The following is a 111,779-nucleotide window of genomic DNA, read 5'->3' as shown; positions in this document are numbered from 1 at the left end:
ATCGAAACTGACGGCGTAATGCGTGGGCATGCCGGGTTTCCAGTTGAAGGACTTGAAGTAGTTCGCCACCGAACCGATGGCATCGGCCACGCTGCCGCTCAGGTCCACCGTGCCGTCGCCGTCGAAATCCACGCCGTAACGCGCCCAGTTGGAGGGCATGAACTGGGGGATACCGAGGGCGCCCGCGAAACTGCCGCGCGGCTGAAACGGGTCTAGCTTCGCGGCATGGCATTTCTTCAGGAAGGCGGCGAGTTCTTCGCGGAAAAAAGCCGTGCGGGCGGCAGCGCGGGGGTGCGCGGTGGGAAAGTCCAGCGACAGGGTCGTCAAGGCTTCGATCACGCGGAAGTTGCCGGTATTGCGCCCGTAATAGGTTTCCACGCCGAGGATGCCGACGATGATTTCCTCCGGCACGCCGTACTCCGCCGAAGCACGCGCCAGCAGCGCTTCATGCTGGCGCCAAAACGCCACGCCCGCGCCGATGCGCTGGGTCTGCAGGTAGTTGCCGCGGTACTGCTGCCAATCCCGCGCGCGGCTGCCTGGCGTGGGCGGCAGCACACGCTCCATGGCCTGCGGTACCTGGCGCACCCGCGCGATCTGGCGACGCACCCAGGCCCGGTCCAACCCTTGTTCGGCGGCGATCTGGTCGGCCAGTTTCATGGCATCCGCGCGCTTCGCGTAGCTCGGGCCTGTGCCATCCACCCAGGAGGGCAGGCGGCGCAGCGGCACAGTGGGCGCGATGCGGGGCGTGGTCGGGGCTTGGGCCGACGCAGACTGGGAGGCAGCGCTTGCGGAAAGCTTTGCCTTTGCAGCGGTGTGTGCACCACCCTGCGCTTGCGCCCCCCCGGCGCTCCAGCACATCACCACGCCCAGCAGCCAGCCCAGCGGCATGAAGGGCCGAGGCGACAAGATCGAGCGAGGCGACAACGAGAACAGCGGCACGGGAAACAAGGACAAGAAAGACGGCGGGCGGACGGCATCCATTGTCAACGGGAATGCGCCGCGCCGCCAGTCTTGCGGGCCAGATTTACACGCCGGCCAGGGGCGATGTGCGCATCTTGCACAATCCAGCCTCACTTCCCTGTCATTTTCCTTTTCGATGGACCTGTCCCCATGAGCATCCATACCAAACTCCAGCAACTTGGCATCACCCTGCCCCCAGTCGCCGTTCCCGCCGCCGCCTACCTGCCCTATGTGCAAACCGGCAAGTTGGTCTTCCTCAGCGGACACATCGCCAAGAAGGAGGGCAAGCCCTGGGTCGGGCAACTGGGCAAGACCATGGGCACCGAGGAAGGCAAGGCTGCCGCGCGCGCCATCGCCATCGACCTGCTGGGCACGCTGCAGGCGGCCTGCCAGGCCAACGGCGGTGATCTGAACCGCGTCGCGCGCATCGTCAAGGTCATGTCCCTGGTCAACTCCACGCCGGATTTCACCGAGCAGCACCTGGTAACCAACGGCGCGAGCGAACTGTTCGCGGAAATCTTCGGCGACAAAGGCGCGCATGCGCGCAGCGCCTTCGGCGTGGCACAGATCCCCTTGGGTGCCTGTGTGGAAATCGAGCTGATCGCCGAACTGGCCTGAGAGCGGCTCGGTCGCTGGTCTGCGCGAGACGGATCAGTTCGGGCCAGTCTTACGCCTGGATTCAGCCCGAGTTGCTGCCGGCGCTGCCTGGCATGCGCGTGTTCAACCCGCCCCGCTGCCAAGGCAAGCACGCGATTCCAGCACCGCAAAGCTCAGTCGGCGCGCGCCTGCAGCACCGGCAACGGGGTTGCGGGAGGCAGGGCCTGTGCGCGGCCGACGGAAAGGTCGGTGGCCTGGAGCGCCGCCTGGACGTGGTGCATCCCAGCCAGCTTGAACACCGCCACGGCACGGGCCAGTTGGCCCGACTGCTCGTGCATGCTTTGCGCGGCGGCGGCGCTTTCCTCGACCAGGGCTGCGTTCTGCTGGGTCATCTGATCCAGGTTGGTGATGGCCGCATTGACCTGGGCGATGCCCGCGCTCTGGTCGCTGGCCGCCGCGGTGATTTCACCGATCACATCGGTCACGCTGCGCACCGAGCGCACGATCTCGTCCATGGTGTCACCGGCTTGGCCCACCAGGCGCGCGCCGGCATCCACCCGCTCCACGGACGCGCCGATCAACGCCTTGATTTCCTTGGCGGCTTCGGCGCTGCGACCGGCCAGGCTGCGCACCTCGCCCGCCACCACCGCGAAACCCCGTCCCTGCTCACCGGCGCGCGCGGCTTCCACCGCCGCGTTCAGGGCCAGGATATTGGTCTGGAAGGCGATGCCATCGATCACGCCGATGATGTCGTTGATGCGCCGGCTGCTGGCATTGATCTCGTCCATGGTGCTGACCACTTCATGCACCACCGCCCCGCCCTTCTCCGCCACGCTGGAGGCCTGCGCGGCCAGGGTGGAGGCCTGGCGCGCGTTGTCGGCGCTGTGCTGCACATTGGCGGTGAGCTGCGCGATCGCCGAGGCCGTGGACTGCAGGTCGGTCGAGGTCCGCTCGGTCCGCATGGACAGGTCGTTGTTGCCGTTGGCGATCTCGGCACTGGCGCTGCTGATGCTCTCGCTGCTCTGGCGCACCTGCCGCACCATTTCGGCCAATGACTCGTTCATGCGCGCAAGCGACTTCATCAGGGCGCCGAATTCATCGCCGCGCGTCACGTTGATGTGCGTGCTCAGGTCGCCCTCGGCGATGCGGGCCGCCAGCGCGTTGGCTTCCTCCAACGGCTGGCGTATGGAGCGGATCAGCACCGCGGCACCAATCAACACGAACAGGAAGAACAGCGCGATGAATCCACCGGCGATCTTGAGCGTGAGGGCACGCGCCGCGCTCACCTCCTCGGCGTAGGCGAGTTCCGCGCGCTGCGCGACATCCACCATCTCCCGCAGGGCGGCCACATAGTTCTGCACGGCCGGCATGTACTGCTGGTCCATCAAGGTCTGCGCCCCATAGCTGTCACCGCCGCTCTTGGCGGCAAAGGTGGCCTCGCGCACCTTGAGCATGGCGGCCCGCAGGCGGGTGATCTTTTCGGCCTGCGCCTTCTCCTCCGCGCTGAGCACCGCGCCCTCGATGACTTTCTCGATCTCGGAAATGCGCGCCGAGGTTTCCTTGATTTCCTTGGCCAGGCGTTCTTCCACGCTGGGATCAAAGGTCTGGATCATGGCCACCGTGCGCACGGCATTGGCTTCGGTCAGACCGGCCCAACCGCTGGCGGCACGTCCACGTTCGTTCAAGGCCTTCTGCATCGCATCGCTCTCCGCCTGCAAGCGCGCCGAACGCACGGCGGCGAAAGACAGGAGGGCCAGCAGCGTCACGATCATCACCGCCACGCTCAGCCAAAGCTTGGTTGATACTTGCATGTTTCTGAAATTCATCCCACAGCTCCTGAGAAACGCCCGGCCGCCTGATATGGCGACATGGACACGAGCGACCCGAAACGGCTCTTTCTGCAACCAGTCCAGGGAGGATTTTGCACCGCACCTGTATCGCGGTCGTTACACACTCGAGCGATCAAAGCCCAGCGGCGTGCAAAAGTTCAGACTTGGCGCCTTCAATCCAGGCGCCGGATGCGCTGCTGCGCCACCCGCGCGAGGTCGCTGGCGTCGACCAGCCCGGGCGCAATTTCGGCGAGCGGCAGCAATACGAAAGCTCGATCACGCATGCGCGGATGGGGCAGGGTCAGCACGGAGTCGTCCTGCCGCAGCGTGCCGTACAGCAGCAAGTCCAGATCCAGGGTGCGCGGGGCGTTGCGGTACGGACGCTCGCGGCCAGCCGCCTGTTCCAGTTGCTGCAGCGCCCCCAGTAGCTCAAAAGGCGCGAGACGGGTGTCGAGCTGGGCCACCGCGTTCCAGAAGTCTGGTCCCTGGGCGTCCACCGGCGCGCTGCGGTACAGGGAAGACGCGCGCACCAGTCGGGTCTGGGGCAGGCGGTCCAACTCGGCCAGGGCCGCTCGCACCGTCTCCCGTGCTTCGCCCAGATTGGCCCCGAGGCCGACGTAGGCGGTCTGCGTCGGCCTGAGGTTCACGCCGCGTCGTCCGGAGCGGGGCCGGAGCCGCCCTCCTCGCGCCGACCGGCCGGACGCCGACGACGGCGGCGGCGTTTTTTCGCGGGGGCGGTGGCGTCGGCAGCATCACCGAGGCCCGTGGACGGGCCATCGGCTTCGTCATCCGCGCCGTCGTCGTCCTCATCCCCGTCGGTGCGCCGCGCCGGGCTCGCCGCCTGATCCGGCGGCGGTGCGCGACGCATGCCGCCGCGTTTGTCACCGGGCTTGGCGCTGGCACGCGTGGCACTGGTCTTTTGCTGCTCGGCCTTGGCCAGCGCGATCAGGTCCTCGCGCGCGTCGTCGCTGCCGGTGCTGAAGTCTTCCCACCAGTCGGCCAGGGCGGTGGGCACCTCGCCCACCTCGGCGCGCAGGCGCATGAAATCGAAACCGGCGCGAAAACGCGGCTGCTCAACCAAGCCATAGGGACTACCGCCCACGCGCTTGTCGAAACGCGGCTGCATCAGCCAAATCTCGCGCATGTCGGCGCCCAGCTTGCCGCGGCCCGACACGTCACCGATGCGCGCGTCGAAGACCTCGTCGATGGCGTCCTGCAAGGCCGCTTGCGGCGTTTGCCGTTTCAGGCGCGCGGACCAGCCTTCGCGCACGTCGGCCCAGAGCACGCAGGCCAGCAGGAAGCTGGGCGCCACGGGCTTGTCCTCGCCAACCCGGCGATCAGTGTCCTCCAGCGCGGCGCGCACGAAAGGCTGCTGCGCGCGCTCGACCACGAGGTCCAGCAAGGGGTAGATGCCGCGCGCCAGGCCCAGCTTTTCCAGTTGCGCCACCGTGGCCAGGGCGTGGCCGGTCTGCAGCAGCTTGAGCATTTCGTCGAAGAGACGGCTTTGCGGCACGTCGGCCAGCAGGGCGCGCATTTCCTTGAGCGGCCGGCCCGTGCCCGCCTCCAGCTTGAAGCCAAGCGCGGACAGTTTGGCGGCGAAACGCACGGCGCGGATGATGCGCACCGGGTCCTCGCGGTAACGCGTGGCCGGGTCGCCGATCATGCGCAGCACGCGCTTCTTGGCGTCCTTGAAACCACCGTGGTAGTCGACCACGATTTCGGTCGCGGGATCGTAGTACATGGCGTTGACGGTGAAGTCACGGCGCGTGGCGTCCTCGTCCTGCGGGCCCCAGACGTTGTCACGCAGCACACGGCCAGAGGAATCCACCGCGTGCTTCATGCCCGCGAGTTCGCTCTTGCTGGTGCGTTCGTTGCCCTTGACCTGCTCGGCGGCGGCGTTGTCCATGTAGGCGCGGAAGGTCGAAACCTCGATCACCTCGTGCTCACGCCCGCGACCGTAGACCACGTGCACGATGCGGAAGCGCCGCCCGATGATGAAGGCGCGTCGGAACAGGCTCTTCACCTGCTCGGGCGTGGCGTCGGTGGCCACGTCGAAATCCTTGGGACGCAGGCCCAGCAGAAGATCGCGCACCGCGCCACCCACGATGTAGGCCTCGTGCCCCGCGTCCTGCAGGGTGCGTACCACGTCAACCGCACGCTTGTCCACGAGTTCGGGGTCGATGCCGTGTTTGGAATAGGGAATCTCCTGGCGCTGGCCAAAGTCCGGTCTGGGGCTGCTGGCGACAGCGCGCCCCTTGCCTGCGGCTTTTCTGGGGGCCGTGGCAGCCTGAGCCTTGGCGCCACCACGGCCCAGGAGCTTGTCGATGAGTTTTTTAATCATGCGGTCAGAACAATTCGAGGATGGGCCAACCCCGCGTCTGCGCCACCCTGCGCAGGCGTTCATCGGGATTGGTCGCCACCGGATGGTCGGCATTGTCCATCAGCGGCAAGTCGTTGATTGAATCGGAGTAGAAGGTCACTTCCACCCGGTCGCGTGCCAGGCCGCGCGCGCCCAGCCAGTCGTTGAAGCGGGTCACCTTGCCTTCGCGGAAGGACGGCACACCCTGGATTTCCCCGGTGATCCAAGCGTCGGGACCGTCTGCGTCGCGTGCCAGGCCCACCGCGATCAAGTGTTGCACACCCAGGCGCTCGGCGATGGGCGCAGTGACGAACTCATTGGTCGCGGTGATGATGAGCAATTCCTCGCCCGCTTCGCGATGGCGCTGCAACAGATCGAGCGCCTGCGGCAGGATGGCCGGGGCGATGACTTCTTCCATGTACTGCTCGCGCGCAGCCAGCGCACGCGCGCGCCCCTGCCGGCGCGCGGCCTCGGTAGCGAAGCGGATGTACTCGTGGATGTCCAGCGTGCCGGCCTTGTACTGTTCGTAAAAGGCGTCATTGCGCCGGGTGAACTCGTGCGGATCGGTCCAACCCAGTCGGGTGGTGAACTGGCCCCAGGAAAAATCGGAGTCCAGCGGTAGCAGCGTGTGGTCGAGGTCGAACACCGCCAATCGTTTCTTTTCTGTCATGACCATGGTTCTCAGGAAAGGCGCGCGGGGAAAGGCGCGCGGGCCTCATACTTCTTCCAGCATCGCCTTCAGCAAGGGAATGGTGATGGCGCGCTGGGTGCGCAGCGCGTAAGCATCGAGCTGACGGAGCAGTTCCATCAGGCTGCCCAGATCACGGGAAAAACGCGTCAGCATGAAGTCCGTGACGTCCTCGCCCAAGGACAAGCCGCGCGACTGCGCCGCGCGATGCAACACCGCGCGCAACTCTCCTTCCTCAAGCAACTGCAGTCCGTGCACATGGCCCCAGCCCAGACGAGTGCGCAGGTCCTCGCGCAGATTCAGTCCGGCCGGCGGGAGGTTTCCCGCGGCCATCACGGGCATGCGCGCCGCTTGCGCGTGCACGAACCAGTTGAAGGCCGTGTGCTGGCGCGCCGGAGGATACAGGTGCACATCGTCCATCAGCACGGCGGACCAGGTTTCATCGAAAGGCAGCGGCTCCTCGGTGCCCGCGTCCAACCAGCCCACGCTCGCGCCACGGGCACACAGGGCCTCACGCGCGGCCAGGAGCAGGTGGGTCTTGCCACTGCCCCCCGTGCCCCAAAGGTAGACAGGCACCGGCGGCACAGTTTGCTGATCCGCCCCCCCTTGCTCGACCCATGAGCGCAGGTGATCTAGCGCTGCATGGTTCGGACCGGGCAAGAAGCTGGCGAAGGTCGGGCCGTCGGCCAGACCAATGTCGAGCGCGATCTGCTTCATGCCTCGCCCGTGCCCGATCCATCCCGGTACAGACTGCTTCCCTGGTAACTGCGCCGCAGACGACGCGCGGCCACCAGCAGGATGGCGCTCACCGGCAGTGCGAGAAGGATGCCCACGAAACCAAACAGCTGACCAAAGGCCAGCAGGGCGAAGATCACCGCCAACGGATGCAGACCAATGCGCTCACCCACCAGACGTGGCGTCAAGTAGAAACTCTCCACCGCCTGTCCCAGACCATAGACCACGGCCAGCATCAGGGTGACGCGGCCCATGCCACCGTCCATGCCGCCGAACTCCAGCAGGCCAGCCAGCAACGCCAGCAGCAGGCCCACACCGAAACCCACGTAGGGTATGCAGACGGCCAGACCGGTGAAGACGCCAATCGGCAGTGCCAGGTCCAGCCCGAACAGGGAAAGTCCGACGCTGTAGTACACGGCGAGCACGATCATGACCAACAACTGTCCACGCAAGTAGTGACCCAGCATGTCGTCTGCCTCGCGCAGGAAACTGTCGCAGGACGCACGCAAGCGTGGCGGCACCCAATCGCGCAAGCGCCGCAGCAAGCGCTTCCAATCCAGCAGCAAGTAGTACAGGGCCACCGGTATCAGCACCAAATGGCCTAGCAAGGTCAGCGCGACACTGCCCCCGATCTGCAGGGACTTCAGCAGCGACACCATGGAGTCCTCAAGATTGCCGTTCAGATGCTTCATCAAGGCGGCCTTCAGCCCCGCCAGATCCAGGGACACGGTCACCCCCAATTGCCCCAGCAGGGGCTGCACCGCGACGTTGAGGCGATCCAGGAGCGCGGGCAGCTGCGCACGCAGCAAGGGCCACTCGCGCACCAGCACGGGCACGAGCAGCAGCAGCAGGCCCAGCACCAGCAGCAAGGCCAGCAACTCGACCAGCAACACCAGCAGCCAGCGCGGGAACTCCAAGCCGGTGAACCGCCGGACCGCACGGTGCAGTCGCTCAACCACCGGTCCCAGCACATAGGCCAGCACCGCCGCCACCGCGAAGGGGGTGAGCACGGGCCCCAGCAGCCAGAGGGCCAGGACAAACACCAGCACGATGGCGCCCCAGATCAGGGTGTTCTTGGCGGGGGTGGAAAGCGGCATGAAGAAAACAGTCGTCGCGTGAACGCGCCTTTAGAATTGCGGCTGACCGGCTCTTGGCCGGAACAAAACGCGAATTTTATTCGCCTCACCCCCGCCTCCCGATTTCACCCTTCTTTTCCCTCATGAGCACCACCCCCCTTTCGTACAAAGACGCCGGCGTTGACATCGACGCAGGAGACGCGCTGGTCGAACGCATCAAACCGCTGGCCAAGCGCACGATGCGCGAGGGTGTGCTGGCCGGCATCGGCGGCTTTGGCGCGCTGTTCGAGGTCTCGAAGAAATACAAGGAACCGGTGCTGGTTTCCGGCACCGACGGCGTGGGCACCAAGCTCAAGCTGGCTTTTGAGTGGAACATGCACGACACCGTGGGCATCGACCTCGTGGCCATGAGCGTCAACGACGTGCTGGTGCAGGGCGCGGAACCCCTGTTCTTCCTCGACTACTTCGCTTGCGGCAGGCTGGACGTGGAAACCGCCGCCGCCGTGGTCGGAGGCATCGCCAAGGGCTGCGAGGAGTCCGGCTGCGCGCTGATCGGCGGTGAAACGGCCGAGATGCCCGGCATGTATGCCGACGGCGAATACGACCTGGCGGGTTTCTGCGTCGGCGCGGTCGAAAAATCCAAAATCCTGGCCGGCCAGCATGTCCAGGCCGGCGACGTGGTGCTGGGCCTGGCCTCCAGCGGCGTGCATTCCAACGGTTTTTCGCTGGTGCGCAAGTGCATCGACCGCGCAGGCTGGAACCTGCCCCTGACGCTGGACGGCAAGCTGTTCAAGCAGGCCCTGATGACACCGACCCGCCTGTACGTGAAGAACGTGCTGGCGGCGCTGGACAAGCACCCGGCGTCCGCCGGCGGCGGCATCAAGGCCCTGGCCCACATCACCGGCGGTGGCCTGCTGGAAAACATCCCCCGCGTGCTGCCCGAAGGTCTGGCTGCTCATCTGAAAAAGGGGAGCTGGCCGCAAACCGAGCTGTTCGCCTGGCTGCAAAGGACGGCCGGCATCGACGACCACGAGATGAACCGCACCTTCAACAACGGCATCGGCATGGTCGTGGTCGCGGCGGCGGCTGACGCGCATGCCGTGGCGGCCACCTTGCGCAGCCTGGGCGAGTCGGTGCACGAGATCGGGGTGATCGGAGCCCAGGGTGCGGGTGCGCCGGTTACCTTGGCCTGAGGAATACTCAGACCACCACCCTTAGGAAAACACTCGCATGAACACATGCCTACTCGTGATCGACGCCCAGGAATCCTTCCGGCATCGCCCCTACTACACCGCGAATGACACGCCGGCCTACCTGGCCGCGCAAAACGCGCTGATCGCCGAAGCCCAGGCCCGCAACATCCCCGTCGTGCGCGTTTTCCACGTCGATGGACCGAAGCAAAGCGCCAACCACTTCGCACTCGAGTCCGGCTGCGTACGTCCCATCGAAGGCCTGGCCGACTTCGAGGCTACAGCCACCTTCCACAAATCGCGCCACAGTGCGCTGGTCGGCACGGGGCTCGAAATCTGGTTGCATCAGAACGGTATCCAGCGCATTCTTATCAGCGGCATCCGCACCGAGCAATGCTGCGAGACCACGGCCCGCCATGCCAGCGACCTCGGCTTCCAGGTGCGTTACGTGCTGGACGCCACGCTGACCTGGGACATGTCCCAACCGGACGGCACGCCCTTGACGGCCGCGCAGATCAAGGCCCGCACCGCCACGGTGCTCAAGGACCGCTTCGCCGACATCTGTACGGTGGATCAGGCCTACGCCTGAGGGACATGGGCAGGAAGCGCGCCGCGTACACGCACCACCCTTCGACCTCAGAAACTTCCCCAGGAGCCCGCCATGCTGCAACTGCGCCCCAACTGCGAATGCTGTGACCGCGACCTGCCGCCCGAGTCGACCGAGGCGCGCATTTGCTCCTTCGAATGCACCTTCTGCGCCAGCTGCGCGCAAGACCGGCTGAGTGGGCTCTGCCCCAACTGCGGCGGCGAACTGGTGCAACGCCCACGCCGCCCCGCCGCCAAGCTGGCCAACAACCCGCCCTCCAGCACCCGCGTGTTCAAGCCGCAAGGCTGCGCGCAAACAACGGCCAGTTGATTGCGCCCACGCCGGTTGGGCCCGTGATGGACGGCTCAAGGACTCCAGGCGTCGACCGGGCGAACGCTGAAACAAACTGAAAAAAACTGAAACCGGGCCGACACCACCCGGTTGCGTGCCCCGGGCACCATGACATCCATGTTCAACCCCAACGACAAGGACCTGTCATGAAACCCTGGATCAAACGCTCCCTCACTGCTTTCGCCGGCATCGCCGTGATCATCGGCGGCCTCACGGCCTGCGGGCGCGGCCCCCACGAGCGCGGCCCCATGGACCCCGAGCGCATGGCTGAGATGCGCGCCAAGGGAGTCCAGCGCGTCACCCGCGAGCTGGACCTGACGGCGGAGCAGCAGCAAAAACTGAATGTGTTGGCCGACAAGATGCAGGCTCAGCATGCGGCTTTGATGGGTCAGACCACCAACCCGCGCGCGGAAATGCAAGCCTTGGTGGCCGGTGCGAAGTTCGACCGCGCCCGCGCCCAGACCCTGCTGGACGAGAAGACCCGCGCCGTGCAAGCCCAAGGCCCGCAGGTGATCACGGCCCTGGCGGACTTCTACGACAGCCTCGACGCCAAGCAGCAAGCCGAGGTGCGCGAGCACATGGGCGAGCGCAAGCGCTGGTTCTCGCGCGACTGATGGCAATGTGGCTGGCGTTTGGGTCTGGTCGCAAGCCGACCCACCATGTTTGAAGCCGCGCCGACGCGTCGCATTTCCGACCGTCGGCGCCCCGATGTGACAATGCCGCATGCACCGCGTACTGCTGCTAGACGACGACGAACAGCTGGGTCCACCCCTGGCGACCTATTTCCAGCGTTTCGAGCTGGCACTGGTCCAGGCGCTCAAACCGGACGACGGTTTGGCGCGCTTGCGCACCGAGCATTTCGATGCCGTGATCCTGGACGTGATGCTGCCTGGCATGGACGGTTTCGAGTTCTGCCGTACCCTGCGCAAGGAAAGCGACATCCCCGTCATCATGCTCACGGCGCGCGGCGACGTGATGGACCGCGTGGTGGGCCTGGAACTGGGCGCCGACGACTACCTGCCCAAACCGTTTGAACCCCGTGAACTTGTGGCGCGCGTGCAAACCATGCTGCGCCGGCGCCATGGACAGAACGGCCCCCCTGCCACAGGCAGTGAACCAGGCTTGTTGAGCTTCGAGGGCCTGACCCTGGACCCAGCCCGTCGCAGCGTGCTGCGCCAGGGCGAGGCGGTGGAGCTGACGGGCACCGAATTTGAGCTGCTGCACCTGCTGGCGCGCGAAAGCGGCCGGGTCTTCAGCCGCGACGACATCCTCAACCAGTTGCGCGGCCAGGACGCCGAGCTCTACACACGCGCCGTTGACATCGTGGTCAGCCGCCTGCGCAAGAAGCTCGAACCGCTGGACTGCATCAAGACGCTGCGCAATGCCGGTTACACGCTGGCGCTGCGCCGTCTATCGCCATGATTCCCACCCCCCTGAGTCCGCCTGTCACCGCGCCAGCACCACGCTGGTACTGCCGGCTGTGGCGTTTGCCGCGTAGCTCGCTCAAGCTGCGACTGGTGGTGTTGTTCCTGGTGCTGGCGCTGGCCGTGGTCTTGACCTTCATCCGTGGCGCGCAGGAGGCGTTCACGCTGGGCTGGCGCGACACGGCGCGGCCTCTGCTCACGGATTACATCGACCGCCTCGCGGCCGAGATCACCGTCGACGGCCATCCCGACCTGGATCGCGCTCGGGCCCTGGTACGGCAACTGCCCGTGACCGTGGACATCCTGGGTCCGGACCTGAACTGGCGTTCACATCCGGAACAGTCCACGGACGGGCTCCGGAGACGGCCCCGGCACGCGGATGAGGACGGTGATGAAGACCATGAAGAGGAGGACAGGCGTTGGCGCTCCCTGCTGGAGCGCCGCACGGCCGACGGTCATGTGATCCGCTTTGGGCTGAATGAAGCGGCCCTGGAGCGCCGTCCCCACATGCTCGGCTACACGTTGGTGATCCTGCTGACGCTGACCCTGCTGGCCTACCTCTACGTGCGCCGCCTGCTGCGGCCGCTGGACGACATTCGGCGCGGCGCGCAGCGTTTCGGCGCGGGCGAGTTCGGCACGCCGATTCCGGTGCGACACCCCGAGAAGCCGGATGAGCTCGGCCAGCTGGCTCAGACCATCAACACCATGGGGCAGGACATCGCACGCATGCTGGAAGCCCAACGTGCCCTGCTGCTGGCGATCAGCCACGAGTTGCGCAGCCCGCTGACACGGGCTCGCCTGCACACCGAACTGCTGCCGGACAACGACGAGGTCAGGCCGCAACGCGCCGCGCTGTTGCGCGACCTGGGTGAGATGGCGCGTCTCATCAGCGACCTGCTCGAAAGCGAACGGCTGGCCGGCAGGCACGCGACCCTGCACCTGGAAAACACCGACCTGGTGGCGCTGGCCCGCGAGGTGCTCGCCGATCTCGCGACCACGCAGCCGCTGGCGTTGAACATCAAGCTGCACGCGCAGGAGGCATTGGCGCCGCGCGCGGTGGACCGGGTGCGTCTGCGCCTGCTGCTGCGCAACCTGCTCGACAATGCCCTGCGCCATGGCGCCCAAGCCCCACAGCCGCCGGAACTGCGGATCGCGGAAGAAGGAAGCGATCTGCTGTTCGAAGTCCGCGACCACGGTCCGGGCGTGCCCGAGGACCATCTGGCTCAGCTGTCCCAGCCCTTCTTCCGCCCCGACGCCGCCCGCAGTCGTGGCACGGGCGGCGTCGGCCTGGGGCTTTACCTTTGCCGGCTGGTCGCACAGGCCCATGGCGGCAGCCTGACCGTGCGCAATGCACAACCCGGCCTGCGCGTCACCGCGCGTCTGCCAGGGCCTTGAGATCGGGCAGCGCCCGCGCCACGGCCTCCACCTCCGCGCGCAGCCAGCGATGGGCCGCGTCCTGCTGGTAACGCACGTGCCAGATGGCGTACATGGGCAAGCTGGGACAGGGCAGTGGCGGCTCGGAGCTGGCCAGACCCAAGAAACCCTGATGCGCCATCAGGGCCGGCGCGGTGGCCAGTAGGCGGGTGCCGCGCAGGAAGGCCGGCAAGGCGCTGAAGCTGGGCACCATCACCGTGAAACGACGCGACACGCCTTGTTCCGCCAGATGCTGGTCCAGGTCCAGGCCGCTGCGCGGCGCATAAACCACGGTGGCGTGCTCGGCGTCCAGATAGTCCGCAAGGTCGCTCGGAGCGGCACGCACCGCCGGGTCATGGAATACGCGGTAGGTGTCTTCGAACAAGCGCTTTTGCACGATGTCCGCGCCGTCGGGCGGGCGTGGACTGATGACGAGCTGGCAATCGTCATCGCGCAGCATGTCCAGGCGGGGCACCGTCGACGGAATGACGCGCAACACCACCCCAGGCGCCTGGTCGCGCAGCCGCGCGGCCAAGGCGGGCAGCAACAGATCACGCTGGAAGTCGTTGGCCGCCACGGTGACCGTGGCCTGCCAGCGCGCAGGGGCGAAGTCCCCGCCACGGGCGAGGCGCGCCAGCCCGCGCAACAGGTCCCGGGCCTCGGCGGTCAGAGCCTCGGCCCGTGCCGTGGGCGCGATGCCGCGCCCACTCTTGACGAACAGCGGGTCGCCGGTGATGGCCCGCAGCTTGTCCAGCTGATGGCTGACGGCAGACTGAGTCACGCCCAGGCGCAGGGCCGCGCCTGTTACCGAGCCACTGTCCAGCACGGCAAGCAGGACCTGGAGCAGGTGGCCATCCAGGTCCAAATGATCGAATTTACTCATGGGTTCCATGCTGAACGGCCGGTTTATCGCGGTCAATGCCTGCCGAATACTTGCAACCACCCCCTTTGATCTTGATCAAGCAGGAGACAGGCATGAACACCCACACCGCGACGGCCCAACCGTCCATCCCCGGCACTGTACTGTTCGATGGGGAGCAGGCCCGCAAAGGCTACGCCCTGAACAAGATGTGCTATTCCTTCAACGCGGCCGAGAACCGCCAAGCCTTCATGGCTGACGAAGAGGGCTACATGCAGCGCCATGGCCTGAACGCGCAGCAATCCCAGGCGATCCGCGAGCGCGACGTGCTGGGCCTGCTGGCAGCCGGCGGCAACATCTATTACCTGGCCAAGTTCGCCGGCATCCTCAAGCTCGACGTGCAGGACCTGGGCGCCCTGCAGACCGGCATGAGCAAGGAAGCCTTCAAGGCCAAGCTGCGCGACGCGGCCTTCCAGTAAACGAAACGACCCAGGAACATCCCCATGGCCCAGCTCATCGGCGGCGTCGCCACCTCCCACATCCCCTCCATCGGCAACGCGATTGCCAAGGGCTTGCAGCAAGACCCCTACTGGAAACCCTTTTTCGACGGCTTTCCGCCCATCCGGCAATGGCTGAATGAGGAGAAACCCGACGTGGCCGTGGTCTTCTACAACGACCGCGGCCTGAACTTCTTCCTCGACAAGATGCCCACCTTCGCCATCGGCGCGGCGCCCGAGTACCGCAATGCAGACGAAGGCTGGGGCATCCCGACGCTGCCGCCGCACCGGGGCGAGCCGGAACTGAGCTGGCACCTGATCAATCACCTGATCGACCAGGAGTTTGATCTGGTGACCTGCCAGGAGATGCTGGTGGACCACGCTTTCACGGTGCCGCTCAAACTGCTTTGGCCGCAGGAGCACTGCCCCGTGACCACGGTACCGATCTGCATCAACACCGTGCAGTTTCCCCTGCCCAGCGCCAGGCGCGTCTACGCCCTGGGCAAGGCAGTTGGGGAGGCTATCCGAAGCTGGGGCAGTGACCAGCGGGTCGTGGTGGTCGGCACCGGGGGACTGTCACACCAGCTCGACGGCGAACGCGCGGGTTTCATCAACAAAGCCTTCGACCTGCAGTTCATGGACAGCCTATTGGACGACCCCGAATGGGCCACGCAGTTCAGCATTCACGAACTCGTGGAGAAAACCGGAACCCAAGGCGTGGAGCTGCTGATGTGGCTGGCCATGCGCGGTGCGCTCAGCACGGGTAGTTCCAAGGGCAGCCGCGTGCGCAAGGTGCACGGCAACTACCACATCCCCATCTCCAACACCGCCACCGGCGTGCTGGCGCTGGCCACCCAAGCCTGAGCCGGGCCGCTTCGGCGGCACCCGCACCTGCGGTCACGGACAAGACAGGGGTAAGTGGGTGAATCCGGGCGAGACGCAGGCGCCCGTGGGGCACGCGGCAGGGGCTCGAACGAACGGTGCAGGCCCGGCTGGAGCGGGCCCACAGGAAATAGGGGAAGGCGAAACCGCGAAAAACGGCTCTAAACTCCTGTTTCTCCCCGCGCGAACGGCGCCATTCGCTACAAAATCCATAGCCAAGTCCATTGAAATGACTGGACTTCGCGCGTCTTTCGGGTCAAACTGCCACACGGACCGGTTCCGCGCTTACAGCTTACTGGAGCATTCATGCCTGTCATCGCCATCGTCAATCGCAAGGGAGGAAGCGGCAAAAGCACGCTCGCCACGCATTTGGCGGCTTGGTGCGCGCATCAAGGCCATGCCGTCATGCTGGGTGACGTCGATCGCCAGCAATCCTCCCGCAACTGGCTGCACAAGCGCAGCTCCTCGCTGCCTCCCATTGCCCCCTGGGCCATCAACCAGAACGTGCTGCGCGTCCCGGCCGGCATCACCCATGTCATCCTGGACACCCCGGGCGGCCTGCACGGTTTTGACCTGGCGCGCATGATCATGTTCGCGGACGCCGTCATCATGCCGGTCTGCAGCTCGGCCTTCGACCGTGAATCGGCCGCCACCTGCCACGCCGAACTGATGAGCCTGCCGCGCGTGATCTCCGGCCGCTGCAAAGTGGTCAGCATCGGCATGCGCGTGGACGAAAACACCGAATCCGGCGAAGTCTTGGCCCAGTGGGCCGCCAAGCTGAACCTGCCCTTCCTCGGCGTGCTGCGTGAGTCACCGGTCTACGTCGAAAGCACCGAGCGAGGCATGACCCTGTTCGACATGGCGCACAGCATGGCCAATGCGGCCGTGCAGGCTGGCCATTTCCAGGTGGCTGACGCGCACACCGATGACCTGCAGACCGACCTGCAGCAGTGGAAGCCCATACTTGAGTGGCTGCAACCCTACCTGGGCGCCGGCGCGGCAGCCACTGGCAAGGAAACAAGCGGGGGAGGCTCACCGAATATTGCGCCGCAGACTGCCCAGACAACGAGCACCCCGAGACAGAGCGAGGCGGCCACGATGAGTGAAGCGGCGGCGCCCCTTGCATCCCGTCTGCTGAATTCACGCCAGCCCGCGCCCGTGACGCGCATCGGCTCTCCGCGCGTGCTGGATCGTGTCGGCGGCGGCGGTGTGCTGCGCGGTGGCACAACCACCACCGCGCCCAATTTGATGCAGGCTCCTCCAGCGCAGGACGCAGCCCGTCCCCAGGATACGGACGACGACTTGGCCCACATTCCCGCCTTCCTCAAGCTCGTCAAGGCCTGACGAGCATTTGCAGGCCGGACAGCCGTCCCGCAGACGGGCTGCCCCAAGGTAAGTCCCCCGCCGCGCTTCAATCCATCGCACGCCGCAAGGCGGCCACGCGCTCGGTCAGCGCCTGCCGTTCCGCCAACGCGGCCGCGCTGGGTGGGTATTCCCTCGGCACACGTCCCCAGCCTTCCCCTGCGCCGTCTTCCACCCTTGCCAGATAGGTTTCCAGATCGGCTAACGCCGAAGGCACATGGCCCAGTTCGGCCCGCGCAAGACCACGATCGCGGTACTCCTCCCAGGCAGCGGGTAGCAGAACCAGCAGACGGTCCTCCACGGCAACCAAGCGCTGCCAGTCGCGCTGACCCCGGTGGATTTCCTTGAGGTTACGCAGCATGCGCGCCAGGATGTCACGCGCTGGCAGGGTACGCAGATGCCAGGCCAAGGAAAAATCCGCTGCCGCGTCCAACGGAATCTGCTCGTGCCGAGGCTCGCGCACCGTCGAGGCGGAACGCCAGGTATCGAGTCGCTCCAGCAACTCCTCGCGGCTCAAGGAGGCGCCACTGAAGGGGTCGATCACCACCTGCGCCCAGGGCTTGGCGCTCTGGCTGCCCTGCCCGGTGGGCGTGGGCACCTGCACCTTGACCAGGAAATGCCCCGGAAAACCCACGCCATGCGCGTCCAGGCCCAGGCCCTGGGCCAGTTCCAGCCAAAGCACGGCCAAGGACACCGGGATGCCCCGGCGCCGCTCCAGCACGCGGTGCAGGTAGCTGTTGTCCGGGTCGTGGTAGTGGTTGCGGTTGCCCGCGAAACCCAGCTCCTCGAAGAAGAAATGGTTGAGAAGCCGCAGCTTGTGCAGGGCCGGAGCGTCGGCCGGCAGCCGCTGGCGCAGACGCGCCTGCAGGGTGTCCACCTCGGCCAGCACCTGCTGCACGTCCAGGCGCGGGTATTCGTCCTGGCCCAGGCATACCGCTGCTTCCAGCAAGGGCAGCCGGTCGGGAGAACCCGCACCCTGTCCGTGCTCGCGCACCAGCACGGCAAAGTATTCGAGCGATGTGGGCGCTTGAAAAACGAACTTCATGAACTTCAGCCCTGGTGCAATCCTTTGCGCGATCGGCCGCAGTCCAGAGGCCGTGCACCGGTTTATAGCAGGCAACGCCGCCCCGTGGGGCTCAACGTCGCAGCAAAGCCCGCAGCCGCAGTCCCGCCATCCAGGCCACGCCCAGGTAGATCAGACCGGCGCCCGCCACGATGGCCGCCAGCAGACCCATGCGCAACCAGGGTTGGGCCTGCAGACCCGTCCAGTCCCAGGCCCCGGCCGCCCAATGCAGGTATGCGGCGAGCAGCGCGCAAGCCAGGAGCACCCGCGCCATGAAGGCACTCCAACCGGGCAAGGGCCGGTAGCTGCCACGCCCGCGCAGGCCCAGCAAGAGCCACAGCGCGTTCAGCAGCGCGCCGATGCCGATGGACAAGGACAGCGCCGCGTGCTGCAACACCGGCACCAGCACGAGGTTGAGCAATTGCGTCAACACCAGCACCACGATGGCGATGCGCACCGGTGTGCGCATGTCCTGGCTGGCGTAATAGGCGGGCGCCAGCACCTTGACCGCGACCACGCCCAGAAGGCCCGCGCCCCAGCCCATGAGGGCGGCCGCCGTCATTTGCACGTCGCGCGCGGTGAAGGCGCCATAGTGATAGAGCACCGCTGTCAAGGGTTGGGCGAACAGCGACAGGGCCAGGGCACAAGGCAGGGCCAGCAACACGACCAAGCGCAAGCCCCAATCCAGCAGTTCGGAATAACGCGCCGCGCCTTCGGCCGCGTCGCTCATGGATTTGGCGGCGGCCAGTTGCGGCATCAGCACCACGCCCAGGGCCACGCCCAGCAAGGCCACGGGAAACTCCATCAGACGATCGGCATAACTCAGCCAGCTGACGCTGCCCGGCGCGAGGTAGGAGGCGATCTGCGTGTTGATCAGCAGCGACAGCTGCGCCACGCCCACGCCCAGCAACGCAGGCGCCATCAGCGTGAGCACCCGGCGCGTGCCGGCGTCGGTCCAGGCCGCGCGCAAAGCCCTGGGGCTCAGGCCGATGCGCGGCAAGAGCTGCATGCGCTTCAAGGCCCAGGCCTGCGCACCCAGCTGCAGCACCCCCCCCACCAGCACACCCACCGCCAGGGTGTAGATCGGTTCGATGCCCTGCGCCTGCAGCCAGGGGGCGCCCCAATGCGCGGCAAACAGGGCCGCCAGGATCATCGCCACGTTGAGCAGCACCGGCGTGGCCGCGGGCACCGCGAAGCGCCGCCAGGTGTTGAGCACACCGGCGCCCAGAGCCACCAGCGACATGAAAGCGATGTAGGGGAACATCCAGCGTGTCATCAGCACCGCCGCCTCATAGGCGTTCGCCGCTGCGCCACCCGCTGCTGCATGGGCCGCCGATTCACGCAAACCCGAGGCCAGCAGCCAGACCAGGGCCGGCGCGGCCAGCACGCCCACGATGCTGACCAACAGCAGCACCCAGGCCAGCACTGTCGCAGCGCGGTCAATCAGCTGGCGCGCGGCCTGCTCCCCTTCCCGTTCCTTCACAGTCGCCAGCACGGGCACAAAAGCCTGGCTGAAGGCGCCCTCGGCGAACAGGCGTCGGAACAGATTGGGAATGCGAAACGCGACGTTGAAGGCGTCGGTCAGGGCACTGGCACCGAAGGCGGCGGCCATCAGCAACTCCCGCGCCAGCCCGGTGACGCGCGACACCAGGGTCAGCAGCGAGACCGTGGAAGCGGATTTGAACAAACTCATGACAACACAGACTCTTGAAGCTCCCAAGGGGGTCGCCAGTGTAGCCAGCTCCGGTCAGGCGCCCGAAGCAACACCTGGCACCGCCTTGCACGTCATGAATTCCGGCCCCGCCCATGAAGGCCAATGTCACAATAGCGCCATGGTGGACCGAGCCAGCCCCGACCTTTTCGACGACGACACCCTGCCCTCCACCACGCAGCAGGTGCTGCGTCTGGCCCTGCCGCCCAGCCTGGCGCACTTTGACGAGTTGCGTGGCCACACGCCCGCCACCCCGACGACACCTTCCCCTCCTGTCACGGCGACGGCCACCACCACGGCCCCTGGCCATGCGGTCAACCTGCTGGGCGGACCGCCCCCCCACGCCACCGCGACGGGAATCAAAGCCCCGCCGACCTCGCAGCACCTAGCACCCGGCCCGTCCAGCCTGTCAACGGCGCCGATCACGACGACTGCCACGGCCCGGACCCCAGCCGCGGCGCCCCCGGCTTCGGCCCCGCCCCGGCCGGCCCTTGCGCCCCACTGGACCGCCTTTTTCGAGCACCTGGGCGCGGAGGGTTTCGCGGACCTGAACCCGCGCGCGGCCAGCTTGGCAAGGCAGATCCGCGACAACGGCGTCAGCTACAACGTCTATGCCGACACCAGCGGGCCACAACGGCCCTGGTCGCTCGACCTCTTCCCCTTCATCGTCACGCCCGAGCAGTGGCAGCACATCGAAACCGGCGTGCTGCAACGCACGCGCCTGCTGGAGCAGGTGATGTCCGATGTCTACGGCCCGCAGCGACTGCTCAAGAACGGTCTGCTGCCGTCGGCCCTGGTGCAGGGCCACCCGGGTTACCTGCGCGCGATGCACGGCGTGGCCCCGGTGGGTGGAGTGCATCTGCACATTGCCGCCTTCGACCTCGCGCGCGGCCCCGACGGACACTGGTGGATCGTCTCGCAGCGCACGCAGGCGCCCTCGGGCCTGGGTTATTTGCTGGAGAACCGCCTCGCCATTTCACGCCAGTTCCCGCAGGCCTTCGAGGGCATGCGGGTGCAACACCTGGCGGCCACCTACCGTGCGCTGATCGAGGGCTTCAAGCGCATGAGCGCGGCTCACGTCAGCCCAGGGCAGGACGCCCACATCGCCCTGCTCACGCCCGGCCCCTACAACGAAACGTATTTCGAGCACGCCTACCTGGCGCGCTACCTGGGCCTGACCCTGGTGGAAGGCCATGACCTGACCGTGCGCGATCAGAAGCTCTACCTCAAGACCCTGCGCGGGCTGGAACCGGTCCATGTGCTGCTCAAGCGCCTGGACGACGAATTCCTCGACCCGCTGGAACTGCGGCCGGATTCGACCCTGGGCGTGCCCGGCCTGCTGCAGGCGATCCGCGCGGGCAATGTGATCGTGGCCAACGCACCCGGCTCGGCCTTCCTCGAATCCAGCGCCCTGCTGGGTTTCCTGCCCGCGCTGGCGCAGGAACTGCTGGGCGAAACCCTGTCCTTGCCCGCCCTGCCCACCTGGTGGTGCGGCGAAGAAGCCAGCGTGCGGGACGTGCAGCAGCGCCTGGCCGAGTGCGTCGTCAAGCCGACCTACCCCGCGCCCTCCGGTGCGTCCGAGACTGTGCTCTGCCGCCAGCTCAAGCGCGAGGAACTGGACCAGTGGATAGGTCGCCTGCTGCGCGAAGGCGAGCGGCATACGGTGCAGAGTTATTTGCCCTTGTCGCAAACGCCGACTTGGCACGTCAACCGCATCGCCCCGCGCCCGGCGCTGATGCGTGTCTTCGCCATGTGCGATGGTCTGGAAACGAGTGGCGCGCGCGCGGGGCAGCCGCGCTGGCGGGTGCTGCCCGGCGGCCTGACCCGGCTGGCCACGCGCCTGTCGGACGGCAGCGCGGGCATGGCCTCCATGCAGCGCGGCGGCAGCAGCGCCGACACCTGGGTGCTGACGGCAGGCGAGGTGGACCGCACCACCCTGATCGGCGCGCCGCCCGCCGCCATGCCAGCCTCACGGCATGAACCGCATGACAAACGCAAGCGCCTGGTCACCAGCCGGGCCGGTGAAAACCTCTACTGGCTGGGCCGCTACACCGAGCGCGCCGAAAACAGCCTGCGCCTGGCGCGCCTCGCGCTCGACAGCCTGAGCGCGGGCATGGGACTGCAAGCCGGTCTGGGCGAGCTGGACACCCGTTCCACCACCTTGCTGGACTGGCTCAGCGACCTGGCCGAGCGCAACAGCCTGGTGCCACCGGGAGCACCCTCGGCCACCCAGGCACGGCGCGTCTTCGCGCGCACCCTGATCGCCAACCTGGGCGGCACCCAGCATGCCGCCAGTGTGGGGCAAAGCCTGCGCGCGCTCAAGACCGCGGCATTCGGCGTGCGCGAGCGACTCTCTCAGGAACACTGGAAAGTCATCACGGAAGCCGAGGCGGAATTCACCCAGCGCAGCGCGCGCCTGGGCAGCCAGGGCGGTGGCTCGGGCGTGGCCGCGCACAACGACTATGCCGTGACCGAGGCCCTGCGGCTGCTGGACGCCACCAGCATCCACCTCGCGGCCATCACCGGCGGCCAGACCGACCGCATGACACGCGACGATGGCTGGCGGCTGCTCTCCATCGGCCGGCACATCGAGCGCCTGAGTTTCCTTGCGCCGGCCCTGGCCAGCAGTTTCGCCAGCGGCGCGGTGCAGGAAGAAGACGGCGGCTTCGAAAGCCTGCTCGCCCTCTTCGACAGCACCATCACCTTCCGCGCCCAGCACCAGCTCAGCCACGACACCACGGCCCTGCTCGACCTGCTGCTGCGCGACACCGAAAACCCGCGCTCGCTGCGCTGGGTGGTTCAGAACCTGCAAAAACACCTGGCCCGCCTGTCCGGCCTGCCCGTGGATCAGGACGCGCTGGCCGCCTTGCTGCCCACTGACCAAGCCTGGGCCCTGGGCCCGACGACACCTGCGGCGGACGCGCAAGAGGGCAGTGAGCCTCCCGAAAACGCCGCAGCCCTGCAAGCCTTGCTGGCCGATTGCGAACAGGCAGCCTGGCGCATCTCCGACGAAATCAGCCAGCGCTACTTCACCCATGCGGGGCAGGCCAGCCAGAGCCTGGAGCTCTGAGCCCTCGTCGCCTCGACGAGACTGAACGTCCCGAACGGCAAGCACGCCCCTCAGACCGAAAGCCGGCATGGACCTGCACATCACCCACGAAACCCGCTACGACTACGCCAGCACGGTCGAGCTGGCCCAGCACATGGCCTACCTGCGCCCGCCGGACACACCCTGGCAGACCGTGCGCGCGCACCAGTTGGAGATCGAAACCGGCATGGGCGAGGAAACCCCGCCCACCGCACCGGCCGGGCCAGACGCCTGTTCCCTGGACGTGTACGGCAACCACCGCGCCTACTTCGCCCTGGACCGGCCGCACACCCTGCTGCGCGTGACCGCGCGCAGTGCGTTGCAGACCCGCGCGCCGCGCGCCGCCGCGCGGACCACCAGTGAAATCACTTGGGAGGATCTGCGCGGGCAGTACCGCTACCAGGCCCAAGCCGCTTGGCACGCGGCCGCCGAGTTCAGTTTCGCCTCGCCGCGCGCGCCGCGCCACGACGCCTTCGCCGCCTACGCCAGACCCAGCTTCGCGCCGGGCCGGCCTGCCCTGCAGGCGGCGCGCGAGTTGATGGCGCGCATCCACGCGGACTTCCGCTACGAGACGCAGAGCACCGAGGTCCATACCCCCGCCCTGGAGGCCCTGGAATTGCGCAGCGGGGTCTGCCAGGACTTCGCCCACATCATGCTGGCTTGCCTGCGTAGCGTCGGCCTGGCGGCGCGCTACGTCAGTGGCTACCTGTTGACGACACCCCCCCCCGGCCAGCCCCGCCTGATCGGCAGCGATGCCTCGCATGCCTGGGTATCACTGTGGCTGCCGGACCTGCGTTTGAGCGACGAGGGCCCGGGCGCCAAGGCGAACCAGGAAACCGCCACCGACGGTTGGTACGACCTGGACCCCACCAATGCCCGCGACGGCTGGGGCACCCCCGGTGAGGACTACGTGACCCTGGCCACGGGTCGCGACTACGCCGACGTGCCGCCACTGCGCGGTGTCATCCATGGCGGCGGCGCGCATGGGCTACATGTGGCGGTGACGGTGGCGCCGGAGGGCGAGGCATTGCAACCGGGACGTTGAATCTGCCCTGCCTGTCATTTCCTGAGAGGCCTGCGCCGCCCATCCCTAAGCTCATCCCAAACCGCATCCCCGAAGCCGCGCAGCCGCGCAGCCACCATTCGAGCATGGCGGTTTCAACCACGGTAACGGTGATCCTGAAGCCACCGCCGGTGGTTTCGGCCTGCTGATGCTCGGCTAAGTGCCTTTCAGGGACATGCATCGATTTTGGGATGGGTTCTACTGAATCGAAATAAGTAGTAGCGGATGAGCTGGAGTAATTGATAAATGAACAAACCACTGTTTGACCGCTACATTGCCGTGGACTGGTCCGCCAACAACGGCCGGAAACAAGGCCAGGATTCCATCTGGATTGCTGATTCGAAGAGGGAAACCAGCAACCCACCAACTCGTCATCAGGCTATGGCTTGTTTGAATGAACGACTGCGTGACGCACTACAAAATGACGAGCGAGTGCTTGTTGGTCTAGATTTCGCATTTGGCTACCCAAGCGGTACGGCAACACTTCTTACCGGAAAGCCGAGCTGGGATGCACTTTGGAAACTGCTGCATGCAAAAGTTTGTGATGATGAAAACAATTGCAACAACCGGTTTGATGTCGCAAATGAGCTGAATAAGCAATTGGGGGAAAGCGGGCCTTTGTTTTGGGGGCGGCCAGACAACGAAAAAAACCTTCGCCTTCGATGTCTAAACGCCAAGAAAACTGGGATTCGGTTCGAGAAGGTAAGGGAAAAGAGAGCCGTAGAGTCCCTTGCCAAGGGTGCAAAGTCGGTCTGGCAACTGTTCTACAACGGCTCAGTCGGCAGCCAAGCCTTGCTCGGAATTGCATGGCTCGAAAAACTTCGTGCCAATCAAGACTTGCAAGGAATGATCAGCATCTGGCCTTTTGAAACGGACTTTGAACGCTCAATTGAATGCCCAGTTGTGCTGGCGGAAATTTATCCATCATTAGGACTTGTGTTGGATCCAACAGTTGCCCCCAAAGACAAAGCGCAAGTAGAAGCGCAAATCGGCCTATTCACTGCTTTGGACAAAAATGGGCTCCTGCGTGAGGCACTTAGCTTCCCGACTGGCGTCAATCAAAGCTGGCGTAAAGTAGCTATTGCCGAGGAAGGATGGATATTCGGAGTCGGCCATGAAAAACTGCAGGCTGCAAATCAAGATTGCAGACCAGCCCTGGAATCATGATTTAGCCACCCGTCACAGGCTTGCGCCCCCAAAGCTGCTTCAGCTGACTCACCACCAGATCCGCCGTCCATCGCCCCAAGACCATCGCGAGTTCCAGCAGCAGCAGCACGGTCAGCGCCACCACACCGCCGGCCATCAGCGCCTCTTGGGTCAGCGGCGCGGTGGGTGTGTACTGCAGCAAGGTCTGCTCGCGCAGATTCGGATCGGCGAACATGGCCAGGTGCCAAAGGCGCTCGTGCAGCGGCCCTTGCATGGCCTTGTGCTGGGCTTGCAGGCGCAGGCGGCGCTTGTTCAAGCGGTCGATGGCTTCGCCCTCGGCCTGAAAGGGCGCGATCGCGCTGTCGCGATGCAGCTTGATCAGCGCCTCGATGCTACCGCCTGTGTGCTGGTTGGCGATGCGCTGGAAGGGTTCGAAAGCGAGCGTGACCTCGCGCAGGCTGGCGTCGACACGCTTGGCGTACTGGTCGGCGAGATTGGGCAACTGCATGCCCACCAGCATGGCCACGCAGGCGACGACGATCAGGATGTAACGAACCAGGAAGGAAACCATAGAACCTCGTTATCGTCTTTTTGTGGATTGGTATTGGTCGGTTGGCTGGCTGGTGAAGGTGAAGCGGGTGTTCAGGTCGATGACGACTCGGCAGCCGTTTCGGCCGCGATGCGTTGCAGGGCCTCTTCGTACATCGCCGCCGGCTGCCCGCCGGAAATCAGGTAGCGGCGATTGACCACCACCGCGGGCACGGCGCTGATGCCGGCCTGCTGCCACTCGCGCTCACTCTCGCGCACGGCCAGGGCGTAGTCCTCGCTGTTCAGGATGGCACGCGCGCGCGTCGTTTCCAGACCGGCCGCTTGCGCGGCCTGGACCAGCACCTCGGGATCGGAGACGTTCTCGGCCCGGCCGTGATATGCCGCCAACAGCTCTTTCTTGAGCGCCCACTGCTTGTCCGGGCCGTTGCCCGCCTCTGCGTCCGCCGCCCAGGCCAGCAGGCGGTGCGCGTCAAACGTGTTCCAGATGCGCCCCCGGCCCTCAGGCTTAAAGGCAAAGCCCACCGCAGCGCCGCGTTCGCGGATGCGCTCACGGATCTCGGCCTGCTGTTCGGGGGTGGAGCCGTATTTCTGCGTCAGGTGCTCGGCCACGTCCTGGCCTTCGGGCCCCATCGACGGATTCAATTCAAAGGGCTGGAAGGTGACCTGCGCGTCCACTCGGCCCACGAGTTTGTCCAGCGCCTGCTCCAGCCCGCCCAGGCCGATGGCGCACCAGGGACAGGCCACGTCGGACACAAAATCGATCTGCAGGGTGCTGCTCATTACCTAACTCCAGCCGCTGGGCTTGATGGTGAACCCGGACGGCGGATGCCCCGGAACGGGATAATCATAGCCATGACGGCCCCCTCCCCCGGTCAAGCCGATGCACACATCGGTGACCAAGCGCAACAGACAGCCCCGGCTGGTCCCGCGACTGGCGACGGTCTTCCCGACGGTTTGCCCTTCAAGCAACGCCTGCAGGCCCTGGCCGTGATCGTACTGGGCCTGGTGGTCTCGGTGCTGGATGCGTCCGTGGTCAACCTGGCGCTGCCGCCCATCATGCGCGACCTGAACGCCAGCGCCGCCGGCTCCATCTGGATCCTCAACGCCTACCAGCTCGCCACCCTGGGCCTGCTGCTGCCCCTGGCCAATCTGGGAGACCGCCTGGGCCACCACCGCGTCTACTTGTTTGGCATGGCCATCTTCACCCTGGCCTCGCTGGCCTGCGGTCTCGCACAAACCCTGCCTCAGCTGGCGGCGGCGCGCGCGCTGCAGGGTGTGGGAGCGGCGGGCATCATGAGCGTCACCGCTGCGCTGATGCGCCTGATCTACCCGCGCCGCCTGCTGGGCCGGGGCCTGGCCATCAACTCCATGGTGGTCGCGGCCTCCACGGTGGCCGGGCCGACCGTCGCCGCGGCCATTCTCTCCTTTGCCACCTGGCACTGGCTCTTCCTGGTCAACATCCCGCTGGGCCTGCTCACGCTTTGGCTGGGGTGGCGTTCGCTACCGCACAGCCCACCGGCCACGCACCGCACGGAATGGACCTTGCTGGACGCGGCGCTGAACGTGCTGGTCTTTTCGCTGGTCTTCCTGGGCGCGGACGGGCTGGGCACACACCTGGACGCCGCGCCGGGCATGAGCCACAACAGTGGCGTGGGCTACAGCGCGCAAGGCCTGCTGCTGCCCGCGCTCCAACTGCTGGCTGGCTTGCTGCTGGGTGTCTGGTACGTGCAGCGGCAACGCCGCATGACCCGCCCGCTGCTACCGCTGGACCTGCTGCGCATGCCGGTGTTCGCCTTGTCCATGTGCGCTTCGGTCGGCGCCTTCTGCGCGCAGATGATCGCCTTCGCCGGCCTGCCCTTCCTGCTGCTGGAAGTGCAAGGCCGCACCCCACTGCAGGCCGGCGCCCTGCTCACCGCCTGGCCCCTGGCCATCGTGGTGGCCGCGCCCCTGGTGGGCCGCGTGATCGGCAAGGTGCCAGGCGCCTGGCTGGGTGCGGCCGGCATGAGCCTGCTGGCCACCGGCCTGACCCTGCTCGCCCTGCTGCCACCCCACGCCAGCGACACCATGGTGGTGGCCTGGCTACTGCTGTGCGGCGCGGGCTTCGGCATCTTTCAGTCACCCAACAACCACATCATCCTGACCACCGCGCCCGCACAGCGCGCCGGGGCGGCGGGTGGCATGCTGGGCACGGCGCGCCTGACCGGCCAGACCCTGGGCGCCGTGGTGCTGGCCACCGTGTTCAGCTTCTATCCACTGTCCACCCCAGGCGGCGGAGTGGCCTCCTCCGACACAGCCTTCGGCTTCACCCTGGCACTGGGCCTGGCCGCGGTGTTCGCGCTGGCCTCGGGCACGGCCAGCCTGCTGCGCCAGCCGCCGCGTGCCGCAACACCTTCATCACCCACGACAAATCCATGAAAGAAGCCAACCCCACCGCCGTGTTCGTCCGCCCGGTTGATTACCGCGACGCGCGCGATGCCGCCGCGCTGGTCACGCTGCTCGACATGTACGCAAGCGACCCCATGGGCGGCGGTGTCCCTTTGCCTGAGGACGTGAAACAACGCCTGCCCGGCGACCTGGCCGCGCAGCCGGGGGCAGTCAGCTTCATTGCCTGGACAGGGACCGGGCCCGATCAGGAGGGGGAAACCGCCGTGGGCTTGGCGAACTGCTTCCTGGGTTTCTCGACCTTCAAGTCACTCCCCCTGCTCAACATCCATGACATGGCCGTGCACCCGGCGCACCGAGGGCGTGGTGTCGGCCAGGCCCTGCTGGCCGCCGTTGAACAACACGCCCGGCAATTGGGCTGCTGCAAGCTCACGCTGGAAGTGCTCTCGGGCAATGCCACCGCGCAGGCCAGCTACCAGCGCTTCGGTTTCGCGCAGTACCAGTTGGACCCTGCGGCGGGACAGGCGCTGTTCATGCAGAAGTGGTTGAACCCTTGAGTTCAGTGTGATGGCGCATGGGATTAAGTGACCCGATCAGCGCCCAAGCACTCAAGATTCAACGTCGATCGCGTCGGCGATCCGCGCCAACGTCTCGAGTGCCGCCAAGGCAGCTGCCAAGTCCGACTCCTCGGCCTGCCGCAAACGCTGACTCCAATAAGCCTTGATGCGGCGGATGCCTTCAACCGCCAAGTCGGTCGGCACGACTTCGACGTTGCGTGCATTGCCCTCGGCCGCCTCGCGCTGGACCAGACCCCGCGCTTCCAAGGCACGCAAGGCCGTGCTGACGTTGCTGCGCTGCAGGCCCGTTGCGTCGGCAATCTGGCTAGGGGTGGCATGCGGGCGGGCATGCACATCTCGAATCACGGCGACCTCCGTGCCTGTCAAGGGAGGCAGGCCGTGCAATTCGGGATGACGGATGTCCAGCTTGCGCGCCAGCTCCAGCACGGCATCGGCCAGACTGGCCAGTTGTTCGTCACTGATTGCCTTCTTCTTGCTGGTCATGTCCTGTTGCCCCATTTGATTATGTTTTGATAATTATTTATATATAATATAAATCGCGCCCGTGACTTCATTTGCAGCTGCGGTGTGCGTGATCCAACTTTTGGAGAAACCGATGATCAAGAAGAAACGCATTCTGCTCACCCAAGTGCTGATGACCGGCATGATGGCCGCGGCGATGTCGGGCATCATGTCCCTGATCGCGCTTGGGCCAGGCGCGCTGTGGCTCAGCCTTTGGGCCCGGCAATTCGTCTGCGCCTGGCCGATCGCCTTTGTCATGACCACGCTGATCTGGCCCATCGCCAACCGACTGAGCGGCCTGCTACTGCGCGAAACCGCCGTGCACTGACCCCGCCTCCCCGCAGGAAGGCCTTGCGCGTCATCCAGGCGCGCGCGTCAGACGCCCAGATACGCCTTCCAGATTCCCCGGTCCGCGCGCAACGCGGCCGAGTCCCCCTGCCACACCACGCGCCCCCGCTCCAGCACCAGATGCCGGTCGGCCAGGTCGAGCAGGCGCTCGATGTACTTGTCCACGACCAGGATGGTCTGGCCCAGGTCCTTGAGCTGGCGCAGGCACTTCCAGATTTCCTCACGGATCACGGGGGCCAGGCCTTCGGTGGCTTCGTCGAGGATCAGCAAGCGTGGGTTGGTGGAGAGCGCGCGGGCGATGGCCAGCATCTGCTGCTCGCCGCCCGAGAGCTGGTTGCCCATGTGCTGCCTGCGTTCCCGCAGGCGCGGGAACAGGGCGTAGAGCTTGGCCAGGTCCCAGGCATCCCTCTGCTCATTGCGGTGGTCGGCGAAGGCGATCAGGTGTTCTTCCACGCTGAGGTTGGGGAAGCATTGCCGCCCTTCGGGCACGATGGCCACGCCCAGGCGTGCAATGGCGTCGGGCCGCAGGGCCTGGCGCGAGCCACCGTCCTGCGCGGCCGCGACGGTCGTCTCGCCGAAACGGATGCAGCCCCGGCGCAGCGGCAGCGCGCCGATCAGGGTCTTGATGGTCGTGCTCTTGCCCATGCCGTTGCGGCCCAGCAAGGTCACGACTTCACCAGCCTGGATGCTCAGATCAACGCCGAAGAGCACCTGGCTGGCGCCCTCGCCCGTGCCCCCCGCGGCACCGTAGCCCGCTTCGATCCCCTCGGCGTGCAGCAGCGCTTGCACCTGGCTCATGCCACGTCCTCCGTGCCCAGATAGACCGCCTGCACCTGCGGGTTGCCGCGGATGTCGTCCACGCTGCCCGAGGTCAGTACCTTGCCGTAGACCAGCACCGAGATGCGGTCGGCCAGCGCGAACACTGCCTTCATGTCGTGCTCGATCAGCAGGATGGCCATGTCCCGCTTGAGTGTCTGGATCAACACCGTCATGCGTTCGCTGTCTTCCGGCCCCATGCCGGCCATCGGTTCGTCGAGCAGCAGCAGCTTGGGCCGCGAGGCCAGAGCGAGCGCCACGTCGAGCTGGCGCTGCGCACCGTGCGGCAAGGCACCGGCCACGCGATCCAGCGCGGCGCCCAGGCCCACGCGCTCGGCCAGTTGCACGGCCTGTGCGCGCAGGGTGTCGTCCCTCGCACGGTCGCCCAGCAGATTACGCAGCACGCGCGACAGACCTCGCACCCGCCCGCCCGGATGCCGCCCGCCCGAGGACTGCACGGCCAGCAGCAGGTTGTCCAGCACCGTGATCTTAGAAAAGATGCTGGTGATCTGGAAACAGCGCGACAGCCCGGCGCGCACCCGCGCATGCATGGGCAGGGGCGTGAGGTCCACGCCGTCGAGCGTGATGCGGCCCACGTCCGGCGCATGCAGGCCAGAGATCAGGTTGACCAGGGTGGACTTGCCCGCGCCATTGGGGCCGATCAGGGCGTGGATCTCACCGGCGTTCACGGCCAGGGAGACATCGTCCGTGGCGCGCAGCGCGCCAAAGTTCTTGACCAGGCCCTGAACGTGGAACAGGGCGGTTGTGCCGGACGTCGTGCTCATGCCGCCCCCTCCCCGGCTCTCACGCCAGCCGCAGCGGGCATCTTGCGCGAACTGCCCTCCAGCAAGCCCGCGATGCCACGCGGCGCGAGAAAGACGATGGCGATGAGCAGCACGCCCAGGGGCAGATGCCAGTAGTCGGTATAGGCCTTGACGATCTCCTCGAGCCCGATCCAGACTGCCGCACCCACCGGGCCGCCCCAGCGCTGCCCGACGCCGCCGATGACCACCATCACCAACAGCGTGGCCGATTGGGTCCAGTGCATCATGGACGGGCTGGCAAAGTTGTTGTGTGAGACGAGCATGGCACCGGCCAGGCCCGCCACGCCGCCGGCGATGGCGAAGGCAGCCAACTGGATGCGTCCCACCGGAAAACCCAGCGCCCGCATGCGGGTCTCGTTGTCGCGCACGCCCATGAGCGCATGTCCGAAGCGCGAACGCGTGGTCCGGTTGAACAGCGCCATGGCACCCGCGAACAGGGCCAGCACCACCCAGTAGAAAACACCGTCATCCAGGGTGCTCAGACCCAGGCCCAAGGACGTTGGCCTCATGAGGTTGTAGCCATCGTCCCCGCCGTAAGGACGCAGCGACACCGCGATGTAGTAGAGCATCTGCGCGAAGGCCAGCGTGATCATGATGAAGTACACGCCGCGCGTGCGCAGGGCCACCAGACCGATCAGCGCCGCGACCAGCGCCGCCACGAGCAAGGCCGCGGGCCACAGCAGCCAGGCGCTGTGGACACCGGCATCCGCCAGCGCGACCAGCGTGTAGGCGCCCACGCCCAAAAAGCCGCAGTGGCCCAGCGCGGCCAGGCCGCCATAACCCAGGATGAAGTTCAGCCCCGCCGCGGCCAGCGCGAAGACCAGCACGCGCCGCACGAAACCCACGTAAAAATCCAGGCCCAGCGAGGGCGCGACCAGCGGAAACGCCGCCAGCAACAACAGCGCCACCCAGGGTAGCCAACGAGCCAGCTTCATTTCAACCTCGCGCGGGAAACAGACCTGCGGGCTTGAAGGCGAGCACGGTCGCCATCAAGGCATACATGGCCAGCCCCGCAATCAGCGGCGCGACGTCGGACACGGCCGCGGGCGGCAGCACGGCGCGCAGCGCCATGGGCACGAAGGCACGGCCGCAGGTGTCCACCAGGCCCACCAGCAGGGCCGCGATGAAGGCCCCGCGCACCGAGCCGATGCCGCCGATCACCAGCACCACCAGGGCGGGAATCAGGATCTCCTCACCCATGCCCACCTGCACCGCCGTGATCGGCCCCATCAACGCGCCAGCCAGCGCGGCCAGGGCCGCGCCCAGCAGGAACACGCCCGAGAACACGCGCCCCACGCGCACGCCCATGAACTCGGCCATGGCACGGTTGGAGGCGCCCGCGCGCACCAACATGCCCACGCGGGTGTGGTTGACCAGCAGGTACAGGCCCAGTGCCACCAGCAGGCCCACAACGAGGATGAGCAAACGGTAGGACGGGTACGGCAGACCGGGCAGGACTTCGATGGGCTCGGCCAAGGCCGCTGGCGCGGACGCCATCAAAGGCGCAGGCCCCCAGATCATCTTCACCACGTCGTCGGCCACCAGGATGATGCCGAAGGTGGCCAGCACCTGGGCCAGGTGGTCACGCCCGTAGAGGTGGCGCACCAGCAGCGCTTCCAGCACCAGGGCGACCAGCAGCACCACGGCCAGCGCCACCAGCAGGCCAGCCAGGAAGGAGCCGCTGCTGGTGTGCACCTGGGCCGCCACATAAGCCCCGCCCATGAAGAGCGAGCCGTGGGCCAGGTTCATCACGTCCATGATGCCGAAGACCAGCGTCAGGCCCGCCGCCAGCAGGAAGAGCATGAAACCGTAGCCCAGGCCGTTGAGGATCTGTTCGACAAAAAGTATGGGTGTCATTGTCAACAAGGTCTGCGCGCCACTCACCACAGCTCAGGGCACCCGCGGAACCGGCTTCGCCGTTCCGCCGGGTGCGCCCCCTTGAGGGGAAGGCGCCGAAGGCGCTTCGGGGGCGAGCCGTTCTTCACATCTTGCATCGCGTGTAATAGGCGTCGCGGTAAGCCTTCAGCGGCGTGGAGAGCGTCTTGTTGGTCAGCACACCGTCCTTGTTCTTCTCGATCACGCGCAGGTAGTAGTCCTGGATGGGGAACTGGTTGTTGCCGTATTTGAAGCTGCCCTTGATGGAAGCGAAATTCGCGGCCTTGAGCGCCTTGAGCACCGCGTCCTTGTCGCCGACCTTGCCCTTGACGTCCTTGACGGCCGCGTCGATGGCCATGATGGCTTCGTAGGCGTGCGCTGCGTAGAAGGTCGGGTAACGGCCGTAGGCCTTGCGGAACTCGCTCACGAACTTCTGGTTGGCCGCGTTGGGCAGGTCATGCGACCAGGGCGAGGTGGAGTACAGGCCCAGGATGGGTTCGCCCACGGCGGCAATGGTGTCTTCCTCCGCCGAGGCGGGGCCCGTGATCAGGCGCACGTCCTTGGACAGGCCGGCGGCGACGAACTGCTTGATGAAGTTGATGCCCATGGCGCCGGGCAGGAAAAAGAACACCGCGGCGGGCTTGGCGGCGCGGATCTGTGCCAGCTCAGCCGCGTAGTCCAGCTGGCCGACCTTGCCGTAGACCTCGGCGACGATCTCGCCCTTGTAGGTGCGCTTGAAGCCACCCAGGTGGTCACGGCCCGCCGGGTAGTTGGGCGCGATCAGGAAGGCGCTCTTGACCTTCTGGTCGCTGGCCCACTGGCCCGCGGCTTCGTCCCAGGTGTCGTTCTGGTAGCTCAGGCCGAAGAAATACGGATTGCACTGCTCGCCCGCGTACTGGCTGGGGCCGGGGTTGCTGCTGATGTAGGGCACCTGAGCACCGAACAGCACGGGGCCGACAGCCAGCGCGATGTTGGACGGCACGGGGCCGGTGAAGAAATCGATCTTGTCGCGCTGCACGAAGCGCTGCGCGATCTGCCGCGCCTGGTCGGGGCTGCCGGCCGTGTCGGCCTGGATGAATTCCGCCGGGTAACCGCCGAGCTTGTTGTCCAGCAGCTTGATGGCCAAATTGATCGCGTCGCGGGCCTCGGCGCCACCGACCGCGAAGGGACCGGACAGGTCCAGCGCCAGACCGACCTTGACCGGGTCAGCGGCCTGCGCGTTCAGGCCAAAGCTCAGGGCCAAGGCGGCCAGAGCGGTGGGGAAGAAAGAAGATTTCATGCGTGCTCCATGTAGGAAAAATCAAAGGAAACCCGACCCGAGACTGAAAAAGAATTGACAAAGCTCGGAGTTTTAACCGATTCCGACCTCCACCCGACCTGCCCCGTCCTTCATGACGACACGGATCGGGAAACTCCGCACGGCTTCTGTCACCGGACCGCCACAGGGCAGGCCCGTGGCGATGTCGAACAGGCCCTGGTGCAGCGGGCATTCGACGCAGCCGTTTTCGATGTAGCCGTCCGAGAGCTTGGCCGCGCCATGCGTGCACAGATCGTGCAGCGCATGCAGCGCGTCACCCTCCCGGAACACTGCAATCGGCATGCCAGCGGCCACCACGGGCCAGACCGCGCCGTCGGGAAAGTCCTCGGGCTCGCCGACGTCATGCCACTGAAGTTGCTCGATGATGTCGCTCATGGTCAAGGCCTCGGCGTCAGATGGGAGTGGCCAACAAGGTCATCACACGCGAGGTGTCGTAGATCACGCGTTTGCTCTGGTAACGCCAGCCCTCGGGCGTGCGAACGGCCACGTCCAGGTAACGGCCAGCCTGGTAGACGAAGGACTCGCCATTGGTGCGGGTCTGGATCACCACGTAGCTGGACTCGGCCCGCACGGTGTCCGCATCGACGCGCTCGATGGTCAGGCCCGAGGTCATGTGGCGATTGCTGTGGTCTTCGTAGATGTTGGCGTGGCGCAGCGAGAGCACACGATCCCGCAACATCTTCTGGTTGTCACAGTAGATCAGGCCGATGGGCAGACCCAGGTCGGCGTTTTCCTTGGGCACGATCTCGTAGAGGCAGTCGGGCGTGAACATGGCTGCCCAGTCTTCGAGCCGGTTGTTGTCCAGCGCGGCGCAGTAGCGCTCCTGCAGCTGGCTGATTTCAAACCAGAGGGTGATGGATTCCAGCGTCGCCGCCTCAGGTGCGGCAGTCTTCGCCACGGGTTTCTTGAGCGTCATGGGGGTCATGGTCGCGTTCCTCCTCAATAACCCATGAGCTTCTGGTAACCCGCCCAGAATTTGCGGATCAGGTTCTCGGTGATCATGGTGTCCTGCCGCGGCTCGACATCACCGTCGGTCAGTCCCAGCGCCATGATGGACGCGGCATCCCCGTCGCGCAGGGTGGCGCGCTGCACCAGCTCCGTGGCCTCGGTGTCTTCCATCGAGATGTACCCCGCCGGCCCCACGAGGTTGGCCTGCTTGATGCGCAGCGCGCGCAGCTCGGGCGTGTCATCGGCGTAGCCGAAGAAGTGGAACACCAGCTCGAACTGGTCCGGCCCCTTGGGCAGCACCTGGCGGCAGACCAGGGTGTTGTGGATCTGCTGCAGCACCAGCTGTGGAAAGATGGTCTGGATGTGGTTGGTGCAGTCTTCCTCGTACTCGGAGACGAAACCCAGCACCGAGTCGTCCTCCAGGTGGAAACCTTCGTCCATGGAGCGGATGGCCTGCTGCTTGTAGGCGTCGGCCGTGTCTTCCTTTTCTTCCTTGGGCTTGGTCGCCGTGATGATGCTGTGCAAGCCATGCGTGGCGTCGGGCAGCGAACGCGCTTTCATGCCCACGCGGAATATGTTGAAGGTGGTGTGGAAGAGGTGCAGCAGACTCGCGTGGTAGGGGTCCTTCACGTTCTCGTAATAGAGCTTCCAGTTGCTCTTGGCGAATTGCCGCGTGCAGCCCAGGTAGACGATGGGCTTGTGCATGATGCGGTCCACCCAGGGCCGCATTTGCGCACCCAGGTACTCGGGCAGCGGCGGCGTCTGTTCGCTGAAGGTGGCGAAGACGATGCCCTGGTAGCTGTCCACGCGCAGCTGCTTGAGACCATGGTCAGCCGGCTTGAAGTCGGCCGGCATGCCCGGCGCGCCGTCCTTGCCGCGGCGGAAAGGCACGCCCTGCAGATTGCCCTTGCAGTCGAAACTCCACTGGTGGTAGACGCAGGTGTGCTCCTTGGCGTTGCCACGCGCGTTGCGGCAGACCATGGCGCCGCGGTGCGCGCAGCGGTTGACCCAGCAGGCCAGCTCACCCTCGGGCGTGCGCGTCACCACCACGGGCGTGTCGCCCACGAAGGTGCTTTTGTAGTCACCGGGCTTGGGGATCTCGCACTCCAGGGCCACGAAGCTCCAGACCGGGCCACGGTAGATGCGCTCCTGCTCACGCTCGTAGACCTCTTGCGAGCTGAACACCTTGTAGGGCGTGCGCGAGCCGTCTGCCCGGGGGAAATGCACCACGGCCTCTTGGGCCACCGCCGAGGCTCCCACCCCCGTGTTCGCGCCCGTTTTCGGTGCGCCGATGTCAACGACGTCATTCATCAGAGTGCTCCTTGTGACTCAACCCCAAGTCCGCGTCATGCTGGCGCGGTAGGGAATGGTCCGATTGTTGGAACACCCACGGCGTGCGGCTATCCGTTTGCCGCAGATCGGGCGGCACCTTGTCCAATTCGCGCGGCTTTCACGCGGGGGCTTGATCTGGGTGAAACAGGGTGGGTGATGCCTGGCGCGCTTCTTGCACTTTGCTGCCTGCTTCCGGACTGTTACCTGGAACACCGAACCGGCCATGCAACTCGCCCCACGTCCCGCAGCCGTCGCCACCGATTTCGGCCTTTTCGAACCCCGGGCACTGCGCGCGCACCGGCTGTTCGAATCCGATGACCTGGACGAGGCTCGGGAGCGCATCTCGCGGGTCATGCAACCCCACCAGCTGCGCCCCTTGGGCGCGAGCACTGGCCGCCCCTCGCGTTCGCACATGGACTACGTGCGACTGGGAGAGCTGGGCCTGGGGACCATCGCCTTCTTCGGCCAACCCACGCAGGTGGACGTGGAGGCGGTGGAGGATTACCACCTGCTGATGTTCTGTCTGCGCGGGCACGCAGAGGTGCGCAGCGCGGGCCGCACCTTCACGGCCAGCCCCTCCACCGGCGTCGTCTGCGCGCCGGGTCACTCCTTCCTCGCCAACCTGTCACCCGACTGCGAACAGTTCGTGCTGCGACTGGACCGCCACATGGTCGAGGCCCATCTGGGGCTGGACGGCGCGGCAGCCCGCTTTCATGGCGCTCTGGATATGCGCCGCCCCGGCTTGCAGGCCTGGGGGGAGCAATTGCGCCTGATCGCCGGGTCGCCCGCCCTGCTGGACACGGCTCGGCGTCATCCCCTGGTGGCCGTTGAGATGGAGCGCTTGCTGGTGCACCTGCTGCACGAGGGCCAAGGCTGGGGGTCGGACACACACGACGCCCATCTGCAGGCCACGGGTATCGCGCCGGCCTGCGTGTTGCGCGCTGAACGCTGCATGGCCGAACGCGCGGGCGAGGCGCTGCGCCTGGCCGACATCGCGGCCGCGGCTGGAACCTCCACGCGCACCCTGCTGGAAGCCTTCAAACGCTTTCGAGGCACCAGCCCCATGCAACACTTGCAGGCTCTGCGCCTGGAGCGCGCTCACGCCTTGCTGCGCACCGCGCAAAGCCACACCCATGACGCGCCCTCCGGGGATACGTCCTCCGTCGCCGCGATTGCTTTCGATTGCGGTTTCACCCACCTTGGTCGTTTCGCGCAGGCTTACCGCAAACGCTATGGCGTGTCGCCTTCCGTCACCTTGTCGGCACGACGCTGACCAAGGCGTGCCCGGGCGCTCAGTCCTTGGACGGCAGGCGGGCAACGCCTTCTTGCGCGGCCGGCGCCTCCAGGGCACGGCCTTCGCGCACCACGCCCTCGCTGGCGCGATGCTGCATCACCAGACCGTCGATGGCCAGGGCATAGCCACCCACGCCAAACCCTGCCATCACGGCCGAAGCCACGGGACTGATGTAGCTGTGGTGGCGGAAGGCCTCGCGCGCATGGACGTTGCTGATGTGCAGTTCGATGAGGCGCACGCCCGCACCCTTGATCGCATCGTGCAACGCGACGCTCGTATGCGTGTAGGCACCGGCATTGAACACCACGCCAATGGCTGCGCCTTGCGCCTGCGCGCGACCAGCCTCGTGCAGCCAGTCGATCAGCGCGCCTTCGTGGTTGCTCTGGCGGAAATCCAGCTTCAGTCCGTGCTGGGCCGCCGCGCGCTCGCACAGTGCCTGCACGTCGGCCAGGGTCTGCGCGCCGTAGATGCTCGGCTCGCGCGTGCCCAGCAGGTTGAGGTTGGGGCCATTGAAGACGTAGAGGGTTTTCATGGTGTTTGAGTCTAAGCGATCCAATTTTCAGGCGATCCCATCGCATCCAGTCTGACCAGCAGGATGGTCGGATCACCACCTTGCAACAGGTCCGGTCCATGCTGGGGCAACCGATCAAGCGGGATTTTCAAGACTTTGATTTGACATTGAAATTTCAGGGGCGACCTATATGATCGTTCCGTATTTTGAATGCTGGTTCTCGCTTGCCACCAGCGTGCCTGTTTCGGACTGCACAGCGCACACGTTAAAGCAACCGCCAAAAAATTTCCGAAGGGCATGCCATGCATTTCCTGAATCATTGGAAGCTGCGCAACCGCGTGCTGGCGGGTTTCGCGCTGGTCATGGTGCTGCTGATCGGCGCCTCCGTCGTCGGCGTGCTGCGCGTCGGCCAGCTCAATGAGCGCATCCACCGTCTGGTCGAGGTGGACATGCATGCGCTTGATCTTTCACGGCAATGGGCCGGGCTGACCGAGGTCAGCATTCAGCGGCGACTGGTCAGCATGGCCGTGAACGACCCAGTGTTCGTCACGGCCTTCACCCGCAAATCCAAGGAAACCTCCGCCCGCATCGACGCGGTGCAAAAGGAACTCAACGGCATCGAACAGCCCCCCGAGGCCGTGCGCCTGGTCGAGATCATCAACCAGAAACGCAAGGTCTACCAGGACCTGCGGGAAGCTCTGCTCAAGAGAAAGGAAGCCGGTGAAAACGTGGTCGCGGGGATTTCCAGCGATCTGATCCCGGCCATGGAAAGCTACCTGGAAGCGATCAACGCCTACGCGGACTACACCCACCAAAGCGTGGCCAAGGCCACCGCCGAGATGGAAGACCAGGCTCGCCTGACACGTGCGCTCATCATCGTGCTGCTGAGCCTGGCCTCGGTGCTGGGCGTGGTGGTGGCCTTGCTCATCACCCGCTCGGTGACTCAACCGCTCGAATCAGCGCGCCGGCAGACGGCGCACATTGCAGACGGCGACCTGACGCGGCGCATCGAGGCCCAGGGCAGTGACGAACTGGCTGAATTGAGTCGCAGTCTGTCTGAAATGCAAGAACGGCTGGCCGTCACCATCGCCGGGGTGCGCAGCTCAGCCGAACAAGTGCGGCTGGCCTCCAGTGAAATCGCGTCGGGCAACCAGGACCTGTCGAACCGCACCGAACAGGCCGCCGCCAGCCTGGAGCAAACTGGCGCGGCCATGGCCCAATTGGGCGATGGGGTGCGTCAAAACGCCGATGCCGCGCGCCAGGCCGACGCCCTGGCTCAGGCAGCCTCACAAGTGGCGCATCGAGGCGGCGCCATGGTCGGGGAAGTGGTGCGCACCATGCGTGACATCCAGGAGGCGTCCAACAGGATCGGTGACATCATCGGCGTGATCGATGGCATCGCCTTCCAGACCAACATCCTGGCGCTGAATGCGGCCGTGGAAGCCGCCCGTGCGGGCGAACAAGGACGAGGTTTCGCCGTGGTGGCGGGTGAAGTGCGATTGTTGGCTCAGCGCTCGGGCGAAGCCGCGCGCGAGATCAAGGCGCTGATCTCTGCCTCCGTCGATCGCGTGGACGGCGGCAGTCGTCTGGTCAGTGAAACCGGGGAAACCATGGGCGAGGTGGTGCGCAGCGTCAACCAGGTCACGCAAATCATCAGCGAAATCTCCAGCTCCAGCGCCGCGCAAGCCCACACCCTCGGAGAAATCGGCCAGGCCGTGCAACACCTGGATCAGATGACGCAACAGAATGCTGCGCTGGTCGAACAGTCGGCCGCCGCCGCGCAAGGCTTGCGCGAACAAGCCAACGATCTGGTGCAAACGGTCGCCAGCTTCCGGCTCTCCCGCTGAAGCCGCCACCCGCGCGCCTTGGCACGGCCCGAAACCTCGCCAGGACCCAGGGCTTTCAGGCGGACTGTGCGCGCGGCAACCAGCAGCGGGTGATGAGCCCAATGCCCAAGGCCGCCAAGGCCATCGGCAAAGCCACAGGCCAGGTGCCGGTCAAAGGGCCATGAAGGCCTCCCACCGCCTCCACGCCGTGGGAGAAATGCGCCACGGTCTGCCCCAGGGCAAAGGCCACGGCCATGGTGATGAAGCCCGACCAAGCCACAGCGCGACCGGCGGCGTGTGGAAGGTCACTCACCGCGCCAGCCTGCGCGCACGGCTGGTGAAAACCATGACCGATCACGAAAATCCAATGCCCCAGCAGGAGAGGCACCACCCGATCCGGCCACGCCATCGCGCCCACGACTTGCAGAGCAGCGCCCGCCAGGCTGAAACCCGCCCCCAACTGCACGCAGGCCAGCGCCGTGCGCCGGTGCAGCAGATGGCGGCACCAGGCCGTGCTGAAGGTGTAGACCAGGGAACCGCTGGCAGGTATCCAGCCATAGGCCAGCGGGCTGAGGCCCAGGCGTTCCACGTAAACCATGGGCGACAGCAACAGGAAGCAGAAGACGCCCCCGTACGTGGCCGCCGTGAGGCTGCTCCAAGCCCAGAAGTTGGCATTGCGCAGCACCTCGCGCGCGCTGCCTTGCTGGCCGGGTACGCGGGCAGGACGGGTCTCGGTGAAGCGCAAGGCACACCAAGCCAGCACCACCAGCGCATAAGCGGTCATGCACGCCAGGGCCCAGCGCCAGCTGGCGTACTGCGTCATCAACGCGCCGAGCAAGGGCGCCAGCAGCGCCACCACACCCAAGCCCGACAGGCCCAGCGCCATCACACGCGGACCTTCCAGCGCGCTGTAGCGGTCGCGCACCGCGGCGCGCGCGCAGATCAGGATGGCCGCCATGGCCACGCCCTGCACGGCGCGCCAGCAGGCCAGCACTGCGATGCTGCCCGCCAAGGTCGCGCCCAGCGCGCCCACGGCGTAGAGCGCCAAACCCGACAGCAGCAACGGCCGACGGCCCCAACGGTCGGCCAAGGGCCCGCTGAAGAGCTGGCTGATGCCGAAGGCCAGGGCGAAAACAGTCAGGCTGGTGCTGGCCGGGCCCAGGTCGCGCGTGATCGCGGGCAGGGCAGGCAGGTAGAGGTCGGTGGCGATGGGCTGCGCGCCCAGGAGCAGCAAGAGCAGGACCGTGAAGGTCCCTCCGGGCAAGGCGAGGCGCATGAAATCAGGGATCCGGGTGGTGGCGCATCGGTCACATCGGGCGCATCAGGTTCGAGTCAGGCGCGGCATGGAGCGCCGAAACACGCATTCTCCTCCAGCCGCGCATCGAACGCAGCGCTCGGGGTCTGATGTAACGCCTCATGCGAGCGCAAGCACCGAACCCACGGCCCCAAGTTCTCAGGCGCCGGCCGGCGCGGCGACCCCGGTGCTGTGCGCGCCGCCGAGGAACAAGCGCTCGATGTGTGGATCGGTCAGCAGTTCGGCCGCCGGACGCTGCAGCACCCGGCGCCCGGATTCCAGCGCGATGGCTTCGTCCGAGACCTTGAGCGCGCTCTTGACGTTCTGCTCCACCATCAGCACCGTCGTGCCCTGCCCGGCCAGGCGGCGCAGCAGCTTGAAGACTTCCTGCACCACGATGGGCGACAGGCCAATGGACGGCTCGTCGATCAGCAGCACCCGGGGCCGCAGCAGCAGCGCCCGCCCGATCTCGAGCTGCTTCTGCTCGCCACCCGAGAGGGCCGAAGCCTGGGAATGCAAGCGCTCGCGCACACGCGGGAAGAACTCCAGCACCTCGGGGATGCGCGCGTGCGTGGCCTTCATGCCCAGGGTGATGCCGCCCAGCTCGAGGTTCTGGTGCACTGTGAGCTGGCCGAAGAGGTTGCGCCCCTGGGGCACGAAAGCGATGCCGCGCGCCAGCAGATCCTTCGGGCTCGCGCCGGTGACATCTTGGCCATCGAGCAGGATACGGCCTTGGCGCGGCTTCAGCAATCCAAACAAGGTCTTGAGCACGGTGGATTTGCCCGCCCCGTTGGGGCCGAGCAGCAGCGTGATCGCGCCACGCCGCGCCTGGAAGGACAGTTGGTTGAGGATCATGAAATCCTTGTAGCCCGCGACCACGTCCTGGAACTCGATGCAAGAAGTGTTGTAGGCCATGGTCAACTCCCCAGGTAGGCGTCGAGCACCTGCTTGTTGGCGCGGATTTCGTCCGGCGTGCCGATGGCCAGCACGCGGCCCTCGACCATGACCAGGATGCGGTGGCACAGATCCATCACGAAGTCCATGTTGTGCTCGATCACGACGAAGGAACTCTGGCGCTCGCGGTTGAGCTGCTTGAGCAGCACCGAGATGCCGCCGACCAGGCTGGGATTGACGCCCGCGCAGGGTTCGTCCAGCAGCACCAGGTCGGGATCGCTCATGAAGGCCATGGCGATGTCCACCAGCTTTTGTTGACCGTAGCTCAGGCTGCCGGCGGGCTGCTCGGCCACATGCCGGATGCGGAACAGATCGATCAGCGCGTCGGCCTTGCCGCCCAGGCCTGAATCGCCGGGCGCGAACAGACGACTGAGCAGGCTGCCTTGGTGTTCCTGCGCGGCCACCAGCAGGTTGTCGCGCACCGACATCTTGCCGAAGACCTGCAAGGTCTGGAAGGTGCGGCCGACACCGCGCCGGTTGAGTTCCAGCGGCGACAGTCCGGTGATGGACTGGCCATTCAACTCGATCGAACCCGCGTCGGGGCTGATTTGCCCGAGCACACTGTTGAACATCGTGGTCTTGCCCGAACCATTGGGGCCGATGACACCAAAGATTTCCCCGGCGCGAACCTCGAAGCTCACGCCGTCGACGGCCTGGATCGCGCCATAGGCTTTTTTCAGCCCACTGACCTTGAGCACGGGTGGAGAGGACGCGTTCATGCCTGGCCTCCTTGCGCGGCGGCGGCCCGGGCGCGCGCGGCCGAAGCCGCCTGTGCCTGCCGCCGGGCCCGGATGCGGTCCGGGATGCTGAGCAGCCCGTCTGGCAGCCAGATCATCATCAGCACCACCGCCGTGCCAAACACGAACAGGTACCAGGCTTGAGCGAAGCGCAACCACTCAGGCAGCAGCACGCCGACCGCCGCGCCCACCACGGGCCCGAGGAAATAGCCCGGGCCACCGACCACGACCATCAGGTACATCATGATCGAGGCCCCCACCGTGAACGGTGCGGGCTCGATGAACTGCACCAGGGACGCGAACAGCACGCCCGCCACGCCAGCGTAGGCCGCGCCAATCGCAAAGCTCAGCAGCGTGTAGTTGCGGATGTGCACGCCCAGACTCTCGGCGCGGATGGGGTTGTCGCGCAGCGCCGTGAAGGCCTTGCCCCAGGGCGAGCGCAGCAGTCGCCACTGCAGCCAGCCCAGCAGCAAGGTCACCACCAACGTGAAATAAAAGTAGGTGCGGTTGTTCTCCAGCGACCAGCCCAACAGTTCGGGACGCGGGATGTTGTTGATGCCAAAGGTGCCACCGGTCAACCATTCCTCGTTGCGCATCACCAGCCAGATGGCGGTGTTGAAACCCAAGGTGGCGAAGGCCAGGTAAATGGTCTGCACCCGCAGGGCCGGAAAGCCAAGGATCAGGCCAACCCCAAAGCAGATCAACGCCGCCGCGGGCAGACTGAACCAAAAGCTCACCCCCGCCTTCATGAGGATGGCCGCCGTGTAGGCGCCGATGCCAAAGAAGGCTGCGTGGCCCAGCGATTTCTGCCCGGCATAACCCACCGTCAGGTTCAGGCCCATGACGGCAATGATGAAGATCAACCAGTACGTCAGCAGATAGACGCCGTAACTCTTGAGGAACTGGGGCGCGATCAAGAGGCCCAGGCCGACAAGCAGCGCCAAGATCATGGAAATGCGTTTCATGGGGCCGCCTCAGACTTTCCGTTCTTCTTTTTTACCCAGCAGGCCTTGCGGCTTGAACAAGATGACCACCATGAAGATCATCAGGGCCACGGCATCCTTGTACGCTGGCGAGACATAGGCCGCTGCCAGGTTCTCAGCCACGCCCACGATCAGACCGCCCAGCAAGGCGCCGCGCGAGTTGTTGAAGCCGCCGATGATGGCGGCGAAGAAGGCCTTGGTGCCCAGGCCCTCACCCATGTCGAACTTAGCCAGGTAGGTCGGCGTGACCAGCAGGGCCGCCGCGCAGGCCAGCAGCGCGTTGATGGCGAAGGCGTAGAAGATCATGCGCGGCACGTTGATGCCCAACACGGTGGCGCTTTCGGTGTTCTGCGCCACGGCCTGCATGGCGCGGCCGGTCACGGTGCGGGTCATGAAGGCCTGTGTTGCGAAGACCAGGGCCAGCGCGGTCAGCAGCGTACCGATGCCGCCGGAGGTGATGGTCACGCCCGCGATGTTGAACACATGGTCGCCAAAGGGGTTGGGAAAAGGATGCGCCTCGGCGCTGTAACCCGCGCGGATGCCGTTGCTCAGCGTGATGGCCAGGCCGATGGTCGCGACCACGATGGGCATCATCCCGTACTTGAACAGCGGGTCCACCACGCCACGCTTGAAGGCCCAGCCCAGCACCAGCGCGGAGACCCCGGCGGCCAGCACGAAGCCCAGCCACAACGGCGCGCCCAGGGCCATGAAGGCCAGCATGACGAAGGCCGGCAGCATGACGAATTCGCCCTGGGCGAAATTGATGGTGCCGCTGGCCTGCCACAGCAGGGTGAAGCCCAGGGCTGCGAGCGCGTAGATGCCGCCCGTGGCTAGGCCGCTGAACAGCAGTTGCAGAAAATCAGTCATGGCATTCCGGTTCCCACGGGCACCAGGCCCGCAGGAAGAACAAACAAACGGAAAAGAGGACAGGGTCGCTTACTTCTTGCCCAGCGGCGGCAGTGTGCTCACCACCACCTGCTTGCCGTTCTTGACTTCGACCATGAAGCTCTCGCGGTCGATGTCGCCCTTGTCATCGAAGCTCACGTCCATCAGCACGCCCGGGTGTTGCTTGGCCGTGAAGGTGACGTTCTTCAGCGCCTGGGCCACGGCCACGCGGTCGAACTTGCCGACCTTCTCGATCGCAGCCTTGAGCACATGGACGCCGGTGTAGCCCTTGATGCCGTTGTGGTCCGACACGTAGTTGTATTCCTTCTGAAACTTGGCGCCGAAGGCCTGGGTCGGCGGTGCGTCAACAGTCAGGCCAACGTGGGCCACGGCGCCATTGGCGGCCTCGCCCGCCAGCTCGATCACCTTCTGGCCGGTCAACGTGGTCTCGCCGATGATGGGCTTGGTCCAGCCCTGCTTGCGGAACTCGCGCAGCGCGCGGGCCGATTCTTCCTCGTTCGTGTAGACGAACACGGCATCGGCATTGCTTTGCTTGACCGCCAGCACGGCGGCGGAGAAATCGATCTGCCCCTGGTTAGTGGAAATGTCGGCCACCACCTTGGTCGGGCTGCCTTCCATCAGCTTGACGATGGCGTCGCGCCCGCCCTTGCCGAAGTCATTGTTCACGTAGACCACGGCCAGGGTCTTGGCCTTGCCGTTGATGTAGCGCGCGAGCTTGGGAAAGGACGTGGACTGGCCGAAGCTGGTGCGGAACACATAGGGGTTGCCCTGCTGCGTGATGGACGCGGCCTCACCGCCCGTGAAGTTGGGCACCTCGGCACGACGCGACTCGGCCATGCTGACCATGATGGAGCCCGAGAACACCGGACCGAAGATGGCGAAGACCTCTTCGTCCACCGCCTTCTGGGTCAGGCCCTTGGCCACGCCAGGGTTGCTCTGCGTGTCGTAGGTCGCGGACTGGATCTTGCGACCCAGGATGCCGCCGGCCGCGTTGATTTCCTTGACTGCCAGTTCCACCCCATTCTTGAAGTTGGTGCCGGCCGTCGCGCCGGCGCCGGACAGTTCCACGATGTTGGCGATCTTGACGACCTGCTGTGCCAGTGCCGTCGTGGCACAGGCGGCGCCGAGGGCGCAAGCCGCCAGCAGTTGGAGTGTGAAACGTTTTTGCATGAGTGTCTCCTTGGGTTTTAGTGAAGCGGTGAGTCAATGAAAAGCGGGCCGTGCTTCTGCGGCTCGGGTCTTGAGTGCATCGCCAGGGCGGCGGATCTCGTGCGCCAGTTGCGGTGGATAGATCAGTTCACGCAGGAAGGTGGCGTCCTGCCGCACGGCCTGCGCCGCCTCAGGGTAGCCGAAGAACTCCAGGTACAGCGGTGTTTGCTGGATAAGCATTTCGAAACCAGGCTGCGCGTGCAAGCCGCGTTCGCGCACGGCGCGCACCAGGGGCGTGGGCTGGTTCTTCATCAGGATGTCGACCAGGACTGCGTGCGGCGCCATGCGACTGACATCGAGCGGCAGCGGATCGCCGGGCTGCAGACCCAGCGGCGAGGCATGGATCACGAGATCGAAACCTGCGGGGTCGTTGCCCGGCGCAGCGCGCACCCGCCCCCCGCTGCCCAAGCACGCCCCGAGGCGCGCGGCCACGCTTGAGGCCTTGCCCGGCACCGGGTCGTACAGCGCGAGTTCGGCCACATCCCCCACCAGCGACGCGCCGATGGCGGCGGCGCCTCCGCCCGCACCCAGGATCAAGACGCGCCGCCCCGCATGGGCCATGCCGAAATAGTCCAGTGAAGCCCGCAGCCCTTCCCCATCGAAAAGCCCGCCTTCTAGTCGTCCGTCCGCCGTGCGACGGATGGCGTTGACCGCGCCCGCCAGACGGCCCAGAGAGGAGCAAGCATCCAGCATGTCCATCACCAGCGCTTTGTGCGGGATGGCCAGGAACAGGCCCTTGACGTTGCGCGCCAGGAAAACGCTGCGAACAAACGTCTCGATGTCGGCCGGCGCCACATGCACCGGCACCAGCACCGCGTTGATGCCCAAGGCAGCGAACACTCGATTGAAGACTTCGGGTGCCCGGACCTGCTCGACCGGATCTCCCGGGATCAGGAAAAGTTCGGTGCTCCCGCTGACGCGAGGAACAAGCGCACTGGAAAGCTGCATGTAGGCCGGTCTGTCGGTACTTGGAATGGGCGCGAATTTAGTGGATTCCCAAGGGCAAACCGACATTCGAACGATCGGCATGCGCGAATATCGCTCAAAATTGTGCGTTCATCGAACGCATTCAGGGTTTCACCTGAACTGCTCGCCATGCGCCCGCTCCGCACAATCCCGCCCGTGACTTCCCTCCCCCAGCTCGACAAACGCGACTGGATCGCAGGCCTGGAAAAAGGCCTGTCCGTGATCGAGGCCTTCGACGATGCCAACCCCCGCCTGACCAGCAGTCAGGCCGGTGAGCGTTGTGGCATGACCCGCACCGCCACGCGACGCTACCTGCTGACGCTGGCCCACCTGGGCTACGTTGCCACCGATGGCAAGCTGTTCTGGCTGACACCGCGCGTGTTGCGCCTGGGGCGGTCTTACCTGGAATCGGCGCGGCTGCCGCGCATCGTGCAACCCTTTCTGCAGCGCGCCACGGCGGGCATCGGGGAAACGGCCTACGTCAGTGTGTTGGACGGGGACGAGATCGTCTGCATCGCGCGCAACGGCCCCAACCGCAACATGAACACCGGCTACGTGCTGGGCGCGCGGGTGCAGGCGCAGGTCACGGCGGCAGGAATGCTGATGCTGGCCCTGCGCGACGAGGCCGAAGCGGAGGAATGGCTGGCCCGTCAGGAATTGAAGGCCTATACATCACACACCATCACACGCAAGGAGAGCCTGCGCGAGGAACTTGCCCGCATCCGCCAGCGCGGCTGGGCCATCTCGGAGCAGCAGCTTGAACTGAATTACCGTGGCATCGCGGTGCCACTGCTCGACCACCACGGCGATCTGGTCGCCGCGTTGAACGTCACCATGCCCATGGGGCAGGAAAGCACGCAAGATGCAGCCGCACGAGTGCTGCCGGTGCTGCAAGACACCGCGCGCGCGATGCGCAACCTGATCTGAGGGCTGAAGGGCTTGGATCGGCCAGGTGAGTTGGCAGCGAACAGCCCGCGCGCCGCTCTATTTCTTCTCGCTAAAGGGTACGCCGGCAACGAACCAGTCCTGGCGCTGCACCTCAGTGATCAGCACATCCACGGCTTCGGCCGGAACGCCGAGGGTCCGGATCGTGATCTCAGTCAGGGCCTGGGCGTATAGTTTTTTCTGCTCAGGCGTGCGGCCCGCAAGCATCTCGACGTGGAGGATGGGCATGGTGGTGTCTTCCTGGAAGGTGGATGGAATCAGAACTACTGTGCGCCGGGCACGCGCCCCGGAATCGGTGGCACGGGCAAGGACACGTCGCCGCACTGGGCACGGTGGCGCAAAGCGTGGTCAATCAGCACCAGGGCCAGCAGGGCCTCGGCGATGGGAGCCGCACGCACACCCACGCAAGGGTCGTGGCGTCCCTTGGTGATCAGTTCGGTCGCCTGCCCCGCCGTGTCGATGGACGCGCGCGGCACGAGGATGGAACTGGTGGGCTTGAGGGCGATGGACACCTCGATGTCCTGCCCTGTGCTGATGCCGCCCAGCACGCCGCCGGCCTTGTTGCCCACGAAACCCTGGGGCGTGAGCGCGTCACCATGGGTACTGCCCTTGTCCGCCACCGCCGCGAAGCCGGCGCCAATCTCCACGCCCTTGACGGCGTTGAGCCCCATCATCGCGTGGGCGATGTCCGCGTCGAGCTTGTCATACAGCGGCTCGCCCAGACCGACCGGTACCTGGGTCGCCGTCACGCGCAGGCGTGCGCCACAAGAATCGCCCGACTTGCGCAGCGCCTGCAGATAGTCCTCGAGCGCGGACACGTCGGCCACGGGTGCGAAGAAGGGGTTGTGCTGAACGTGGTCCCAGGATTCAAAGGGGATCTCAACCTCGCCGATTTGCGTCATGCAGGCACGGATCTCGATGCTGAACTTTTCCCTCAGCCACTTGCGAGCCACCGCGCCTGCCGCCACCGTGGGCGCGGTCAAGCGGGCCGAGGAACGTCCGCCGCCGCGCGGGTCACGAAGGCCGTACTTGCGCCAATAGCTGTAGTCCGCGTGGCCCGGGCGGAAGGTCTGCAGAATGTCGCCGTAGTCCTTGCTGCGCTGGTCGGTATTGCGGATCAGTAGGGCGATGGGCGTGCCCGTGGTCTGGCCTTCGTAAACGCCAGACAGGATCTCCACCTGGTCAGGCTCGTTGCGCTGGGTGACGAACTTGCTGGTACCGGGGCGACGCCGGTCCAGTTCAGGCTGGATGTCCTCGACCGACAAGGCCATGCCGGGCGGGCAGCCGTCGATCACGCAGCCGATGGCCGGACCGTGGGATTCGCCAAAATTCGTGACGCTGAAAAGTAGACCTAGGGTGTTGCCGCTCATGTGCGGGATTATCCCCGAGGCCCTCGACCCATCGCCCGGCAAGGCGAGGCGTGCATCACCGCAGGCCCGGGATGCCATAGCCTTGCAGGCCTAACGCACGATTTTTTGCCTCTACACTGCGCGGCGAAGCACGATCTGGCGCATGAGGAACGAGAACACATGAATTTTGCCTGGGCCCGGCGCCTGCATCCGGGCAATTTCCGCGGACGCCTGACTCTGTGGTTCGGACTGCTGTCCCTGGCCACGGTACTGTGCGTCGGCCTTTACGTTGGCCGCATCGCGACTCAGGAGCTGGCCGATTTTGGTGGCCAAGCGCTGCACGTCAGCGCGCGTTCTGCGGCAGACCTGTTGGCCACCAACTTGAGCGAGCGGGACAAGGAAATCAGCCTGCTGCGCCAGTCGCTGACCTTCTCACGCACAGACTTGGATGCGCCAGAACTCGGCAAGCTGTTGACCCTGCGCCAGCAGACCTATGACGAATACGCCTGGATCGGCATCGCCGACCCGCAAGGCAAGGTGATCCAAGCGACGCAAGGCCTGCTTGTCGGCAGCAAGGTGGACCAGCGTCCCTGGTTCCAGGCCGCGCTCACGGGACCGTATACAGGCGACGTGCACGAAGCCGTGCTGCTGGCAAAGCAACTTCCGCAACGCACAGCGAACGAGCCCCTGCGCTTCATCGATTTCGCCGCACCGATCCTGGACGAAAAAGGCCAGGTGCGCGGCGTGCTTGGCGCCCACGCCCACTGGGACTGGGTGACCGACACGGTGGAGTCCGTCGTGACCCAGGACAAGGCGCAGCGCCAAATCGAGGTGCTGATCGCCAACGCGGCCGGCGAAATCCTCTATCCCTACCACCACATGGGCAAGCTGCAACTGCCCCAACGCACCCGCCCGGACGCACCTTACGAAGTCGTGCGCTGGAATGATGGCGATCATTACCTCACCAGCATGGTCGAAGTCCCCGCGAGGACCAGCACGCCGCTGGGCTGGCGCGTCGTGCTGCGCCAGCCGCTGGACGTGGCGGTGGAGCCGCTGCGAGACCTGCACCGACAGTTGCTCATCTTCGGCCTGCTCGCGGCCCTGGTGTTCGCGCTCATCACCTACCGGCTGGCCACCCGCGTGAGCCAGCCCATCGAGCAACTGGCACGGGCCATGCGCGAGATCGAACGGCGTGAACGCCCACCGGTCTATCCCGACGAACGCAAGCAGATCAATGAAATCCGCCAGCTCAGCGCGTCCATACAGTCCATGACCGGGGCCCTGCTGCGGCACGAGGCCGAACTGGAAACGCTCAACGCCTCGCTGGAGCAACAGGTGCGCGAGCGCACCGAGGCGCTCTCCGTCGCCAACCAGGAACTCGAGCGCCTGGCCACCGTGGACAGCCTGACGGGCCTGAACAACCGCCGCCGTTTCGATGCCCGCTTGCAAGAAGCGTTTCAGGCCCTGCGGCGCAATGAACGAGGTTTTGGTCTGCTGCTGATCGACATCGACCACTTCAAGGCCATCAACGACCGGCATGGCCACCAGTCGGGTGACGAGGTGCTGCGCCGCCTCGGGCAGTTGCTGACGCAGTCCACGCGCATCACCGACTTCGTGGCCCGCTATGGCGGCGAAGAGTTCGTGGTGCTGCTGCCCGATGCGCCGGATGCGCGGGAAGGACTGGCCGTGGCCGAGAAAATCCGCGCTGCGGTGGCTGCGGCGTCCTTCCCCGAGGTCGGGCAGGTCACGGCCAGCGTGGGCCTGAGCCTCGCGCGCAAAGACGACACCAACGCCGAGGCGGTCGTCACCCGGGCTGACCAAGCCCTGTACGACGCCAAAGCCCAGGGCCGCGACCGCGTAGTGACGCGCTGAGCCTGTCGACAGCGAATGGCGTAAAGGCTCAGGGACGGAAACGCCGCCAGGCCTTTTCACCGATCCAGACGAAGACCAACAGGATCACGGCCTGCGTGAGGACAAAGGGTGTCTCCTGCTGCGTGGGTGCCAGGCGCGCCAGCGCCGGTGTCTTGACGAAGAGCTGCACCATCAGCACGAAGGCATTGAGGTAGAGCGCCGTGACCGCCGTCACGACGTAGACACGGCGCCAGCCCCCGTACATCTTCCTGCCATAGCGCGCGTACACGCCCAGGGCCAAGGCCACCAGCGAAATGGCACCCACGATGTGCGACGGCAGGAGCTGGTCAGCAGGAAAACCGTAGCCCGTGATGCTGGTCGCGATGGTGGTGGACAGGAAAAAGGCCGTCCAGCCGTCCAGGCGCGCGCCGGACACCAAGCCCCCCGCGACCACCAGGCCAGCAATGAGGCCGAGCACGCTCAGCAGGACGTGAATGAGGGTGAAGGTGGACAGATCGAAGGGCATGGAAACTCCCTGAAGTTGGCAGTGCACCAGTTATAGCAAGACCGGACCTGCGGCGCCACCCTTGGCGCCAAGCCTTGGCGAGCGCGCGACCACACCGTGGCTGGTGGTATGGGCCACCTGGTACGGCCCAACGCACGTGGCGCCCCGCTTCACGGTCTCGAAAAGGCTTGGCGCGCGCGGTCCACACGGGAACGGGCCACGCAGTCCGTCGCGTGATCGTTCACCAGGCCCATGGCCTGCATGAAGGCATAGACCGTCGTCGGCCCCACGAACTTCCATCCCCGCTTCTTCAGTTCCTTGGACAGGGCCACGGACTCGGGCGAGGTGGAGGCGGTCTGGGGCGCAGCCAGGGCCTTCATGTCAGGCTCGTAGCGCCAGACGAAAGCAGCCACGGAACCTTCCCGGGCCACCATCTCAAGCGCGCGCTGGGCGTTGTGGATCACCGCTTCGATCTTGCCGCGATGCCGCACGATACCCGCGTCGTCCAGCAACCGCAGGACATCGCGCTCGGTGTAGCGCGCGATCGCCTCGAAGTCGAAATCATCGAAGGCGCGGCGGAAGTTCTCGCGCTTGGCGAGGATGGTGCGCCAGCTCAAGCCGGACTGGAAACCTTCCAGGCTGAGTTTCTCGAACAGGCGCCGGACATCCGCCTGCGGCAGCCCCCACTCCTCATCATGGTAGGCCAGGTACTCGGGCGTGGCGCTGCACCAATGACAGCGGACTTGGCCATCGGGGGCGATCCAGGTTTTGTTCATGTTTGCTTTCTTTCGGCCCCACAGCCTTCATCAGCGCCGCGCGCGCCTGTCATGACTGTGCTTGCCCCCAGACGGCAAACTCGTTCCCACTGGGGTCGGTGAAGTGAAACCTGCGGCCACCCGGGAACGCAAACACCGGTTTGACGATGCGACCACCAGCATCCACGACCTTGGCCAAGGTCCCCTCCAGATCATCGCTGTAGAAAACCAGCAAGGCGCTGCCCCGCTCGGTGCGGGCCGACAAGTCCGATTGGAAGAAGCCGCCATCCAGGCCCTGCCCTGCGAACGCGGTATAGGCCTGGCCGTAGTCCTCGAAGGTCCAGTTGAACGCGGCTTGGAAAAACGCTTTGGTCGCCGGCAAGTCCTTCGCGGGGTACTCGACGTAGTTCAGCTTTTCATGATCAGGCATGCGTGGTCCCGGTGGTTCGTGGTGGACGCGCAGTATCCTTCAAAGCGCGGGCGGGTCTGGCCCATGAACGACACATCGTTCTCCCGATCACGCCCTCCCACGTCGCCCGAACAAAGGCGAGGAAGCACTGACCAGCGCCAGATCAGCTGCGGCTTGGCGCAGTGGCGCACCCAGTTCCTGCATGCGTTGCGGCGTGAGCCGCTGCAGCGGGCCAGCGATGGTGATGACGCCCACCGCCTCGCCATTGCGACGCAGGATGGGCGCGGCCATGGCCGTCATGCCCGGTGCGTAGGATTCGACGATCAGGCTGTAACCGCGCGCCCGATCCTCGTCCAGGATCTTCATCAAGGCCTTGTAGGTGGTCGGCGCCTTGGGACCGTATTGCTTGGGACTACCAAAACCCTGGGCCGCCACCAGCGCAGTGGCGCGCTCCTCGCTCAGCGTCATCAGCCAGGCATGACCTCCCGCGCTGCAGGACAGGCGTACGTCGATGCCCATGTCCGGGTCATAACGCAAGCCAGCGCGCGCGCCTTGTGCCTTGGCCACGAAGGTCAGGCGGTCACCATCCACGAGCGCCAGACGCACCAGGTCCCCCGCGTTGTCGGCCAGCCGCTCGATGATGGGTTGCGCCAGGTCCACGATGCCCGTGCTGCCCAGAAAGTTCAGGCCCAGCGCGGGCAGCTTGGTCGTGAGGGCGTAATCACCGTGCTCGCGCACCTGGCGCACGTAACCACAACGCAGCAGTTCCTGCAGCAAACGATGGCAGGCGCTGCGTGGCAGCCCCAGGTCATCGGCCAAGTCGGCCAGGGCCAGGCCCTCGGGTTGGGCCGCCAGCGTTTCAAGAATGAGCAAGGCGCGGTCCACCGCGCCCACAGCCTGTCGCTCCGGTTGATTCAACATTGTGAAATCAGATTCCTGTTTGGAACGCTGTTCAAAACAGCTTCCTATCATGCCCGAACACCACCACCCGGCGGTGATGCACATGCCAATAGGAGACAAACCGTGACACTCATATTCAAGACCGCCCTGCTGGGCGCCACGCTGATGCTGAGCAGTGCCCTGGCCGCCTCCGCCGCCCATGCGCAGGACATCCAAGAACGCACCATCAAGTTCGGCCACCTGAACAATCCCGGGCATCCGACCAGCCTGGGCGTGCGCAAATTCGCCGAGATCGTCACGACCAAGAGCGGCGGCAAGATCAAGGTACAGGAGTTCGCCTCATCCCAACTCGGCAACGAGTTGCAGCAACAATCGGCGCTGCAAGGCGGCGTGCAGGAGATGCTGGTGGCATCGACCACCTCGCTGAACGGCATCGTCAAGGAGTTCGGCCTGCTCGACTTCCCCTTTCTCTTCGCCAATGCCCAACAGGCCGATGCACTGGTCGATGGCCCTCTGGGCAAGATGCTTGCAGCCAAACTGCCGGAAAAGGGCGTGGTGGTGCTGGGCTTCTTCGATCTGGGTTTTCGCAACGTCACCAACAGCAAGCGGCCCATCACGAAAGGCTCGGATCTGGAGGGTCTGAAGCTGCGCGTGATCCCGAATCCGGTATTCCTGGAAACATTCAAGACCTTCAAGGCCAACCCCGTGCCCATGGCCTTTGCCGAACTGTATGGCGCGCTCGAAAGCAAGGCCGTCGATGGCCAGGAAAATCCCTTTGCCGTCATCGAGTCGAGCAAGATCTACGAGGTACAGAAGTACGTCAGTGGCACCAACCACGTCTACGCGACCAATCCGATTCAGATCAGCAAGCGCTTCTGGGATCGCCTCTCACCGGTTGAACAGAAGCTGCTGCAGGATGCCGCGATCGAAGCCCAGAACTGGCAACGCACGGTCAGCCGCGAGGTTTCGGGCAAGGCCCTGGGCGAGTTGAAAGCCAAGGGCATGATCTACAACGACATCGCACCCGCCGAGCTGGCCCGCATGCGGGCCGAGGTGCGCCCCGTCTACGAGAAGTTTTCTGCCGCCTACGACCCGGCGATCGTGACGCTCTTCAAGGCCGAACTGGAGCGGATCTCGAAGCTGTGACGCCCATGAAAATCCTTGTCCTGCACGGCCCGAACCTCAACCTCTTCGGGCGGCGAGAACCGCACATCTACGGCACCACGACGCTGGCGCAGATCAACGAGCAACTGTCCACGCTAGCGGCCGAGTTGGGCGTGACGCTCACGACGCTCCAGTCGAACCACGAAGGCGCCTTGATCGATTTCCTCCACGAGCACATCGATACATCGGACGGTGCGATCGTGAACCCGGCTGGCCTCACCCAGCACGGCGTGCCGTTGCACGACGCGATCAAGGCCATGCCGTTTCCGGTGATCGAAGTCCACATGTCCAACATCGCCGCACGAGAAGCCTGGCGCCACCATTCGATCATTTCACCTGCGGTGAAGGGAACGATCCAGGGCTTGGGGCGTCATTCCTATCTCCAGGGGCTGCGGGCCATCGTGGACATCGTGCGGGACAGCCAGGCCTTGCTAGCGGCAGAAAGAAAGTCGTAAGCCAGATCCAAGCACCACCAACATCTGAATGAAAGGGCCGTCATGGCGTTGACCGGCAAGGCTGCGGTGGCCATGTGGTGGCACATCGCAGCGGATCAAAAGGCCGATTTCCTCGACTGGCACACCCACGAACACTTGCCGGAACGACTGCGCATCCCGGGCTTTCAGCGGGGTACACGCTGGTCCAGCGAGGACGACGAGACCGGCTTCTTCGTGATGTACGAGCTCAGCGACCGGCAGGTTCTGGCCGGTCCTGCGTACTTGGCACGCTTGAACGACCCGACGCCCTGGTCAGTCAAGATGATGCCGCATCACGCAGGCATGGTTCGCAGCCTGTGCGACGTGACCGCCAGTGCCGGAGCGGGCATTGGACGCCACATGCTGACGCTGAGAATCTCGCCAGCAGCGGAGCAAGCGCTGCAGCTTCGTGCGTATCTGAAAGAACTCGTCGCAACACTGCCGACGCGGCGCGGCGTGACCGGTGCGCATCTGCTGGAGAAGGCGGATTTAGGCCAGGTCGCGCAAACTCAAGAGCAGCGGATTCGCGGCCAGGACCGCACGGCGGACTGGGTATTTCTGGTCTGCGGCCATGACGCGGAGCCCTTGCGCGGCCTGCTTGCATCGGAATTGGCGCCAAGCGTGTTGAACCAGCAAGGTGGCGTGGGAGCCGAGGTACACGCCGACGATGCTCTTGTCGCAGGGTTCTATGGCATCTCCGCCACCCTGTCGGCGGCCGAGGTGTGAGTTGGGCTTGTCGTCCATGCACCGCAGCTGAGCCAGTCGACGCTCTGTGATGCCGCGGCGATGGCGGCAGGACGGAAGGCCGCCCTATACTGCATGAATGAACGAACCAGTACAAAGCCGACGCGCCCGCAGCAGCCGCTCGGCGGCACCGGCACGCAAGGTGCCTGGGCGCACCAACGACCCGGAACGCACACAGGCCGACATCCTGCGTGTGGCCGAGGTCGAGTTCGGCGAGAAGGGCCTGGCGGGCGCGCGCATCGACGAGATCGCGGAGGCCACGCGCACCAGCAAGCGCATGATCTATTACTACTTCGGCAGCAAGGAAGGCCTGTACCTGGCCGTGCTGGAGGAAGCCTACCGCCGGGTGCGCGACATCGAATCGCATCTGAAGCTGCAGGACCTGGAACCCGAGGAGGCGCTGCGCCGGCTGGTGGCCTTCACCTTCGACCATCACCTGGACCACGAGAACTACATCCGACTCGTGATGTCGGAGAACATCCACCGCGGCCAGTACCTCGCGCAAAGCCCGCGCATCCAGGAACTCAACGTGCCGGCCATCGCCGCGATCCGCAACCTCTACGAACGCGGCATCGCCGCGGGCGTCTTCCGCAAGGGGCTGGACCCAGTGGACATCCACGCCTCCATCTCGGCGCTGAGCTTCTTCAACGTCTCCAACCGGCACACCTTTGGCCTGATCTTCAAGATCGACATGGGCTCGCGCGCCTACATCGCCCAGCGGCGCGACAACGTGGTCGAAATGATCGTGCGCTTCATGCGCCAGAACTGAGCCACTGCCTGCGTCGGTCCACCCACGCAGGGTGGGTGCCAGGGTTATCCCCTGTTTGAAAACTAACCAGTTCGTACAAAATAACCGTCTGGAGACATCCTCGTGATTGAAAAACTGATTGATTTCATCTGTCGGGGCTTCGGCGTCCTGATGGTGTTGTGCCTGGGCCTGATGGTGCTCATGGTCTTCGGCAACGTGGTGCTGCGCTACGGCTTCAATTCCGGCATCACCGTGTCGGAGGAACTGTCGCGCTGGCTGTTCGTGTGGATGACTTTCCTGGGCGCGGTGGTTGGGGTGATCCAGCACGCGCACCTGGGCACCGACGCGCTCATCTCCCGGCTGCCCCTGGCGGGCCGCAAGATGTGCTTCCTGGCCTCGCACCTGCTGATGTTGGGCGTGTGCTGGCTCATGTTCGACGGCGCGCTGCAGCAGACGCGCATCAACATGCAATCAACCAGTGCAGTCATGGAAGCCTCGATGGCATGGCTCTACGCACCCGGCATGGTGTTCGCCGTGCTGGCCGCGCTCGCCCTCGCCCACGAACTCTGGAAATTCTTCACGGGTCAGCTCACGGGCTCGGCCCTGATCCACGTCCGCGAATCCGATGACATGCCCCATGGGGTGGTCCCTGGCGACGACAACACACGACAACAACGCCAGGAGCAAGCATGACCATCGCCATCTTCCTGGGCGCCCTGCTGGGCGCCATGGCCCTGGGGGTCCCGATCGCCTTTGGGTTGCTGGTGACCGGCGCTGCGCTGATGTGGCACCTGGACATGCTGGACGCGCAGATCCTGGCGCAGAACATCATCGAAGGCGCCAACAGCTTTCCCCTGCTGGCCGTGCCCTTCTTCATGCTGGCCGGCGAGATCATGAATGCTGGGGGCCTGTCGCGCCGCATCGTGAACTTCGCCATCACCCTGGTCGGCCATCTGCGAGGCGGTCTGGGTTACGTGGCCATCATGGCGGCAATCATCATGGGCGCGCTGTCCGGTTCGGCCGTGGCCGACGCCGCAGCCCTGGCCGCGCTACTGCTGCCCGTGATGAGCAAGGCAGGTTATGACCGCGCCCGATCCGCAGGGCTGATCTCGGCGGGCGCCATCATCGCCCCCATCATCCCGCCCAGCATCGGTTTCGTGATCTTCGGTGTCACCGCCAACGTGTCGATCTCCAAGCTATTCCTCGCTGGCATCGTGCCGGGATTGATGCTGGGCCTGGCACTGGCCTTGACTTGGTGGCTGCTCAGTCGCAAGGAAAAGGGCCAACTCAGACCCCGAGCCAGCCTGGCCGAAGTGAGGACCGCACTCAAGGATGCCTCCCTGGCCCTGGGGCTGCCGGTGATCGTCGTGGTCGGCCTGAAGTTTGGCGTTTTCACGCCCACCGAGGCGGCCGTGGTCGCTGCCGTCTATGCCTTGCTGATTTCGACCCTGGTCTACAAGGAGTTGAAGTTGTCGCAACTCTTCGGACTGTTCCGGTCGGCGGCCCAGACTACCTCCGTCATCATGTTCCTGGTTGCCGCGGCCATGGTTGTGGCCTGGCTGATCACCGTGGCCAATCTGCCCAGCGAACTGATCAGCCTGCTGCAGCCCCTGCTGGACCGGCCCACGCTTTTGCTGCTGACCATGATGGTCATCACCATGCTCGTCGGCACGGCCATGGACATGACGCCAACCATCGTGATCCTCACACCCGTCTTCATGCCCCTGATCAAGGCCGCGGGCATCGACCCGGTCTACTTCGGCGTGCTGTTCATGATCAACAACGCGATTGGTCTGATCACGCCACCGGTGGGCACCGTGCTGAGCACAGTGGCCGGCGTGGGCAAGCTCAGCATGGACGAGGTGACCAAGGGTGTCTGGCCTTTCATGATCGCCCAGTTCACCCTCATGTTCCTGCTGGTCCTGTTCCCCAGCTTGGTCATGGTGCCCGCTCGCTGGTTCTATTGATTTCCAAGGGGCTGCGGCATCAGGGTACGCCACCGCAGCTGCCTCCTTCACGGGCGTCCCAGAAAAAACGGAGACAAACCATGAAACGACTCTTCCTCAAGACGCTGGTGGCGGCCCTGTCGGTCGCCGCCGTCGGTCTGGCCCAGGCGCAGACCAAGACCATCAAGTTCGTCAACCAGAACGCCAAGGGCCATCCCATCGTGCTGGGCATGGAAAAGTTCGCCGAAATCGTGGACGCCAAGTCCGGCGGCAAGCTCAAGGTTCAGGTGTTCCCAGGCGGCGCCCTAGGCAGTGACCAGGCCAATGTGTCGGCGCTGCAAGGCGGCACGCTGGAGATGGCCTCGATGAATTCGGGCATCTTCGCCAGCCTGGTGAAGGACTTCGCCATTTATGACTTCCCCTTCTTGTTCGCCAACCCGGCAGAGGCCGATGCCGTGGTCGATGGCAGCTTCGGCAAGAGCATGCACGCCAAGCTGGAAGAAAAGGGCCTGGTGGGCTTGGGCTACTACGAACTGGGCTTTCGCCACATCAGCAACAGCAAGCGCCCCATCACCAAGGTGGAGGACATCGCCGGCCTGAAGCTGCGCGTGATTCCCAACCCGATCAACATCGACTGGGTTTCGGCGCTGGGCGCCAATCCCACGCCCCTGCCCTTCCCAGAGCTCTACGCCGCGCTGGAACAGAAGGCCGTCGATGGTCAGGAAAACCCGGTCGCCACGATCAACGGCGCCAAGCTGTATGAAGTGCAGAAGCACCTGGCCCTGACCTACCACCAGTACAACCCGCAGTCCATCGTGGTCAGCAAGAAGTTCTGGGATGGCCTGTCGGCCGGCGACAAGAAGATCTTGCAGGACGCCGCAACGGAATCGATCAAGTTCCAACGCGAGCAGTCGCGCACCCTGGCCGGCAGCCTGTTGGAGACGCTCAAGCAGAACGGCATGCAGGTCACCGAACTGCCCGCCGCAGAAGTGGCCAAGCTGCGCGAGAAGATGAAGCCGGTGATCGCCAAGCACTCGGCCAACGTGGGCGAGGCGACCGTCAACGCCATGATGGCCGAGCTGGCGCGCCTGCGCAAATAAACCCAGACCGATACGACACGCAGCATTCCAATGAACGCACAAGCCTTCCAGGGCGCCCTGATCGACGGCAACACCGAGTTGATCGCCCATCTGGGCTTCCCCACCCACAGCTTCAAGGCACCGCTGATCTACAACCCCTACTTCGAGTCGGTCGGGGTCAATGCAGTGGTGGTGCCCATGGGCTGCCGGCCTGAGTCGTTCGCCGGGGTGCTGCGTTCGGTCTTTCTGTTGGAAAACATCCGCGGCGCCCTGATCACCATGCCACACAAGATCAGCACCGTGAGCCTGCTCGACGAAGTGACGCCCACGGCACGCGTCGCGGGTGCCTGCAATGCCGTGAAGCGCCTGAGTGACGGCCGGCTACTGGGGGATATGTTCGACGGCGAAGGTTTCGTGCGCGGCGTGCGCCGCAAGGGCCTGGTCCTCAATGGCGCCAGCGCCCTGGTGGTGGGTTGTGGGGGTGTGGGTTCGGCCATTGCCGCATCGCTGGCTGCCGCGGGCGTGACCCGCTTGGCGCTGTACGACGTGCAGCCCGCCAGTGCCGAGGCCCTGGCGCTGCGGCTGCGCACCGAATACCCCAGCTTGGCCGTGCAAACTGGCGGCAAGGACCCCGCCGATTTCGACCTGGTGGTCAACGGCACGCCGCTGGGCATGAACGCAGGTGACCCGCTCCCCGTGGACGTGGCCCGCCTATCACCCCGCACCTTCGTCGGTGAGGTCGTGATGCGCACGGAGATGACGGCATTTCTGGCCGCCGCGCAGGAGCGCGGCTGCCCCATCCAGGTTGGCACCGACATGCTGTTCGAGATGATCCCCGCGTATCTTGAGTTCTTCGGTTACCCCAGCACCACGGCGGAAAACCTGCGTGCCGTGGCACGCCTGAATTCCACGCGCTTGCATTCCTGACTCCTGCCCGACGGAGCTTCCATGAACGATCTGCCGCACCACCCCGAACAAGCGAGAGAGCCCTTGCTGCCCTCTTTCAGCGACGAGGCCAACCCCATCGGCCTGGATGGCATCGAGTTCATCGAATACGCCACCGCGCAGCCCCAGGCGCTGGGCCAGGTCCTGGAAATGATGGGTTTTTATCCATTCGCCCGGCATCGCTCGCGCGAAGTCACGCTGTACCGTCAGGGCGAATTGAACATCATCGTCAACGCCCACCCGGCCGACGTGGCAGGCTCGACCCATGGCACGGACCGACCCAGCCTCAGCGCCATCGCCCTGCGCGTGCGCGACGCCCGTGCCGCGCGAGCCTACGTGCTCGCCCGAGGTGCCTGGGAGGTGCCCACGCACCCCGAAGCCATGGAGCTGAACATCCCGGCCTTGCACGGCGTCGGCGGCAGCCGCATCTACCTGGTGGACCGCTACCGGGACTTCTCGATCTACGACGTCGATTTCCTTCCGATCCCCAATGCACGGACCGAGACCCAGTCGGTGCTGCCCGGTTTGCACTTCTTCGGCGTGGTGCAGTACATCGGCATCAACCGCGCCTACGACTGGATCGAGTTCTACCAAACGCTGCTGGGCGCGCGCCTGATCCCGGACGAACAACGCTTCGGCATCATGCCGGCCGGCAAGCTGATGCAGTTGCCGACCCGACAAGCTGGCCACGCTTTCATGTTCCAGCTTGTCGAGCCCACCTTCGACGCACCCGACAACCGCGAAAGCCTGCAGCGCATCGGCCTGGGCGTGTCCGACGTGCTCGAGGCGGTGAAGACCCTGCGCGCCCGTGGCGTCGAATTCGTCGAAAGTCCCGCGGCCCACACCGAACAGCGCGGCGCCCTCACCAAGGCCTACCTGGGCGGCGTGGTGTTCGAGCTCGTACACTCCCAGGCCGGAGCCACGCCATGAGCGACCGGCGCAGCATGGAAGAAGCCATCCGTGGCTTCGGCATGGACACCATCACGCTCGCAGGCCCCTTGGAGGCCAAGCTGCGGGCCACGCGCGAAGCGGGTTTCAGCCAGATCATGCTCAAGGCGAACGACCTGGTGGGCCACCCCGAGGGCTGGCAGTCCGCCGTGCGGGAAGTGCGCGACAGCGGTCTGCGCGGCACCGGTTTCCAAGTCTTGCGTGACTTCGAGGGCCTGAGCGGCCATCTGCACGAGTACAAGGTCGACATCGCCAAGACCATGCTCGAGATGTGCGCCGCGCTCGGTTGCGACGTGCTGCTGGCCTGTTCGTCCACCTCGCCTCATGCCAGCCAGGACTTGGACCACATCGCGCGTGACCTGCACAAACTGGCCATGCTGGCGGTGCCCCATGGCATTCGCATTGCCTATGAAGGTCTCTCCTGGGGGCGCACGGTCAACGAATACACGACGGCCTGGGACGTGGTCTGCCGCGCCGATGCGCCCAACCTCGGGGTCTGCCTGGACTCCTACCACATCCTGGCCGCCAAAACCCCGCTGGACGCCATCGCGGACATCGACCCGGGCAAGATCTTCCTGGTGCAGTTGTCGGACTTCATGTGGCAGGAGACGCGCACCTTCGAGGAACGCATGGCCACGGCCCGAACCTACCGGGTCTTCCCCGGCGAGGGGGTGCACTCCGAACAGATCATCGAGCTGGTGCAAAAGATCGACCAGCTCGGCTACACGGGCGACTACAGCTTCGAAGTCTTCAACGACGACTACCTGCAGATGCCCCTGCCCATGGTGGCCGAGCGCGCACGCAAGTCGGCGCTTTGGCTGGCCGACGACATCCTGCGCTGCTCAATGCCCTTGCCCAACCAGCTGCGGCTGCGCGTGCTTCGGGCCGTCTGAAGGCAAGGGGCACGCCCGGCTTCGCAGCGGCTCAGACGAAACGCGAATCCGGCGAGTCTTCGGGCCAGTCGCGGATGTAGGCCTTGAGCAGCTTGTTCTCAAAATCCTGCGCCTCCACCACGGCCTTGGCCACGTCGTAGAAGCTGATGACGCCCATCAGCATGTGCTTTTCCATGACCGGCGTGTAGCGGGCATGCCGCTCCAACATCAGGCGGCGCACCTCGTCCAGCTCCGTGTCCATGGCACAGGTATGCGGCGCGCTGTCCATGGCCGCGCGCACCCGCGTGTCGCCCACGCTGCCCTTGTTCTTGACCACCTGCTGGATCACCTCGCGGAAGGTGAGCATGCCCACGAGCTTGCCCTGCTCCATCACCACCAACGAGCCGATGTCCTTCTCGGACATCAGGTCCAGCGCGACGGCCAAGGGGTCTTCGGGGGAGATGGTGTAGAGCGTGTTGCCCTTGACACGCAAGATGTCGCTGACTTTCATGATGTGTGCTCCTCGTCGTTGCGCCGTGGGCCGCGCCAGCCCACGCCATGCAGGGCCGGCGGCTACTGCGCCACCGGCTGCGCGGTCAAGTGTCGCATGATTTCCTCTGCGTCGGCCTTGAGTATGCTCTCCGGATAGGTTTTCGCAAACTCCGTGAAGACCGCCAGGGCCTGCGCCTTCTGGTCGGACTCCACCAGGGCCACGCCCTTCTGGAACACCTCCAACTCGGCCGCGTCGATGGTTTGAGGCTTGGCCTCCCCTTTCCAGTACACGTCGGCTGCGGCCACGGCGGAGCCGCGCACCCCACCCACGGCCGTCGTCGTGCTCACCTGCTTCTGCGGCGTCAGTTGCTCCACCTTCATGCGAAGCTTCTCCATGAAGCCGGACATGCCGGCGCCGACAGGCGCAGAAGGCGTGGAGGCCGGCGAGGGAGTGGCACTTTGCGCCACTGCGGACCCGGCAACGAAACACAAGATACCCACGACTGACCAGGCGCGCAACAGCGGCTGACTCTTGGGCAACACGAGGGACGATGGCATGGCAGGTTACCTCTCCAAGGGGGATGATCGATTCGGCGCCGGACTCAGGACTTCGACTCCGCAGCTGGCGCTGGTGCCTGCACGGCAGGGGGCGCCGTGGGCGTCGCAGCAGGTTCCGCTGGCACAGCCGAGGACGCCGGCGTCGCCGCCGGGATCGTGCTCAAGGTGTTCATCAGTTCCAGTCCCAGCGCCTTGTATTTGTTGGCGACAGCGGCGTCGATCTTCTGCGCTTGGTCATAGGCCAGCTTGGCCTGCTCGATGTTCTTGCCCGCGCGGTGGGCCCGTGCGAGATTGATCAGGATTTCAGCATCCTGTGGATCGGCCAAAGCGGCGTCGGCGTAGAACTTCTGCGCCTGCGGATACTGGTCTTCCAGCATGTGCAGATTGCCCAGATTGTTCAGGGCGGCGGCGTCCTGGGGGTTGATTTCAATCGCCTTGCTGAAATACTTGCGCGCCTCCGCGCTGTCGCCCAGGCGTGCGAGGATGATGCCGACCTGCAGATGCGCGTTCACGTCCTTGGGATTGGTCTTGATGGCCTGCAGGTAGCTGCGGGTACGTGTCTGCGAGCTGATCTTGAGCACCGAACCCATTTCATTCGGGAAACGCTTCTCGACCTCGTCGCGACGCATGGCCTGGGGTTGCCACTCGTCTTCAGGCAGGCTGGCGGGCTTGAAGGTCTGCCAGGCGGTATGGATGTTGAACACCTCGAAGCCTTGCTTGCCCTTGGTCTTGTAATAGGTCTTGGCGCCATCCTCCCAAGCCTGGGTGAAGGACTTGCCGACCAGCGTGGCCTCCACCGGAATCCATAGCATGCCTTCGTGCGCCACGTACATCTCGTTCATGGTGTAACCATCGGCCGGCGCTTCCACGCCCGTGTTGAGCATGAGCAGCATGTGGCCGGGCACCAGCAGGATGCGGGTCGATATACCCAGGCTCTCCAGCGCAGCGGTGTACAGGCCCACCAGGTCATCGCAATCGCCCGAACGACGCCGCAAGGTTTCGCGAGGGTACTGGATGTAGTCCACGATGGACAAGTTGTTCGATGTCTTCTGGTAAGGATTGGTCGGGTCCTGCACATAGGTCAGGCCCAGCGCACCCAGGGTCTGGAACAGGGCCGCCGCGATCAGCGTGGGTTCCTTGACGGCACCGAACTCGGCGGCCACTGAACGCGTGAAGTTGACGATCAACGGATCCTTGGGCGTGATGAAGGCCGCATAACGCCCCGGTTCGTCCCAGCTCATGCGGTGCTTGTCGTAGATGCTGATGGTGCGCACCTGGCTGAAGGTCTTGGCCTGTCCCTCGGCGAAATAGCTGGCCTCGAGCTTGGCCTGCACCGGCGTGTCCTCGGTGAGACTCAGGATGCGGTTGTTGAACACCGCCTTGAGCGGCACCTCGGCGCTGGCGCCAGGTTCGAGCAAGGGCAGGCGCTGCTCGGTCGGGAAGTCCATGAAGGTGTTGAGCACGAAGCTGACCTTGATGTTGGTCAGCGGCGAGGTCGTGTTGTTGGTCAGCTTGACCGTGCCCACGCCATCCTGCTCGTAGAGCTTGTAGCTGTTGGAGAAAACGTTGGCGAGCTGGGTGGCGTCGATCTCGAGCGGCGGGCGGGTGTCCACCTGGGTCTTGGCCTGCACCTGGCGCTTTTCAGACTCCAGCCCGTCGACGCTGACCGCGCTCAGCCAGTAGCTGTAATCGGTGCTGGAGGCGAGCTTCTCGCGCCGGAACTCGGCCACCGCGCTTTCGGCCACCTGCTTGAATTTGTCGCCGTCCTTCTCGTACAGCCGGTAGGCCGACACCATGTCCATGGGTTTCCAGTGCAAATGCAGGCTGGACGGCGTGGCGTCGGCCTGCACCTCGTCCGGCGGCGGCGGGGTGTACTTCAGCGCGGCCGCAGCGACCACCGTGCCCAGCGCACCCTCCTGGGCCTCGGCCTGGGTGGTCGACGCAACCCGGTAGTGGTACTTCACCCCAGGCTGCAGGCCGGTGTCGGCGTAGGCCGTGGTCGGGCTCAAGCCGACACGCTCCCACGGTCCGTTTTCTTGCTCGGAGCGGTACACCGCGTAGGCGCCCACGTAGTTCAAGGGGGAGGCCGTCCAGCTCAGCGCCACACCGTGCACGGCGGGCGCGGCCTTGACGCCCTGGGGTGGTTTGGGGCGGTAACCGGTGGCGAAGAGCTGCACGCGCGCTTGCTCGCCATCGGCGATGAAGAAGGTGCTGGCGTCGCGCACGGCGATGGTCTGCGCGCGGGCCAGTTCGCCCGCCTCCTTGCCTTCGGCGCCGAAGGTGCGCAACAAGCGTCCTGCCTGGTCTCCGTGCTGCCCATAGACGCTGACGCGGTCCGGCGACAGCACCAGGGTTTCCTCCTGCGTCACCAGCAGGCCTTGTGGTTTTTGCAGGCGTTCGTCCTCGCGCGCCGGGTCATTGCCGAACTCGCGCAACGGCGCGCCATCGGCGGCGTACACCACCACCGTGTTGCGGCCTATGTCCAGCACATGCAGGTTGTCCTTTTCGTCGATGGCCAGCGCGACCGGCTCGTCCAGTTCCTCCTTGAGGCCCTTGTCGATGACACGGAAGAACACACCATCCGGCGAAAAGCCCTGGATGCGGCCATTGCCGGTGTCGGCCACGTAGATGCTGCCATCGCTGGCAAAGGCGAAATCGGCTGGTTCGTCGAACTGGCCGTTGCGGCTACCACTGCGCCCGATGGTCAGCACCGGATTGCCGGCCGCGTCCAGCTTGTGCAGCTTGTCGTTCTTGCGCTCCAGCATCCAGAGCGCGCCACCCTTGTCATAGGCCAGCGCAGCGGGCTCCAGGCCCTTCTTGAGCTTGAGTTCGCTGGTCTTGCCGTCCTTATGGAGCAGGATCACGTCGGACTTGCCCCGGGCCACGCCGGCCAGCGTTCCCTTGCTATCCCAGGCCAGGCGGCTGGCGGCCAAGGGTAGGCTCTGGCGCACGCGCACCACGGGAGGCAGTTCGGCCAGTTCAGGCGTCACGGCACGCGCCGCAGGGACCCGGAAGTGGTGCAACAGGCCCTGCTGCGGATCACCCACGTAGATGTTGCCCGTATCGTCGGTTTCAAACGCCAGGCCGGCCAGGCTCATGAACTGCCCGCGCCCGTCACCCTTGGAGCCAAAGTAACTGGGTTGACCGCCCGCCGGCAAGTAACGCTGGATAGTGAACTCGGCCGCGTCGGTCACATAGGCACTGCCATCCGGCCCCATGAGCAAGGCGGCGGGTTTGCCGTTCTTGGGCAGCAGGCGCAGAAAGCGCCCATCCGCCGCGTAAATCTTGACCTGCGAGCGGTCACTGAAGATGCCGCCGGCGGCGTCCAGCACGTAAACCTGGCCCTTGGGGCTGATCGCCACGCCGGTGGGCTGTTCCAGTTTGTAAGGTGATTTTTCGACGTTCAAGGCCTTGTTCGCGGCATGGCGGTCGATGGCCAGGGACGACAGGTAGACCCCGTTGTCGCCGTACATCTGAATGCGGCGGTTGCCCGTGTCAGCCACATAGACGATGCCACCCGCGACCGCCAGCCCCTGGGGCGAGGACAGGCCCGCCTCGCCACGGCCACCGATCGTGCCCTTGTACTTGCCGTCCAGGCCATACAGCACGACGCGGTTTTCGCCGCCATCGAGCACATAGAGGGTGTCACCGGCCACCACGGCCTCCTCGGCCCGGCCCAGCAACTTCTTGCCCTTGGCGTCCTGCGCCTGCAGGGTGAAGGCCAGTTGCCCAGTCTCGACCTCCAGCGCGTCCACCTGGCCGCTCTTGCGCGCCACGTACAGGTACTTGGCGTCCATGCCCAGCAGCTTGCGCAGGTCGGCCGTGGTCACGGAGCGCACGAATTCCACGCGCGGAGTCTGCGCCTGCGCAGCGCTCGGCAGCGCGACCCAGCCCACCCCGCTCAGGACCATCGGAACCGAGACGGCAACGCTGGCGAAGAACAGCCTGAGGGCGGCAAAGGTGGAACGCATCATCTTCAATCCTCTAGGAGCAAGGCACTCGTTCGTGGGCGAGCGGGTCTGAATTTTTGTGCTCGGGCCGGTTTTTGTCCATCGGCACTTCCGCCGGTCCAGCGGCTTACTTTTCCTGCCGATTGAACACGCCGTCCCAGTCGGCGACGGGCGGCTGGGCCTGGAATTCGATACAGCGCTGCAAATATAGCCTGCTGGCCCCGTCTTCTGGGAAATCGGCCACCAGTCCACGGAAGGAATTCACAGCTTCATCCCAGTGTTGCGCGCGGTAATGCGCCAGGGCCGCCTCGAAGCGCCCGACCAGGGAATCGCCGCCCTCGGTCGGTGGCGATGGCCGCAGCTCGAACAATTCCACCGGCTCGGTCTTGCCCACCACGCGCACGCAGTCCAGGCGACGGAAGTGGAATTCCCGGTCCGCCTCCACCAATTGCTTCGTCGACTCCCCCACCGTGAAGTCGATGCCATAGGTCTTGCCCGCGCCCTCCAGGCGCGAGGCCTGGTTGACCGTGTCGCCAATCACGGTGTATTCCATCTTCTGCCCGGTCGAGCCAATGTTGCCCGCCACCACCCGGCCGCTGAGGATGCCGCCGCGGATCTGGAAAGGCTCTACCCCGCGCGCCTGCCAGGCAGCGGTCAGCTCGGCCATCTTGTCCTTCATGGCCAGCGCGCAACGCAGCGCCAGGCGGGCATGGTCCGCCTGCGGCAGCGGCGCACCCCAGTAGGCCATGATGCCGTCGCCCATGAACTTGTCCACCGTGCCGTCGTGCGCGTGGATGATCTGCACCATGGCCGACAGGTACTCATTGAGGCGGTCCACCACCACCTCGGCCGGGTTGCGTTCGCTGAAGGTGGTGAAGCCCTTGATGTCGGTGAACATCACCGTCACCTCGCGGCTGTCGCCTCCTATGCGCGCGGCATCGGGGTTCTGTTCCAGCTGACTCACCAGCTTGCTGGACACATAGCTGGAAAAAATGGCTCGCATCTGCCGCGCACTGCGCTCCAGCACCATGAAGCGCCAGCCACCGCCCAGCAGCAGCGCCAGCAGCGCCGCCACCGGCGGGTACACCATGCTGACCCACTGCCCTTGCAGGAACATCCCGTAGGCCAGGCCCAGGTACAACGCGACCAGGGCCAGGACCGCCGGAATGGCGCGTTGCAGCCGCATGCGCGCGGTGAGATAGAAACTCAGGCCACCGAGCACCACGATCATCAGCAAATCGAACAGCGCCTGCATGCCCGTGCGATGGATGTAACGCTGGCTCAGGATGTTGTCGGCCACGGCGGCGTGCACCTCGACCCCGGGCGTGTTGGGGTGGAACGGCGTGACCCGCATGTCGTACACGCCCAGCGCGGTCGCACCGAGGAAAACGGCCTTGTCACGCAACAGGGCCGGGTCCACCCGGCCCTCCAGCACGTCCACGAAGGAGACACGCGGGTAGGCGCCCGCCGTGCCCATGTAATTGATCCACAAGGCGCCGTCGGCGTTGACGGGCACGCTGCGCAGCAATTCCTGGCCCCGCGCGATCCAGACCCGGAATGGTTCCGCGCCAAAAGCGTCCGCGCCCAGCATGAAGAGGGCCGCCGACAGGCCCAGCGCGGGCATCAAACGGGTCTGACCGGACGCAGGGTCCGGGTAGGCAAACTGCAGATCGTTGCGCCGGTTGACGCCGTCGTCCTCGGGCCTCAGATTGATGTGGCCGCGACCTGCCGCGGCCGCCTCCAGCGCGGGCAGGCTGCCGGTGCGGCCGACCACGCGCCCCTGTGCATCGAACGCAAAGGTCGAGGCCAGCACCACATTGCCGGCGCGGGCCAGGGCGCGGGCGAGGGCAGCATCGACCGCCGCGTTCTCAGGCTCGGGGAAAAACACGTCGAACAGGACGACGCGCGGCTTGCTCTCCTCCAAGCGCTCGAGCAGGCGCACGTACTGCTGGCGCGTCCAGGGAAATCGTCCCAAGGCAGCGATGCTCTTGTCATCGATGGCGATGATGGCGATGTCCGACTGCACCGGCAGCGGGCCGCGCAGGCTCTTGAAGCGCAGGTCGTAGCTGCGCGCCTCGAAGCTCTCCAGAAAATCGTTCTGCGCGTAGTAGAGACACCCCACCGCGAACACCGAGACCAGGGCGAGCAACAGCGACACCCAGCGTGTCCCACGGCCGCCTCGGGGGGGATGGGTCGCAATCCCTGCCTTGCCGATGCCCCCGGTCTGCCTGGCCTTGCCTGCCTGTGTGTCCCCGCCCATGTGTTTTCCTCTCTTGCCTTGTCTTCGGGCGAGGCGCACTATACCTGCGGCCCGCACCGTGCCCCCACGCAACAAGGGCCAAGCCATGGAAAGGCTGCGCCCGTATCCGTGGGATGCGCGGCCAGACAAGGCCGACCGCCCCGAACAAGGAGACAAGCATGAACCAAGCCACCCAGCCCAAGGCCAGCACGGCGATGGACCCCCGCGACTTCACGCGATTCGCCGACTTCTACCCCTATTACCTGGGCGAGCACCGCGACCGCACCTGTCGCCGCCTGCATTTCGCCGGCAGCAGCCTGGCTCTGATCTGTCTGGGCCTGTTGCTGGCCACGGGCGGCTGGTTCTGGCTTCCTGCTGGCCTGGTCTGCGGTTACGGTTTCGCCTGGCTGGGCCACTTCGTGTTCGAGAAGAACAAACCAGCCAGCTTCAAGCGCCCGTTCTACAGCTTCATGGGCGACTGGGCCATGTACAAGGACATCTGGACGGGCAAGATTCCGTTCTGACGACCTGAACCGCCCCCGGGCCTTCAGTCCTGGCGCTCCAGGGTCAGCCCGGTATCGGTACTCAGCGTGTCCTTGCTGCGCTCGATCCGCCCTCCTCGTTCAGCTCGGCCACTGACGGATTGCGCTTCAAACATGGCATCCGTTGATGCCTGAACTTGCCCCGGCGCCTGCGCGTCGCCGATGGCCATGGTTGGCGCGGGGAGTATGGGGGGAGACTCAGTGACGGGCACGCTCTCGAAGCCAGGTGTAGGCACCTTCAGATTCAGCAGTTGCCCCTGACTCAAGCGCAAAGTGGCCGTGTCGCGCCCCAAGGCTACGAGCTGTGCGTCATCGGGCAAGGTGGCATGCAGACGGTAAGGCCGCCCGGGCTGGTCGTCCACAGCTATGAGCGCCACCCCTGCAGGTCCGGCGGCCACGCCCAGCAACTTGTAACGAGCACTGGTGACGGCATTGGAAGACATCGGCGCCACGGCGCCCAAGGCACGCGCGACGGTCTGCGCATCGCTGGCGGGCGCTTCGGTGCTCACCATCTCTGCGCCAGACATCGGTCGAACGCCGCCCTGACTCGCACCCAGGAACCAGTAAGTGGCGGACCAGCCCACCAGAGCCCAGACAAGGAGGGTCAGCAGGCGCGCCCATCCTATACTCCACGTGGCTCCTGCAAGTCTTTGCGAAGGACGAACGGAGAACAGCCTACGTTTGCTGACGACGGACAAGCTTTGCATGCTTGCATTATCGCCATCCACTCTTGCAATTCCCCTCCACTGAATCCATGGACATGCTTATGCAGCGCCTTCTGGCTTCCGCCCGCTCCAACCGCCAACCCCCCGGTGGGCTCAGGCGTCAACGCGGTTTCACGCTGATCGAGCTGATGGTGGTGCTGGTCATCATCGGGGTGCTGGCCGCGCTGATCGTGCCCAATGTGCTCGACCGCGCCGATGATGCCCGCGTCACCGCCGCCCGCACCGACGTGAACAACATCAAACAGGCTCTGAAACTCTACCGCCTGGACAACCAACGCTACCCCAGCGCCGAACAGGGCTTGGCTGCGCTGGTCACACGCCCCGAAACTGGCCCCGCACCCCTGAACTGGCGGCGCTACCTGGACAAGCTCCCGCCCGACCCGTGGGGCCGCCCTTACCAATACCTCAATCCGGGCGTGCATGACGACGTGGACGTATTGTCCCTGGGCGCGGACGGTGAACCCGGAGGCGAAGGAGCCAATGCCGATGTCGGCAGTTGGCAATAAACAGCCTGGCACCAAGAAGCGCCAAGGCGGTTTCACCTTGCTGGAACTGCTGGTGGTGCTGTTCATCGTCGCACTCCTTGGCGGTGGCTTGGCCTGGTCCATCAGCCAGCACGGCCAGCACGCCCCGGTGCGCGAGGCCCAGCGCCTGGTTGCCCTGCTGGAGGAAGCTCGCGCCCAGTCTCATGGCACGGGTCAACCCGTGCAATGGCGGGCCGTGCCGGGTGGTTTTGAGTTCCTCGGACTGACGGAGCCCACGCCGACGGGCGAGATCAAGACACGCCAGCACCGCTGGCAGCATGAAGAAGTCTCGGCCATCGTGCTGCAGCCACCAGGCACCACCTTGCTGCTCGGCCCCGAGCCCCTGCTGCCCCCCCAACGCCTGCGCCTGCAGGTCAACGGACAGGCGGTCGATGTCGGCACAGATGGCGCACAGGCGTTTGCCCTACTGCCCACCGATGACCGTTCGACCTCCTCTACGCCAGTGCGCCCATGACGCGCCAGGTGCCACGCCCTTTCGCCATGTCGCATTGCCGTGCCGCGCGCCAGCCAGGCTGTCGCGTGCAAGGCGGCTTCACGCTGATTGAAGTCCTGGTGGCGTTGAGCATCACCGGTACGGCGCTGCTGGCCGGCCTGCAAGGCGCGCGGGCACTGGAACGGCTGGCCGAACGTCAGACCGAACAATGGCTGGCGCAGCTGTGCGCGCGCAACGCACTGACCAGCCTGCGCCTGCACGCGCTGTATCCGCCCACGGGCGAACATGACAGCGGGTGTCAGCAATTGGGTCAAACTTACACCATGCATCTGACCATCAGCCCCACCCCCAACCCTTCGTTCCGCGCGGTGCAGGTTCGGGTCTTCAAACCGCAAGCGGCCGAGGGTGGCTCGCAAGGCGAACGCACCTCGCTATTGCAGCTGTCCACCTTGGTGGGGCGATATTGAATAGGACAGCTCCCGTGCGCGTCGGCACGCGAATGGCTACTCCCCGAAAGCCCGCTTACGTGCCTGCGGACGGCCGAGCGGTGCTGACCGAGAGCATGTCCATGCGCAGGCAACTAGGCTTCACTCTGCTGGAACTGCTGTTGGCCATCAGCATCCTTTCGGTGCTCACGTTGCTGGCCTGGCGCACGCTGGACACCTTGAGCAAGTCCGAGACCTGGACGCAGGAGCGCACACAGCACTGGCAAGGCTGGCGCATCGCGCTGGCCCAGTGGCAGGCCGACCTGGACGCACTCGAAGACCTGGCCCCCGAGCCGGCGCCTGTTTTTGACGGTCTGGTCATTCAATGGGTACGCCGCGCCGCGCCTTTGCCCGAGGATGACACGCCGGGCTGGCAGGTCGTGGCCTGGGGGCTGCAACCCGACGCGCAAGGCGCGCCGCACCTGGCGCGCTGGGCCTCGCCCGTGTTGCGGGAACGCCAGGCCCTGCTGCAGGCCTGGCAAGCCGCGCGCCTGTGGGCGCGCAACCCTAGCGATGCGCTGCGCGCCCAGCAGACCCTGCTGCCCGCCGTGCAGGAATGGCAGCTGCTCTACTACCGGGGCGGCGCCTGGAGCAATCCGCAATCCAGCAGCGGCGGCGGCACCGAGACGGAGACCACCGCGCCCAGCGGCATCCGCCTGCTGTTGACCTTGCCCGGCGAAGGCGCGCCCGAGACACGGCAACTGCTGATGGATTGGGTGCACCCCAGTTTCAATCGCCCCCGCACCGACACCGGCACGCCATGAAACGCAGACCGCTCGCGCAACGTCCCACGCGGGAACGCGGCAGCGCCCTGCTGATGGCCATGCTCATCGTGGCGCTGGTGTCCACGCTGGCCGCCAGCGGCTACTGGCGTCAATGGCAGGCATGGGCGGCCGAACGCGCTGAACGCCAGCGAGATGAAGCCCGCTGGGTGTTGGTGGGTGCGCTGGACTGGGCGCGCCTGATCCTGCGCGAAGATGCCCGAGCCAGCCAGATTGATCACCTGGGCGAGCCCTGGAGCGTGCCGCTGCAGGAGGCACGTCTGTCGGATTTCCTGACCCTCGATCGGCGTGGCGGGGGAAATACCGGCGGCCAGGGAACCGGCTTGCCATCCGGCGAAGACCCCCTGCGGATCGCCTTTCTCTCTGGCACCGTGACCGACTTGCAAGGCCGCGTGAACCTGCGCAACCTGCTGGCCAGTCAGGCCGATGGCGCGGCGCAGGACGTCACCCTTTCCCCTGCGGACGTCGCGATCGCGCAACGGCTATTTCAGCTTCTGCGCCTGCCCGAGGCGGAACTGGCTCTGCTGCTGAACCGATTGCCCATGGCCTGGGCGGCCGCGCAGGCCTCGACCAGCCGCGCGGCCTCTGACAGCGGCGGCAGGGACGCAGGGAGCGGCACGGGCAACACGACCCTGGGCGCCGTGAACCCCCTGGCCCCTTTGCTGCCTCAACGCTTCGAGCAGCTGGGCGTGCTGGGCCTGTCGAGCGCCACCCTGGAAGCACTGGCGCCGCACGCCACCTGGCTGCCCGAGCGCACCGCGCTCAACGTCAACACCGCCAGCCTAATTGCCCTCCAAGCCAGCATGCCGAGGCTGGAAAGCCCGCAAGCCCAACGCCTCATCGCCCTGCGTCAGCAACGTCCCTACACGAGCCTGGCCGAACTGCGCGCCGCACTGCAAGCAGCCGGCGCGCCCGACCTGCTGGCCACGGCCCAGAGCCATGTAGTCAGCAGCCGTTACTTCGCGGTAGCGGGGCAGTTGCGCCTGGACGAGCAGGTGTTCGAGGAACGTACCCTGGTCGTGCGCAACGGCATCACGGTCAGCACCGTGTGGCGTGTCAGTGGTCGCGGTCATGCACGCGTGCCGACGGTGGAATGAACCATGCGCTCGAGTGATATGCTGGCCAGTGCTTCCGCTTACATCTGCCTTACCCCGTCGTGCTGCTGCTCACCCCTAGCCTGTCGAACACCGCGCTCCCGCCCGCCACAGCCACACGCCTGCCGGACGAAGACTGGCACTGGGCCCAGGTCAACCCCTATCTGTCGGGCCCTGGTTTCGCCATCGCGGCCCACGGCAGCGGCCCGAGCGCGGCCTGGCCGCAGGATGCCAGCGTGGTCCTCGTCGTACCACCCCAACGGCTGTCATGGCATCTCGTGCGCCTGCCCAAGGTACCGGCGCGCAAGCGCCTGGCGGCGCTGCACGGCCTGCTGGAAGAAGCGCTGCTGGACGACCCCGCGCAATTGCAATTCGCCTTGCCCCCTGGCCACCCAGCTGCCGGCACGGCGCAGGGCCTGACCTGGGTAGCCACCTGCGACCGCGCCTGGCTGGACGCCTGCCTGGCCAGCCTGCGCGCTGCGGGCCGCCCCGCCCTGCGCATCGCTCCGGCCTTTCCCCCGCCAGCCGATGCCACCACCCAATTGTGGATCAGTGCCGAGACCGGCACCGCCTGGCTGCACATCGGGGGCCCCGCAGGTCTGATCAGCCTGCCCCTGGCCGCCTTCGTGGCGCAGGACGCTTCCGCATGCGCCACGCTTCTGAGCGCCGCCCAGGGCAAGACCAGCGCCTCGGTCCCGCCCGTGTGCACCGCCACGCCCGATGCCATGGCCGAGGCTCAGGCGGCCCTGCCCGCCCTGCCCTGGAAAACCGAACCCCAGGCGCAGCAATGGCTGCGTGGCGTGAACAGCGGCTGGAACCTGGCCCAGTTTGAGCTGCGCGACGCCCTGGGCGCGCGCCGCGGTCAAGCCCTGCTGGAGCGGCTGAAACCATTTTGGCAAGCCCCGCGCTGGCGGCCCTTGCGCTGGGGCGCGGCTGCCCTGGTGATGGTGCAAATCATCGGCCTGCACACATGGGCCTGGCGGGATCGCGCCGCTCTGCGCGCATTGCGCCTCGAAACCCAGCGCACCGCCACTCAGACGTTTCCCAAGCTGACGGTCGTGCTCGATGCGCCCCGGCAGATGCAACGTGAGCTGGACGCCATGCGCCACGGCGCGGGTCAATTGGGCCCTGCCGATCTGGAAAGCCTGCTCCAGGCCATGGGCGCCACCCCCGCGCTGGCCGGGCTGCAGCTGGAAAGCCTGCGCTACAGCGCGCGCGAAGTTCGACTGCGGCATGCGCCAGGCGAACCGGTCCGTGCGGCGCTGGCTCTGGCCGCCGCGCGGCAAGGCTGGACCTTGCAGGCGGGCTCCGGTGGCACGCCAGGATCGGCCGGCACGGTCGAAAGCGTGCTCAAGCGCGATTGATTCGGGCAGTCACGATCGAAACCGCAAGCGAAGGAAAACCATCGCCATGAAACAGAAACTGCAAACTTGGTGGAGGGGACTGTCTCAACGCGAACGGCGCGCCATGGCCGGGATGGGCATCGTGGTAACGCTGGCCCTGGTGTGGCAGCTGGGCATCGCCATGCCTCTGAACAGCCTGCGCGAAACCGCCCAGCAAGGGCAGCAGGCGCAGGCCGACTGGGACCAGGTGCGGATCTTGCGCGCCCAGGCGCTTGCCCTGCGCGCGCTTGACGCAGCGGGCGGTGCCGCCAGCGCCATGGACAACGCAGCCGTCCTGCAGACCTTGCTGGCCGTCACCGCCGCCGCAGGTGACGCGCGAGCCCAGGTCCAAGAAGTCAGCCCCGGCAGTTACAGCGTGCGCTTTGACCAGGTTTCGCCCGGCGCCTTGGCCACCTGGCTGCAAACCGTGCGGCAGCAAGCACGTCTGTTGCCGCATGACGCAGATCTGCAGCGCGTGGACGGCGCGCCGGGCGCATGGCGGGGTCGCATCATGCTGGGCGCCCGCTGAGACTGCGCGCGCCAGCGCGTCATCTCACCAGCTGATTCAGCTCCACGATCGGCATCATCACCGCCAACACGATCAGCATGACGATCAGGCCCATGCCCACGATGAGCAAGGGCTCCAGCAGCGTGGCCAGGCGCAATGCCCGTCGCTGCACGTCGGCGCCCAACTGCCCCGCCGCGCGCTGCAGCATGGCGGGCAACTGACCGGTCTGCTCACCCAGGCGCGCAAACACGGTCAACAGCCCGGGGAACCGCTGTTGCGCCGCCAAGGCCGCCGCCAGCGGCGCGCCTTCACGCACCAGGTGCAAGGCAGTCTGTGCATCCGCTCGCAAGGCCCGGTTGTGCAAGGTGTCTGCGGCCGTCTGCAGCGCGCGCAGGATGGGGACGCCCGCGTTGGCCAGCAAGGCCAGCGTGGCCGCGAAACGCGCGGCGTTGTAGCCCACGGCCAGGCGCCCCAGCACGGGCAGGCGCAGCCACAACGCGTCCATCCGGCGGCGTGGCCCTTCCTGCTGGCGCAGGGCGTACACCGTCGCGGCCGCAGCGGCCATCAACAAGAGCAAGGCCCAGCCCCAAGCACGCAAGAAAGCACTCAGGGCCAGCATGAACACGGTGAGCGCGGGCAAGGCCCGGTTGCCGCTGCTGAACGCGTTGGCCACTTGCGGCACCACATAAGTCAGCAGGAAAGCCACGATCAGGCAGGAGAAACCGCTGACGATCAGCGGGTAAAGCGCGGCGCCGATGAGCTTGCCGCGCAAGGCTTCCTGCCCGTCGAGCTCATCGGCCAGGCGCTCCAGCACCGCGCCCAGCTGCCCGCCCTGTTCGCCCGCCGAGATCACTGCCACATAACTTTCGTCGAAGGTCCTCGGATGCTGGCCCAAAGCCCGAGCGAAGGTAGAACCGCCATTGACCTCATCGCGCAGCTGGGCGATCAGGCGTTGCTGCTCGGGCCTGCCGGAATCTTGTGTGAGGTCCTGCGCCAGCGAAGCCAAAGCCCGCTCCAGCGGCAAGCCCGCGTCGACCAGGCCAGCCAACTGCCGCGTCCAGACGGCCAGTTCACTGGCATTGAAGGTCTTGCGCCGCCAGTCGAAGCGAGAGGTTGCGCCACCGGATGCGGCGGCACCGCCACCCACCAAGTCCACCCGCAGGGGTGTCAGCCCGAGCGCGCGCAATTGCGCGCGCACCGCGCGCGCGGCATCGGCCTGCAGCACGCCGCGTTGGCTGCGTCCCTGGGCATCAACGGCTTCGTAGGAATAGGCGGGCATGGTTCATTGGCGCAGGGGCAGGAGGACTGGAAGGGCGTGCACCCGTGGTCAATCCCGCGTCACGCGCAGCAATTCTTCCATCGTGGTCACGCCCCTGTCCACCAAGCGCTGGCCATCTACGCGCATGGGCGTCATGCCGTTGCGCAAAGCGTGTTCGCGCAGCTCGGCCTCGGCCGCCTGGCGGTGGATCAAGGCGCGCAGCGTGTCGTCGGCCGTGAGCAATTCGAAGATGCCGGTGCGACCCGCATAGCCGCTATGGGCACAGGCCGGGCAGCCCACCATGTCGCCACTGCCCAAGACATGGTGCGTCCCCCCGGAGGGCTGCGCGTGCGCGTCAGCACCGAGCGCGGGGATCAATCCTGTTCCTTGGCATTCCACGCACACCTTGCGCACCAGGCGCTGGGCCAGCACCCCGAGCAGCGAACTCGACAGCAGGAAGGGCTCCACGCCCATGTCGGTCAGGCGCGTCACGGCGCTGGGTGCATCATTGGTGTGCAGGGTCGCCAGCACCAGGTGGCCGGTCAAGGAGGCCTGGATGGCGATCTGCGCGGTCTCGAAGTCGCGGATCTCGCCGATCATGATGACGTCGGGGTCCTGGCGCAAGATGGCCCGCAGGGCCTTGGCGAAGGTGAGATCGATGCGCGCATTCACCTGCGTCTGACCGATGCCGGGCAGCTCATATTCAATGGGGTCTTCCACCGTCATGATGTTGCCGCGCTTGGCGTCCAGCCTTTGCAGCGCGGCATACAGCGTGGTGGTCTTGCCCGACCCGGTAGGGCCTGTCACGAGGATGATGCCGTGCGGCTGCGCCACCAGATGCTCGAAGCGCGTGAGCGTCTCGCCCTCCATGCCCACGGACTCCAGCGTGAGCTGGGAGCCGGATTTGTCCAACAGACGCAGCACAGCCCGTTCGCCGTGGGCCGAAGGCAGAGTGGACACGCGCACATCGATGGCGCGTCCGCCCAGGCGCAGACTGATGCGGCCATCCTGCGGCAGGCGTTTTTCCGCGATGTCCAGTTCCGCCATGATCTTCAGCCGGGAGATCAGCGCCGCATGCAAAGCACGGTTGGGCTGCACCACCTCACGCAGGGCCCCGTCGACACGGAAGCGCACGCTGGAATGACGCTCGTAGGGCTCAATGTGGATGTCACTCGCGCCATCGCGCGCGGCCTGCGTGAGCAAGGCGTTGAGCATGCGGATGATGGGTGCGTCGTCGGCGCTTTCCAGCAGGTCCTCGATCGCGGGCAGCTCCTGCATGATGCGCCCGAGGTCCGCGTCGCTCTGCACTTCGCTCACGATGTCTGCGGCACTGGCGTCACCTTGGCTGGCATAAGCGGCGCTGATGCGACTGGCCAGGGCCTGCGGTGCATCGAACTGCCAGCGCCAATTTTCCACTTCGGTAGGTTGACGACCATGGTGACGCAGCACTTCACCCAGAGCGGACAGCAGGCCAGAGCTCGCGGCCCCGCCGGCTTCCAGGCCAACATGCAGCACCATCCCCCCACTTGGGTCCTCGGCCAGCAACAGGCCATGCTGCCGCGCGTAGGCATAGGGCAGACGGCGCGTGGGCGCGGCGCTGCTTGCAAGCGGCAATTCGCGAACGGTCATCGTCTCGCCCGGCGGGACCGCGACGCGCGCACCTTCGTTGAACCGGGCGGCGCTCATGCAAATGCCTTCATGGGGCCGTGTCGGGTTCGGCGGGTTCAGCGTCTTCGTCGCCTGGCGCTTCGCCTTCCTGCGCTGGCGGCTCCTGTGGGGGCGCGCGGGGGACGGGAGGCAGCACGGCCGCTTCCTCGACGTTGAGCACGGGGCCGTCACCCACCTGGGCGGGCCGCAGCTGCGACTGCACGGCGCGCATCAAGTCATAACGATCCAGCGAAATCCGGTTGCTGTCCTGCGAATTGCGCACGATGACGGGCCTCAGAAAAACCATGAGGTTGGTTTTCTTTCGGCTGGTGCTTTCGCTGCGGAACAGCCAGCCCAGACCGGGAATGCTGCCCAGGCCGGGAACTTTCTCCTCGCTGACGCTGCTTTCGTCCTGCAGCAGGCCGCCGAGCACGATGATGGCACCATCGTCCACCAGCACGCTGGTGTCGATGGAACGCTTGGAGGTGCGCAGTCCGGCGGGATTGGTCAGCGACGTCGGGTCCACGCTGCTGACCTCTTGCGAGATGACCATCTTCACCGTGCCGTTCTCGCTGATCTGAGGACGCACGGCCAGCGTCAGGCCCACGTCCCGCCGCTCGATGGTCTGGAAGGGATTGACCGCGCCGGTCGCGCTGTTGTTGGCCGTGTATTGACCAGTCACGAAGGGCACGTTCTGACCGATGACGATCTTGGCCTCCTCGTTGTCCAGCGTCATCAGGGTGGGCGTGGACAAGACATTGCCCAGGCTGTTGGTTTCCAGGAAGCGCGCCAGCACGCCCAGCGCCACGCCGTTGCCACGCTGCACCCCCACCCCGGCGGCGAAACCCGTGCCAGGTGCTGACGGTTCCCCGCTGGCGATGCCCGAGGCCAGGTTGAAGATATTGCCCGCACCCGAGCCGAAATTGGTGCCCATCAACCCGACCACGCTGCCGCTCGCTCCGGACGGGATGCCGCCTTGCCACTGGATGCCGAAGTCGTTGGCCACATCGGCGTTGACCTCGGCAATCAGGCTCTCGACGAACACCTGGGCACGGCGCGTGTCGAGCTGGTCGATCACGGCGCGCAACTGGCGGTATTGCGGCAGGGGCGCGCTGATGATGAGCGAATTGGTAGGCACGTCGGCCTGGATCTGACCGCCAGTGGCACTGCCGCTGCCCGCCGCTGTCGTGGACGAAGCGGTCGCGGTGGCGCGTGTCGTCGTGCTGGTGCGCGTAGCGGTGCCGCCGGTGGACCCCGTGCCAGCACCGGCGGCGAACGTTCCCTCAGCGGCCAAGACGGCGCGCAGCGTCTCCGCCAGGCGCACGGCCTCGGCGTTCTTCAGATAGACCACATGGATATTGCCTGCAGCGCCGAAGGCGGGCGGCACGTCGAGCTTGGCGATCAAGGTGCGCGCCAAGGCCAGCCGCGCCGGACTGGGCGCGCGCAGCAGCAGCGCATTGCTGCGCGGCTCGGCCAACACAACGGTGCGCAAGGCCTGGCTGCCCGCCCCCCCCGCGTTGCCCGTCGCGGTTTCGCCGTCCAGCAGGCGTTGCACGAGCGGAGCGATATCACCCGCCAGCGTATGCCGCAGCGGCTGGATTTGCAGATCATTCGCGTCGAGTCCCGCGTCGTCCATCGCGGCAATGATGCGGGCGATGCGCCGCAGGTTGTCCGCATAGTCGGTGATGACCAGGGCGTTGGCTCCGGGGCTGACGTTGATCGTGTTGTTCGGACTGATGAGCGGACGCAGCACGGCGACCAGGTTGTTGGCGTTTTCGTGATGGAGGCGAAACACCTGGGTCACCACCTGCTGGCCCCGGGCCTCGCCGCCATCGCCCGTGCCACTCACCACGGTGCCGCTTTGCAGCTTGGCATCGGCCTCGGGCACCACCTTATACATGCCGCCCTCCGCAGCCACGAGCGCGAAGCCTCGCACGCGCAGTTCCGCGGCGAACTGTTCCATCGCCACGGCCACGCCCACGGGTCGGTCGCTCAGCAGCGTGACCGTGCCGCGCACACGGGGGTCGACCACCACCGCACGGCCGCTGAGCGAGGCCATGGCACGGGCCACGGCATCAATCTCGGCGTTGACGAAATTGAGCGTGATGCTGGGTGCGGCGCGCCCAGTCTGGGAGCCGGTCATCGTCTGCGCGTGCGGCTCAAGCACGAACAACAGACCGAGCAGGCACAAGGCGACCGACCATGTCAGTCCGCGCCCGCGCGGCATGGCGAGCACGGAAGGAACACGACGAGAAATGACAGTCAATAGACGAGACACGAACCCTATCCTATGCAAACCTATCCGAGCCTGAGATGCGCTCGCAAACCATCGCGCCGACCCAAGATATTCAAGAGGTTGGACAAAGCGTCGATCCGATCAGGCGAGGCCTCGGCCAATCCTTGCAAACGCAGGCGCCCGGCTTGCCACTGCCCCTGGGCGCTCAGTTGCAAATCTCCCTCCAGTGTGGACAAGACCAGATGCACCGTGCCAGCCCCAGCAGGATTGTCCAAGCTCGGACCCGAGCCAGTGGAAGCATAAGCCCGGGAAATACCCCCCGAATCCGGGGCGGAAGACGACAGATGCAGACGATAGCTGCCCAAGGGTTTCAGGGTGGACAGCGCAGACGATACTCGCAAGGCCTGGACCTCCAATTCTCCCTCCATCCGCTGCGCCTGCCAGCGCAGGCCCGGGGTGGACACCAGCAATTGTCCCTGCAAGGCCAGCGTGTTCCAGGGTGCACCCAAGCCGGCCAACCAGCTTGCCGGCCACTGGCTGCTGTGTGCCGCCAGCACCACTGCTGGCGCAGCGCCAAACAAATCATGCACGCTCAGGCGCAGCGGTTCGGGTGAGCAGCATGGCGCGGAGATTTCGACGCGCAGCACTGGCTGGCCAAACCAGGATTTGCCCTGAACTTCGTCCCCGTCACGGCCCCAGCCCAGACCAAGTCGCCAGCGCACTCCTCCAGGCAAGGCACGCGGGTCAAGCGCGCCCACGCCGGCGGACAGGCTCAGGCCAGCTTGACCAGCCCATACCGTGCCCTGCGCCTGGCTCAGCGTCACCCGCCCCGCGCTGAGCGAGCCCACGCCCGCCGCCAGCCACCGGGCCGGCGCAAAGACCAGCAGCCCGGCCAACACCCCGACGGACAGCCCCAGCAGTGGCGCGCGCCAAGCCCCGCCCGCCTGCGCACCGGGCACGGCGGACGAGGATGCATTCATGCGTCCACGCGCCTGAACGGCGCGTGGAGGTGTAGGGGGCGCAGGAGACAGCGATGGATTGGACATGGCGAAGCGCGGTCACGAGCTTAGCGCGTGGCAATTGAATCGTCGCCGCCCCATGCGCGGGGGCGCCTCGGGTATCTGGTCCCTCATGGCGACCGGGCTCTAACGTGTCACCGCCAGCGCGTCACGCAGGCTGAGTTCATCTAGCTTGGCCTTGCGCCAGAGTCCTGCGCGGCGGGGCAAGAGCAAGGCATCCACCAACGGCGCCAGCAAGGCACGGTCAGGATCGACCAACAGCACCAAGCGCATGGGTTCGCCGCGCATGCCGCCGGCTAGGCGACCGACCCAGTTCAGGCGCTCCAGCACCTCGGCCAAGGGTTCGAGTTGCAGCGGGTCCACATGCAATTTGCGCGACAACTGCATCAGAGGCATGCCGTGGTTGGGTGAACGGCGGGCCACGGCGAGCACCCGCACCATTTCCAGCGCGAGCTGGAACTGCCAACCGGGCTCAGGCGCGCGCCGCGCCACCCCGGCCAGCAGGCTGGGCAGGTAGGCCGCGATCACCGCACCCAGAAGCACGATGACCCAGGCCATGTAGATCCAGATCAGCAAGATGGGCACGGTGGCAAACGCGCCGTAGACGGCGGAATAGGCGGGCACGGCCTTGAGGTAATAAGCCAGCAGCTTCTTGGCGACTTCCAGCATGAAGGTCGCGAAGATCGCTCCCGTCCAGGCGTGCATCCACTGCACCCGGGTGTTGGGCACGTAGTGATAGACCGCCGCCAAGGCCAGGGCGACTGGCAGAGACTCGAAGATGCTCAGCGAAAGACTCAAGCTAGGGGATAGCTTGGTGAAAGGCCCCAGGTAGGACGTGACCAGCAGGCTGGCCATCATGAGCAAGGGCCCCAGCGTCATGGCAGCCCAGTAGATCAGCAGGCGCTGCGCGAACGCACGCGGACGCTGCACCCGCCACAAGGCATTGAAGGTGCGGTCGATGGTGAAGATCATGCCCAGCGCGGTCAGGAACAGCACGGCCAGACCGGTCCAGCCTAGGCGTCCTGCGCGACGGGAAAACTGACTCATGTAGGCGAACACTTGCCGGGAGATGTTCTCCGGCACCAGGCTTTCGATCAGCCACTTCTGCAGCACGTCCTGAAACTTCGCGAACATCGGGAAGGCCGTGATCAGCGCCAGCGCGACGGTCAGCAGGGGCACCAGGGCAATGGTGGTGGTGAAGGTCAGGCTACCGGCGGTCTGGCCCAGGCGGTCCTCGCGGAAGCGTTCGCGCAGGGTCCAGGCGGTGTTGCGCCAGGGAAAAGTGGACACCTGCTGCACGAAGGCCCGCACCTTGTTCCGCGATTTGGAGATGAAACGAAGGAGCGCGCGCATCCCGCTATCATGCCAGCCTCCATGGACGAACCTCACGCACACCCCCTCGTTTCCGTAACAGCCCGTGACGTGAACGCCCGGCATACCCTCCCCGCCCATGCCATCCAGACCCATGTCCGCCTCAGCCGCCGCCTCACCGTGGCCAGTCTGCTGGCGCTGATTGCACTGGGCCTGGCCTGGGAACTCTGGCTGGCCCCGATAGGCGGGGGCACGCTGGCGCTCAAGGTGCTGCCCCTGTGCCTGCCGCTGGCCGGTCTGCTGAAGAACCGCATGTACACCTACCGCTGGCTGAGCCTGTTGGTCTGGCTCTACATCCTTGAGGGCCTGGTCCGCGCCACCAGCGGAGAACCCGCCCGCGTCGTGATGCTGGCGGTGGCTGAAATCTTGCTGGGCCTGCTGCTTTTCACGGGCTGCGTGCTGCACATCCGTCTGCGCCTGCGCGACGCGCGCCAGACCCGAGCTTCCGAAACCGCTTCCACCAAGCCATGACCGCCGAATCGATTTCCCGGCTGATCGCCGAATTGCGCCGCATCGTCGGCCAGAATCATGTACTCACCCAGGACGATGGCGAGGACCTGCGCGCCTGGGAGCTCGACTGGCGCGGCCGTGAGCGCGGCAAGGCCCTGGCCGTGGTGCGCCCCGGCTCCACGCAAGAAGTGGCCGAGGTGGTCCAAGCCTGCGCTGCGGCGCGCCCTGCTCTCCATGTCTCCATCGTCCCGCAAGGCGGCAACACCGGCATGGTGGTCGGCTCCACGCCCGACACCAGCGGCACCCAGGTCGTGCTCAGCCTCACGCGCCTGAACAAGGTGCGCCAGCTCGATGCGGGCAACATGACCATCACGGTGGACGCCGGGTGCGTCCTGCAGACGCTGCAGGAGGAATGCGAAAAAGCGGGGTTCCTCTTCCCGCTCAGCCTGGCCTCCGAAGGCAGTTGCACCATCGGCGGCAACCTGGGTACCAACGCGGGCGGCACGCAGGTCGTGCGCTACGGCAACACGCGTGAACTCTGCCTGGGCCTGGAAGTCGTGACCGCTCAGGGCGAAATCTGGGACGGCCTGCTGGGCCTGCGCAAGGACAACACGGGTTACGACCTGCGCCACCTGTTCATCGGCAGCGAAGGCACGCTGGGCATCATCACCGGCGCGACGATGAAGATCTACCCGATGCCCAAGAGCCAGCTCACGGCCTTCGCCGCCCTGCCCTCACTGGAGGCCGCGTTGCAACTGCTGGGCCTGGCGCACGAACACCTGAGCGCGGGCCTGACCGGTTTCGAGGTCATGGGCCAATTCGCGCTGAGTCTGGTGCACAAGCACTTCCCGCAACAGCGCATTCCGTTCTGGCATGAGCCCCGGTCGGCGCCGGGCCGCCCCAAGCCGACTGACGCCCCCTCAGGGGGCAGCGAACCACACGCAGTGGGGAGCGTGGGGGCGCCATATTTCGTCGTCCTTGAGAACTCCGACAACGAATCCGAGGAACATGCCCGCGCGCAGTTCGAGCGCCTGCTCGAAGCCGCCATGGAAGCCGGTTGCGTGACCGACGCGGTGGTCGCCGAGAACCTGGCCCAGGCCAAGGCCCTGTGGCACATCCGCGAAAGCATCCCGCTGGCCCAGGCCCAGGAAGGACTGAACATCAAGCATGACATTTCGATCAACGTGTCGCGCATCCCGGCTTTCGTGGCCGAGACCAATGCCTTGCTGATGAAGAAATTCCCTGGCGCACGCCTCGTGACCTACGGTCACCTGGGCGACGGCAACCTGCACTACAACGTGCAGGCGCCCGAGGGTGAGGACCAGAAACGTTTCCTGGCCGAAGAAGAAGCACCCATGAACGCCCTGGTCTACGAAGTAGTGGACCGTTACCGCGGCTCCATCAGCGCCGAACACGGCATCGGCAGCCTCAAGATCGACAAGTTGCCCGAACACAAATCCCCCGTGGCGTTGGGCCTGATGCACCGCATCAAGCGGGCCCTGGACCCGCTGAACCTGATGAACCCGGGCAAGCTGCTGCACACCGAGAACCACTGACCATGAACGCCCCTACCGCGCACCCCACGCGCCCCGTGCGCAGCCAATACGAAGACTTCATGCGCCACGTCTACACCACTGGCGTGGTGAAGTCCGACCGCACCGGCACGGGCACGAAAAGCGTGTTCGGCCACCAGATGCGCTTCGACCTGAACGAAGGCTTTCCGCTGGTGACGACCAAGAAGGTGCACCTGAAGTCCATCATCCACGAGTTGCTGTGGTTCCTGACGGGCTCCAGCAACAACAACTGGCTCAAGGAACGCGGCGTGACCATCTGGGACGAATGGGCGCGCGAGGACGGCGACCTGGGTCCGGTCTACGGCGTGCAGTGGCGCAGTTGGCCCACGCCCGACGGCGGGCACATCGACCAGATCAGCGAGGCCATCAAGACGCTCAAGAGCAATCCTGATTCGCGCCGCATCATCGTCAGCGCCTGGAACGTGGCCGAACTGAGCAAGATGGCACTGATGCCTTGCCACGCCTTCTTCCAGTTCTACGTCGCGCCCTCGCAGGTGGCCGGCGAACCCGGCAAGCTGAGTTGCCAGCTCTACCAACGCAGCGCGGACATTTTCCTCGGCGTGCCCTTCAACATCGCGAGCTACGCCCTGCTGACCCACATGGTGGCGCAGCAGTGCGGCCTGGGCGTGGGTGACTTCATCTGGACCGGTGGCGACTGCCACATCTACAGCAACCACCACGAACAGGTGGAACTGCAATTGAGCCGCCAACCCTATCCCTACCCGGTGCTGAACATCAAGCGCCAACCCGATTCGATCTTCGACTACCAGTACGAGGACTTTGAGGTGCAGGACTACCAGTGCCACCCGGCCATCAAGGCGCCGGTCGCGGTGTGAAGCGGGGCCTGGTGCATCCGTGATCTCGCCCCGTCAACTGACGGCCCTGGTGATCCTCACGCTGATGTGGGGACTCAACTGGCCGATGATGAAGTTCTCGCTGCGCGAGCTGTCACCCCTGTACTTCCGTGCACTCACCATGAGCTGTGGCGCACTGTTCCTCTACGCTTGGTACCGCGCCCGGGGCCTGAGGCTGTGGCCGCACTGGGACCGTGATGGGGGCGAATGGCGCGCCATCGTGGTCATCGGCACGCCCAACATCCTGGGCTGGCACGCCCTGTCCATTCTGGGCGTCAAGGAACTGGCTTCCGGCCGCGCCGCCGTGCTCGGTTTCACCATGCCGATCTGGACCGTGCTGCTGGGCGCGCTCTTCTTCGGCGAGCGGCTGACGCGCCGCACCCTGCTGGCCGTGGTCGCGGTGGCCGCAGCCGTCACCCTCCTGGCCTCCAGCGAATTCAGCGCGATGAGTGGCCGCCCCCAGGGCATCGCCTGGATGATGCTGGCCGCCCTCTGCTGGGCCATCGGCACCCTGCTGCTGCGCCGCGCCCACCTGACCCTGCCCCTCGAGGCCTTGACCATCTGGAGCATGATCCTGTCCAGCCTCTGTCTCTGGGCCATCGCCTTTGCCAGCGAGCCCTGGCCCGCCTGGCAATTCAGCGGTCCCATGTGGCTCGCCCTGGCCTACGCCGCCTTCATCAACTACGGCTTCGCGCAGACCCTGTGGACCAGCCTGGCCCGCCACCTGCCGCCCGCCACCAGCGCCATGAGCGTGATGGCGATCCCACTGGTCGGCACGCTCAGCGCCGCCTTGCTGATCGGCGAGGCGCCGCACTGGCAGGACTGGGCGGCCATCGTCTGCGTGACCGCGGCGATCGCGGCCGTGCTGCTGCCGCCGGGTGCCTTGCGCAGGAGGCGTCGAAAGGAAGTGGCATGACACCCCGGAACCCGAAACTCCACCTGATCTACGCACGCGCCGCCAACGGCGTGATCGGCAAGGACGGCGTGATGCCCTGGCACCTGCCCGAGGACCTGGCGCATTTCAAGCGCACGACCCTGGGCGCGCCCGTGATCATGGGCCGCAAGACCTGGGAATCCCTGCCGCCGCGCTTTCGGCCCCTGCCCGGACGCCGCAACGTGGTCGTGACGCGCCAGACCGGCTGGAAGGCCGAAGGCGTGCACGGCGAGGCCGCCGTGGCGCACTCGCTCGACGAGGCCATGCAACTCTGCAAGGACACGCCGGATATCTGGATCATCGGCGGCGCACAGATCTACGCCCAGGCCCTGCCCCTGGCCAGCACGGCGGTCGTGACGGAAATCGAGGCGGATTTCGAGGGCGACGCCCACGCGCCCGTGCTCGGCCCCACCTGGGTGGAAACCGGTCGCGAACGCTTGGTGGCGGCCAACGGGCTCAGGCTGAGTTTCGTGAATTACCGCAACACGGCAGTTTGAATCGGGTCCCGCGTCCTTTCACGCATCGCCCCCTCCCCCGGCCGCGTGATGAGCAAGCGCAAGCCACTATCATCGCGGCCATGAAAATTGCCACCTGGAACGTGAACTCCCTCGGCGTGCGCCTGCCCCAGGTGCTGGACTGGCTGGCGGCGCAAGCCATGGGCAGTGCGCCGATCGACGTGCTGGCGCTGCAGGAACTCAAGCTCACCGACGACAAGTTTCCGCACGCCGAATTCGAGGCGGCCGGCTACCGAGCCGAGGCCTACGGGCAGAAGACCTATAACGGCGTGGCGCTGATCACGCGCCAGTCCTGGCCCGCACTGCGGGAGGTAACACGCAACATCACGGGCTTCGAGGACGAACAGGCACGCGTCATCGCCGCCACGCTGGACACGCCGCAGGGCCCGCTGCGCATCGTCAACGGCTATTTCGTCAACGGCCAGGAGCCGGGCAGCGAGAAGTTCGCTTACAAGATGCGCTGGATGGACGCGCTGCGCGCGCAGGTCCAGGCCGAGCTGGCCACGCATGCGCGCCTGGTGCTGCTGGGCGACTACAACATCACGCCGGAGGATCGTGACTCCTACGACCCCCAGGGCCTGCGCGAAACGATCCACCACACGACCGAGGAGCGTGAGCAGTTCAAGGCCCTGCTGGCGCTGGGCCTGCACGACGCCTACCGCCTGTTTCCGCAACCCGAAAAAAGCTATTCCTGGTGGGACTACCGCATGCTCGGCTTCCAGAAGAACCGCGGCCTGCGCATCGACCACATCCTGGTCAGCGAGGCCCTCAAGCCCGCCGTGCACGGCTGCACCATCGACCGCCTGCCGCGCAAGAACAAGCAACCCAGTGACCACGCACCGGTGGTGCTGGAGCTGCAGGGGCTCTGAGCCCCGGGCCTGATCCGCCACGCAACCGCACGCCGTGCAGACACTGGCTTACGCCCTGTTCCTGACACCGCTGGGCCATTGCGGCCTGGCCTGGAGTGCGCAAGGGTTGACCGGCGTCCAGTTGCCCGAGGCCGATGCAGCAGCCACCCGCGCGCGCATGCGGCGCCGTTTTCCGGGTATCCCCGAGGCCGAACCGCCCGCTGCGGTGCAGGCGGCCATCGCCGCGATCACGGCCCTGCTGGAAGGTCATCCCGGCGAGCCACGGGACCTGACGCACCTGCCGCTGGACATGGACGGCGTACCGCCCTTTCACCAACGCGTGTATGCGTTCGTGCGAGGCATCCCGCCGGGCGAAACCTTGACCTATGGCGAGGTTGCTCGGCGGCTGGGCGAGCCCGGCACGGCACGCGCCGTGGGCCAGGCGATGGGGTCCAACCCCTATGCGCCCGTGGTGCCCTGCCACCGCGTCCTGGGTGCCGGCGCGAAAGGCGTCGGTTTCTCGGCCCACGGCGGCACGCAGACCAAGCTGAAGATGCTGGAAATGGAAGGCGCGCGCTTCGGCGGGCCGGGTCTGTTCGACTGACCGCAACGCACGTTCCTGGGCCTGGCTGCCCCTTCGGCTCGTGTGGCAGTCAGGCGAGTGCGCCCGCTTCCACCAGGCCCCCGCCTTCCGCGCGCCAGCGCCTTTGCCCGAAACGTTGCCGGTATTGCGCCATGGTCAACCCCGTCTCGCGTTTGAAGAGGCGCTGGAAAGAACTGGCGTCTTCGTAGCCGGTCTGCCAGACGACCTGGTTCACCGATTCACGCGAGGATTCCAGCAGGGTCTTGGCCGCCTCGATCCGCAAACTCTGCTGGTACTGCAAGGGTGTCAGGCCTGTGGCCTGACGAAAGCGTCGCATCAGGGTTCGCGGCGTCAGACGCAGATGCGCTGCCAAGCCGTCCAGCTCAAAAGCCTCGCGGTAGTGATTTTCCAGCCACTGCTGGCCCAAGGCGATGGCCTCGTCGCCATGGTCACGCCGCGGCACCCAGAGCCGGTAGGCATTCTGCCCGCTGGTATGGCCATCGGCCAGCATCAGGCGGGCCGTCTGCGCCGCCACGGCCTCACCCTGCAGTTGGCTGATCAGCCGCAGCACCGTGCTGGAAAAGGACTGCGCGCCGCCGCCACACATCAGGCGCTCGCCCTCCACCAGCAAGCTGTCGATGCGCAGCTCCACGCGTGGAAACAGCGCGCGGAAGGTCTCCTCGGCACGCCAATGGGTGGTGGCCAGCCGGCCGTCCAGCAAACCGGTCGATGCCAGCAGAAAACTGCCGCTGCAGCAGGAGGCCAGCACGCCTCCGGCCTCGTACACGGCCCTCAGCCAGTCGATGAGCGGCAGCTGCGCGGCCAGGGCCTGCCGCATGCGCGCGACACCGAAGTTCGCGGGCGGACCGGAGGGCACAAAGGCGATGGCCACGGTCCGGGGATCGGGCAAGGCAGCCTGGGCTGGCAGGCAGACCCCGTTCACGCCCTGGACCGGCCCGCCGTCCGCCGAGACCAGGGTGGGTTGGAAACGGGCGCTGACACCCGGGAACTTGCGGGCCACGTAATTCGCCGTGCTCAGCATGTCCATGACGCCCAGCACACCGGACAGCACGCATTGCGGCGTGAGGGCCAGGGCCACGCTCAGGGGCGGGGTGAGCTCCGTTTTGGCAACATCAGCATTCATGGTGTCAATATTGCCACTTGGAGCGCGGGCTTGGCAAGCGGAGTATCCCGTCCTGTGCGTTTCACGCTTGAAAGGACCCGCCATGACGATCGCCCTGAGCGCCCCGGCCTCTGCCATCCCCACCCCCCGCCCGGCGCTGACGCCGGCCGCCGCTTACGCGCAGCAAGCGAGCTTCCCGCCCTTGCGGGCGCCCACCGTGCAGAACCCGCGTCACCTGGGCCGGGCCTTGCGCCTGCTGGCAGGAGTGGCACCGGAGCTGGCCACCCGCCTGCTCTGGCGGCTCTGGTTCACGCCTCCGCGGGCACTGCCGAACGAACGCGCCCGCGCTTTGCTGGAGACGGTGGAGCACCGCTTTGAAGTGTATTCAGGCGACCAGGGTGCCGTGGTGCAGGGCTGGGGCCAGGGCCCCGCCGTGCTCCTGGCCCATGGCTGGGGGGCTTACGGTGCGCAACTGGGCAGCTTCGTGCCCGTCCTGCAGTCGGCGGGCTATCGGGTGCTGACGCTGGATGCACCAGGGCATGGTGGGCAAACCCGACGCCCCTACCGGCTCGACCAATACGCCCAGTTGCTGCACGATGTCATCTTGCACGCGGGCAAGGTGCACGCGGTCATTGGCCACTCGCTGGGCGCAACAGCTGCGGCCATGGCGCTGCATCAGCTGGACAGCCCGGCGCCTTACGTGGGCATCGCATCCAGCGCCAATCTCAAGACGGTGCTGCAGACCTTCGAACAGCGCGTGGGCTTGGGCCCAAAGCTGTTCCGGCGACTGGAAGCAGCCTTCGCGGATGTCTTCGGTCCCTCATGGTGGCGGGACTACTCACTGGACCACCATCTGCCGCTGTTGCGGGGCCCCGCACTGCTGGTGCATGACCACGATGACACCGAAGCCAGCGTGGAGAACAGCCGCTACCTGAGCCACCTGCGGCCTGGCACGGCCCTGCATCTGACCTGGGGCCTGGGCCACAACCGCGTGCTGCACGACCGCGACGTGGTGCAAACCGTGGTCGACTTCATCGCGCGGCACTAGACGAGGATGTCCACTGTGGCCTGTTCTTCCCGCGAACCAGGCCGACTGCGTCAGGCACTCAGCTTTCTTCCAGCCCGAGTTCCTGGATCTTGCGTGTGATGGTGTTGCGGCCGATGCCCAGCTTGTGCGCCGCTTCGATGCGGCGCCCCCGCGTGGTGTCCAGGGCCGTGAGGATGAGCTTGCGCTCGAAACGACGGCTCAACTCGTCCCAGACATCGACACGCCCCGACTGCAACATCGTCAGGGCCTCTTGCTGCAGACTGCTCTCCCAATCGCCTGCCGCCAGGGGCACGGTGGCTGGCGTGGCGCCTGTCGGCATCAGCTCGCCCGTGGCACGCTCACCGACCGATGCCACCTCTGGTGCGACCAAGGCTGCCGTCACCGCAAGCGCACTCGCCGTTGAGAGCGCCACGGGACCGGCACCCTCGACACCCTGGATCACCTCGGGCGGCAGATCCTTGGGTTCGATCACCTGGGCGGGCGCCATCACCGTCAACCAGTGACAGACGTTTTCGAGTTGGCGCACATTGCCCGGGAAACTGAAGCGGCTGAGCTTTTCCAGCGCCGCATCCGAGATGCGCTTGGGCTCCACGCCCAGTTGCCGCGCGCTCTGCTGCAGGAAATGCCGCGTGAGCATGGGCACGTCTTCCTTGCGCTCGCGCAGGGCGGGCAGACGAAGGCGTATGACGTTGAGGCGGTGGAACAAGTCCTCGCGGAACACACCTTCCTTGACGCGTTGTTCCAGATCCTGGTGGGTGGCTGCGATCACGCGCACATGGGCCTTGACGGCGCTGTGCCCACCCACGCGGTAAAAATGCCCGTCACTCAGCACACGCAGCAGGCGAGTCTGCAGGTCAAAGGGCATATCGCCGATTTCGTCGAGGAACAGCGTGCCGCCTTCGGCCTGCTCGAAACGGCCACGGCGCATGGTCTGCGCCCCGGTGAAGGCGCCACGCTCATGACCGAAGAGCTCACTCTCCAGCAGATCCTTGGGGATCGCAGCCGTGTTGATGGCGACAAAAGGCCCCTGGGCGCGCGGTGAATGCTTGTGCAGCGCGCGCGCCACCAGTTCCTTGCCGGAACCGCTCTCGCCCGTGATCAGCACGGTCACATTGCTTTGGGACAGGCGGCCGATGGCACGGAACACGTCCTGCATGGCCGGGGCCTGACCCAGCATCTCGGGGGTCTCAGTCAGGGTCTCCAGCGCCACTTCCTCGCGCTGGCTCTCTTCCACCGCGCGACGGATCAGCTCAAGCGCCTTGGTCAGATCAAAGGGCTTGGGCAGGTACTCGAAGGCCCCGCCCTGGAAGGCAGAGACGGCACTGTCCAGATCGCTGAATGCCGTCATGATGATGACCGGCAACCCCGGATAACGCGCCTTGACCTTCTCCAGAAGCTCCAGGCCGCTGCCACCCGGCATGCGGATATCGCTCACCAGGACCTGAGGGGCTTCGTTCTCTTCGTCCAGCGCGGCCAGCACATCCTTGGGGTTGGTGAAGCTGCGCGTGGGCAGCTGCTCGCGCTGCAGGGCCTTCTCGAGCACGAAGCGTATGGATTGGTCATCGTCTGCGATCCAGATCGGCTTCATCTCGGCGTAGTCCTTGGTCGTGGTATTCACACCGCCTCCTTTTTTTTCATGTGCTGTTCAGGCTCAAGGCAGCGGAATCAGAATCTTGAAATCGGTCCGGCCCGGCTCGCTGTCGCACTCGATCATGCCGTGGTGCTGCTGCACGAAGGTTTGCGCCAACGTCAACCCCAGGCCTGAACCGCCCTCGCGCCCCGACACCAGCGGGAAAAAAATGCGGTCCTTGATCGAGTCCGGCACACCGGGCCCGTTGTCGATGACATGCAATTCCAGTGCCAGCCTGTAGCGCTGCTTTCCGAAGGTGATCGAGCGCGCGATGCGTGTACGAAACGTCAGGCACGCATCACCCGAGGCGATGCGTTCGACCAAGGCCTGACAAGCGTTGTGTGCGATGTTCAGCAGGGCCTGGATCAGTTGCTCGCGATCGCCGCGAAATTCCGGGATCGACGTATCGTAGTCACGGACGACGCGCAGACCCCGGGGAAACTCCACCAGCACCAGCGAACGCACACGCTCGCAGACTTCATGGATGTTGACGTCGCCCACCACATGCGGCCTGCGATGCGGCGCCAGCAGGCGATCCACCAGGGTCTGCAGTCGGTCGGCCTCGTGGATGATGACGCGCGTGTACTCGGTGAGCTGCGGATCGATCTCCATCTCCAGCAGTTGCGCCGCGCCACGTATGCCCCCCAGGGGGTTCTTGATTTCGTGCGCGAGGTTGCGTATCAGCTCCTTGTTGGCCTGCGCCTGGTCGAGCAGACGCTCCTCACGCTCCTGACGCGCCTGCTGCTCCAACGGCATCATTTCAACGAGGATCGTGTCGGGCACGTCGGTCTGCGTCAGGTTGACATGCATGGGCAGGGCCTCACGTCCGGCGCGCCGCAGTCCGGCGTCATAGCGCAGCGTGGAGTATTCGTTCGCGCGCACCCCGTCCAAGGCCTGCAGCAGCACGCGCGGCTCCGTGAAATGGGTGGAAAAGTTCTCCTCCCCCATGCTGCGACGGGACATGCCCAGCACATCCTCGAGCGCGGCGTTGGCGTAGAGCAGCTCACCGTCACTGCGCACCACCGCCACCAGGGTGGACAGCAGGTCGAAGGCGTGAAAACGGTGCTCGGCGCTCATGCGGCTTTGGGGCAGATTGACAGTCATGGGACGACATTCATGTGAGGCCAAGGCCCAGCAAAAAAGGGACGGCGTTTAGCCGTCCCTTGATGTGCCGCGCCACGGTCCACTCGTCCTCGGCCAAATTGCCTTTGCAACAACCTGGAACAAGCAAACCGTGGTGTTGCCTCAATCGCGCACGATCACAGCGAGTAGTACATGTCGAACTCGATCGGGTGCGTGGTCATGCGGAAACGCGTGACTTCTTGCATCTTGAGTTCGATGTAGGCGTCGATCATGGTGTCGGTGAAGACGCCGCCCTTGGTCAGGAAGGCGCGGTCCTTGTCCAGGTACTCCAGCGCCTGGTCCAGGCTGTGGCAGACGGTCGGGATCTTCGCGTCTTCTTCCGGCGGCAGGTGGTACAGGTCCTTGGTGGCGGCTTCGCCCGGGTGGATCTTGTTTTCCACGCCGTCCAGACCGGCCATCAACAGGGCCGAGAAGGCCAGGTAGGGGTTGGCGGTCGGATCGGGGAAGCGGGCTTCGATGCGACGGCCCTTGGGGTTGGCCACGAAGGGGATGCGGATCGAGGCGGAACGGTTGCGCGAGCTGTAGGCCAACTTCACCGGGGCTTCGAAGCCGGGCACCAGGCGCTTGTAGCTGTTGGTACCGGGGTTGGTGATGGCGTTGAGCGCGCGCGCGTGCTTGATGATGCCGCCGATGTAATACAGGGCGAAATCGGACAGGCCGGCGTAGCCTTCACCCGCGAACAGGTTCTTGCCGTCCTTCCAGACGGACTGGTGCACGTGCATGCCGGAACCATTGTCACCCACGATGGGCTTGGGCATGAAGGTGGCGGTCTTGCCATAGGCATTCGCAACGTTCTGCACCACGTACTTCAGCAGGATGGTCCAGTCGGCGCGCTGCACCAGCGTGCTGAACTTGGTGCCGATCTCGTTCTGGCCCGCGCCCGCCACTTCGTGGTGGAACACTTCGACCGGGATGCCCAGCGATTCGAGGATCAGCGACATCTCGGCGCGCATGTCCTGCGTGCTGTCGACCGGGGGCACGGGGAAATAACCGCCCTTGACGGTGGGACGGTGGCCGCGGTTGCCGCCTTCCAGCTTGGCACCGCTGTTCCAGGGAGCTTCGTATTCTTCGATCTTGACGAAGGAACCCGACATGTCGGCGCCCCAGCGCACGTCGTCGAAGATGAAGAATTCGGGTTCGGGACCGAAGAAGGCCGTGTCGCCCAGACCCGATGCCTTCAGATAGGCTTCGGCGCGCTTGGCGATGGAACGCGGATCGCGGTCATAGGCCTTGCCGTCGCCCGGCTCGAGCACATCGCAGGACAGGAACAGCGTGGTCTCTTCAAAGAAGGGATCGATGTTGGCGGTGTTCGGATCGGGCATGAGCAGCATGTCCGAGGCTTCGATGCCCTTCCAGCCCGCGATGGAAGACCCGTCGAAGGCGTGGCCCGAGGTGAACTTGTCTTCATCGAAGGCGGACACGGGCACGGTCACGTGCTGCTCCTTGCCACGGGTGTCGGTGAAACGGAAGTCAACGAACTTGACTTCGTTCTCCTTCACCATCTTCATCACGTCTGCGACGGTCTTGGCCATCTGGGTACTCCTGCTAGGAAGGTTGGTTGAAAAATCGTTTGCCTGAAAGCTGTAAGCAGCGTCTGTTTCGATGCAGTTTTTGTGCCAATTCCGGTGCGCATCAGGCACTCATACGGAGCCGCACCGTGTTTTAGGGGCATGAGACTCCGTATTGTGCCTGCCGCCGATCGGAACGCCCCATTTCAATGCGAACATAGACCCGAAAATCGCACCAAAATTGTGATTCCGCTAAACTAAAGTCTTCATTCAGGCCCATGAATCAGACGGTTCGCACCAATTCAGGGCCAAGTCGGCAGCCCAGCGTCTGCAGGCCAGCCAACATTTCTTCATAAGCGGGAACCATCCGGGCCGGCTCGCCCTTGACGCCCAATTCGATGTGCCGGCCATGTTCCGGGTGATCCACGCTGGGCAGGCTGAAGACCTTGACCCCAGGATGCCCGGCCTCGATCGCCTCCATCAAAGGGGTGAGCACGGCCTCCATCGCGCCGTACACAATGATCGAGCGCTCACCCCAGGCGCCGCGTGCGTGCAGATGCGCGTACTTCTGGTCCAGCAGCCCGTCCATCATGGGCCAGGCCATCACGGGAAAACCTGGCATGAAGTGCACCGCACCCGGTTGCGAGGCGGGCAAACGGGCGGGCATTTCGATGCTGAAACCGGGAATCTTGTTGTAGGGGTTGGGCAAAATCTCCGCGCCCTCCGGAAACACGCCCATGTTCAGGCGATGCACGTTGTCCGGCTGGTCTGGGTCATAGACCACGCCTTTCTCACGCGCCATGTCCCGCGCGCGCTCATGGATCAGTTCAGCCGCCTGAGGATGCAGACGCAAGGGCCGCCCCAAGGCCGCCGCCGCACATTGCCGGGTGTGGTCGTCCGGGGTCGCACCGATGCCACCGCAGCAGAACACCACCTCGCCCAAGGCCGCCCGTTCGAACGCCCGCCGCAAGACCGCCGTGATGCGGACCGGATCATCGCCCACGATCTCGGCACCCGACAGCTGCAGACCACGCTCGGCCAGCAGTTCGATGGTCTTGGGCAGATGCTTGTCCACGCGCTTGCCGGACAGGATTTCATCGCCAATGAGGATGAGACTGAAAGTTGTCATATGCCTTTGATGCTTCATGCCTTGCCCGCCAGGCGTTTCAGGCCCAGCCACTGCTGCGCCCAGAAACCGCGCCCATAGTCCCGCCCCTGCTCCACCTGATCGCGGATGCCCGTGGGGTCGTAACGATGTTCGAAATTGGCCGTGCCAAACAGCAGGTCCCACCAGGGCAGCAACACACCGAAGTTGCAGCCGCCGAGATTGTTGGCCCCCACGCTTGTCACTGCGTGTACGGCGCTGCCCCCGGGAACGCTCGCGCTTTGGGACGGCCCCGCAGCGTTCAAGCTGGCCTGAGTCAGCTTCAGCGGCTTCTCGTGGCCGATGCCGACGCTGTGATGCCGTCGATGGAATCGCGGACTGACCCAGAGCCGTTCACCCCAGCGCCCGAACCAAAGGCGTACATTGGCATGGTGCAGGCTTTCGCTGAGCTGCGTGATGGCGACGATGGCGACGAACTGCCCCGGCGCGACGCCGATGAACTGGGCCAGGGTGACCAGCAACAGGTCACGGATCACGTCGTCCAGCAAGTGGTTGCGGTTGTCGCTCCACATGGTCATCTGGCGCTGGGAATGGTGCAACGCGTGCAGACGCCACCACCATTCGAAGCGATGCTGGCCGCGGTGCAGCCAGTAGTCGAAAAAATCCATGACCACCAAGTAGAGCAGGAAACTCACCACCGCCTGGTCGGTCACGCCGGGCCAGAGGTCGTCCAGATGGAAGGTGGGCATGCCCTGCACGCGCAGCCATCCGATCACCTCGTCCAGCACGGGCAACAGTGTGAAGAAGAACACCAGACGGAACAGGCCGAGGCGATGGATCAGGGTATAGATCACATCGACACGGATGGCCGGACGGTCGCTCACCGGTTCCACGGGCCGCCAGCGCTGCAGCGGCGCGATCAGCAGCAACATCACTACCAGTTGGACCAGGCCCACCAGCAACCAACCCGTGCCTTCATAGGCGTCTTCCAGGAAATTGCCCAGGCCTGACATGAAGGCCAAGGGCTGCACCACGGTTTCGAACAGCCACTGCTGCACACCGTCGAACGCGTTCGTCAAGCTGTCCATGCCGCGATTATTTGCCAGCCGCAGGATGGGCCGCGATCCAGGCCCGGAAATCGGGGTGCTCGCGCAGGGTCCGGAAGCAAAATCCGCGCTGCTTCAGGCCCACGATCAGCGGCTCCAGCACGGCGGGTGCCCAGGGTTCGCGCCGCGACCAGATTCCCAGGTGGGCCATCAGTACATCGCCCGCGCGGATGTCGCGCAGGGCCTTGCGCAACAGGACGTCATTGGGGTATTTGTCGCTCGGTAACTCGTCGCCCAGGAAACCCGCATCCGACCACCCGACATGGAGGTAACCGCCCCCCTCGCAGGCACGCGCCGCGGCCAGCAGCGCGGGTGAAGTCTTGCCGCCGGGCGCGCGGTAAAGCGGCAACGGCGCCACGCCGGTGACCTCGCGCAAGCGTGTGTCCGCAGCCTTGATTTCCGCGCAGTAGCGCGCCGCGTCCCAGGTCAGGTCCTGCCCGGCCTGCGGACCGGCCGAGGCGCGCACCCGAAAGCGCATGCTGCCATCAGGCTGCGGCAGGTCAGCGCGCCAATAGCTGTGGTTCAAGGTGTGCGAGGCGAAGGCATGCCCCTCGGCCGCGCGCGCACGCCACCAGGCAGCCCAATGGGCGTTTGGCCCCGTGCCCAGACTGCCGTCGCCCACCTTCGTGCGTTCATTGGCCGCGAAGAAGGTCACCTGCACTTGCTGGCGCTCCAAGACCTGCGCCACCAGCTCGGCCACGCCCATGTGGCCTGTGTCCAGCGTCAGGTAAACCGGCTTGGCACAGTCTTCGGCCTGTACGGCCCCTGCCCACAACACAGCCAAGCCGCCCAACAGGCAGCCCGCAACCAGCCCGTCACGGACGCGGCGCATGGTCCAGGGTCCAGACACCATGCGGCGACTTGCCGACCTTCACCTGTCGCACCACCTTGCGGCTGGTGGTATCGATCACGCTCAGCTTGCCGGCCCAGCGCGAGGTCAGCAGGATGTAACGACCGTCCGCCGTCAGGTCCATGCAGTCCGGTCCGCCGGGGCCGGGATACTCGTCCACCACGGCAAAGTTCAGGAAATCGATCTTGCTGATGGTGTTGGCCACCCGGTTGCTCACCAGCACATGCCGCCCATCGCCCACGCCGCGGAAGGCGTGCGCGCCCGCGCCCGTGGGCAAGGTCTGTTGCAGCTTGGGCGGCTGCTCGGAGGATGCACCCAAGGCGTATATCTCCACCCCGTCACCGCCGGTCAGGCCGATCAGCAGGTGACGGCCATCGGGCGTGCCGTACACGTCGGCGGGCAGTGAGCCCGTGGACACACGCCAGCGCAGCGTCTGCGTCGGGATGTCGATGGCGACCAACTCGCTGCTGTCCTGCATGGTGATGTAGGCCGTGGTGCTGGCCGCGTCGATCCAGATGTGGCTGGGCGTGCGCCGGGTCGGGATGCGCTTGGCCAGCGTCAGGTTCTCGCCATCCCAGCGGTAGATGTCCACATGGTTGAGCCGGTTGGCCGCGGTCACGAACCACTGCATGTCGGGCGAGAAGCGCAGCTGATAAGGGTCCAGGATGCCACGCACGGTGCGCTGCACTTCGGCCGTGCGCGGATCGACGAAGGTCAGCGAATCGCCAAAGGCATTGGCGATGATCAGGGACTTCTCATCCGGCGTGAGGTACAGATGGTGCGGCTCCTTGCCCGTGGGAATGCGCTTGACCTCCTGCCAGGTGGCCGGGTCGATCACGCTCACGTCGGCGTCCTTGGAGTTGAGCACGAAGACCGGGGGCGCCCCTGCGGCCGCGCGCGTCACGCCATGGAGGGCCAGCAGCAGGACCAGACAGAACCACGCCCAGGCCCGAGGCCCCACCCAGGCGACACGAGGACGCTGCTGACGGAGAGAGAAACCGGCGCGAAGGAATGGCAAAAAAACCATGAATCCAGGACAAAAAGAGGAATCAACAAGTGTATCCACTCCCGTATGCCGAAATCTGACCATTTTCTGGTGGACTGATGCAGATCAAAGCCCCAGCAAGGCCCGATCCGCCATCTCCAGCCAGCGCCACTGCCCAGGTGCCAGATCGTCGGGCAGCGCAAGTTCGCCAATCCGGGACCGGTGCAAGGTCTCGACGCGGTTGCCCACGGCGGCCACCATGCGCTTGACCTGGTGGTACTTGCCATCGGTGAGGGTCAGGCGCAGGTGCTGCGGCGTGAGCAATTCACAGGCCGCGGCACGCACGGGTTGGGGGTCGTCGTCCAGCACCACCCCCTCCAGGAGGCGCTGCTTGAACGACGCATCCGCCGAAGGTGGCACGGGATGCTTCAGGCCCACCTCGTAGACCTTGGGCACCTTGTGCCGGGGCGAAGCCAGCTTGTGGATCAATTGCCCGTCATCGGTCAGCAGCAGCAGCCCGGTGGTGTCCTGGTCGAGCCGCCCCACGGCCTGCACGCCCGGCGTGGCGCCCTTCTTGCCCTGGGCCGGGCGCTGGCGCAGCGGCGTGGGCAACAAGGTGTAGATACTGGGCCAGGCCGAGGGTTTTTGCGAACACTCGTAACCCGCCGGCTTGTGGAGCAGGACGAGCGCCGACAGGTGGCAGACCCAGTCCAGCCCGCCGTCCTGCTGGCCGGTTCGGCCTTCCAACCCTTGCACGCGCAGGTGCAGGCCCTCGGGCTCGAATTCCGCCTGCGGGTCGGTGCAGGGTTGGCCCGCCACGCTCACCCGCCCCTGCTGCACCAGGCCCGCGCAGACGCGGCGCGCGCCGAAACCCTGTCCGAACAAAATATCTTGCAATTGCATGGGCGGCATTGTGCCCAGTCGCCATGGCTCAGGCGCCGGTGGCGCCGCACACCCGGCCCAGCGCGGCGCCATGCCCCGCCCCCTCCGCTGCCAGGTCGGCCGCCCCAGCGGGCATGCCCTCCTCCTGCGCGAGCTTGGCGCGCGCCACGTCCACGTCGCGTGGCAGGGCGACGCCGTTCTTCACCGCCAGCACCTCGGCCATCACACTGACGGCGATCTCGCTTGGGGTCTTGCTGCCGATGTAGATGCCGATGGGCCCGCGCAAACGCGCCAGGCTGACCTGGGTCTGGCCGAAATGCGCGATCATGCGCTCGCGCCGGGCCAGGTTGTTACGGCGGCTGCCGATGGCGCCGACGTAAAACGCCTCGGTGCCCAGGGCTTCCAGCAACGCCATGTCGTCCAGCTTGGGGTCGTGCGTGAGGGCCAGCACGCAGGAACGGCGGTCCGGCCTGAAGGCGCGCACCACATCGTCTGGCATCTCGCTGCTCACGGTCGCGCCGGGCACGCGCCAGCCGCACTGGTATTCCTCGCGCGGGTCGCAGACCGTCACGGCGAAGCCGTTGAACAAGGCCATGGTCGCCAGGTACTCGGTCAATTGCCCGGCACCGATCAGCAGCATGCGGTATTCGGGGCCGAAGGTGTTGACGAGCGCGACGTCGTCCAGGCGCAATGCTTCAGGCGCATTCGCTTCGTCTAGCCTGACCTGGCCGTCGCGCAGGCGCACGGTGCGCCGCATCAGTCGTCCCGCATCCAGCGCCTGAACCAAGACCTGCAGGCTGTCAGGGTCCGGATCACGCTCCAGCAGCAACTCCAGTGTGCCGCCGCAGGGCAAACCGAAGCGATGGGCTTCGTCAGCCGTGATGCCGTACTTGACGTAACCGATCGGCCCCGCCGGCAAGGCTGGCGTATCGGCCTCGGACGCGGACCCGGTGTAGCGCGCGATCAGGTCGTCCTCGATGCAACCACCGCTCACAGAACCGACGACAGCCCCGTCATCGGCCAGGGCCATGATGGAACCGATCGGTCGGGGCGAGGAGCCCCAGGTGCGCACCACGGTGACGAGCAGCGCGTGCCGACCCGCCTGGCGCCAGTCGCGCAGGCTACGCAGCACGCGGACATCAAGGTTCTCCATCGCTGTGCCTCAATTCAACAACCAAACGACAGCGATGACGACAAACGCCGCAGCGGTCCAGGCCCAGGCCGGAAACCGGGAAGGCCTGGCGGCTTTGACCGGTGCCGGCGCGCCGCCCGGGTCGGACGATGGCGTTGCGACGCCGTGCAGGCGCTGCATCTCCTCGTCGAAGCGCTTGAAAAAATCCTCGGCCAGGCTGCGCGCCGCGCCATCAATCAGGCGCTGACCGAGCTGGGCGACCTTGCCACCGACCTGCGCGTGCACGGTGTATGCCAGGGTCGTACCGCCATCGACCGGTGTCAGGCTGACCTGGGCGCTGCCTTTGCCAAAACCCGCCACACCACCCTGGCCGTCAAATTGGATCGTGTAGGCGGACGGCGGCAACAACTCGGACAAGGTGATCTTGCCCGCGAAGCGGGCTGCCACCGGACCGATCTTGACGCTCAAACCGACGGCGTACTGCCCCTCGCCCGTGGCCTCCATCTTGTCGCAGCCCGGGATGCAGCGCCGCAGCACCTCGGGGTCGTTGAGCGCGTCCCAGGCCTGTTGCTGGGTGACGGCGAGCTGGCGGCTGCCTTGCATGTCCATGGTGATCTTCCTCTCTCGGTCTTCATCGGGATGTCATCAGGGCGGCCAGGCTGGATGCCAGGTCTTCAAGCCGGCTCAGGTTGTGGATGGCCAGCATGCCGTCGGCATGACGGTGCAGCGTCGCCGCGCCCCGCGCCAGCGGGGCATATCCCTCATAGCGCAGCAAGGGGTTGAGCCAAAGCAAACGCCGGCAACGGCGGCGCAGCCAGGCCAATTCAGCGTCGAGTTGTTCAGGTTCGCCCGTGTCCAAGCCATCGCTGACCAACAGCACCAGGGTGCGCCGACCGACCAGGCGGCGTGCATGCTGCTCGCGCAGCGTGGCCAGTGACGCGCCCAGGCAGGTGCCGCCGCCGTAGTCGTCGATCAGCGCGCTGGTGGCGATCAGCATCTCGTCCGTGTCGGCCAAGCGCAAGGCCGGTGTGAGCTCGGTCAGGTGCGTGCCGAAAGCGTAGAGATCGCGCCGGACCCGTCGCCCCACGACCTGCCGCGTCGCGGCATGCAGGAACGCCAGCAGCAAGCGGGCATAGCGCTCCATCGAGCCCGACACATCCACCAGGACCAGCAGAGGCAGTGGCTCTACACGGCGACTCAGTCGCGGCAGGCGCAGCAACTCGCCGCCCGTGCGCGTGGCATCGTGCAAGGCACCGCGCCAATGCAGGTACGCGCCTCGCACGTCCGGACGGGAACGGCGCGCTGGCAGCGTGGGCTGCGGCAAGGCGATGTCTCGGGCCAGGCGCTCGACCAGGCGGTACTCGCTGGCACTCAGCGCGTTGAAATCAGCGTGGCGCAGGTGTTGCAGGTCACTCGCCGTCATCGCGGCGTCAAATTCCACGGTGTCTTCGACGGGTCGGGGGGGCTGGGCGCCGATGGCGCGCTGCGGGCTCAGGGCCTCGCTCACACGCGGACGGCGCTTCGAAGGCTCGGCCCGGCCTTCGGCGCTGGGCAGCATCTGCGCCAGCAGCTTGTGCGCCACCTCGGGATCGCGGAAATAGGCGTCGAAGAGTTCACGGAAGACAACACGGTCCTGATCGCGCGAGACCAGTACGGCTTCCAGCGCGGCGCCCAGATCCGGCTTGCGTTCCACACCCACCAGTTGCGCGGCCTCGCAAGCCAGCGCGATGCGCGCGCTGTCGAGGCGCACACCCGCGCGGCGCAACGCCCGGCCGAAACCGAGGATGTTGTCGGCCAGCTTGCCGCGACGGGCATCACCGAGCAGCATGCGGGTGCTCCTGATCTGAAGGCGTGCTGCGCACGCAGGCGACACGCGCATGCATCCCGGCCCCTGGTTTCATGGTTACGCGCTCCGCATGAACGTCATCAGGCAGCCTGCGGCGCCAGCAGCTGCCGCGCCAGGTCCGGCGTGAGCGCGGCCACGTCCTCGCGCTGCTTGAACAGCACGCCGGCTGTGTCACTCACGACCTCGGGGTCCAGCGCGAGCGTGTCGAGCGCCACCAGGGCGCGGGCCCATTCCACGCTTTCGGCCAAGCCGGGGGCGCGCTGAAAAGCGCTGGCATAGGGTTGTTCACGCAAACGCCCCACGAAGTCCGCAATCTGGGCCGACAGCGCGGAACCGGCCTCGGGCACTTGCGCGCGCACGATGGCCAGTTCACGCTCGCGCTCGGGATAGTCGAGCCAGTGGTAGAGGCAACGACGTTTGACCGCGTCGTTGAGTTCACGCGTGCGGTTGCTGGTCAGCACGGTGACGGGCGCGACGGCGGCCCGCACCGCGCCAAGCTCGGGAATGCTGACCTGGTATTCACCCAAGTATTCGAGCAAAAAGGCTTCGAAGGGTTCGTCCGCGCGATCCACCTCGTCGATCAGCAGCACCGCGCCAGGCGATGGCGCCTGCAAGGCCTGCAGCAGCGGGCGGCGGATCAGGTAGCGCTCCTGGTAGACCTCATGCTCCATCCGTTCCGGGTCCAGATGGGCGACCTCAAGGGCGCGCAAGTGCAGGAGCTGCGCGGCGTAGTTCCATTCGTACAAGGCTTCGCGCAGCTCCAGTCCGTCGTAGCACTGCAGGCGCAGCATGGGCCGACCCAGCGCAGCAGCGAGGGCCTTGGCCAGTTCCGTCTTGCCCACGCCGGGCTCGCCCTCGAGCAACAGGGGCCGCTGCAGGCGCAGAGCCAGGAAGACCGCCGCCGCCAGCCGGCGATCGGCGAAATAACCGCTGCCCTGCAAACCCGCGAGGACGTCGTCGATCGACGCGAAGGGAGCAAGCACTGAGAACGTCATTTCCAACGCCGTACGTTCTGCGCCATCAGGCCGCCCATGCGCCGGTCGGGAAGGTTATGCCGATTCGGGTCCCTGGGCATCAGGTCGGATGCAAAAGCAGGAAATTGCACGCGATCTTTAACCCGTCTGCCCCAAGGCCTTGGCCACCGCACGCTGCGCCAACACGCCGATCAGATGGGCACGGTAAGCCGCCGAGCCGTGCAGGTCACCGTTCAGTTCGCCCGCATCGATCGGGACCTGGGAAGCAGCTCCGGGCGTGAAGCTCTTGCCCAGGGCCGCCTCCAGCCCCGCATGACGGAACACGCCGTTGCCGCCCCCGGTGACCGCCACGCGCACACCAGCGTCGGTCTGCGCTACGAATACACCGATCAGGGCAAAGCGTGAGGCCGGTTGCTTGAACTTCATGTAAGCCGCGCACTTCGGAACCGGGAAGTGGATGCCCGTGAGGATCTCCCCCTCGTCCAGCGCCGTCGCGAACATGCCCTGGAAGAAGACGTCGGCCGCGATCTTGCGTTTCGTGGTCTGCACGGTCGCGCCCAGCCCCAAGACGGCCGCAGGGTAATCGGCGGACGGGTCGTTGTTGGCCACCGAACCGCCCAACGTGCCCAGGGCACGGACCTGCTTGTCCCCGATGTGCGCGGCCAGATCGGCCAGCGCGGGAATCGCCGCACGGACCTCGGTGCTGTCGGCGACCTCGACATGGCGTGTCATCGCGCCGATCAGCAAGGTCTGGCCGTCCTTGCGGATGCCGGCCAGTTCGCGCACCGCGCCGAGATCGGCCAGCTTGCCAGGATCGGACAGGCGCATCTTCATCGACGGCAGCAAGGTTTGGCCGCCGGCCAGCAGCTTGGCGCCCGAGGCGGCGAGCCGGCCCGCATCGGCCAACGTGGCGGGACGTTCGAAGGTGAATGCGTACATGAGGGACCTCCTTACTTTGCGGACTGGATGGCGTCCCACACGCGCGCGGGCGAGGCGGGCATGTCGAATTCCTTCACGCCCAGCGGGCGCAGAGCGTCCAGCACGGCATTGATAACGGCGGGCGGCGAGCCGATGGCGCCCGCCTCGCCACAGCCCTTGGTGCCCAGCGGGTTGTGCGTGCAGGGCGTGCAGATGGTGTCGAGCTGGAAGTTCGGAAAATCATCGGCGCGCGGCATGGCGTAGTCCATGAAGCTGCCAGTCAGCAACTGCCCGGTCTGCCGGTCGTAGACGCAGTTTTCCAGCAGCGCCTGCCCGATGCCCTGCACCAGTCCGCCGTGGACCTGTCCCTCGACGATCATCGGGTTGATGATGGTGCCGAAGTCGTCCACCGCCGTGAAGCGGTCCACCCGCACCGCACCCGTCGCCGGGTCCACCTCGACCTCGCAGATGTAGGTGCCGGCCGGGAAGGTGAAATTGGTCGGGTCGTAGAAGGCGGTTTCGTTGAGGCCAGGCTCCAGCTTGTCCAGCGGGTAGTTGTGCGGCACGTAGGCGGTCAATGCGACCTGGCCAAAGGGGATTTTCTTGTCCGTGCCCTTGACCTTGAACTCGCCGCCGCTGAACTCGACGTCGGCGTCGCTGGCCTCCATCAGGTGGGCGGCGATCTTCTTGGCCTTGGTCTCGATCTTGTCCAACGCCTTCATGATGGCCGCGCCGCCCACGCTGATGGAGCGTGAGCCATAGGTGCCCATGCCAAAGGGCACCCGACCCGTGTCACCATGCACCACGTCCACGTTCTCGACCGGAATGCCCAGGCGCGCGGCGACCACCTGGGCGAAGGTGGTTTCATGGCCCTGGCCGTGGCTGTGCGAGCCGGTGAACACCGTCACGCTGCCAGTCGGATGCACACGGATTTCACCGCACTCGAACAGGCCGGCGCGCGCGCCCAGGGCGCCTGCGATGTTGGAGGGTGCGATGCCGCAGGCCTCGATGTAGGAGGAGTAGCCGATGCCACGCTTCAAGCCCTTGGCCTCGCTGGCCTTGGCGCGCGCCGCGTAACCGGCCACGTCGGCCAGCTTCTGAGCCTTGTCCATGGCGGCGTGGTAGTCGCCGGTGTCGTATTGCAGGGCCACCGGCGTCTGGTAGGGGAACTGGGTGATGAAGTTGCGGCGGCGGATTTCGTCCTGGCCCAGCCCCAATTCCCAGCCGCAGCGGCTCACCAGCCGCTCCAGCAGGTAGGTGGCTTCGGGGCGGCCGGCGCCGCGGTAAGCGTCGACCGGGGCGGTGTTGGTGAACCAGGCATCCACTTCCACGTAGATCTGAGGCGTCGTGTACTGCCCGGCCAGTAGGGTCGCGTAGAGGATGGTCGGCACCGCGGTCGAGAAGGTTGAGAGATAGGCGCCGAGGTTGGCGTCGGTGTGCACGCGCAGCGCGAGGAACTTCCCGTCCTTGTCCATGGCCATCTCGGCGTGGCTGAGATGGTCACGCCCGTGTGCGTCGGACAGGAAAGCCTCACCGCGCTCGGCCGTCCACTTGATGCTGCGATTGAGTTGCCGGGCCGCCCAGGTCAGGGCCACGTCCTCCGCGTAGAGAAATATCTTGGAGCCGAAGCCGCCCCCCACATCGGGCGCGATCACGCGAACCTTGTGCTCGGGCAGGCCCAGCACGAAGGCCGTCATCAGCAGCCGTTCGACGTGGGGGTTCTGGTTAGCGACGTAGAGTGTGTATTCATCGGTCGCGCGGTTGTAGCTGCCAATGGCCGCGCGTGGTTCCATCGCGTTGGGAATGAGGCGGTTGTTCACCAGGTCCAGCCGAGTGACATGGGCGGCCTTCGCGAAGGCCGCGTCCACCGCCGCTTTGTCGCCGATGGCCCACTTGTAGCAATGATTGTCTAACGCGATGTCGTGCAGCGCGGGCCCCCGCTTCGCGTCGCCAACGGCCACCACGGCGTCGAGCACCTCGTAGTCGACCTCCACGGCCTCGGCGGCATCGCGCGCATGCTGCAGCGTCTCGGCCACCACCATGGCCACGTGGTCGCCCACGTAACGCACCTTGCCTTGCGCCAGCACGGGATGCGGCGGCTCTTTCATCGGCGTGCCGTCGGTGCTGGTGATCAGCCAGCCACAGGGCAGGCCATTCATCTTGCCCTCGATGTCCTTGCCGGTGTACACCTTCAGGACACCGGGCATCGCCTCGGCTTTGCGGACATTGATGGATTTGACGATCGCATGCGCGTGTGGCGATCGCACGAACACCGCCTGCGCCTGGTGCGCGAGGTTCACGTCGTCGGTGTATTGGCCCGCGCCGGTCAGGAAGCGGTAATCCTCCTTGCGGCGGACGGCCTCGCCGATGTGCGGCAGCTTGGCAAAGTCGGTGGCACCCATGGTGTGGTCTCCTCGGGGTTCAGTCTGGACTCATGCCGCCATCGCGGCCCGGCCTTGTTGCACGGCCTTGACGATGTTCTGGTAGCCGGTGCATCGGCAAAGATTGCCTTCGAGCAGCTCGCGAATCTCGGCTTCGCCCGCTTTCGGGTGATGCCGACAGAGGTCCACCGCGCTCATGACCATGCCCGGCGTGCAGAAGCCGCATTGCAAGCCGTGGCACTCCTTGAAGGCGGCCTGCATCGGGTGCAGCGTGCCATCGGATTGAGCCAGGCCCTCGATGGTGGTGATCTCCGAGCCTTCATGCTGCGCAGCCAGGGTGTTGCAGGACTTGATGGCTCGGCCGTTGGCGATCACGGTACAGGCGCCGCACTGGGCCGTGTCGCAGCCGACATGGGTGCCGGTCAGACGCAGTTGCTCGCGCAAGGCATGCACAAGCAGGGTGTTGGGAGGAACGTCAACGTTCGCGAGCATGCCGTTGACCTTGAACTTCACTTGCATGGTCTGTCTCCTTCCACGTTCGTCATGGAGCGAGTCCATGTTCAGTTCATCGGTGCCCTCGTGGTTCTAGGCGAAACCCTAGGATAGGATGCGAGCCATGCGCGAGCTGCTACTGATCAACCCCAATACGACGACCGCGATCACGGAAACCCTGACCGCCCTGGTGCGCGCGAACAGTCCCGCGAATGTGAACGTGCACGCTGTCACGGCGGCCTTTGGCGCGCCCTACATCGCCGATGAAGTCGGTTATGCCGTGGCAGGACATGCCGCGCTGCAGGCTTGGCGGCAGGCCAGCGCGGAACGCGCGACGCCTCTCGACGGCGTGATCGTCGGCTGCTTCGGCGACCCGGGGCTCTTTGCCTTGCGCGAGGCCGCGAATTGCCCGGTCACGGGCCTCGCGGAAGCGGCCCTGCTGGAAGCGGTACAGCTCATGGATGCGTCGAGTCAATCCGCAGGGCAAGGACGGTGCGCCATCGTGACGGGTGGCGCGGCCTGGGGCCCGATGCTTCGCAAGCTGCTGCCCGCGTTGGCCGGTGGCGGGCGTGTGGCAGCCATCGAGACGGTGGCGCTGAGCGGCGCCCAGTTGCGCGCCGATCCTGCAGCGGCACATGCTTTGTTGTTGGAAGCCTGTCTTAAGGTGCGCGTGGACCACGGCGTGGAGGCCATCATCCTAGGCGGCGCAGGCCTCGGCGGACTGGCGGCCGTGCTGCAGAAACGGATCGACGTGCCGCTGATCGACAGTGTGCTGGCTGCCGCGCGCCAGGTCTGGTTCGCACCGCCCTCCGGCGGCCAGGGTTGCCCGCCCTGGCTGTGAGCCAGTGACTGGGCCCTGGGCCGGCCCGAGCCTCGCGCCGCAGCGATCGATGCCAGCGTCAGCCAGGAGCCGGACCAGTCGTTGCCAGCCCGTTCCCTCGAAGTGACCAGGTGTCCTGCAGGGAGGGTACGCAGACCTCGGCGCCGATCACGATTTCGTGCCCGCGCAGATGGGCGCCCAGAAAATCCAGAAAGCTGCGGACCGCGGGATTCAAGCCGCGCCGTGACGGAAAGACGGCGTGGACGATGCCGGCCTGCGGTGCCCATCCGGGCAGCACTTCCACCAGACGACCATCGGCCAGGGCTGCGTGGCACAGATAGTCCGGCAGCGCCGTCATGCCGATGCCCCGTTGCACGGCGTGCTGCAAGGTCACCAAGTCGTCCGCGACGTAGCGCGGTTGATGGACCAGCAGGTGCTCCGCTCTCTTGCCATGGATCTCGGGGCCGAGCAAGCGCAGCGTGGTGCGGCCCTCGACGGCGGACATGGCCACGGTGTCCAGGCGCGCCAAGTCCTGTACCGTTTTTGGAGTGCCCTGCCGGGCCAGCAGCTCGGGCGCAGCCACCAGCAGCGAGCGGCTTTCGCCCAGATTCTTGACCACCAGGCTACCGCTGTCGTCCAGCGAGACACGCACGCGCAAGGCCACATCCACGCCCTCCTCCACCAGGTCCACCACGCGGTTGCTCACGCGCATCTCCACGCGCACCTGGGGGTACTGAGACATGAAATGAGGCACCAGATGGCCCACCGTGGTCTGAGCGAGGGTAATGGGACAGGCCACGCGAATGACACCGCGCGGTTCCACCTGCACGGCGGTCAAGGCGTCCTGCGCCGCCTGGGCCTCGTCCCGGACGGCGGCACAGTGGCGCAGGTAAAGCTCACCGGCCTGGGTCAGCGAAAGCTTGCGGGTGGTGCGCTGCAACAGGCGCACGCCCAGGTTCAGCTCGAGCTCGGCGATGCGGCGCGAGAGCCTGGACTTGGGAATGCCGAGCGTCCGGCCGGCGGCCGCGAAACCGCCGCGCTCGACCACTTCGGCAAAGTACAACATGTCGTTCAGATCCTGCATGGACGGCCTCTTTGGGTCGGAGCGACCCGCTATTTCTTGATTCCCACCTCTTTACTGTCCCAAATTCAGAACAATCAATCGCAATTTTGCATTCTTATCAATTATTCATCACACCAGCAGAATATAGGGCGTCAATTCCCTCCTTCCACTCCGTTGCCTCTTTTTGCAAGGAACCCGCCATGAAACTGCTGCATGTTGATTCCGCCATCACTGGCGCCAATTCCGTATCCCGCCAACTGACCCAGGCCATCGTCGCTGAATGGAAGGCCGCCAACCCCGGCGCCACAGTGGACTACCTGGATCTGGCCGTCAATGCCCCCGGCCATCTGGACGGCCAGGTGCTGAGCGGTGGCTTCAAGGACGAGGTCTCCGAACGCCTGGTCAGCCAGTTCCTGGCCGCGAACGTGATCGTCGTCGGCGCGCCGCTGTACAACTTCTCCATCCCCGGTCAACTCAAGGCCTGGATCGACCGCCTGGCGCAAGCCGGCCGGACCTTCCGTTACACCGAAAAAGGCCCGGAAGGCCTGGCCCAAGGCAAGACGGTCATCGTGGCCTCCAGCCGCGGCGGTTTCTATTCCAACAGCGAAATGGGCCGCGCCCTGGAACACCAAGAGAGCTACCTGCAAGCCGTGTTCGGCTTCTTCGGCATCACCGATGTGCGCTTCGTGCGCGCCGAAGGCGTGAACATGGGCCCCGAGGCCAAGGCCAAGGCCATCTCCGATGCGCAAGCCAGTATCAAGCCCACGCTGGCAGCCAACCAGGCTCAAGCCAAGCAAACCGCCTGATCCATCGTCCTCTCCGGGGACGGTTCCCGCAAGGCCACCGCGAGGTGGCCTTGCTGCTTGCAGCGGCGCGGGCGGTTCGAGGACAGTCCAGCCGCAAACTCAGGAAAGCGCGCTGCGACAATCCACGCATGACCTTCGCTTTTCTCGCCCACACGGCTTTCCTCAAGGCCGCCCCCATCAGCGCCGCCACGCCGTATGCGGTGGCCGGCATCGCCTGGGATGGCGCGGTGACCAACCGTCCTGGTGCACGCTTCGGCCCACGCGCCATCCGCGAAGCCAG

At 65.8% G+C, this 111,779-nt stretch carries 110 protein-coding genes and 1 pseudogene (2 of these 111 running past the window's edge); 49 read left to right on the top strand and 62 right to left on the bottom strand.

Annotated features, from left to right (window positions below):
• Positions 1-726: the 5' portion of a lytic murein transglycosylase B gene (mltB, locus tag AZ34_RS08465; RefSeq protein ID WP_035611237.1), read on the bottom strand. The gene continues 372 nt to the left of window position 1, outside the view; 726 of the gene's 1,098 nt are visible here — the first part of the coding sequence; it begins with the start codon at positions 724-726; its stop codon lies off the left edge, out of view.
• 384 nt (positions 727-1,110) lie between these two features.
• Here mltB and AZ34_RS08460 point away from each other — a divergent pair, with 384 nt between their 5' ends.
• Entirely contained in the window at positions 1,111-1,578 is a 468-nt protein-coding gene (locus AZ34_RS08460) for a RidA family protein (protein WP_035607036.1), read from the top strand.
• A gap of 152 nt (positions 1,579-1,730) precedes the next feature.
• Here AZ34_RS08460 and AZ34_RS08455 read toward each other — a convergent pair whose 3' ends face one another.
• The 6 genes from AZ34_RS08455 to AZ34_RS08430 all read right to left on the bottom strand — a co-directional run bounded on the left by AZ34_RS08455 (position 1,731) and on the right by AZ34_RS08430 (position 8,265).
• Positions 1,731-3,368 carry a methyl-accepting chemotaxis protein gene (locus AZ34_RS08455; protein ID WP_231495492.1) on the bottom strand — a complete coding sequence of 546 codons (1,638 nt, stop codon included), beginning with the start codon at positions 3,366-3,368 and terminating at the stop codon, positions 1,731-1,733.
• 191 nt (positions 3,369-3,559) lie between these two features.
• On the bottom strand, positions 3,560-4,033 hold the full coding sequence (folK, locus tag AZ34_RS08450) for a 2-amino-4-hydroxy-6-hydroxymethyldihydropteridine diphosphokinase (RefSeq protein ID WP_035607031.1): 474 nt from the start codon (positions 4,031-4,033) through the stop codon (positions 3,560-3,562).
• Positions 4,030-5,727, bottom strand: a complete 1,698-nt coding sequence (gene pcnB, locus AZ34_RS08445) for a polynucleotide adenylyltransferase PcnB (RefSeq protein ID WP_035607028.1) — start codon at positions 5,725-5,727, stop codon at positions 4,030-4,032. Before pcnB ends, folK begins: the two co-directional genes overlap by 4 nt.
• Positions 5,728-5,731: 4 nt before the next feature.
• A complete protein-coding gene (locus AZ34_RS08440) occupies positions 5,732-6,415 on the bottom strand; it encodes an HAD family hydrolase (protein WP_035611235.1) in 684 nt (227 codons plus the stop codon).
• A 45-nt stretch (positions 6,416-6,460) separates the two neighbouring features.
• Positions 6,461-7,150: a DnaA regulatory inactivator Hda gene (gene hda / locus AZ34_RS08435; protein ID WP_035607024.1), complete on the bottom strand. Its 690-nt coding sequence runs from the start codon at positions 7,148-7,150 to the stop codon at positions 6,461-6,463.
• On the bottom strand, positions 7,147-8,265 hold the full coding sequence (locus AZ34_RS08430) for an AI-2E family transporter (RefSeq protein WP_035607022.1): 1,119 nt from the start codon (positions 8,263-8,265) through the stop codon (positions 7,147-7,149). The genes hda and AZ34_RS08430 overlap by 4 nt, the downstream gene beginning before the upstream one ends.
• Positions 8,266-8,387: 122 nt before the next feature.
• Here AZ34_RS08430 and purM point away from each other — a divergent pair, with 122 nt between their 5' ends.
• The 6 genes from purM to AZ34_RS08400 all read left to right on the top strand — a co-directional run bounded on the left by purM (position 8,388) and on the right by AZ34_RS08400 (position 13,190).
• Positions 8,388-9,437: a phosphoribosylformylglycinamidine cyclo-ligase gene (gene purM, locus AZ34_RS08425; RefSeq protein ID WP_035607019.1), complete on the top strand. Its 1,050-nt coding sequence runs from the start codon at positions 8,388-8,390 to the stop codon at positions 9,435-9,437.
• Positions 9,438-9,474: 37 nt separating this feature from the next.
• Positions 9,475-10,023, top strand: coding sequence for a cysteine hydrolase family protein (locus AZ34_RS08420; RefSeq protein WP_035607017.1), 549 nt, complete (start codon positions 9,475-9,477; stop codon positions 10,021-10,023).
• Between the two features lie 72 nt (positions 10,024-10,095).
• A complete protein-coding gene (locus AZ34_RS08415) occupies positions 10,096-10,350 on the top strand; it encodes a DUF1272 domain-containing protein (RefSeq protein ID WP_035607014.1) in 255 nt (84 codons plus the stop codon).
• 167 nt (positions 10,351-10,517) lie between these two features.
• Positions 10,518-10,985, top strand: a complete 468-nt coding sequence (locus AZ34_RS08410; protein WP_035607011.1) for a Spy/CpxP family protein refolding chaperone — start codon at positions 10,518-10,520, stop codon at positions 10,983-10,985.
• Positions 10,986-11,094: 109 nt separating this feature from the next.
• Positions 11,095-11,793: a response regulator transcription factor gene (locus tag AZ34_RS08405; protein WP_035607007.1), complete on the top strand. Its 699-nt coding sequence runs from the start codon at positions 11,095-11,097 to the stop codon at positions 11,791-11,793.
• Complete coding sequence (locus tag AZ34_RS08400; RefSeq protein ID WP_035607004.1) at positions 11,790-13,190, top strand: sensor histidine kinase; 1,401 nt, start codon at positions 11,790-11,792, stop codon at positions 13,188-13,190. Before AZ34_RS08405 ends, AZ34_RS08400 begins: the two co-directional genes overlap by 4 nt.
• On the opposite strand, the gene AZ34_RS08395 is transcribed toward AZ34_RS08400, so the two are convergent.
• The gene (locus AZ34_RS08395) at positions 13,165-14,100 is read right to left on the bottom strand and encodes a LysR family transcriptional regulator (RefSeq protein ID WP_081767131.1); all 936 of its coding nucleotides are present in this window, start codon (positions 14,098-14,100) and stop codon (positions 13,165-13,167) included. The genes AZ34_RS08400 and AZ34_RS08395 overlap by 26 nt on opposite strands.
• Before the next feature lie 83 nt (positions 14,101-14,183).
• Between AZ34_RS08395 and AZ34_RS08390 the strand changes: the two genes are divergently transcribed.
• The 3 genes from AZ34_RS08390 (at position 14,184) to AZ34_RS08380 (ending at position 16,790) form a co-directional block, all read left to right on the top strand.
• Positions 14,184-14,546, top strand: coding sequence for a protocatechuate 4,5-dioxygenase subunit alpha (locus tag AZ34_RS08390; protein WP_035611233.1), 363 nt, complete (start codon positions 14,184-14,186; stop codon positions 14,544-14,546).
• A 24-nt stretch (positions 14,547-14,570) separates the two neighbouring features.
• A complete protein-coding gene (locus tag AZ34_RS08385; protein WP_035606998.1) occupies positions 14,571-15,428 on the top strand; it encodes a class III extradiol dioxygenase family protein in 858 nt (285 codons plus the stop codon).
• A gap of 324 nt (positions 15,429-15,752) precedes the next feature.
• Positions 15,753-16,790 carry a ParA family protein gene (locus tag AZ34_RS08380; RefSeq protein WP_035606995.1) on the top strand — a complete coding sequence of 346 codons (1,038 nt, stop codon included), beginning with the start codon at positions 15,753-15,755 and terminating at the stop codon, positions 16,788-16,790.
• Positions 16,791-16,857: 67 nt separating this feature from the next.
• Here the strand turns inward: AZ34_RS08380 and AZ34_RS08375 are convergent, their stop codons facing one another.
• Complete coding sequence (locus AZ34_RS08375; protein ID WP_035606992.1) at positions 16,858-17,853, bottom strand: SirB1 family protein; 996 nt, start codon at positions 17,851-17,853, stop codon at positions 16,858-16,860.
• Between the two features lie 91 nt (positions 17,854-17,944).
• The gene (gene murJ / locus AZ34_RS08370; protein ID WP_035606989.1) at positions 17,945-19,564 is read right to left on the bottom strand and encodes a murein biosynthesis integral membrane protein MurJ; all 1,620 of its coding nucleotides are present in this window, start codon (positions 19,562-19,564) and stop codon (positions 17,945-17,947) included.
• A gap of 139 nt (positions 19,565-19,703) precedes the next feature.
• On the opposite strand from murJ, the gene AZ34_RS08365 reads away from it, so the two are divergent.
• The 3 genes from AZ34_RS08365 to AZ34_RS18260 all read left to right on the top strand — a co-directional run bounded on the left by AZ34_RS08365 (position 19,704) and on the right by AZ34_RS18260 (position 24,900).
• On the top strand, positions 19,704-22,652 hold the full coding sequence (locus AZ34_RS08365) for a circularly permuted type 2 ATP-grasp protein (protein ID WP_035606986.1): 2,949 nt from the start codon (positions 19,704-19,706) through the stop codon (positions 22,650-22,652).
• A gap of 67 nt (positions 22,653-22,719) precedes the next feature.
• Positions 22,720-23,715: a transglutaminase family protein gene (locus AZ34_RS08360; protein ID WP_035606984.1), complete on the top strand. Its 996-nt coding sequence runs from the start codon at positions 22,720-22,722 to the stop codon at positions 23,713-23,715.
• 264 nt (positions 23,716-23,979) lie between these two features.
• On the top strand, positions 23,980-24,900 hold the full coding sequence (locus tag AZ34_RS18260; RefSeq protein ID WP_155831748.1) for a cobalamin biosynthesis protein CbiG: 921 nt from the start codon (positions 23,980-23,982) through the stop codon (positions 24,898-24,900).
• 1 nt (position 24,901) lies between these two features.
• Here AZ34_RS18260 and AZ34_RS08355 read toward each other — a convergent pair whose 3' ends face one another.
• Positions 24,902-25,450 (bottom strand): DUF2937 family protein, encoded by a 549-nt coding sequence (locus AZ34_RS08355; protein ID WP_035606974.1) that lies wholly within the window; start codon positions 25,448-25,450, stop codon positions 24,902-24,904.
• A 71-nt stretch (positions 25,451-25,521) separates the two neighbouring features.
• Positions 25,522-26,208: a DsbA family oxidoreductase gene (locus AZ34_RS08350; protein ID WP_035606971.1), complete on the bottom strand. Its 687-nt coding sequence runs from the start codon at positions 26,206-26,208 to the stop codon at positions 25,522-25,524.
• Between the two features lie 72 nt (positions 26,209-26,280).
• Here AZ34_RS08350 and AZ34_RS08345 point away from each other — a divergent pair, with 72 nt between their 5' ends.
• Both AZ34_RS08345 and AZ34_RS08340 read left to right on the top strand, forming a co-directional pair.
• Positions 26,281-27,843, top strand: coding sequence for an MFS transporter (locus AZ34_RS08345; RefSeq protein WP_035606968.1), 1,563 nt, complete (start codon positions 26,281-26,283; stop codon positions 27,841-27,843).
• Positions 27,840-28,367 carry a GNAT family N-acetyltransferase gene (locus AZ34_RS08340; protein ID WP_035606965.1) on the top strand — a complete coding sequence of 176 codons (528 nt, stop codon included), beginning with the start codon at positions 27,840-27,842 and terminating at the stop codon, positions 28,365-28,367. Before AZ34_RS08345 ends, AZ34_RS08340 begins: the two co-directional genes overlap by 4 nt.
• Before the next feature lie 51 nt (positions 28,368-28,418).
• Here AZ34_RS08340 and AZ34_RS08335 read toward each other — a convergent pair whose 3' ends face one another.
• On the bottom strand, positions 28,419-28,871 hold the full coding sequence (locus AZ34_RS08335; protein WP_197026514.1) for a MarR family winged helix-turn-helix transcriptional regulator: 453 nt from the start codon (positions 28,869-28,871) through the stop codon (positions 28,419-28,421).
• 112 nt (positions 28,872-28,983) lie between these two features.
• Here AZ34_RS08335 and AZ34_RS08330 point away from each other — a divergent pair, with 112 nt between their 5' ends.
• Positions 28,984-29,217 (top strand): DUF2798 domain-containing protein, encoded by a 234-nt coding sequence (locus tag AZ34_RS08330; protein WP_035606962.1) that lies wholly within the window; start codon positions 28,984-28,986, stop codon positions 29,215-29,217.
• 47 nt (positions 29,218-29,264) lie between these two features.
• On the opposite strand, the gene AZ34_RS08325 is transcribed toward AZ34_RS08330, so the two are convergent.
• The 8 genes from AZ34_RS08325 to andAc form a co-directional block, all read right to left on the bottom strand.
• Positions 29,265-30,035 (bottom strand): ABC transporter ATP-binding protein, encoded by a 771-nt coding sequence (locus AZ34_RS08325; protein WP_035606960.1) that lies wholly within the window; start codon positions 30,033-30,035, stop codon positions 29,265-29,267.
• Positions 30,032-30,838, bottom strand: coding sequence for an ABC transporter ATP-binding protein (locus AZ34_RS08320; RefSeq protein ID WP_035606958.1), 807 nt, complete (start codon positions 30,836-30,838; stop codon positions 30,032-30,034). The genes AZ34_RS08325 and AZ34_RS08320 overlap by 4 nt, the downstream gene beginning before the upstream one ends.
• Positions 30,835-31,812: a branched-chain amino acid ABC transporter permease gene (locus AZ34_RS08315; RefSeq protein WP_035606956.1), complete on the bottom strand. Its 978-nt coding sequence runs from the start codon at positions 31,810-31,812 to the stop codon at positions 30,835-30,837. Before AZ34_RS08315 ends, AZ34_RS08320 begins: the two co-directional genes overlap by 4 nt.
• 1 nt (position 31,813) lies before the next feature.
• Positions 31,814-32,734 carry a branched-chain amino acid ABC transporter permease gene (locus AZ34_RS08310; protein WP_035606954.1) on the bottom strand — a complete coding sequence of 307 codons (921 nt, stop codon included), beginning with the start codon at positions 32,732-32,734 and terminating at the stop codon, positions 31,814-31,816.
• A 124-nt stretch (positions 32,735-32,858) separates the two neighbouring features.
• Complete coding sequence (locus tag AZ34_RS08305) at positions 32,859-34,031, bottom strand: ABC transporter substrate-binding protein (RefSeq protein WP_035606953.1); 1,173 nt, start codon at positions 34,029-34,031, stop codon at positions 32,859-32,861.
• Positions 34,032-34,103: 72 nt separating this feature from the next.
• The gene (locus tag AZ34_RS08300; RefSeq protein ID WP_035611229.1) at positions 34,104-34,445 is read right to left on the bottom strand and encodes a non-heme iron oxygenase ferredoxin subunit; all 342 of its coding nucleotides are present in this window, start codon (positions 34,443-34,445) and stop codon (positions 34,104-34,106) included.
• A 16-nt stretch (positions 34,446-34,461) separates the two neighbouring features.
• Positions 34,462-34,986: an anthranilate 1,2-dioxygenase small subunit AndAd gene (gene andAd / locus AZ34_RS08295; RefSeq protein ID WP_051510104.1), complete on the bottom strand. Its 525-nt coding sequence runs from the start codon at positions 34,984-34,986 to the stop codon at positions 34,462-34,464.
• 23 nt (positions 34,987-35,009) lie between these two features.
• Complete coding sequence (gene andAc / locus AZ34_RS08290) at positions 35,010-36,329, bottom strand: anthranilate 1,2-dioxygenase large subunit AndAc (protein ID WP_231495491.1); 1,320 nt, start codon at positions 36,327-36,329, stop codon at positions 35,010-35,012.
• A gap of 244 nt (positions 36,330-36,573) precedes the next feature.
• Here andAc and andR point away from each other — a divergent pair, with 244 nt between their 5' ends.
• Positions 36,574-37,623, top strand: coding sequence for an anthranilate 1,2-dioxygenase regulatory protein AndR (gene andR, locus AZ34_RS08285; RefSeq protein ID WP_051509626.1), 1,050 nt, complete (start codon positions 36,574-36,576; stop codon positions 37,621-37,623).
• A 121-nt stretch (positions 37,624-37,744) separates the two neighbouring features.
• Here andR and aroQ read toward each other — a convergent pair.
• Positions 37,745-38,176, bottom strand: a pseudogene (gene aroQ, locus AZ34_RS08280) (type II 3-dehydroquinate dehydratase); the annotation flags it as partial.
• 281 nt (positions 38,177-38,457) lie between these two features.
• Between aroQ and AZ34_RS08275 the strand changes: the two are divergent.
• Positions 38,458-40,002, top strand: a complete 1,545-nt coding sequence (locus AZ34_RS08275; protein ID WP_035611221.1) for a methyl-accepting chemotaxis protein — start codon at positions 38,458-38,460, stop codon at positions 40,000-40,002.
• Positions 40,003-40,057: 55 nt separating this feature from the next.
• Here AZ34_RS08275 and AZ34_RS08270 read toward each other — a convergent pair whose 3' ends face one another.
• The 7 genes from AZ34_RS08270 to AZ34_RS08240 all read right to left on the bottom strand — a co-directional run bounded on the left by AZ34_RS08270 (position 40,058) and on the right by AZ34_RS08240 (position 47,012).
• Positions 40,058-41,257: an MFS transporter gene (locus AZ34_RS08270; RefSeq protein ID WP_035606949.1), complete on the bottom strand. Its 1,200-nt coding sequence runs from the start codon at positions 41,255-41,257 to the stop codon at positions 40,058-40,060.
• A gap of 177 nt (positions 41,258-41,434) precedes the next feature.
• Positions 41,435-42,190, bottom strand: a complete 756-nt coding sequence (locus tag AZ34_RS08265; protein WP_035606947.1) for an ABC transporter ATP-binding protein — start codon at positions 42,188-42,190, stop codon at positions 41,435-41,437.
• Between the two features lie 2 nt (positions 42,191-42,192).
• Positions 42,193-42,948, bottom strand: a complete 756-nt coding sequence (locus AZ34_RS08260) for an ABC transporter ATP-binding protein (protein ID WP_035606944.1) — start codon at positions 42,946-42,948, stop codon at positions 42,193-42,195.
• Entirely contained in the window at positions 42,945-43,931 is a 987-nt protein-coding gene (locus AZ34_RS08255) for a branched-chain amino acid ABC transporter permease (RefSeq protein WP_035606941.1), read from the bottom strand. Before AZ34_RS08255 ends, AZ34_RS08260 begins: the two co-directional genes overlap by 4 nt.
• A gap of 9 nt (positions 43,932-43,940) precedes the next feature.
• A complete protein-coding gene (locus AZ34_RS08250; RefSeq protein ID WP_035606938.1) occupies positions 43,941-44,816 on the bottom strand; it encodes a branched-chain amino acid ABC transporter permease in 876 nt (291 codons plus the stop codon).
• 69 nt (positions 44,817-44,885) lie between these two features.
• Positions 44,886-46,025: an ABC transporter substrate-binding protein gene (locus tag AZ34_RS08245; protein ID WP_035606935.1), complete on the bottom strand. Its 1,140-nt coding sequence runs from the start codon at positions 46,023-46,025 to the stop codon at positions 44,886-44,888.
• Positions 46,026-46,058: 33 nt separating this feature from the next.
• Positions 46,059-47,012, bottom strand: a complete 954-nt coding sequence (locus AZ34_RS08240; RefSeq protein ID WP_035606932.1) for a shikimate dehydrogenase family protein — start codon at positions 47,010-47,012, stop codon at positions 46,059-46,061.
• Positions 47,013-47,186: 174 nt separating this feature from the next.
• On the opposite strand from AZ34_RS08240, the gene AZ34_RS08235 reads away from it, so the two are divergent.
• On the top strand, positions 47,187-47,957 hold the full coding sequence (locus tag AZ34_RS08235) for an IclR family transcriptional regulator domain-containing protein (protein ID WP_035611218.1): 771 nt from the start codon (positions 47,187-47,189) through the stop codon (positions 47,955-47,957).
• A 57-nt stretch (positions 47,958-48,014) separates the two neighbouring features.
• Here AZ34_RS08235 and AZ34_RS08230 read toward each other — a convergent pair whose 3' ends face one another.
• A complete protein-coding gene (locus AZ34_RS08230) occupies positions 48,015-48,299 on the bottom strand; it encodes a tautomerase family protein (RefSeq protein WP_269320440.1) in 285 nt (94 codons plus the stop codon).
• Positions 48,239-49,345: a chorismate synthase gene (aroC, locus tag AZ34_RS08225; protein ID WP_035606926.1), complete on the bottom strand. Its 1,107-nt coding sequence runs from the start codon at positions 49,343-49,345 to the stop codon at positions 48,239-48,241. Before aroC ends, AZ34_RS08230 begins: the two co-directional genes overlap by 61 nt.
• A gap of 159 nt (positions 49,346-49,504) precedes the next feature.
• Here aroC and AZ34_RS08220 point away from each other — a divergent pair, with 159 nt between their 5' ends.
• Positions 49,505-51,196 (top strand): sensor domain-containing diguanylate cyclase, encoded by a 1,692-nt coding sequence (locus AZ34_RS08220; protein WP_051509624.1) that lies wholly within the window; start codon positions 49,505-49,507, stop codon positions 51,194-51,196.
• Between the two features lie 28 nt (positions 51,197-51,224).
• On the opposite strand, the gene AZ34_RS08215 is transcribed toward AZ34_RS08220, so the two are convergent.
• From AZ34_RS08215 to AZ34_RS08200, 4 genes are all read right to left on the bottom strand, one after another.
• Positions 51,225-51,701, bottom strand: coding sequence for a hypothetical protein (locus tag AZ34_RS08215; RefSeq protein WP_035606922.1), 477 nt, complete (start codon positions 51,699-51,701; stop codon positions 51,225-51,227).
• Positions 51,702-51,850: 149 nt separating this feature from the next.
• On the bottom strand, positions 51,851-52,456 hold the full coding sequence (locus AZ34_RS08210) for a DNA-3-methyladenine glycosylase I (protein WP_035606919.1): 606 nt from the start codon (positions 52,454-52,456) through the stop codon (positions 51,851-51,853).
• A 49-nt stretch (positions 52,457-52,505) separates the two neighbouring features.
• On the bottom strand, positions 52,506-52,865 hold the full coding sequence (locus AZ34_RS08205; RefSeq protein WP_035606916.1) for a VOC family protein: 360 nt from the start codon (positions 52,863-52,865) through the stop codon (positions 52,506-52,508).
• 87 nt (positions 52,866-52,952) lie between these two features.
• Complete coding sequence (locus AZ34_RS08200) at positions 52,953-53,765, bottom strand: IclR family transcriptional regulator (protein ID WP_051509623.1); 813 nt, start codon at positions 53,763-53,765, stop codon at positions 52,953-52,955.
• A 102-nt stretch (positions 53,766-53,867) separates the two neighbouring features.
• Here AZ34_RS08200 and AZ34_RS08195 point away from each other — a divergent pair, with 102 nt between their 5' ends.
• The 10 genes from AZ34_RS08195 (at position 53,868) to AZ34_RS08150 (ending at position 62,684) form a co-directional block, all read left to right on the top strand.
• Positions 53,868-54,890: a TRAP transporter substrate-binding protein gene (locus AZ34_RS08195; protein ID WP_419670205.1), complete on the top strand. Its 1,023-nt coding sequence runs from the start codon at positions 53,868-53,870 to the stop codon at positions 54,888-54,890.
• Positions 54,891-54,895: 5 nt separating this feature from the next.
• On the top strand, positions 54,896-55,363 hold the full coding sequence (locus AZ34_RS08190) for a type II 3-dehydroquinate dehydratase (RefSeq protein WP_035606913.1): 468 nt from the start codon (positions 54,896-54,898) through the stop codon (positions 55,361-55,363).
• A gap of 42 nt (positions 55,364-55,405) precedes the next feature.
• Positions 55,406-56,107: a hypothetical protein gene (locus AZ34_RS08185; protein WP_035606909.1), complete on the top strand. Its 702-nt coding sequence runs from the start codon at positions 55,406-55,408 to the stop codon at positions 56,105-56,107.
• A 97-nt stretch (positions 56,108-56,204) separates the two neighbouring features.
• Positions 56,205-56,894 (top strand): TetR/AcrR family transcriptional regulator, encoded by a 690-nt coding sequence (locus AZ34_RS08180; protein WP_035606906.1) that lies wholly within the window; start codon positions 56,205-56,207, stop codon positions 56,892-56,894.
• A gap of 102 nt (positions 56,895-56,996) precedes the next feature.
• Positions 56,997-57,566 (top strand): TRAP transporter small permease, encoded by a 570-nt coding sequence (locus AZ34_RS08175; protein ID WP_035606903.1) that lies wholly within the window; start codon positions 56,997-56,999, stop codon positions 57,564-57,566.
• Complete coding sequence (locus AZ34_RS08170) at positions 57,563-58,840, top strand: TRAP transporter large permease subunit (protein ID WP_035606900.1); 1,278 nt, start codon at positions 57,563-57,565, stop codon at positions 58,838-58,840. Before AZ34_RS08175 ends, AZ34_RS08170 begins: the two co-directional genes overlap by 4 nt.
• A gap of 80 nt (positions 58,841-58,920) precedes the next feature.
• Entirely contained in the window at positions 58,921-59,919 is a 999-nt protein-coding gene (locus AZ34_RS08165; protein ID WP_035606897.1) for a TRAP transporter substrate-binding protein, read from the top strand.
• Between the two features lie 57 nt (positions 59,920-59,976).
• Positions 59,977-60,825 carry a shikimate dehydrogenase family protein gene (locus tag AZ34_RS08160; RefSeq protein ID WP_035611210.1) on the top strand — a complete coding sequence of 283 codons (849 nt, stop codon included), beginning with the start codon at positions 59,977-59,979 and terminating at the stop codon, positions 60,823-60,825.
• Positions 60,826-60,846: 21 nt separating this feature from the next.
• Positions 60,847-61,773, top strand: a complete 927-nt coding sequence (locus AZ34_RS08155; RefSeq protein ID WP_035606894.1) for a VOC family protein — start codon at positions 60,847-60,849, stop codon at positions 61,771-61,773.
• On the top strand, positions 61,770-62,684 hold the full coding sequence (locus AZ34_RS08150) for a sugar phosphate isomerase/epimerase family protein (RefSeq protein ID WP_197026513.1): 915 nt from the start codon (positions 61,770-61,772) through the stop codon (positions 62,682-62,684). The genes AZ34_RS08155 and AZ34_RS08150 overlap by 4 nt, the downstream gene beginning before the upstream one ends.
• Positions 62,685-62,715: 31 nt before the next feature.
• On the opposite strand, the gene AZ34_RS08145 is transcribed toward AZ34_RS08150, so the two are convergent.
• The 4 genes from AZ34_RS08145 to AZ34_RS08130 form a co-directional block, all read right to left on the bottom strand.
• Positions 62,716-63,174, bottom strand: coding sequence for a CBS domain-containing protein (locus AZ34_RS08145; RefSeq protein ID WP_035606891.1), 459 nt, complete (start codon positions 63,172-63,174; stop codon positions 62,716-62,718).
• Between the two features lie 62 nt (positions 63,175-63,236).
• Positions 63,237-63,713, bottom strand: a complete 477-nt coding sequence (locus tag AZ34_RS08140; RefSeq protein ID WP_035606888.1) for a hypothetical protein — start codon at positions 63,711-63,713, stop codon at positions 63,237-63,239.
• Between the two features lie 44 nt (positions 63,714-63,757).
• On the bottom strand, positions 63,758-67,687 hold the full coding sequence (locus AZ34_RS08135) for a tetratricopeptide repeat protein (RefSeq protein ID WP_035606885.1): 3,930 nt from the start codon (positions 67,685-67,687) through the stop codon (positions 63,758-63,760).
• 103 nt (positions 67,688-67,790) lie between these two features.
• Entirely contained in the window at positions 67,791-69,923 is a 2,133-nt protein-coding gene (locus AZ34_RS08130; protein WP_035606882.1) for a CHASE2 domain-containing protein, read from the bottom strand.
• A 158-nt stretch (positions 69,924-70,081) separates the two neighbouring features.
• Here AZ34_RS08130 and AZ34_RS08125 point away from each other — a divergent pair, with 158 nt between their 5' ends.
• Complete coding sequence (locus AZ34_RS08125; protein WP_035606879.1) at positions 70,082-70,426, top strand: Mpo1-like protein; 345 nt, start codon at positions 70,082-70,084, stop codon at positions 70,424-70,426.
• 23 nt (positions 70,427-70,449) lie between these two features.
• Here the strand turns inward: AZ34_RS08125 and AZ34_RS17580 are convergent, their stop codons facing one another.
• Positions 70,450-70,956: a type II secretion system protein N gene (locus AZ34_RS17580; protein WP_051509622.1), complete on the bottom strand. Its 507-nt coding sequence runs from the start codon at positions 70,954-70,956 to the stop codon at positions 70,450-70,452.
• Positions 70,957-71,210: 254 nt separating this feature from the next.
• On the opposite strand from AZ34_RS17580, the gene gspG reads away from it, so the two are divergent.
• From gspG to gspM, 7 genes are read left to right on the top strand one after another with little or no spacing between them, the layout of a single operon-like run.
• Entirely contained in the window at positions 71,211-71,675 is a 465-nt protein-coding gene (gene gspG / locus AZ34_RS08115; RefSeq protein ID WP_155831746.1) for a type II secretion system major pseudopilin GspG, read from the top strand.
• Positions 71,656-72,168, top strand: a complete 513-nt coding sequence (locus AZ34_RS08110; protein ID WP_051509621.1) for a pilus assembly FimT family protein — start codon at positions 71,656-71,658, stop codon at positions 72,166-72,168. Before gspG ends, AZ34_RS08110 begins: the two co-directional genes overlap by 20 nt.
• 8 nt (positions 72,169-72,176) lie before the next feature.
• Positions 72,177-72,614, top strand: a complete 438-nt coding sequence (gene gspI, locus AZ34_RS08105; RefSeq protein WP_331280903.1) for a type II secretion system minor pseudopilin GspI — start codon at positions 72,177-72,179, stop codon at positions 72,612-72,614.
• 32 nt (positions 72,615-72,646) lie between these two features.
• Positions 72,647-73,396: a PulJ/GspJ family protein gene (locus AZ34_RS08100; protein WP_051509620.1), complete on the top strand. Its 750-nt coding sequence runs from the start codon at positions 72,647-72,649 to the stop codon at positions 73,394-73,396.
• Positions 73,393-74,511, top strand: coding sequence for a type II secretion system minor pseudopilin GspK (gene gspK, locus AZ34_RS08095; RefSeq protein WP_035606873.1), 1,119 nt, complete (start codon positions 73,393-73,395; stop codon positions 74,509-74,511). Before AZ34_RS08100 ends, gspK begins: the two co-directional genes overlap by 4 nt.
• Positions 74,512-74,570: 59 nt before the next feature.
• A complete protein-coding gene (gene gspL, locus AZ34_RS08090; protein ID WP_051509619.1) occupies positions 74,571-75,872 on the top strand; it encodes a type II secretion system protein GspL in 1,302 nt (433 codons plus the stop codon).
• Between the two features lie 46 nt (positions 75,873-75,918).
• Positions 75,919-76,419: a type II secretion system protein GspM gene (gene gspM / locus AZ34_RS08085; RefSeq protein ID WP_035606870.1), complete on the top strand. Its 501-nt coding sequence runs from the start codon at positions 75,919-75,921 to the stop codon at positions 76,417-76,419.
• Between the two features lie 19 nt (positions 76,420-76,438).
• On the opposite strand, the gene gspF is transcribed toward gspM, so the two are convergent.
• From gspF to AZ34_RS08060, 5 genes are all read right to left on the bottom strand, one after another.
• The gene (gene gspF, locus AZ34_RS08080) at positions 76,439-77,677 is read right to left on the bottom strand and encodes a type II secretion system inner membrane protein GspF (RefSeq protein WP_035606867.1); all 1,239 of its coding nucleotides are present in this window, start codon (positions 77,675-77,677) and stop codon (positions 76,439-76,441) included.
• A gap of 48 nt (positions 77,678-77,725) precedes the next feature.
• Positions 77,726-79,285: a type II secretion system ATPase GspE gene (gene gspE, locus AZ34_RS08075; protein ID WP_051510100.1), complete on the bottom strand. Its 1,560-nt coding sequence runs from the start codon at positions 79,283-79,285 to the stop codon at positions 77,726-77,728.
• A gap of 67 nt (positions 79,286-79,352) precedes the next feature.
• Positions 79,353-81,581 carry a type II secretion system secretin GspD gene (gspD, locus tag AZ34_RS08070; RefSeq protein WP_331280902.1) on the bottom strand — a complete coding sequence of 743 codons (2,229 nt, stop codon included), beginning with the start codon at positions 81,579-81,581 and terminating at the stop codon, positions 79,353-79,355.
• Positions 81,582-81,601: 20 nt separating this feature from the next.
• On the bottom strand, positions 81,602-82,519 hold the full coding sequence (gene gspN / locus AZ34_RS08065) for a type II secretion system protein N (RefSeq protein ID WP_051509618.1): 918 nt from the start codon (positions 82,517-82,519) through the stop codon (positions 81,602-81,604).
• A gap of 165 nt (positions 82,520-82,684) precedes the next feature.
• Positions 82,685-83,911: a YihY family inner membrane protein gene (locus AZ34_RS08060; RefSeq protein WP_035606861.1), complete on the bottom strand. Its 1,227-nt coding sequence runs from the start codon at positions 83,909-83,911 to the stop codon at positions 82,685-82,687.
• A 69-nt stretch (positions 83,912-83,980) separates the two neighbouring features.
• Here AZ34_RS08060 and AZ34_RS08055 point away from each other — a divergent pair, with 69 nt between their 5' ends.
• The 7 genes from AZ34_RS08055 (at position 83,981) to AZ34_RS08025 (ending at position 89,708) form a co-directional block, all read left to right on the top strand.
• Positions 83,981-84,400, top strand: a complete 420-nt coding sequence (locus AZ34_RS08055; RefSeq protein WP_231495490.1) for a DUF2069 domain-containing protein — start codon at positions 83,981-83,983, stop codon at positions 84,398-84,400.
• A complete protein-coding gene (locus tag AZ34_RS08050) occupies positions 84,397-85,935 on the top strand; it encodes an FAD-binding oxidoreductase (RefSeq protein ID WP_035606858.1) in 1,539 nt (512 codons plus the stop codon). Before AZ34_RS08055 ends, AZ34_RS08050 begins: the two co-directional genes overlap by 4 nt.
• A gap of 2 nt (positions 85,936-85,937) precedes the next feature.
• A complete protein-coding gene (locus AZ34_RS08045; protein ID WP_035606855.1) occupies positions 85,938-86,789 on the top strand; it encodes a thymidylate synthase in 852 nt (283 codons plus the stop codon).
• 19 nt (positions 86,790-86,808) lie between these two features.
• Positions 86,809-87,723: a DMT family transporter gene (locus tag AZ34_RS08040; RefSeq protein ID WP_231495489.1), complete on the top strand. Its 915-nt coding sequence runs from the start codon at positions 86,809-86,811 to the stop codon at positions 87,721-87,723.
• On the top strand, positions 87,720-88,238 hold the full coding sequence (locus tag AZ34_RS08035; protein WP_035606852.1) for a dihydrofolate reductase: 519 nt from the start codon (positions 87,720-87,722) through the stop codon (positions 88,236-88,238). The genes AZ34_RS08040 and AZ34_RS08035 overlap by 4 nt, the downstream gene beginning before the upstream one ends.
• Before the next feature lie 80 nt (positions 88,239-88,318).
• The gene (xth, locus tag AZ34_RS08030; protein ID WP_035606849.1) at positions 88,319-89,125 is read left to right on the top strand and encodes an exodeoxyribonuclease III; all 807 of its coding nucleotides are present in this window, start codon (positions 88,319-88,321) and stop codon (positions 89,123-89,125) included.
• A gap of 34 nt (positions 89,126-89,159) precedes the next feature.
• On the top strand, positions 89,160-89,708 hold the full coding sequence (locus tag AZ34_RS08025; protein ID WP_035606846.1) for a methylated-DNA--[protein]-cysteine S-methyltransferase: 549 nt from the start codon (positions 89,160-89,162) through the stop codon (positions 89,706-89,708).
• A gap of 49 nt (positions 89,709-89,757) precedes the next feature.
• Here the strand turns inward: AZ34_RS08025 and AZ34_RS08020 are convergent, their stop codons facing one another.
• Positions 89,758-90,831, bottom strand: a complete 1,074-nt coding sequence (locus AZ34_RS08020) for a GlxA family transcriptional regulator (RefSeq protein WP_051509617.1) — start codon at positions 90,829-90,831, stop codon at positions 89,758-89,760.
• 82 nt (positions 90,832-90,913) lie between these two features.
• Between AZ34_RS08020 and AZ34_RS08015 the strand changes: the two genes are divergently transcribed.
• Positions 90,914-91,858 (top strand): alpha/beta fold hydrolase, encoded by a 945-nt coding sequence (locus AZ34_RS08015; RefSeq protein WP_035606844.1) that lies wholly within the window; start codon positions 90,914-90,916, stop codon positions 91,856-91,858.
• A gap of 58 nt (positions 91,859-91,916) precedes the next feature.
• Here the strand turns inward: AZ34_RS08015 and ntrC are convergent, their stop codons facing one another.
• The 15 genes from ntrC to AZ34_RS07940 all read right to left on the bottom strand — a co-directional run bounded on the left by ntrC (position 91,917) and on the right by AZ34_RS07940 (position 108,837).
• Positions 91,917-93,446 carry a nitrogen regulation protein NR(I) gene (ntrC, locus tag AZ34_RS08010; protein ID WP_035611191.1) on the bottom strand — a complete coding sequence of 510 codons (1,530 nt, stop codon included), beginning with the start codon at positions 93,444-93,446 and terminating at the stop codon, positions 91,917-91,919.
• A gap of 63 nt (positions 93,447-93,509) precedes the next feature.
• The gene (gene glnL, locus AZ34_RS08005) at positions 93,510-94,592 is read right to left on the bottom strand and encodes a nitrogen regulation protein NR(II) (RefSeq protein WP_035606841.1); all 1,083 of its coding nucleotides are present in this window, start codon (positions 94,590-94,592) and stop codon (positions 93,510-93,512) included.
• 155 nt (positions 94,593-94,747) lie between these two features.
• Positions 94,748-96,163, bottom strand: a complete 1,416-nt coding sequence (glnA, locus tag AZ34_RS08000) for a type I glutamate--ammonia ligase (protein ID WP_035606838.1) — start codon at positions 96,161-96,163, stop codon at positions 94,748-94,750.
• Between the two features lie 259 nt (positions 96,164-96,422).
• Positions 96,423-97,268 (bottom strand): competence/damage-inducible protein A, encoded by an 846-nt coding sequence (locus AZ34_RS07995; protein WP_035606835.1) that lies wholly within the window; start codon positions 97,266-97,268, stop codon positions 96,423-96,425.
• A 14-nt stretch (positions 97,269-97,282) separates the two neighbouring features.
• Positions 97,283-98,332: a sterol desaturase family protein gene (locus tag AZ34_RS07990; protein WP_035606832.1), complete on the bottom strand. Its 1,050-nt coding sequence runs from the start codon at positions 98,330-98,332 to the stop codon at positions 97,283-97,285.
• Positions 98,333-98,339: 7 nt separating this feature from the next.
• Positions 98,340-99,182, bottom strand: coding sequence for a polysaccharide deacetylase family protein (locus AZ34_RS07985; protein WP_035606829.1), 843 nt, complete (start codon positions 99,180-99,182; stop codon positions 98,340-98,342).
• Positions 99,166-100,131 carry a YncE family protein gene (locus AZ34_RS07980; protein WP_051510096.1) on the bottom strand — a complete coding sequence of 322 codons (966 nt, stop codon included), beginning with the start codon at positions 100,129-100,131 and terminating at the stop codon, positions 99,166-99,168. Before AZ34_RS07980 ends, AZ34_RS07985 begins: the two co-directional genes overlap by 17 nt.
• A 180-nt stretch (positions 100,132-100,311) precedes the next feature.
• Positions 100,312-101,088 carry a 16S rRNA pseudouridine(516) synthase gene (locus AZ34_RS07975; RefSeq protein WP_035611187.1) on the bottom strand — a complete coding sequence of 259 codons (777 nt, stop codon included), beginning with the start codon at positions 101,086-101,088 and terminating at the stop codon, positions 100,312-100,314.
• Between the two features lie 28 nt (positions 101,089-101,116).
• A complete protein-coding gene (locus AZ34_RS07970) occupies positions 101,117-102,220 on the bottom strand; it encodes an XdhC family protein (protein WP_035606826.1) in 1,104 nt (367 codons plus the stop codon).
• A gap of 9 nt (positions 102,221-102,229) precedes the next feature.
• The gene (locus tag AZ34_RS07965) at positions 102,230-102,808 is read right to left on the bottom strand and encodes a CoxG family protein (RefSeq protein ID WP_035606823.1); all 579 of its coding nucleotides are present in this window, start codon (positions 102,806-102,808) and stop codon (positions 102,230-102,232) included.
• 22 nt (positions 102,809-102,830) lie between these two features.
• Positions 102,831-104,027, bottom strand: a complete 1,197-nt coding sequence (locus tag AZ34_RS07960) for a vWA domain-containing protein (protein WP_035606820.1) — start codon at positions 104,025-104,027, stop codon at positions 102,831-102,833.
• A 98-nt stretch (positions 104,028-104,125) separates the two neighbouring features.
• Positions 104,126-105,040, bottom strand: coding sequence for an AAA family ATPase (locus AZ34_RS07955; protein WP_035606817.1), 915 nt, complete (start codon positions 105,038-105,040; stop codon positions 104,126-104,128).
• Between the two features lie 117 nt (positions 105,041-105,157).
• The gene (locus AZ34_RS07950) at positions 105,158-105,958 is read right to left on the bottom strand and encodes an FAD binding domain-containing protein (RefSeq protein ID WP_035606814.1); all 801 of its coding nucleotides are present in this window, start codon (positions 105,956-105,958) and stop codon (positions 105,158-105,160) included.
• A gap of 11 nt (positions 105,959-105,969) precedes the next feature.
• On the bottom strand, positions 105,970-108,339 hold the full coding sequence (locus AZ34_RS07945) for a xanthine dehydrogenase family protein molybdopterin-binding subunit (RefSeq protein WP_035606811.1): 2,370 nt from the start codon (positions 108,337-108,339) through the stop codon (positions 105,970-105,972).
• 30 nt (positions 108,340-108,369) lie between these two features.
• A complete protein-coding gene (locus AZ34_RS07940) occupies positions 108,370-108,837 on the bottom strand; it encodes a (2Fe-2S)-binding protein (RefSeq protein WP_035606808.1) in 468 nt (155 codons plus the stop codon).
• A gap of 97 nt (positions 108,838-108,934) precedes the next feature.
• Here AZ34_RS07940 and AZ34_RS07935 point away from each other — a divergent pair, with 97 nt between their 5' ends.
• The gene (locus AZ34_RS07935) at positions 108,935-109,651 is read left to right on the top strand and encodes an aspartate/glutamate racemase family protein (RefSeq protein WP_231495488.1); all 717 of its coding nucleotides are present in this window, start codon (positions 108,935-108,937) and stop codon (positions 109,649-109,651) included.
• A gap of 58 nt (positions 109,652-109,709) precedes the next feature.
• Here the strand turns inward: AZ34_RS07935 and AZ34_RS07930 are convergent, their stop codons facing one another.
• On the bottom strand, positions 109,710-110,714 hold the full coding sequence (locus tag AZ34_RS07930) for a LysR family transcriptional regulator (RefSeq protein WP_051509616.1): 1,005 nt from the start codon (positions 110,712-110,714) through the stop codon (positions 109,710-109,712).
• A gap of 179 nt (positions 110,715-110,893) precedes the next feature.
• Between AZ34_RS07930 and AZ34_RS07925 the strand changes: the two genes are divergently transcribed.
• Together AZ34_RS07925 and speB are read left to right on the top strand one after the other, a co-directional pair.
• Positions 110,894-111,499 carry an FMN-dependent NADH-azoreductase gene (locus AZ34_RS07925; protein WP_035606802.1) on the top strand — a complete coding sequence of 202 codons (606 nt, stop codon included), beginning with the start codon at positions 110,894-110,896 and terminating at the stop codon, positions 111,497-111,499.
• A gap of 128 nt (positions 111,500-111,627) precedes the next feature.
• Positions 111,628-111,779, top strand: partial view of an agmatinase gene (gene speB, locus AZ34_RS07920; RefSeq protein ID WP_035606798.1) — the beginning only. The gene runs 790 nt beyond the window's last position; the window shows 152 of its 942 coding nt (coding positions 1-152); its start codon is at positions 111,628-111,630; the stop codon falls past the right edge of the window.

Source organism: Hylemonella gracilis str. Niagara R (genome assembly GCF_000600295.1).
GTDB lineage: Bacteria > Pseudomonadota > Gammaproteobacteria > Burkholderiales > Burkholderiaceae_C > Hylemonella > Hylemonella gracilis_A.
This window is presented reverse-complemented; position numbering and strand designations above follow the sequence as displayed.

Coding starts and splice junctions, on each gene's coding strand:
- AZ34_RS08145 (WP_035606891.1), bottom strand. CDS start 63,174: ATGAAAGTCAGCGACATCTTGCGTGTCAAGGGCAACACGCTCTACACC.
- AZ34_RS08360 (WP_035606984.1), top strand. CDS start 22,720: ATGGACCTGCACATCACCCACGAAACCCGCTACGACTACGCCAGCACG.
- AZ34_RS07955 (WP_035606817.1), bottom strand. CDS start 105,040: ATGACGTTCTCAGTGCTTGCTCCCTTCGCGTCGATCGACGACGTCCTC.
- AZ34_RS08140 (WP_035606888.1), bottom strand. CDS start 63,713: ATGCCATCGTCCCTCGTGTTGCCCAAGAGTCAGCCGCTGTTGCGCGCC.
- AZ34_RS08250 (WP_035606938.1), bottom strand. CDS start 44,816: ATGACTGATTTTCTGCAACTGCTGTTCAGCGGCCTAGCCACGGGCGGC.
- AZ34_RS08265 (WP_035606947.1), bottom strand. CDS start 42,190: ATGGCCTACAACACTTCTTGCATCGAGTTCCAGGACGTGGTCGCGGGC.
- AZ34_RS08150 (WP_197026513.1), top strand. CDS start 61,770: ATGAGCGACCGGCGCAGCATGGAAGAAGCCATCCGTGGCTTCGGCATG.
- ntrC (WP_035611191.1), bottom strand. CDS start 93,446: ATGAAGCCGATCTGGATCGCAGACGATGACCAATCCATACGCTTCGTG.
- AZ34_RS08180 (WP_035606906.1), top strand. CDS start 56,205: ATGAACGAACCAGTACAAAGCCGACGCGCCCGCAGCAGCCGCTCGGCG.
- gspF (WP_035606867.1), bottom strand. CDS start 77,677: ATGCCCGCCTATTCCTACGAAGCCGTTGATGCCCAGGGACGCAGCCAA.
- AZ34_RS08325 (WP_035606960.1), bottom strand. CDS start 30,035: ATGAGCCAGGTGCAAGCGCTGCTGCACGCCGAGGGGATCGAAGCGGGC.
- glnL (WP_035606841.1), bottom strand. CDS start 94,592: ATGACTGTCAATCTGCCCCAAAGCCGCATGAGCGCCGAGCACCGTTTT.
- AZ34_RS08215 (WP_035606922.1), bottom strand. CDS start 51,701: ATGCCCTTCGATCTGTCCACCTTCACCCTCATTCACGTCCTGCTGAGC.
- AZ34_RS07930 (WP_051509616.1), bottom strand. CDS start 110,714: ATGCAGGATCTGAACGACATGTTGTACTTTGCCGAAGTGGTCGAGCGC.
- AZ34_RS08155 (WP_035606894.1), top strand. CDS start 60,847: ATGAACGATCTGCCGCACCACCCCGAACAAGCGAGAGAGCCCTTGCTG.
- AZ34_RS08395 (WP_081767131.1), bottom strand. CDS start 14,100: ATGGAACCCATGAGTAAATTCGATCATTTGGACCTGGATGGCCACCTG.
- gspN (WP_051509618.1), bottom strand. CDS start 82,519: ATGAATGCATCCTCGTCCGCCGTGCCCGGTGCGCAGGCGGGCGGGGCT.
- AZ34_RS07960 (WP_035606820.1), bottom strand. CDS start 104,027: ATGCTGCTCGGTGATGCCCGTCGCGGCAAGCTGGCCGACAACATCCTC.
- AZ34_RS07945 (WP_035606811.1), bottom strand. CDS start 108,339: ATGGGTGCCACCGACTTTGCCAAGCTGCCGCACATCGGCGAGGCCGTC.
- AZ34_RS07940 (WP_035606808.1), bottom strand. CDS start 108,837: ATGCAAGTGAAGTTCAAGGTCAACGGCATGCTCGCGAACGTTGACGTT.
- AZ34_RS08355 (WP_035606974.1), bottom strand. CDS start 25,450: ATGGTTTCCTTCCTGGTTCGTTACATCCTGATCGTCGTCGCCTGCGTG.
- AZ34_RS08390 (WP_035611233.1), top strand. CDS start 14,184: ATGAACACCCACACCGCGACGGCCCAACCGTCCATCCCCGGCACTGTA.
- AZ34_RS07975 (WP_035611187.1), bottom strand. CDS start 101,088: ATGCAATTGCAAGATATTTTGTTCGGACAGGGTTTCGGCGCGCGCCGC.
- AZ34_RS08410 (WP_035607011.1), top strand. CDS start 10,518: ATGAAACCCTGGATCAAACGCTCCCTCACTGCTTTCGCCGGCATCGCC.
- AZ34_RS08460 (WP_035607036.1), top strand. CDS start 1,111: ATGAGCATCCATACCAAACTCCAGCAACTTGGCATCACCCTGCCCCCA.
- AZ34_RS08110 (WP_051509621.1), top strand. CDS start 71,656: ATGTCGGCAGTTGGCAATAAACAGCCTGGCACCAAGAAGCGCCAAGGC.
- AZ34_RS08125 (WP_035606879.1), top strand. CDS start 70,082: ATGAACCAAGCCACCCAGCCCAAGGCCAGCACGGCGATGGACCCCCGC.
- AZ34_RS08320 (WP_035606958.1), bottom strand. CDS start 30,838: ATGAGCACGACGTCCGGCACAACCGCCCTGTTCCACGTTCAGGGCCTG.
- AZ34_RS07950 (WP_035606814.1), bottom strand. CDS start 105,958: ATGTACGCATTCACCTTCGAACGTCCCGCCACGTTGGCCGATGCGGGC.
- AZ34_RS18260 (WP_155831748.1), top strand. CDS start 23,980: ATGAACAAACCACTGTTTGACCGCTACATTGCCGTGGACTGGTCCGCC.
- andAc (WP_231495491.1), bottom strand. CDS start 36,329: ATGAATGACGTCGTTGACATCGGCGCACCGAAAACGGGCGCGAACACG.
- AZ34_RS08400 (WP_035607004.1), top strand. CDS start 11,790: ATGATTCCCACCCCCCTGAGTCCGCCTGTCACCGCGCCAGCACCACGC.
- purM (WP_035607019.1), top strand. CDS start 8,388: ATGAGCACCACCCCCCTTTCGTACAAAGACGCCGGCGTTGACATCGAC.
- AZ34_RS08420 (WP_035607017.1), top strand. CDS start 9,475: ATGAACACATGCCTACTCGTGATCGACGCCCAGGAATCCTTCCGGCAT.
- AZ34_RS08335 (WP_197026514.1), bottom strand. CDS start 28,871: ATGACCAGCAAGAAGAAGGCAATCAGTGACGAACAACTGGCCAGTCTG.
- AZ34_RS08045 (WP_035606855.1), top strand. CDS start 85,938: ATGAACGCCCCTACCGCGCACCCCACGCGCCCCGTGCGCAGCCAATAC.
- glnA (WP_035606838.1), bottom strand. CDS start 96,163: ATGGCCAAGACCGTCGCAGACGTGATGAAGATGGTGAAGGAGAACGAA.
- xth (WP_035606849.1), top strand. CDS start 88,319: ATGAAAATTGCCACCTGGAACGTGAACTCCCTCGGCGTGCGCCTGCCC.
- AZ34_RS08220 (WP_051509624.1), top strand. CDS start 49,505: ATGAATTTTGCCTGGGCCCGGCGCCTGCATCCGGGCAATTTCCGCGGA.
- AZ34_RS08330 (WP_035606962.1), top strand. CDS start 28,984: ATGATCAAGAAGAAACGCATTCTGCTCACCCAAGTGCTGATGACCGGC.
- AZ34_RS08050 (WP_035606858.1), top strand. CDS start 84,397: ATGACCGCCGAATCGATTTCCCGGCTGATCGCCGAATTGCGCCGCATC.
- AZ34_RS08240 (WP_035606932.1), bottom strand. CDS start 47,012: ATGCAGCTTTCCAGTGCGCTTGTTCCTCGCGTCAGCGGGAGCACCGAA.
- AZ34_RS08300 (WP_035611229.1), bottom strand. CDS start 34,445: ATGAGCGACATCATCGAGCAACTTCAGTGGCATGACGTCGGCGAGCCC.
- AZ34_RS08345 (WP_035606968.1), top strand. CDS start 26,281: ATGACGGCCCCCTCCCCCGGTCAAGCCGATGCACACATCGGTGACCAA.
- AZ34_RS08015 (WP_035606844.1), top strand. CDS start 90,914: ATGACGATCGCCCTGAGCGCCCCGGCCTCTGCCATCCCCACCCCCCGC.
- gspE (WP_051510100.1), bottom strand. CDS start 79,285: ATGACCGTTCGCGAATTGCCGCTTGCAAGCAGCGCCGCGCCCACGCGC.
- AZ34_RS08170 (WP_035606900.1), top strand. CDS start 57,563: ATGACCATCGCCATCTTCCTGGGCGCCCTGCTGGGCGCCATGGCCCTG.
- AZ34_RS08255 (WP_035606941.1), bottom strand. CDS start 43,931: ATGAAACGCATTTCCATGATCTTGGCGCTGCTTGTCGGCCTGGGCCTC.
- AZ34_RS07990 (WP_035606832.1), bottom strand. CDS start 98,332: ATGGACAGCTTGACGAACGCGTTCGACGGTGTGCAGCAGTGGCTGTTC.
- AZ34_RS08190 (WP_035606913.1), top strand. CDS start 54,896: ATGAAAATCCTTGTCCTGCACGGCCCGAACCTCAACCTCTTCGGGCGG.
- AZ34_RS07935 (WP_231495488.1), top strand. CDS start 108,935: ATGCGCGAGCTGCTACTGATCAACCCCAATACGACGACCGCGATCACG.
- AZ34_RS08165 (WP_035606897.1), top strand. CDS start 58,921: ATGAAACGACTCTTCCTCAAGACGCTGGTGGCGGCCCTGTCGGTCGCC.
- AZ34_RS08430 (WP_035607022.1), bottom strand. CDS start 8,265: ATGCCGCTTTCCACCCCCGCCAAGAACACCCTGATCTGGGGCGCCATC.
- AZ34_RS08340 (WP_035606965.1), top strand. CDS start 27,840: ATGAAAGAAGCCAACCCCACCGCCGTGTTCGTCCGCCCGGTTGATTAC.
- AZ34_RS08035 (WP_035606852.1), top strand. CDS start 87,720: ATGACACCCCGGAACCCGAAACTCCACCTGATCTACGCACGCGCCGCC.
- murJ (WP_035606989.1), bottom strand. CDS start 19,564: ATGAGTTTGTTCAAATCCGCTTCCACGGTCTCGCTGCTGACCCTGGTG.
- andAd (WP_051510104.1), bottom strand. CDS start 34,986: ATGACGCTCAAGAAACCCGTGGCGAAGACTGCCGCACCTGAGGCGGCG.
- AZ34_RS07995 (WP_035606835.1), bottom strand. CDS start 97,268: ATGACAACTTTCAGTCTCATCCTCATTGGCGATGAAATCCTGTCCGGC.
- hda (WP_035607024.1), bottom strand. CDS start 7,150: ATGAAGCAGATCGCGCTCGACATTGGTCTGGCCGACGGCCCGACCTTC.
- AZ34_RS08200 (WP_051509623.1), bottom strand. CDS start 53,765: ATGTTGAATCAACCGGAGCGACAGGCTGTGGGCGCGGTGGACCGCGCC.
- AZ34_RS08375 (WP_035606992.1), bottom strand. CDS start 17,853: ATGAAGTTCGTTTTTCAAGCGCCCACATCGCTCGAATACTTTGCCGTG.
- AZ34_RS08020 (WP_051509617.1), bottom strand. CDS start 90,831: ATGAATGCTGATGTTGCCAAAACGGAGCTCACCCCGCCCCTGAGCGTG.
- AZ34_RS08405 (WP_035607007.1), top strand. CDS start 11,095: ATGCACCGCGTACTGCTGCTAGACGACGACGAACAGCTGGGTCCACCC.
- AZ34_RS07965 (WP_035606823.1), bottom strand. CDS start 102,808: ATGGACATGCAAGGCAGCCGCCAGCTCGCCGTCACCCAGCAACAGGCC.
- pcnB (WP_035607028.1), bottom strand. CDS start 5,727: ATGATTAAAAAACTCATCGACAAGCTCCTGGGCCGTGGTGGCGCCAAG.
- AZ34_RS07925 (WP_035606802.1), top strand. CDS start 110,894: ATGAAACTGCTGCATGTTGATTCCGCCATCACTGGCGCCAATTCCGTA.
- AZ34_RS08365 (WP_035606986.1), top strand. CDS start 19,704: ATGGTGGACCGAGCCAGCCCCGACCTTTTCGACGACGACACCCTGCCC.
- AZ34_RS08315 (WP_035606956.1), bottom strand. CDS start 31,812: ATGAAGCTGGCTCGTTGGCTACCCTGGGTGGCGCTGTTGTTGCTGGCG.
- AZ34_RS08455 (WP_231495492.1), bottom strand. CDS start 3,368: ATGCAAGTATCAACCAAGCTTTGGCTGAGCGTGGCGGTGATGATCGTG.
- AZ34_RS08100 (WP_051509620.1), top strand. CDS start 72,647: ATGGCTACTCCCCGAAAGCCCGCTTACGTGCCTGCGGACGGCCGAGCG.
- AZ34_RS08415 (WP_035607014.1), top strand. CDS start 10,096: ATGCTGCAACTGCGCCCCAACTGCGAATGCTGTGACCGCGACCTGCCG.
- AZ34_RS08310 (WP_035606954.1), bottom strand. CDS start 32,734: ATGACACCCATACTTTTTGTCGAACAGATCCTCAACGGCCTGGGCTAC.
- AZ34_RS08440 (WP_035611235.1), bottom strand. CDS start 6,415: ATGACAGAAAAGAAACGATTGGCGGTGTTCGACCTCGACCACACGCTG.
- andR (WP_051509626.1), top strand. CDS start 36,574: ATGCAACTCGCCCCACGTCCCGCAGCCGTCGCCACCGATTTCGGCCTT.
- AZ34_RS07985 (WP_035606829.1), bottom strand. CDS start 99,182: ATGCGCCGCGTCCGTGACGGGCTGGTTGCGGGCTGCCTGTTGGGCGGC.
- gspG (WP_155831746.1), top strand. CDS start 71,211: ATGCAGCGCCTTCTGGCTTCCGCCCGCTCCAACCGCCAACCCCCCGGT.
- AZ34_RS08135 (WP_035606885.1), bottom strand. CDS start 67,687: ATGATGCGTTCCACCTTTGCCGCCCTCAGGCTGTTCTTCGCCAGCGTT.
- AZ34_RS08260 (WP_035606944.1), bottom strand. CDS start 42,948: ATGAACGCGTCCTCTCCACCCGTGCTCAAGGTCAGTGGGCTGAAAAAA.
- AZ34_RS08305 (WP_035606953.1), bottom strand. CDS start 34,031: ATGAAATCTTCTTTCTTCCCCACCGCTCTGGCCGCCTTGGCCCTGAGC.
- AZ34_RS08270 (WP_035606949.1), bottom strand. CDS start 41,257: ATGCGCCTCGCCTTGCCCGGAGGGACCTTCACGGTCCTGCTCTTGCTG.
- AZ34_RS08060 (WP_035606861.1), bottom strand. CDS start 83,911: ATGCGCGCGCTCCTTCGTTTCATCTCCAAATCGCGGAACAAGGTGCGG.
- AZ34_RS08380 (WP_035606995.1), top strand. CDS start 15,753: ATGCCTGTCATCGCCATCGTCAATCGCAAGGGAGGAAGCGGCAAAAGC.
- AZ34_RS08185 (WP_035606909.1), top strand. CDS start 55,406: ATGGCGTTGACCGGCAAGGCTGCGGTGGCCATGTGGTGGCACATCGCA.
- AZ34_RS08385 (WP_035606998.1), top strand. CDS start 14,571: ATGGCCCAGCTCATCGGCGGCGTCGCCACCTCCCACATCCCCTCCATC.
- AZ34_RS07970 (WP_035606826.1), bottom strand. CDS start 102,220: ATGGAGAACCTTGATGTCCGCGTGCTGCGTAGCCTGCGCGACTGGCGC.
- gspM (WP_035606870.1), top strand. CDS start 75,919: ATGAAACAGAAACTGCAAACTTGGTGGAGGGGACTGTCTCAACGCGAA.
- AZ34_RS08205 (WP_035606916.1), bottom strand. CDS start 52,865: ATGCCTGATCATGAAAAGCTGAACTACGTCGAGTACCCCGCGAAGGAC.
- AZ34_RS08275 (WP_035611221.1), top strand. CDS start 38,458: ATGCATTTCCTGAATCATTGGAAGCTGCGCAACCGCGTGCTGGCGGGT.
- AZ34_RS08245 (WP_035606935.1), bottom strand. CDS start 46,025: ATGCAAAAACGTTTCACACTCCAACTGCTGGCGGCTTGCGCCCTCGGC.
- aroC (WP_035606926.1), bottom strand. CDS start 49,345: ATGAGCGGCAACACCCTAGGTCTACTTTTCAGCGTCACGAATTTTGGC.
- AZ34_RS08210 (WP_035606919.1), bottom strand. CDS start 52,456: ATGAACAAAACCTGGATCGCCCCCGATGGCCAAGTCCGCTGTCATTGG.
- AZ34_RS08130 (WP_035606882.1), bottom strand. CDS start 69,923: ATGGGCGGGGACACACAGGCAGGCAAGGCCAGGCAGACCGGGGGCATC.
- AZ34_RS08350 (WP_035606971.1), bottom strand. CDS start 26,208: ATGAGCAGCACCCTGCAGATCGATTTTGTGTCCGACGTGGCCTGTCCC.
- AZ34_RS17580 (WP_051509622.1), bottom strand. CDS start 70,956: ATGGTGAGCACCGAAGCGCCCGCCAGCGATGCGCAGACCGTCGCGCGT.
- gspK (WP_035606873.1), top strand. CDS start 73,393: ATGAAACGCAGACCGCTCGCGCAACGTCCCACGCGGGAACGCGGCAGC.